Raw genomic sequence first — 112,327 nt, forward strand, 5'->3', positions numbered from 1 at the left:
GGGATCGACGAGACCGAGGAGGGCGCCGCCGCCAAGCTCGCGGCCATCAGGGACGGGCTCGCGCGCGGGCTCTCCCCGCAGCAGATAGCGGCGACGACCCCCGGGCTCAGCGCCTCCACCGTCTACAGGTGGGTGGACGCCGGCTACGACGGCATGACGAACATGGAGCTCAGGCGCAAGGTCGGCTACAGGCCGAGGTCGCGCCGGGCCCCGGGGAGGGCGACGTCCCACTCGCCGCGCAGGTCGCACGCGTCGTTCCTCGCGCTCGGCGAGGACGCCTGCGCCGCGGCCTGGGAGATGGACACCGTCGAGGGCCCCAGGGGCGACTCCGCCAGGCTCCTCACGCTCCTGCACCGCCCGAGCCGCTTCCAGCTGGCCCTGCCGCTGCCGGACGGCACGTGCGCCTCGGTCCTGGCGGCGCTCTCCTCCCTGCGCGGGGTCCTCGGCGAGGACGGCGCGAGGCGCGCCTTCGGCGCCGTGCTCACCGACAACGGGAGCGAGTTCGCCGACGAGGGCGCCATCGCGGCGCTGTTCGGCGAGCGGGACGGCGAGACCAGGCTCTTCTACTGCGACCCCCGGCAGAGCCAGCAGAAGGGCGCGTGCGAGAAGAACCACGTGGAGATCAGGAAGCTGCTGCCCAAGGGCGCAGGGGCCAGGTTCGACCGGCTGACGGCGGCGGACTGCGCGCTGCTCATGTCGCAGGTGAACTCCGAGCCGAGGGGGGCGCTCGGGTTCCTGACGCCGGCGCGCGTGCTGCGGATGGCCCTCGGGGAGGACGCCTCCGCCCTCATGGACGCGTTCGGGATAGAGGAGCTGGCGCCCGGCGAGCTCGACCTCACGCCCGGCTGCATCGACAGGGCCAGGGCCGCGAGGGGCGAGGGGCCGCTGGCGGGATAGGCGGCGGGCCGGGACATGGGCCGGAGGGCCCGTTGCGCTGAGTCCGGAACGGCTGCGCGGCGGGCTGGCGGAGCATGCGGCGGCGGCACGGGGACGCCGGCCTCCACAGCCTCTCCACCTGCGGAAACGAGGCGACGACCAGGTGCCGGGGGCTATTCCCGCGTTGCGCTAGCTGCGGAAACGCGGAGCCCGTTCAGGCTGTTGCGTTGAGATTGAAAATCAACCAGAGTTTTTCGAGTGCGTTTCGAGCAATTCCCACCCTTTTCATAGGAGTAAACTTGCCCCACTGCAAACCCTCGAAAGGACCGTCATGAAAGAACTCTCCAATCGCACGGCATCATTCACCGATTCGGTCATCCGCCGCATGACACGCATCTCCAATAAGTACGGTGCCGTCAACCTCTCGCAGGGCTTCCCTGACTTCGATCCCCCGGCGCAGCTGCTCAACAGCCTGAGCACCATCGCCGCCGACCCCAAGCCGCTCTATCACCAGTACTCCATCACCTGGGGCTCCCAGGCCATGCGCGAGGCGCTCGCTGCCAAGCAGGAGCACTTTATGGGCATGCCGGTCGACCCCAACCAGAACATCGTGGTCACCTGTGGCTCCACCGAGGCCATGATGGCCGCCATGATGACGGTTACGAACCCCGGAGACAAGGTCGTCATCTTCTCGCCGTTCTACGAGAACTACGGCGCCGATACCATCCTCTCAGGTGCCGAGCCCATCTACGTGCCGCTCAACCCGCCCACGTTCGAATTCGATCGCGAGGTCCTCGAGGCGGCCTTCCGTGATAACGATCCCAAGGCGATTGTCCTGTGCAACCCTTCCAACCCTTGCGGCAAGGTCTTTACGCGCGAGGAGCTCACCTTTATCGCCGACCTCTGCAAAAAGTACGACGCCTACTGCATCACCGACGAGGTGTACGAGCACATCGTCTACGCGCCCCACGAGCACGTCTATATGGCCACGCTGCCCGGCATGTTCGAGCGCACTATCAGCTGCAGCTCGCTGTCTAAGACGTACTCCATCACCGGCTGGCGTCTGGGCTACACCATTGCCCCGACCCAGATCACCGAGCGCATCAAGAAGGTCCACGACTTTCTCACCGTGGGTGCCGCCTCTCCCCTGCAGGAAGCCGTCGTCACCGCCCTCAAATTCGACGACAGCTATTACCAGGAGGTCCTCGACCTCTACGCCGCCAAGCGCGACCTGTTCTGCCAGGGACTCGACAGCATCGGTCTTGAGCACAACGTGCCACAGGGCGCCTACTACGTCATGATGGACATCTCTGAGTTTGGATATGATAGCGACCTCAAATTCTGCGAGGACCTCGCGTCTAAGGTGGGCGTGGGCGCCGTACCCGGCTCGAGCTTCTTCCGCGAGCCCGTCAACCATCTGATTCGTTTCCACTTTGCCAAGCGAGACGAGACGCTCAACGCGGCGCTGGAGAACCTCAAGTCGCTACGTGATAAAATCAAGCCGCGCGGGTAAGGACGGCCCGGCAACTAAACTAACCAAAGACGCCTCGCACCGCCCGCCGCGTTGCGAGGCTTCTTTTTATAGCGCTTTCTTAAATGGTTTAGAGCTCTATACTTTAGTCACGGAGCAACTCGTCCCAGAGAGAGGAACACTATGGCAGAGCAGCAGCTTATCGGAGCGCTCGAGGCCGGCGGCACCAAGATGGTCTGCGCCACGGGCTATGCAGACGGTACGGTCCTGGAGCGCGAGCAGATCGCGACCACGACCCCGCAGGAGACCGTTGAGGCTGTCAACGCATGGTTTGCCGACAAGGGCATCGCCGCGCTGGGCATCGGCGCCTTTGGCCCCACCGCAGTCAACCCCGCCTCGCCCCAATACGGCAAGATCCTGGAGACGCCCAAAACGGCATGGCGCTATTTCGACCTGCTGGGCACCATCCAAAACGAGCTCAATATTCCCTGCGGCTACGACACCGATGTCAACGTCGCCTGCCTGGGCGAGGTCACCTTTGGTTGCGCCCAGGGCCTCACGGACGTGGTCTACCTGACCATCGGCACCGGCGTGGGCGCCGGCGTTCTCTCGGGCGGTAAGCTCGTGCACGGCATGATGCATCCCGAGGCCGGCCACATCCTGGTCACGCGTGACCCGCGCGACACCATCGGCGAGCATAGCGCCTGCCCCTTCCACGACAACTGCCTCGAGGGCCTCATCGCCGGTCCCGGCGTTAAAAAGCGTTGGGATGGCAAGAGCGCCGGAGACATGGCCGATGACCCGGAGGCCATGGACCTGCTCGCAGGCTATCTGGCACAGGCGCTCATGACCTACACGCTGTGCTACGCACCGCAAAAGATTATCATCGGCGGCGGCGTGGCCGACCACACCCCCATCGTGCCGCTTGCACGCAAAAAGTGCGCCGAGATGCTCAACGGCTATATCGTCACGCCCGAGGTCAACGACATCGATACCTACATTGTCAATAACAGCCTCGAGGGCAAGCAGGGCATCATGGGCTGCTTGGCCCTGGGCGCGCAGGCGCTCCAGTAAAGGGTGCATCAACGGCGCACGGCGTAGCCAAGCTCGCAAAACGCCCGGACAAAACCGTCACGCCCCGCAGAGGCCCTCAAACGAACAAGGCCGCCTAGGACCAAGCAAAACGTCCTAGGCGGCCTTTTTGGTGTAAATCAGCGACCGTAAGAGATATCGGAGCACGACGCCTGTCGTCGCGCCGCAGCAGTCGATCATCACATCGGTAATCATGCCGGCGCGACCGGGCACAAAAAGCTGGATCGTCTCGTCGATAGAGGGAACAAGCAGCAAGAACACCGCCGTGGGCAGCAACACATCAAACGTGCGCCGGCCTTCGAGGTCAAAGGCGTGCGTCGCCAAGATGCCAAGCACCATGTACTCGGTAAAATGAGCGCACTTGCGCACGACGAAGTTGGTCACCCACTCGTATGGAAGCCCCAGGGCCTGCAAAAAGCCGCGAATGGATTCCATGATCGACAAGCTCAACGAACCAGACCCCGTACCGGGAACCAGCGAATTGCCCCAAATGACGAGCACCATGGCGCAGGCGGCAAGCGCCCATTTTCGATCGAGCTTAACCATGAGGCAATTATGCCTCCGCGCGCAGCGGTGTAAAGCTGGCGGTACCGCCCTCGATAACGCTCAGATAGGCACGGCCCGTGCGCTTGACGGCCGCAGACTGTAGACGGTTGATCTCTTCCTCGAGAATCTGATTGACGCGCTCATGGCGACGGTTTTCCATAACGCCGGCAGCGATAGCCTCGGCGCGCTCGATACCCTCGCGCGAGATACGCGCGGTATCCTCGGGAAGCACGGAGCTGTGGCGGCCGACATAGACGGGAGCAACCGAGACAGGTGAGGCTGCAGGCGTGGGCACCGCCACGGGGGTTGGCTCGGCAGCCTCGGCCATGATCGCCATGGCGGCGGCCCACATGTCCTCGTGGCCCGAATAATCGGCCATGGGGACATCTTCCTCAAGAGAGGCATCGGGGAGACTGTCGGTATCCACGCGATCCTGGGCATCGATAGACGCAGTGATGGCGGCAGGCTCGTCCAGATCGGAGAGATCCACACCCTTGGCATCGGAAATGATGGGCATGCTGGCGAGCTTGGCGTTGTACGGCGCCGCCTCCGCGGCCTGCATTTGGGCCGAAGCGCCCCAAAGCGAGCTTTCGGCGGCTCGGCGAGCGGCAATGGTCTCCTCGTCGACAGCCAGGGGCTCATCGGCAAAGGGGTCGGCGACAGGAGCCACCTGAGCTGCGCTCTGTTGGCCGGTCGAAGCGGCCGCCGCGGCAGAAGTGTACGCAGCCGACGATGCGCCGCTATAGGCGGCATTGTTGGCGGCGTTGGCCACAAGCGCCACGAAGGCTGCGGTGCTACCCGCAGGGGCGGCGTGAGAGCCCGAGACGGCGCGTGCGGCAGCGGCAATGTCATCGCGATTGTAAGAACCGGTCTTTCCACCGTTGGTGAGCTCGTCGATTGCAACCTGGTAGACATCGCGCGAACGCGCGGGATCGCAGCTGACCGGGGAATCGTCATCGAGCATGCTGTCGATCATAGACCAGGCCTCGGCCTCATCCATGGCGTTAGCCGCGCGCGCGATGGTGGGAACGCCATCGTCGGCGTGGCGGCGCTGGAACGCACCGGTCAGGCCAGAAAGAAATGCGGAAGAAGGCTGTGCGGCATTGGCCTGATCGGCCGGGGCCGCAGGCTGAGGTGTCGCTCCCTGCTGCTGCGCGGGAATCGAGGCGGTCTTGAACTCGTTATGGGTCTGGCCAAACTGAGCGGCGCCGCCCACGGCATCGGGCTCAAACAGGTGGCCATCGTGCTCGGCGCGATACTCGGAGATGCCCAGCGAAGCTGCGTAGATGCCCACGCCCGCCACCGCACCAACGGCGAAGGGAACCGCGCCCGCGACAACCGTCTCGTTGACCGACGAGAACGGCAACGTCGCGGCATACATCACCACGGGGGCGGCAAGGCCGATCCCGCAGGAAAGTCCAGCAAGGACTGCTCGTTGTGTTGCATCAGAAGAAGCCATGAGCTCTCCCCATCTTCCAGCACCCAAATCGCATCATTTAGTTGGCTGCGCGAGAGAAGATGAAGCGGGACATGCGTCCCAAAGCAACGGTATATGGTTCGTTTCATCTGCGTTTTCCGTCGCGAAGCTTAAAAGTTATTATGCGAAACCGACCCTCCGATTGCAAGCGATGAGGTCGGATTATGGCTCGAAAACTGCTGCTTGTCGGTCATAAGGTCAAAAAATGTTGCCGAGTGGCGCCGTAAAGAAAGGGCCGGGGCATAAACCCCGGCCCGATTGCCCGTTCTTATGGCGATATAGCGTGCGGCTTTTGGTCTAAAACGTCTGCTCGTAGTCGCTGTGCTTTTTGGCCGAACGCACCAGGAACTCCTGGTTGGTGTTGGTGCCCTTAAGACCCTTAATAAACGACGCCGCCGCGCGCTCGGTGTTGTTCATGCCGGCGAGAATGCGACGCAGGCCGAAGACAAACGGGCGCATCTGCTCGTCGACCAGCAGGTCCTCGTTGCGCGTACCGGAGGCAACGGGGTCGATGGCCGGGAAGATGCGGCGGTCGGCAAGATCGCGGTCGAGCTTGAGCTCCATGTTGCCGGTGCCCTTAAACTCCTCAAAGATGACCTCGTCCATCTTGGAGCCGGTATCGATGAGGGCGGAGGCGAGGATGGTGAGCGAGCCGCCGTTTTCGATATTGCGGGCTGCACCCAGGAAACGCTTGGGCGGATAGAGAGCTGCCGAATCGACGCCGCCCGAAAGGATACGACCCGAGGCGGGTGCCGCCAGGTTGTAGGCGCGGGCAAGACGCGTGATGGAGTCGAGCACCACCACGACATCGCCGCCCAGCTCCACAATGCGCTTGGCGCGTTCGATGACGAGCTCGGCCACGCGGGTGTGGTTCTCGGCAGGCATATCGAAGGTCGAGGCCACGACCTCGCCCTTGATGGAGCGCTGCATATCGGTGACCTCTTCGGGGCGCTCGTCGACGAGCAGGCAAATGAGGTGCACCTCGGGGTTGTTGATCGAGATGGACTGGCAGATCTTCTTAAGGATCGTTGTCTTGCCGGCCTTGGGCGGCGACACGATCAGGCCACGCTGGCCCTTGCCGATCGGCGACACGATATCGATGGCGCGACCGGTGATGGAATCCTTGCCGTGCTCCATGCGCAGCGGCTCGTTGGGATAGACCGGGGTAAGGTCGCCGAACTTGGGGCGGTTGCGGATCTGCTCGGGATCCATGCCGTTAACGGTCGTGATCTTGGCGAGGCCGGCTCGCTTGTCGCCGCCGCGCGAGGGGCGCAGCGAACCCTCGATGACATCACCCGTGCGCAGGCGTGCGGAGCGGATGAGGTAAGCGGGGACGAAGGCGTCTTCGTTGGACTTCATGTAACCGTGAGCATGGATGATGCCGGAGTTGTCCGGGCGAATCTGCAGGATGCCCTTAATGTCGCGGAAGCCCTCGGCCTTCGCGGCGGTCGTGTAGATCTCCTCGACAAGCTCGGCCTTCTTCTTGCCGGTCGTCTCGATCTCGAACTCTTTTGCCTTCTCGCGCAGCTCGGCTACCTTCATGGCCGCAAGCTCCTCGCGCGAAAGCGTGGGCTCGGTGGGGGCGGCGTTGCGCTCCTTGTTGCGCTGTTTGCGGTCGCGCTGACGGCTGCGGCGGTCGTTGTTGCGATCGTCCTTGCGGTCGTTGCGCTCGTCGTTGCGCTTGTGCTGACGGCGGCTGGGGCGGGCGCCCTCTTCGGTCTCGGTGCCTTCGGCAGCCGCGGCTGCGGTTGCATCGGTGCCGGACGGAGCCTCGCCCTCTGCCTTGGCGTCGGCGTTGGCATGGTTGCTGGGTTCGGCGTCGCCCTGCTGCTCGGCACCCTTGGCCCTCGCGGACTTCTTGCGCGTGCGCTTGGGCTTCTCAGTTGCCGGCTGGTCGACGTTCTCGGCCTCGGAAGCGGCATCGGCGTTTGCCTGGGAGGACTTGTCGTCGACGGGCTTGGCCTCAGCCTTGACCTTCGCCTTCGTCGAGCGCTTTGCCGCGGTGCGACGGCTGCGGCCGGGACGGACATCGGCGGGCTCGGCATCGGCAGATGCGGGAGCCTCGGTGGACGGAGCGTCCTGGACCGGGGCATCAACCGTGGCCGTAGGCTCGGCCGTCACCGCTGCGCCCTGGGCAGCAGCTGCTGCGGCAGCGGCTTTCTCGGCCTCAACATACGCCTTGGGCTTGCGGCCGCGACGATGCGGGCGCAGAGCCGGATCAACGACGGGAACCTCGTTGACCTCAGCGTGCACGACGGGCTCAGCGGAGGAAGCGCCCTCCCCTGCCGCAGAACGAGCCGGAGCTTCAGCGACCTCAGGAGTCAGCTGCTCGACGGGCTGCTGCGTCTTGGCTGCCGCACGGCGACGCGTGCGCGGTGCCGGCTTCTCGGCCGACTGTTCGGCAGCAGGAGCCTCGGGGGCGACCGGCGCAGCGAACTCAGTCAATGCCGCGGCCTCGCGCTCGGCAGCGCGACGGCGGGCACGCACAACCTGGGCCTCGCTAATCTGCGCCAGTGCACGGGCCTGCGCGACCTCATCGGAAATGGGGGCCGAAGCATCGGTGGCAACGGGGCGCTTCGCGCGCGTGGTGCGCGTCGTACGACGCTTGGGCTTTTCGGCATCCTCGCCGTCCGCAGCAGGCTTGGCCAAACGACGCGTGCGCTTAGGCTTAGCGGGAGCAGCCTCCTCGCTAGCAACAGGCGTGGTGGGCGTGGCGGCCTTAGGCGCCTCGGGAGCCGAGACCTGCGACGGCGCGGGTACCACGGCCTGGTCCGACGTAAGCGGTGCAGCGGGAGCCGTTTGCGTCGTCGTTATTTCGTTTTCTTGTTGTTGATCAGACACAGTGTTTGCTCAACTTTCTTTTCAAGCCCTGCGATCACATGCTCCCTGCATATACCTTCAGGGCGGCTAAACAGTCTAGCTCCGTCCAAAAAGCGACGGGCATCATTGATCTGTATCGAGATGATTGCGTCAAATACGCAGCGTTAGTGTAACACAACCGCTGCCACCTGCAACTTAGTCATCGGGGACGTTCATAAACGACTAGTCAAAAGGGACACTCTTTACAAAGTTCCGGCGTACACCATCGCCACATCATAAGCTGCGGTGAAATAGTTCCCAAATCCCGGCCGACACCTCTATAGCAGGAACCATTCCACCGCAACTCACAAGAAGAAGGCAGATCAAGCCTCAAGCGTCGAGAAAACGGTACAGCTAAGGGGCAAGGGCATCGGTCCCAAGATCAACACGCCACGAATCACGCCCATCTACTACGTTTGCCCCCGCACCCTGACCGTGCTCATTATTTTTCGAAAGTCGCAGGCCTGCTACCTGCGGTTTTAATATTGCGATTTTCTGCGTGGTCCGGGGAACGCACTTAAACGTAGTAGATGTCCCCGATTCTTGGCAGAAGGTGTTCCGCCGTTCCTCCACGGGACAACAATGATCCGTTTTCCTCCGTCCCCAAAGGGTCATTTTCAAAACCATGACGGTTTACTACGATGAATCGCTCAACCACGACCGCGCAAATACCTGAAAAAATAAAACCCCAGCTAGATGGCTTGCACTTTTCAGTGAAAAGCCCGCGTGGTTGTAATCCCTCGATTCATCGTAGTAAACCGGTATGGTTGTGGTTTAGTAACATTTCCCAACACACCAAAAAGCATCGCCAAACGCAAAAAGCCCGACCTCCGCATAGGAGATCGGGCTTAGAAGGCTCAGTTGAACCAAACCACGCAGTCAAACGACCAGCGCTTACATCTGCTCGGGGGCAGAAACGCCAACGAGGGTAAGCACCAGGGCGAGCGTCACGCGGACGGCGTCGCAGGCGGCCAGACGGGCGCGCGAGAGCTCAGGGTCGACGGGACGGCCCTCGCTCGGCAGAACCTGGCAGGCGGCGTAGAAGCTGTGGAAGTCGCCGGCGAGCTCCTCGGCAAAGTGCGTCAGGCGGAACGGGGCGCGATCGCGAGCGCAGCTGGCAATCAGGTCGGTGAGCTCGTTGAGCTTACGCGACAGGGCGAGCTCGGTCGGGTCGGTCAGCAGCGAGTAATCGACGTTCTCACCGATGGCCTTGGCGGCGACGGCCTTCATGCCCATCTCGTCAGCCTGCTCAGGCGTAACGTCAGCGGCGCGGCGCAGGATGGAGCACACGCGAGCGTGAGCGTACTGCACGTAGTACACCGGGTTGGAGTTGTCGCGCTTCTTGACGGCCTCGATGTCGAAGTCGACCATCTGGTTGGAGCTCTTGGAGATGAGCGTGTAGCGAGCGGCGTCGGAGCCGACCTCGTCGACGAGTTCCTGCAGGGTCACCATGGTGCCCTTGCGCTTGGACATACGGACGGGCTTGCCGTTGCGCAGCAGGTTGACGAGCTGGCCCAGCAGAACCTCAAACTTGCCGGGATAGCCAAGAGCGTCACAGACGCAGCGGACGCGCTCGATGTAGCCGTGGTGGTCGGCGCCCCAGATGTCGATGACGTGGTCGACGCGCTGGAACTTATCCCAGTGATAGGCAACATCGGAGGCGAAGTAGGTGTACTCGCCATCGGACTTGATCAGGACGCGGTCCTTGTCATCGCCCAGGTCGGTGGAACGGAACCACAGGGCGCCGTCCTTGGTGTAGAGGTAGCCCATCTTGTCGAGCTTCTCAAAAGCGCGGTCGACGGCGGAGGTGCCGGCGGTCTCGCCCTCGGTGTCCTTCACGTACAGAGAGCGCTCGGAGAACCAACGATCAAAGTCGCAGTTAACGGCGTGGCAAAGGTCGCGCATGTTGTCGACCATCTTTACGTAGCCGCGCTCGCGGAAGCTCTCCATGCGCTCCTGCGGATCGGCGTTGACCCACTTATCGCCGTCGGTGCGCCAGAACTCGGCAGCCTCGTCGATGATGTAGTCGCCGCCGTAGGAGTCCTTGCCCAGAGTCTCGGCAAAGTTGTCCTGATACGGATGGGTCTCGGGATGCTCGTCGCTCTCGTCGGCAACAAAGGCGTCGCGGTCGGCGATCAGAAGCTTGTGAGCCTCGTCGATATCCACGCCCTGCTTGGCGATGATGTCGGCAAGCTGCATATAGCGCGTGCTGATGGAGTTACCGAAGGTGTTCATCTGAGAGCCGTGGTCGTTGATGTAGAACTCACGCTGGATGTCGTAACCGGCGTGGTCCATCACACGGCAAAGGGAGTCGCCCAGAGCGGCCCAGCGGCCATGACCGATGTGCATGGGGCCGACGGGGTTGGCGGAGACGAACTCGACCTGAGTCTTCAGGCCGCCACCGACGTTGGACTTAGCGAAGTCCATACCCTTCTCGCGGGCCTCGCCAAAGATGGCGTTCTTGACGGCGACGGAGAGGTAGAAGTTGATGAAGCCAGGACCGGCGATCTCGACCTTCTCGATTGCGGGGTCCTTGGGCATATGGGCGACGACGGCCTCGGCGATCTTGCGCGGGGCGCAGTGAGCCAGCTTGGCGGACTTCAGGGCCATGGTGGAGGTCCACTCGCCATGAGAAGTATCAGCCGGTCGCTCGATAGCGCAATCGTCAAGTTCAAATGCGGAAAGGTCGCCGGCCTCCTGGGCCGCAGCAAGCGCAGCGCGTACCAGCTCTTCAATCTTCTCGGGCATAGATCCTCCTTGTGTTAAAGCCCCCGAGCTCTTGGTCACTCGTAGGGCAAAAGCCAGAGTTTGTAGCACTCTATCACAAGCGGTAACTACTGTCGCAGGGTAAAGCTAATAGATATTGCATATGCACAAAAATGACTACCGCTCTTGCGCGGCGGTACAAAGTTGGCGGTTTGCCTGCTGTTTATACACGTTCTAGAAATGCATAAACGTATGAATAAGCCGTTCTATTTATCGAATACTCTTACCTATCGGAGTTGTGTGCTTTTCCTGCATAAAGTGATGGTTTGCGCACGTCAGCGTGGTATTCTTAACATACGTAAATTCGTATAAGTTGGAGGTAGCATGTTCTCAATCGGTCAACACGTCATTCATCCGGGTCAAGGAGTCTGCACCGTCGTCGGCTTTAGGGACGACACACCGCAGCCCATGTTGTTGCTCGAGACCAAACAGGGACATGCGCAGACGATTCTCATGTACCCCGTGGCGCAGGCCGACCGTCTGCATGCCGCTATCTCCCAGCAAGATGCAGAGCACCTGCTGAGCCACTACGATGAGCTGGAGTGCGACACCTTTACCGAGCGCAATAGCTCGCTCGAGGAGACGCACTTTAAGCAGCAGCTCAAGCTGGGCGCGCCCGAGACGGTTCGCGTGGCAAAAACCATGATGCACCGTATTCGCCAGGCCGAGGAAGCAGATAAAAAGCCCAGCTCCTACTACATGCGCGTACTCAAGGAAGCCAAGCGCCGCTCCATCGAGGAGTTCGCCGTGGCCCTGGGCGTCACCGAAGAGGCCGCCGAAGCCCGCCTAGCCCAAGCCGCCCTCAACTAACCTGCCCACGCCAAAACCACCACAAAGGGGACAGGCACCTTTGTGGTGGTTTTTTCGCTCTAGTCGTTCTAGTAGTATTCATTCTTAGCGATACCTACGAGCACAAGGAGTCTTTTATGGCAGAGCTGCTTTCCGCCGGAATCACCCGCGACCGTGCGTTCGAATTGCTCAACGAGCACAACAAGGACCCGTTCCACATCACCCACGGCGAAACGGTCGAGGGCACCATGCGCTACTTTGCGCGCGAGTTCGACCCCGAGAACGAGGAGTTTTGGGGCATCGTCGGTCTGCTGCACGACCTGGATTGGGAGGAACATGAGGACGACCCCATGAACCACACTATCTATGCGGCCGAGATTCTTGAGGGCGAGGGCGCATCGCCTGAGCTCATCCGCGCCATCCAGACGCACACGTCCGATTTCAACTCTTCGCTGCCCAAGCCCGAGCTGCAGATGGAAAAGATCCTGTTTGCCTGCGACGAGCTCACCGGCCTGATCGGTGCTGCCGTGATCATGCGTCCGAGCAAAAGCGTCATGGACTTTACGACTAAGTCGCTCAAGAAAAAGTTCAAGGACAAGCGCTTTGCTGCCGGCTGCTCGCGCGACGTGATTTCGCAGGGCGCCGAGATGCTGGGCTGGGAGCTCCCCGAGCTCTTCGACCGCACCATCGCAGCAATGCAGTCCTTCGCCCCCGACCGCGATACCTTCCAGGCCTAACCGCCCACGCCACCTAAAACCACCACGAAGGGGACAGGCACCTTTGTGGTGGTTTTCGTTTACGAGGGGTTTAGGGGCGGACCTGGCCGGCGCCGCGGAGCTTGTATTTGTAGGTGGTGAGGGCCTCGGCGGCAAAGGGGCCACGGGCGTGGAGCTTTTGGGTCGAGATGCCGATCTCGGCGCCCAGGCCAAACTCGCCGCCGTCGGTAAAGCGCGTGCTGGCGTTGGCATATACGGCCGAGGCATCGACCGCATCCAAGAAGCGCTCGCAGGCGTCCACGTCCTCGGAAATGATGGCCTCGGAATGCATGGTACCGTAGCGGTTGATGTGCGCGATGGCCTCGTCCTCGTTTGCCACGACCTTCACGCTCATCTCGAGCGCCAGGTACTCGCGACCCCAGTCCTTCTCAGTCGCGGCGACGTAGTTGTCGCCCTCGGCAAGCCCAGCGTCGGCGCATGCGGCGCACGTGGCCTCGTCGCCGTGAATCAGTACGCCGTGGTCGTGCAGCACGGCAACGACTGCGGGCAAAAACGCATCGGCCACAGCACGGTCGACCAGCAGCGACTCGGCGGCATTGCACACGCCTACGCGCTGGGTCTTGGCATTAACGATAATGTTGAGCGCCTTATCAAAGTCGGCGGATTCATGCACGTAGATGTGGCAGTTGCCCGTGCCCGTCTCGATCACCGGCACAAGCGACTCGCGCACGCAGCGCTGAATCAGGCCTGAACCGCCGCGCGGAATGAGTACGTCGACGATACCGCGGAGCTTCATGAGCTCGCCGGTGGCCTCGCGGTCGGTGGACTCGATCATCGAGACGGCCTCGCGCGGGAAGCCCTTGGCCTCGAGCGCATCGGCCAGCAGCTCGGCGATCATGGCACACGAGTGATAGGCCAGCGAGCCGCCGCGCAGAATGCAGGCGTTGCCGGTACGGATGCAGATGCCTGCGGCGTCGGCCGTCACGTTGGGGCGCGCCTCGTAGACCATAGCGACCAGGCCCAGCGGCACACTCACACGGGTCAGGTCCACGCCGCTTGCAAGCACGCGGTGGTCGAGCACGCGACCGACGGGATCGGGCAGCTCGGCGAGCTTCTCCAAACCGGCGGCCATGCCCTCGACGCGCTCAGGCGTCAGCAGCAGACGGTCGAGCAGACCGGCCGAAGTGCCCGCATCGCGCGCGGCGGACATATCGAGCTCGTTAGCGGCGACGATGGAGTCGACACCGTTGCGCAGTGCTGCGGCCATGGCGCGCACGACCTCCTGACGCTGCTCATCGCTCGCCGTGGCAAACGAGGCCGACGCTGCCTTGGCGGCAACGGCAAGATCGTGGACATACGTGGCTATATCGACCGACATGGGCGGCCCTTTCTCCTAGAAGTTTGCAACCATGGTAGCCGATTTGCGCATGGCCTCGCCCGTGGCGGTAGAATTGGTCAACCCGAAACACCGCAACGAACGGAAGACTCACATGGCCCTCATCACTTCGTACCACGTCCCCGGCCTTTATGTCGAGGACCACAGCATCGACGTCCCCCTTGACTGGCGCGGCCTGGAGCCGATGCTCCTGGCCGTCGGCAGCACCATGCGCCGCGGCGCTATGCCGGCACCCATCGCCGGCGCGCCCGAGAGTATCAAGCTCTTCTACCGCGTGGTTTGCGCGCCCGACCGCATCAACGACGATCTGCCGCTGCTCCTGTTTTTGCAGGGCGGCCCCGGCGGCGAGAGCCCGCGTCCGCTGTCGCCCACAAGCGACGGCTGGATCGAGGAGGCCGTCAAGCACTTCCGCGTCGTCCTGCCCGACCAGCGCGGAACCGGGCGCAGTAGCTGTGTAGACGGGCGCACGATTGCCGCACTGGGCGAGCGCGCGACGGCGGCCGGCTCCGATGCCGCACACTCGCAGGCGGACTTCCTCAAGCGCCACCTCGCCAGCTCCATCGTGCGCGATTTTGAGTACCTGCGCCTAGTGGGCTTTGGCGGCAAGCCGTGGGTCACGCTCGGCCAAAGCTACGGCGGCTTTTTGACGCTGAGCTATCTGTCGCTCTTCCCCGAGGGCGTGGCGGCGAGCTTTACCTGCGGCGGAATCCCCCACGTGCCGGCGAGCGCAAGCGAGGTCTACGCGCACACCTTCCCGCGCATGGCCGCCAAGACGCAGCAGTATTATGGCCGCTACCCCGCTGACGTCGAGCGCGTGGCAGCCCTGGCCGATGCGCTCGAGGCCCAGAAGCCCGTGCTGCCCGACGGCTCGCCGATGACGGTCGAGCGCCTACAGCTCATGGGCAGCGACTTTGGCATGAAGCCGAGCTTTGAGCGTATGCATTGGATTATCGATCACGCTTTTGTTGACGGCGACGGCACGCTGACCTGCGGCGCCTCGGTATCCGACAGCTTTTTGATGCGCGCCTTCGAGCGCACCAACACGCGCACGAATCCGCTGTACTGGACGCTGCAGGAGTTCATATACGCCGACGGCGACACTATGCCCATTGGTTGGGCCGCGGCCGAAGAGAAGGCACACCGCGCCGAGTTCGACACCCTCGCGCGCCCGCTCATGTTTACCGGCGAGGCCATGTTCCCGTGGATGTTCGAGCAGATGCCCGAGCTTAAGCCGTTTAAGCCCGCCATGGACCTGCTGATGGAAGACACCAGCTGGGACAAGATCTACGACCCGCAACGCCTAGCCTGCAACGAGGTGCCCCTGCAGGCCGCGGTGTATTTCGACGACATGTACGTCGATTCGGGCATGCAGCTCGATACGCTCAGCCGCGTGGGCAACTCGCATGCCTGGGTAACCAACGAGTTCGAGCACGACGGCCTGCACGGCAGCGTGGTGTTCAAGCACCTCTTCGACGAAGCCCTCAACCGCGGAGACCTGCGCCAGATCTTCTAGAAAAGGAGTGTCCCCGCCTGCCGGCACAAAGGGAACGTCCCCAAGTGCCGGCACGAGAAAGACAGCGCTGTGGGAAACGATCCGCAGCGTTGTCTTTCTTTATGCAAATACGATCAAGTTATCCCTGTGTATCGCCGGCTTCTCGGCCAGGTTAGCGAGCAGGCGGTTGCTGGCGATCTGGTCCTGGCGGCGGCCGGCAGCAAGCTCCAGCACGTCCGAATCGGCCTCGGCAATACCGCGGGCGACGACCATACCGCTCGGGTCGCACACATCGAGCACGTCGCCCTCGGCAAACTGGCCATCGACCTCGCGAATACCCACCGCAAGCAGGGAAGAGCCACGGCTGACCAGCGCCTTCGCAGCACCATCATCAACCGTCACCGACCCATGCGCCTTGTCGCCCAGCGCGATCCACAGCTTGCGGGGCGCGATGTCCAGACGCTCCGCCGGCGGATCGAACAGCGTGCCCACGCTCTCGCCGCGGGCGAGGCGCACGAGCGCATCGGGCTCCTCGCCCGAGCAAATCACGCTCTGAATGCCCGCCGTCATCAGGATGCGGCTCGCGCGGATCTTGGTAATCATGCCGCCCGTGCCCACCGATGTGGAAGAATCGCCCGCCGAGGCGATAATCTTGGCATCGATCTTATGCACGACAGGAACAAACTCGGCCGTGGGGTCCTCATGCGGATTGGCAGTATAGAGACCATCGATGTCCGAGAGCGTCACGCACAGATCGGCAGATACCAGGCAGCTCACGAGCGCCGCCAGTGTGTCGTTGTCGCCAAACTTGATCTCGTCGACGGTAACGGTGTCGTTCTCGTTGACGACCGGCACCACGCCCAGCTCCACCAGACGCAGCAGGGCGTCGCGCGCGTGCAGGTAGGACGTGCGACGCGCCGTGTCGTGACGCGTGAGCAGCACGAGCGAGGTGAGCAGGTCGCGCGCATGGAACTCCTCGTCGTAGGCCGACGAGATGATGCACTGACCAGCCGAGGCGCAGGCCTGCAGGCTCGGAAGGTCGCCGACCGGCTTGCGGTCGAAGCCCAACACGGGATAGCCACAGGCAATAGCGCCCGAGCTCACCACGACCAGACGCCAGCCGAGCTTGCGCAGCGCTGCGGCTTGATCGGCAAGTCCGCCGATAAAGGCGCGGTTGACCTTGCCATCGGCGCCCACCACCGTGGACGAACCGATCTTTACCACCATCGTTTTATAAGAAGTCGTCATACGTCAAACCAATCAACTGTTCAGCGAACGGCCGAGCTGGCGGCCAAGGGAGCGTGACTCGCCCCTACCGCCCAAGGAATCATTTTGCCCAGGGGAAAGCCGAGGCCGCGGCCATGTTCTTGCGCACGAGCTCGTCGCGCACCTGGGCCAGGCCCTGTTCCATACCCACCACGTAGGTCTGCGGATACAGGAAGCGCTTGAAAGCCGCATCCAGATGATCGAGCGCCCAAGCACAGCGCTCGCGCGCGTCCTTGATGCTCTCACGCGGAACCACCGCACTGCCATCGCGCACGATCGGCACCAGCAGCTCGCGATACTCAAGCTCCGACACATCGGTCACCAGGGCGGCATCGTTCACGGCCACGAGGGTATTGCCGCGCGCGGCGCCCTCCCCCGCCAGATGGTCCTCGTCATAGATCATGTCGCAGACCGGTCCACCAAAGCCGTCGTAATAGCGGCGCACACGCTGCACGCCCGGGATCGTGCGCTTGTAGGGCTGCTCGGAGAGCTTGACCACCGGCGTCCACGGGTCGGCCTCGCTCGCACGGCGGGCGGAAAGCTTGTACACGCCGCCCAGCGCCGGTTGGTCGTAGCAGGTCGCGAGCTTGGTGCCCACGCCAAAGCTATCGATGGGCGCGCCCTGGTCGAGCAGCGACTGAATCGTGTACTCGTCAAGATCGTTGGAAACCGAGATCCCCACATAGGGCAGGCCCTCGGCATCAAAACGGCCGCGAACATACTTGGAGAGCTTGGCGAGGTCGCCGGAGTCGATGCGAATGGCCGACAGGCGCTCGCCCACCGCTTCCATCTCCTTGGCAACCGTAATGGCATGTTCACAGCCCTCGCGCACATCGTAGGTGTCGATAAGCAGCGTACAGTTCTTGGGGCTCGATTTGGCAAAGGCACGGAAGGCCTCGAGCTCAGAATCAAAGCTCATCACCCAGCTGTGCGCATGCGTGCCAAAGACGGGAATACCGTAGCGGCGGCCGGCGAGCACATTGGACGTAGAGGAGCAGCCGGCAACGTAGCTCGCGCGCGCAACGGCCAGGCCGCCATCGGGACCCTGGGCTCGGCGCAGGCCAAACTCCGCCACGGGGCGACCGTCGGCGGCGAGCACCACGCGCGCCGTCTTGGTGGCGACAAGCGTCTGGAACCCGACGATGTTGAGCAGCGCCGTCTCGAGCAGCTGGCACTCCAGCGCGGGGCCGGTGACGCGCACCATGGGCTCACGCGGAAAGACGAGCTCGCCCTCGGGCACGGCGTCGATGTTTACATGCGCGCGAAAATCGCGCAGGTAGTCGAGGAATCCGGGCTTGAACATCGCACCGCCGGCCGGGGCCTCAAGCGATGCGAGGTAGTCGATATCCTCGGGCGTAAAGCGCAGGTTCTCGACCAGCTCGGGCAGCTCGGCGGTGCCGCACATGACGGCATAGGCGCTGCCAAAGGGATGGTCGCGGTAAAACGCGGTAAAACAACCCTGCTCGTTGGCCTTGCCGCTCTCCCACAGGCCCTGGGCCATAGTGAGCTCGTACAGATCGGTGAGCATTGCAATGTCGGTGGGATGCGAGATGTCGGTCAAAGCCATGGGGCGACCTTTCGGATGCGTGGTACAGAATTTGAGGGTTGGACGAGGCGGACGTGCGGGCATGGAGCCCGGCGCGAACAGGTTAGTGCAGGCCCATGCTGCCGGTGATCGTGTAGACCATAAAGACGATAAACGCGATGAGGGCGAGCACGATGATGATTTTTTGAGCCGGAGCCATGCCGGGAATCTCGCCCTCGGCTGTAGGCTCCTTGGAGGTGACCATGCGCTGGGCAAAGGTCATCTCGTCACGACTCGGCTTGGGCTCGGCGGGCTTGGGATGAGCCACCTTTTTAGGTTGAGGTTTGGGTGCGGCAGGCGCAGGCTTCGCAGTGGCGGGCTTGGGCGCGGGCGCGGGCTTGCGCTCGGATGCGGCCTTGGCAGCGGCCTCATCGGCCTTCGCACGCTCGGCGCGCAGGGCGACCAGCTCCTCACGCTCGCGACGAGCCTTTTCCTGCTCCTCGCGGCGGGCCTTCTCGGCGCGGAGCTCTTCCAACTCGGCGCGCTCCTCGTCAGACAATGGTTGGGACTCAAGCTCGGCCATAGTGCAGCCCTTTCTTTTAAAAAAAGCCGCCGACACAATGTCAGCGGCTTATCAAATCCAAGGGTGGAGCCTCAGAAAACCTTTGCGAACCCTACGATAGCCGCGAACGGGCGCGAAATCAAAGTCTCCACTAACTGGTTTTGCATAATAACACTGTTTAGCTCGAAAAAAAGTTAGCAAAATTCAATATGAGCTTGCCTTATTATGGGGTATACCCTATAATAATAGACGTAAGAAAGAAAGGAGGTGGTTCAAATGGATGACAAAATATGGGACTTAACGATTGCTGTCATAAGCGTGCTACTGGCAAAGGCGCTGGATGAAGGAATCGAAGCCCTAAAGAAAAAGACCTCTCGTAAGCCCGGAAAGCACACAAAGAGGTCAAGGTAGGGCAAGGGGCGCCGCTTCGGCGGTGCCCCGCTAGCCAGAATCATCTTACATCAGGAGTGCAGCGATGAAAACAGGCATTGTAGTTTTTGTCATCTCGTTTATCTCGTTTCGCATCTGGCGCAAGGCCAGAGAAAAGCGCGGTGAATAAAATGGCAACCGAAGCGCAAAGACGCGCAACATCCTCTTACCGCAAAAGGTCGGTGAAACAGCTAGTCATACGCTTTTACCCTAACGAGGATGACGAGAGTATATATAAATGGCTCAAGGAGCAGAACAATACAACCGAGTACATCAAGAGCTTGATTCGAGATGACATGAACCGTTAGAGACTTGTTGCAATGTCCCCTAAACGCAAAATGCCCGCACCCCATTACAGGGCGCGGGCATTTTAGTTAAAGAAGCTCGTTTACTCGTTTTTGCACAGCATTAAAGTTAGCGCCAAGTCGGGCCTTGCGCTCGTCACCGTTACCGTACTCGCCGCGAATGACGGCGCGTGCAAGAGCGTCGATGTCTACGGCCTTGGCGCGGGAATTGACCACGGCTTGCACCTCGTCATAGCGGATGCCAAGAATTGCCTTGCGTGTCTCACCGTTGCCGAGCTTACCGTTGAGCACATCCGTTGCAAGATCGTCGGCGCTTGCGGTGGCCGCGCGATTAATGAGGTCTTGCACCTCGTTGAATCGAGCGCCCAGCTTGGCCTTGCGCTCGTCACCGTTGCCGTACTCCCCTCGCATTACGCCTGCCGCAAGGTCGACGGTGCTACCACTATTCTTATTGTCAGTCGCATCCGGCGCACTGTAAGTACTGGGTTTCGCATAACGCGACCAAGCGGCAGCGTCCATGAAGGCAATATCAAGATCGAGGTTGCCGTTGTACCCAGATAGCCTACCGTGCGAAGAATACTGGTGCATCACGCAGGTATTCCAAGCACCAAAGCCGCCATCCGGAAGCCATGGCGAATCCTGGTATCCAGTCTGATTCTCGTTGGCATACTGGGCAACCCAGAGGGCGTGGTTAGGCGCAATCTTAGACCAATCTTCCTCTTTGGTGAGATTGCGGTAGGTATACAAGAGACACCTCACGCCAGTAAGCGCATAGATACGATCAAGGAATTTCTTGGCACCGTCTGTGCCGATCCTGCCGCCGTCCTCATAATCGAGCACGGGAATACCCTTGCCGAAATAGTTTTTACAGTTCTGATAGAAGTGATCCGCCTGCTTGACAGGATCATCCATATTCATGAAATGGTAGAAGCCCCAGAGCTTACCCGCTTTGATAGCCTTTTGCACAAACGCGTCACAAAACGTATTGACGTAATTGGTGCCCTGGGTTCCTTTAATGATGACAAAATCGTATTCGATTGAATCGAGATTAAGGTTTTTTTGCCAGTCTGCGATATCGATGCCATTCATGGTCATCTGCATCACCTCTTAATTGCATTGAATTGTGTGAAAGAAACGGCGTTAAGCTCGTCGGTTGTCCATGCATGGATTGAATTGGTGCCGTCATCAGGGTCGCGGAGCGCATAGGTACCGTCGGCGTTCTCACGCCAAATCATCACGACGTGCGAGCCGTAAGAGCGCTCGCCAAGGGTTCCGGTAACGCCTGCGAAGACGATCCAGCCGTCATCGACGGCCTTGAGTGCTTCGCCCGTGCCCCAAAACGTGTCACGGGTTTCGAAATGATAGGTCTTCGCTAGATAGGTGCTGAACTTGGCCATGTCGTTAACCCGGTCGGTCAGGCAGCTTTCGCCGACGAAAGCTGCCAGCAGGTCGGGTGTGACCTCGCGACCGTTGAGGTAGCTCAGCGCCATTGCCGCCGCCGTCAGGCCGCAGCCGTATGTGCCTATGGTTTCGTCCGAGTAAGCGGCATCAGCCCATTGAGGGTCTTGTTGCAAGAAGAGCGGCATATAGCCGCTCTTCGCACTCGTCTTTTTTTCATAAACAGGCAAAGCCGCTGTATAACCGTCGCTATAGCCTTGGTTATATGCTTTTCCAAATGCTGCCGTATCTCTGCCAACGTGGTCGGCAGTCAAAACGAACCATAAGCCCATGCCTACCGCGAAGCCCAGCATAAGCGCAACAGCAAGCCTGAGACTAGCCGCGCTTCGCGACTTCATCGGCAATCGCCTTCGTAATATCATCGGTGTCAACGTTGGCGTGCTCGAAAATCTTCATGATGGGCGTATCGGCAAGCTCTGGATAAGCCTGCTTGAGGTTTTCGAGGATAGAAGCGAACTCCATGCCGATGATTGCGCCGCAAACGACATAGATGGTAATGCCACCGAAATTCAGTCCAACGATATGCGAGCTTAGAATCTCGATACATATAACTAACATGATGATAAGAGAAAGTGTTGCCTTATGACATAGGCCGCGACGCATCGTCGAAGACTTAAAACTACAGTTGAAAATTGCCTGGGCGATGCCTGTAACCATGTCGAAAAGCATCATCAGGAATGCGCCGCCGATTGCCCAGACCTGCGGCTCCGTGAACGTGTAGATAGCTTCCATTATTTCTCCTTTGCATTGTCATCGATCATCTTCTGCACAGCGGCACGCCAGAGCTTGGGTACGCTCTCGACGGTGCGCTTGCCGTCCATGACGGCTTCGTAGTAGATCTTCGCCATCGCTACTCACCGCCCACAATGTCGCCGATTTCGAGCAGGGCGGCATTGGTGTCCTCAAGCGCCGCGCGTGTCTGCTTGAGCTGCGCAATGATGCTGTCAATGCGCTCGGTATCCGTAAGCCCGTCATCCTCGTGCGCGTCCCATAGCTCGTTGAACGCTGCCGTCACCTCTTCAATAGACGGTGTGCCGACTGCCACAAAATGCAGCTCGTCCGCTCGCCAAAACTCGATTGCTTTTTCGGTATCCGCGCTGTTGTCCGCAACGTCCTTCTCGATGTTTCGACGAAGCCAAACATCGGAGGTCACGCCGCCCGGTCTTACTTCCACCGTCACCGCGTCAAGCGGCGTTGCGCTGCACGTCATAGTGCTCATGTGCTCCCCTTTCCGCCGCGCTTATTTGTGCGCGGGCTTTTTTGAAAACCTTGTTGAATCCGTTGTCGCGCCAAACGTCGGCGCAATCCGCGTGCTTGAACCAGCCGCCGTAACTGGTAGCCCTTCGCGCCCGTTTGAGCGTTGGCGAACGCCTGTATCTTCGAAGCGACCTGCACGCTCGCAGGAAAAGCGAACCGCGAAGCGTGGTACGGTTCTTTCGCACCGTGTATCCCACAACATCGACCGGCTCTTCGTTGCTGACGCGGCTTATCTTCCACGGCTTGACAGTAAGTCCGAACTTTTTGTGCAGCAGCCTTTGGAGCTGCCTTGCCGCGCTCCGCAAGTTGCGCTTGTCGGGACTGAATAAATAGATGTCATCTGCGTACCAGAGCTGGTGCGTGATCAGCGGAACGCTAGCGCCGCGCCTTACTTTGCGCATGCTCTCGACCTCGTGATAGCCGAACGACAACACCAGCTGCGCCATTCGCAGGCTGAAATAGCTTCCGATTTCCAGACCGCCGCCATAAGTGGCCAGCAGCGATTCGGCGATATAGAGCACATCGGGGCTTCGCACGTAGCGGCGAAGAAGCATCATCACCACATCTGCCTTGATGGATGGATAGCACTTGCGCACGTCCATATGCACGTAGTAACCGCCTTCTTGCGACCACCTGCGCACGGCATGAGCCGCCATGAGCTGACCTTTGCCTGGGACGCTAGAAACCTGCCAGAAGCCAACCTTCGCATCGAGCAGGCGCGACATTGCGGCAACGGCCACATAGTCGCAAACCTGCTGCTTCACGCTCTCAACGCCGATGATGCGCAGCTTGCCGTTCGTGGGCTCGCGATGCCGGTAGCGCTTTATCGGTCGAAACGTAAGCGAGCGCGTTTCGACCTCGCGCACGATCTCCGCGATTAGCGCCGAAGCGCTGCCGTGCTCTTGCGGCACGCGCCAGGCGTTTTTCTTCCCAGCCTTTGAATCGAGCCAAGATTCGTAGGCGGAAACAACAAGGGCTTCGTTTATCCGAAGCCCCTTGCAATAACTCTTCAATTGTTTTTGACCTTTGCTCTCTGGATGTCGTACGAGCGGTCGCGTCTCCGTTACTAGCCCGCTGGTCTTAAGACTGATTTCACTTAGTTAAGCCAGGTTGCCCCCGCTCGCCACCAGCGGCGGCGGGTAGTCGCGGCGGAAATAAAAATAGATAGCTGGTTGTTTGAGATAGTCACCCAGGTAGGCGCGAGCCGATGTTCCACCTAGCATTGCCGGTGCCGTTGTTGCCGTTGACGTACCAAAGGCCAGCATTGCCCCTGTTCCTCAAGTTGCCAAGGGAAAGCCAAGAGAACATGACAGCCCACGCGCCGCGAATCCCTGCTTGTTTTCATAAGGGGACAAGTCCCCTCGCGGCTTACGCCGCTTCACCCCTAGAGCGACCATTGGCAGAGCGGCGCGAGCCGAAGTTCCACCAAGCAACGCCGGAGCCGTTGAGGCCGCTGACGGACCAAAGGCCAGCAAAGCCCCAGTACCCCAAGGGGCCAAGGGAAAGCCACTCTCTCCAGCCGACGGTAGTGTCCGCGACCTTGTAGTTGCCGTCGCAGATGCCAACCGACGTTGACGCGCCAGTTCCCTGCTGAATCATCAGACCGTTGACCGTCTTGCAGTAAAGACCGTAATTCCATCCCTCGGCTGCTTGTCCGGGAAAAGCCCCAGCAGATAGCGCACTGTCTGGTGAGCTACCGGCCTTCTCGTTCTTAGTGTCCGGGTTCACGTAAACGACCATGCCAGTACCCGTGTACTGGATGAGGACGTTTCCAAGAACCTCATACATGCCGAGACCGAGCTCGATGCCCTGGATAACAAAGGGCTGCTTTGAGTCAGTACAGCTCGTGGGCGATCCGTCTCCCTCGACCGCATCGCAAGCGCCAGCCCTCCACGGGACGGTGCTCAAAAGGTATGTGGTGGCAGTCGTGAAAGGCTTCGCGACGTCGAAGTAGATGGCGGTGTTCGATGCGTCGACATCGACCTTCTTGATAACGGTCGCGGCATCGAACACGTCATAGTTGTAGCCGTTGCCACGGTCGTTCGACGTGCCCGTATGTGTTCCTAGAATCATCGAAGAGCCGATAAGAATCTGATCGGCCTTCCCCTTCGCGACCACGACGCGCGTGGTGTTGCTCTCTGCCACGGTCGGGCTAATCTGTACGTCGTATCCCGTGCAGCCCGCGAACACGCTCTGGCTGTTCTTGGTGGCATACTTCAAGAGGAACATAACCTTGACATACCAGTCATCGGCGGCAGTCTTGAATGAATCACCCGTCGTTGCCGTCTTCATAAGCGAGACGCCGGTATCGTGGCTTACGAAGCACTTCACCTGTGCGCCGCTCACGCTTCGCGGCTTGCCTTCGGCATCGACCGACAGTGCATACTTTGCATACAGCATATAAGGACGCTGCGCACCGTTAGGAAGCAGAGCTGCCGGCTGGCGCTTCATGCCTGGCTGGCGCGTATCGGATACGGTAATGTTGACGGCATCATTCGTCTCGGTTTCCAGCGTGTAGAGAACTGGCGTCATGATCCACGTATCATCCGTGCGCGAGAAGCGCCCGTCACCGTCGATAGCGGTAACGTAAGGCGTGCCATCCGCGTCAACGCCGCCGTTTACCTCGAAGAAGGTAAACGCGCCGTGGTTCACGTAAGGGTCGATAGCGGCGCGACCGATGATTCCGGGCTTTGGGTTGGCGATTCCAGCATTTGCCCCGGTCTTGGTGCAGGCCGTGGCACTTCCCTTGGGGATGCTCACGCCATAATTCTTGCCGTCACGCATCTTCGCAAGCCATGCGGCGATGCTCGCGTTCGTGTAACGTCCAGTCTCGTCATTAAAAATGGGGACTGTCGAAGCCCCCATGGATTCGAGCGCGATTGCCACGCGCTCGAGCGTTTCGTGATCTGCAATGTGGTTTTTGCCCATGCTTAATCCTCCGTATCGACTAGCGAGATGTAATCCGTATCGCCAACGGTGTCGTAGGCAAGATAAATGCGCTTGTCAGGGCTGATCGAGCCGCGAGCTTCCTCAGCTGCCTTACGAGCGTCCGCAGCCGCCTGATCCGCGCTGTCCTTGGATGCTTTCGCCGCATTTGTAGCGGCATTCGCTGCATTGGTTGCGGTATCGGCGTTCGTTTTGGCTGTATTTGCCGCAGAAGCGGCATCCGTGGCGCTCTTTGTCGCGGCGTTCGCCTTGCCCGTCGCGGTGTTGGCGGCGTCCGTGGCGCTCTTGCAGATGTTGACCGCCGCGTTGGCGTTATTCAGTGCCTTGCCCGCGTCGGTGACGGCCTGTTCGCCCTTGGTAGCGGCGGTTTCCCCACGCCTGATAAGGTCATCAATCGCGTTGTCCCAAGACTGCGCTGGTTGCTGACCCTCTTTGGCGCTGCGCAGGATGTCCAGGGCGAATCGCTCCGTCTGTGCAAGGAAATCGTCCTTGACGATTTCGAAATAGGCTTCGTCGGTGTAACCGGGAACGCTTGCGAGCTTGGATTCATCGCAAACGTAGGTGATCGTATTGCCGCTGACCGTGGCGCTGCCACGGTAATAGTGGATTCGGTCTGGCAATCGGGCAACCAAATAGGCACTGTACCCAGACAAAGACAGCTCGCCGCCGTTGTCGTAGATAAGCGCCTTGATGGTTGTTCCGCCGAGCTCGCCTTGCGCGATTCGAATGCAGTTGTTTCCGCATCCGCGTTTGTCGATATCAAGCTCGATGGTCTGTGTGTTCATCGGGCATCACCGTCGACCAACATCCACTCGCACGCCAGAATCTCGTTTCCGGTCATCTTTCCGATTGCATCGGCATAGGCAATTTTGAACAGGTTAGGTCGATGCTTGATGTTTGCGTACATCTCGATCTCGCGGCAGAAAGCCTTGTGCTCGTCTGAACCGATGCGCAGCTGTGTGCGACCGGTGGGAAGCCCGTCATCGCCAAGTTCAGGTTCGCCGTACTGCGCGATAAGTTCATCGCGGCGTTTTAGGTACTCAAGCGCCTCCGCACGCAACACCCTCGTATTGCGTGCCGCGGCATAGCCTACGATGTCGCGGCGGTCAAGAAGCGGCTCGAGCGAAATAAGCATCTGCTCCATCTGGATATTGCTATATTCATCGGGGATGATGTTCTCGATTTCGATGCTCTGCTTGCTTTCCGTAACGCTGGCACCGAGCGCGGTTGCCAGAGATTCGATTCCTTTATCCATTGACCTTCACTTCCTCCACAATCGGTGCCGAATCGTCAAGCGCGGCGATTTCAGCGGCAACGTCTGTGACGCTTTCCTCTACAGTCTTGTATATGGCATAGCCACTCGCAGCGTAGTAATCGAGCATGTGTGGTTGGACGTAAAACGAGATTCCATCCTTCTCAACTCTGAACGTGGTCATTCCATATCTCCTTATAGCGACGTGATCATTAGTCCGTGGTCGAAAGTGATCGTCCAATTTGTCCAAGTCATAGACAGGTTTTGGCAAAGGCCGGACACGTTATACGTTCCGGTCAGTTGAAGATTTGTCCACGAGCTTTTCAGGTTCCCGACGAGTGTGACGCTGCCGCTCATGCCGGTCTTACAGGAGACGTACTCGCCACGGTCTTTGTATTCGCCGACACCGATCCAGTCATCGGTGAGAAGGCAGATGCACCCTTTGCCAGCGAGACGCGCGCCATACACCTTGGACTTGGTGTTGTAGTTGTTGAATCCGACGTAGCCCGTAATGTCCTCAGCTGTGCCGCCGTATAGGTATCCGTTGGCCATTGCTGTGTAGCAGGTGCCGCCGCCCACGCTGAAGCCGTCCGTTCCGATGTACAGGCCAGAGGTATTCGAGTCGAGCGTGAGCTTATATCTATACAATTTGTTTTTGTCGATTGATAGCCCGCCGATGACGCCATAGGTCGTCTGGAAATAGCCGCTCGTCAGATTCCAGTAGTTCTTCCCCTGACCGTCGCCGATTGTTCCGCTCTTGAGGTATGTCGCATTGACGTACAGCTCGCCATTGGACATGTAGATGCCTTTGTTTGCTCCGTCGTTAGTTAGCCGATTGAAGATCTCTTGCTGTTTGAGGCTCTCGTCGAGATTGTCGACAAGTTTCTCCGCATCGGTCTTAGCAACCTCTTGCGCAATCATGCTCGCCGCCTGTCGCGCTACCGCCGAATAGACCGTTACTGCGGATGAGTAGCTTTCATAGGCGCTCTTATAATCCGACATGGCGGCTTTCAGCGCCTCGGCTGTTGAGCAGTTTGTGACATCCGAGATGGCTGACATCAGGACATCGAACGCTCCGCCCTCGCCGAACGCTTTGTTGTACCTCGGCTCTAAGACTTGCGCCTTGAACTGAACCTGCAAGTTTTTGTTTGACGACAGCGATTTGTGTAGCGCAGATAGGTCTTCTTTATCTTTCTGCACGGTCTGGAGAATCTTATTGACGGCAGCTTTCTCCGCCTCGGTGACGATCCCGTCTTTGGCGATGTCGTCAACCGTCTTGTCGAGGGTACTTATCGTCTCGTCGAGTTCCTTATTCCTTGTCTGGAAGTCTTCCCCAAGGGCCTCGATGTGTTTTCCGTTCTGCGTCATGCCGCTGTGCAGGTCTTCGATAACGCCATCGACAGTCCAGCCGCCATCGCCGTATTTGGCATTTGGCGAAAGCTGGAATTCGCCTGTTTCCAAGTCCCAATAGTTCGCGCCCACCTCGTCGGTGAGCAAGCCAGCGCGGATGCGGTCTGCCCGCATCGTTCCGGCGTTGATGCAATCGGCGCTCACCTGTGCGCCGGTTATAAACGTTCGCCAATTCCATTGGCCGTCGCTTGTAAGATTTGCGGCAAGGCGGATGCCCATGCCGTTGATATTGACAGCCCACATGCCGGACGTTGACTTGAGCGGAACGCCAGTCGCGGCATCCAACGGCACGTTGGAGTAGATCACGCCAAGCTCGAACGTCTCGACCTTGTAGGTGCCGACGGCATTGAACGCCTTGTTGAGCGCCGCCATGAGCTGGTTGAGCCACGAGACGGACGTGCCAGCCGCCGCATCGTAGTTAGCCCGCTGATTGCTGCCGCTCTTGATCTGCTGCGCCATTGACTGAAAGATGTCGGCCAGATCATCGGTTAAGTTGCCGAACACCACCGTGGCATCGCCTGTCACCAAGTCGAGGGTCAGCTTCGAGACGCGACCCTTGAGCCTGATTCCCGCAGCGGAGAAGCCCTTGTCGATGATCGCCACGCAATCGCCGACGGCAACGCTTTCCCAATCTCGACCGAAAGCAAATAGGTCGATCACACTCGCTTCATAAGAGACGGACGGCGTTTTGGCTCGCTCAAGGTAGTCGTTCGTCTCGGCAAGAAGCTGCGCCGCGTCCTCGCATTGCTCGTTAATGTAAACGTCCACCGCAGGCGCGATGCCGCCGTTGCCGTCGGGATGCCCCCAAACCTCGGTTGCGGACGCACCCTCGACGTAATCCTTGCCGCCGTTTATATCGCCGAAAGTCAAGCGTCGGCCATAGCCGCCGCCATCCGTTTCAACACCCTTGCCGTAACCGTAAACCCTCGTCTTTGGGTTGGCGCTGCCGGTCTTGCGCTTGATGCTGATCAGGTCTTTAGTCCACGTGAAGCGCTTGGGGCTTTGTTGGTTTCCGCGCTTCGCGACCACGCGCACGTATCGGTGTGTGACCCGCACGCCGTCCGTTACGATGACGGTTTCAATCTCGCCGCCCCATGTTTTGAGCAGATCGCTCAAGCCCTCGCGGACTTTTACGTGATAGAAGGTATGCGAAGCGCTGCCTGGTTGGTCGCAGTTGCCGACTTCCCAACGTGTGCCAGCGAGTATTGAAGCGAGCGCCACGGCCACGCTGCCGGACGGCCGCTTGTCCTCGATATAGTCATCCCACGTCTCGTTGATGGAGTTGATGCACGTTGCACTGGTATAGGGCTTGCCGCTGTCATCGTGCAGCCGCTCGATTTTGTCGACTATGTGCTCGTGCACAACGCCTTGGCGGTCAACCCAGACAAGGTACTCGCCCTTGCCTAAATCCTCGTCGCACCTGATCTTAAGCTCGTCGGTGCCGTCTGTCGCGTCCACATGAGTCGCGGCGGTGTAGGTGAGCCGTCCGAGGTTCGCGCCGAAACGGCTGAAACGGGTGAAGTTGACCTTCTTGGTTAAAGCCATCTTTCCTCCCATTCCAACGTCGCGGAACCGCTAGAGATTTTGATGTGTGCACGGTCTTTAACACTGAAAAAGTCGCTCATGATGTTGAGCTGAGCGACATAGCCGTTAACGGTCACGTGCTCTTTATCGAAATCCATCCGAACCACGCTCGAAGCCGTCAACGGCTGGACAACCTCGACGAACTCGGCGGTGTCGGTGTTGGTGATGCGCCAAGAGCTGCAAGCGCCGGGCTTGGCCGTCACGGTGAGCGCCGCAGGCAGCGTGCCGCCGACAGCGAACGATGCCGCGCCGCTCACGTCCATCCGGCGATGCTGGCCGTAATAGTCGGGGTCGCCGATGTGGAACGTAACGGTTGCCTGCGGGCAATCGTCGGTGATCTCGTCAAGGTCGGTTGCGCCGCTAACGATTGCCATCAAATAACGCGTAGGGTCATCGGGCAGATAAAGCGGCGCTGGCTCGTCAGACCAGAGCAGCGCCGCCAGCTCATGGCGTGCCTTTGCGACCTCGCGCCGGTGCTCGGTGCGAATCCACATGTCAATCTGCAAATCGTAACCGGCGCGACGAGCGTTCTTGAAGTATTCGCCGTGCCGTCCGGGCGCATCCTCGAAGCTCGCCGAAACGTCCGCCATGATTGGGCGGCGCACCTTACAGTAGACGAGCTTCGACAGGTCGTGCCCGTTGAAGACAATGCTGTCGCTTTGGTTTCGCTTACGCTTAAACTCCAACGGGCACCCCCTTCTGCTTTAACCTGCTGGCAATACCAGCGCCGATCTGCTGACCGGTCGTATACGCGTCCATGCTGTTTGCAACGGTAGCGTTGACGGTCACGTTCACCTGGGCTCCGCCACCGAAGCCGCCGCTTAGGCGGTCGAGCACGCGAGAAATACCCGCCTCGACGCTCTCTCTGACGCTTGTGCGCAGCTTTGTATCGGGCGTGACGTGCTCAAGTCCAGCTTCGCCAACGCCAATGATTGAAGGCTTGTCGAACGATGCGCCCTTTGCATACCAGTTGACGCTGATGGACGGCAGTTCCACAACGCCACCGATGTCACGCCAGCTGACGTGGAAATGCGGCAAGCTGATATGCGGCAAACTGATGCGAATCCCGCTGAACGCCCCCTGAATCCTGCCGGGGATGCTGCTGACAAAGTTCCAGGCATCATTGATCGGCGAAGTGATATTGCTCTTGATGTTCGAGAAAACGCCAGCGACCTTGCTGCCAAGCCCCGGGAAGCCAAGCTTCTCACCGATGGCGTTTCCGGCGTTTATCGCATTATCCTTCGCATTATTCATCTTCGTCTGGATGTTGCTTTGGATAGCCTGGAAGGCAATACCGGCCTGCGACTTCGCAGCGTCCCAATCACCGTTCATGGCAGCTTTAAGGGCATTTGAAGCCGAAGAACCGACAATTTTTCCGGTGTTCATATCTGTTTGGATTGAATCCCTGATAGCGCCGAATTTTTCAGATGCTCCGGATTTCAGATTCTCCCAAGCATCGGACGCGTTGGCCTTCAAGCCCTCCCAAGCATCGGACGCGCCTTGCCTTATGCCTTCGAACTTTTCCGAAAGGCCGTTCTTGACCTCTTCGGCCTTTCCGGTTATCCCGTCCCAAATCCCAGACCAGAATTCCGGCACGCCTGCGAAGAAATCCTGCACGTCCTGCCATTTTTCTGAAATCCAGCCAGTGAAGTCAGACCAGAGCTGTTTACCAGTCTCGGTCTGCGTGAAGAACCACGTAAGGCCAGCGACGGCAGCGGCAACCGCAGCCACGCCAAGCAAGATTGGGTTTGCGGCGATCAATCCGGTGAACGATGTCCACCCTGTAGAGAGCTTGCCGCCAAGGGTAGATGCCAAGCCGCCCGCTTTCTCGGCGATGCCGCCGAAGCCCGTTGCAGCCGTGCTTATAGCGCCGCCGCCCTCGCCGAACTTGCCTGCGAGGGAAGCGAAGCCACCGGCAACGTCCTTGAACGTCTGGCCGATCTCGATGCCCTTTTGGAGCGTCTTGCCGATGCCCGTTGTGAGCCCGCCGAACGCGACCGTCCCCAAAACGACGTTTGTTGCCATGTCCTGCTGCTCTGGCGTTAGGGACTTGTACCAGTCGCTAACGCCCTCGAGCGCCGGCGTTACCTTCTCAAGCAGGGTCGTTCCAAGCTCGAGCGCCTTTTCCTTGAAGGGCATGGCCGCTTCGCCGGCTTCGGCCATCTTCTGGTTTAGCTCGGCCTGCGCTTCGCGCGTGTCGAGCATCGTCTTATTAGTCTCTTGGTACGTCTCGCCAATGTTGCCGTAAAGGCCATCGAGCGTCTGCGTGATAAGCGAGGAACGCTCCTGCTCGTCACCGCAGGCGGCAAGCGCCGCATTGAAAGCGTCCTCTTTGGTAGCGCCCTGAGCGATCTGGTCGTTGAAAGCCTGCTGTGCCGCATGGTTGCCGGAGAGTGCTGCGCTCCACTGCTCGTTGCTTGCCGTTGCCCAGTTGAGGGCATCGGCAAGACCGCCGGTGACGGTGCCGGTGTGCGCCGTCTCCTGCGATGCTTCCACGAGGTTTTCGAGCGGCAATGCATCGCCGAACTTGGAGAACGAGCCTGCGGCGATGTTGCTCCACTTGTCCAGTTCCTGCTGGTTAGTGGTCAAGCGTGACAGGTTCTGTGCGGCTTCGGTCGCGGTGTCCTCTTCGCCAAGTAGCTTATAAAACAGGGTATAGGAGCTTCGCGCCTGCTCGGACGTGCCGCCTGCATCCCTCCAGGCAGCGTCCAGCTGATGCGTCTGCTCGATCTGCTCTTCCTGGCTGCTGGCAAGCCCGACAAGCGCAGTGGCGGTGCCGGTGACGGCACCGGTAATCGTCTTTCCGGCAGTCTCTAGACCCTTGCCGGCCTTTTCCAGCTTATCGCTGTTGTCCTGAATTGTCTGACCGAACTGGTAAAGGCTGCTCTTCGATGCCTGGGCTTCGCGGCTGACGCTTTTCAAATCGTCGGAATAGCTCTCGAGCTGGTTCTCGCAAATGGCAATCTGAGCCTTAAGGCTCGAGTACTGCGCTTCCTCGCGCTCGGTGAGTGCCGCGCCGCTCCGCTTCTTTTCATCAAGTGTCGCGAGCGCTGCTTTATATGCATCGAGCTTCGTTTTCGTCTCGCCGTATGCTCGATTGAGAAGTTTTTCCTTCTCTACGAGCAAATCCGTGTTGCCGGGATCGAATTTCAGGGCGCGATTGATGTCCTTCAACGCGCCCTGCGTATCCTTCGCCGTGCTCTGCACGCTCTTCAATGCGCCCTGCAACTCGGTCGTATCTCCGCCGAACTTGATAGTCAGACCTTTGTACGTGACAGCCACGGTTCCACCTCTTTTCAGTTGTCAATGAAAGAAATGAGCGCACAGAACAGCGCACCGCATAGGTGCGCTGGCGCTTTACGCTCACAGTCCAGACCAGAAGGCCGCTTCGCCCTGCCGCGCCTGCTCGTCATCCTCGGCATACGCCACGGCATCGTTGACGAAGCTGTATATATCAATAAGATTTTGCACTTGCGCATAAGACAGCGTGTGCAGGTCTTGGATGCTCAATCCAGCCTGCTGGCAAGAATAGATATAGAGTGTGTCGCAGCTACTCTCCAGCTCCGGCGGAAGCGGCGGCATCTGATGCTTCGGCGGTCGCGGCTTCCACGTCCGCTTTTGCGTTCGGAAAAAAGTTGTCCTTGATGATCTGCATCACGTCAGATGCCCAACCGCCTTCGCGCTCAAGGTCGAATTCCGATTGCGGGAAGCCGCAAACCCAATCCTCAAAGGACTTGCCAAGATCTGTCTTCTCCTTTGCCGTGGCGTTGTACGTCTTCGCGCAGGCGTAGAAAATCTCAAGCAGTGGCACGATAGGCGGAATATTCGACGCTGCCGAGACATCAAGAACAACGGAAATGGCTTCGTTGATGTCCTTGGGGCGGCGGCTCCCGTCCTTGCGCTCAACGAAGAACTCGCGCGAGTACACAATAGGTGTAAAGGCGTTGCAAGCGACGGGATACTCAACTCCGCCTACCTCGATGATCCCGCCGTCCATTACGCGACCTCGCTAACAGTCTTGGGCGTGACGGCAGTATCTACCTCTTCGAAGAATTTGTCGTAACCGTCAATATCGCCATATGTGTCGATGTAGCTGCCGCGCCAGCCGCTCGGCAGCTTGACGGGGCGGAACGTAAGCGCGTAATCAAGCTGCGTGATGTCGGGCTTCTCTTCAAGCGTCTTGGCATCGATAGAGATGGGCTTACTGGTGCACTTGTAGATGCATCGACGCCTTCCGACGGCGTGGCCTGGCTGCTCGAACAAGAGCGCAAACGGTTTAGGAGGCTTGCCCGACGTTGCCAGCACGCGGCCTTTCTGGTCGATGTCGAATCCGTTGATGTCGGCCATAAGCTCGCGCAGCTCCGGTGTGCTCTCGATGTCGTAGAGCGACCACGTGACGGAACCGCCGTTGTCCTGGTACTTGTCCAACCACGGCTCGTTGTCACCGTAGCTCGTTGCCTGCTCAATGGACGGATCGACCTTGATTTCGACCGTGCCGGGGATGTGGACAGGCTTCTCATATTTAAACGTATCCTCGTCGGTAAAACGCGCGATGTGCGCGTTCTTAACGCCGAAAAATCCATTTCGCGCCATGTCGGCTCCTTTCATCATTCGGTAACGTCGATTTCGTAAGCCGTCTCAACCAGCTCGTCACCGTCAAGCGGCGTTACCGTCTTGTTGTAGTTAAACTCTGCGACATCGAGCGCCGCTTCGAATCGCTTCTCAAGCTCGTAGTCGCGCTCTCGAACGTAAAGCGCCACATCGTAGGGCATCCAGCGGCACCATCCCACGTTGTCGGCGCTCACGCCATCGCCGTAACCGGCTTCGATGTCGATATACGGAGGTGTGGGAAACTCTCCATCGCGGAAACCGCCGTTAGCCCACGGCAGGCCGAATGCATCAAGAAGCTGTGCCAGGTCTTTAAGGCTGTTCATTACGCCCCCTTTGAGAACTCAGCAGCAACTTCCCTGTAAACGCCTTCGATAACGTGATCGCCTTCGACCCTGCCCGGATAGCTTCCGTGCTGGTTTTTGATAACGTGGCCGTTCTCAAGCAAATGCGTAAGCTGATACTGCCTGTTGTGAACAACGCAGGTGGTGCCAGTCGCTTCGCTCTTAACGTCGGCAGACCATCCCCTTGCATAGCTTCCGCCGTGGCGCTTCTTCTTCCGGCTTCGCTCTTTCAGAAGGCGAACCGCCTTGCTGCCAGCGGCCTTGACGTTGCCCTGCAAGACCTCTTCGTTGTCCTCGATAACCTCTTCGATGCTGTTGACGATAATCGATTCAAGCTGGTCAATCTTTATCCCGCTCACCGGTTGCCTACTTTCTCGACCAGCGTAAGCCGCACATTGTCGACGTTCGCCACAACCGCCGAATCGACGGCGTAGCGGATACCGCCGAACTCGCAGAGCCTTTCACCGCTGTATGCGCACGCGCGTACCGTGATGACGGCCTGCGGCTTAACTCCGGCCTGCGCGGCGGTGTAATACGCCGTCTGGCTGATGCCGTACACGTTGCACGGCACACGGCGGCACCGCTCCTTTTTGTGCGATACTCCCAGCTCGTCACGCTCGGATACCGTGGCGATCAGCGTACAGATGCCAGCCCACCCGCTCATGCGACATCGCCGCCGTTGTAAGCAGAATCACCGCTCATGCTCGTGAGCATGGTTTCGAACGACTTCATGAAGCGCTCGGCGTCCGGATTGTCCATGCCGAAGTTCGCCTTGACGTAAACCTTTATCGCAAGTCGAACGCGCCCGTCCGAATCGTCGTGCGCCTTGGCATCCGCCACGCCGCCCGCCACCAACTCGGCGCGGGCGGCTTCAATAACGTCCGAGATCTCTTCGTCATAGTCGTTGACGAAAGCCGGGATGCGAAGCGCGGCGCGGCACGCATCCAGCAGCTTTTCTTTAGCTTTTACGGCCATACCGCGCCACCTCCTTAAGCAGACTTGATGGTGAGCTGCGCGAAGGCTTCCGGCACGGCAAGCACGCCGTCAAACAGAACGTAACCGTCGAAGCAGCGCTTCTGGGTGCGAGGCTGGACGTAAGGCGTCACATCCGGGCCATCAAAGATATTGCCCTTGAAGAGGTCGGGGAAACCAGCCTTGATAACGCCATCGGCAATGGAATCGTCCTGCTTGACCACCTTGCCGAAGATGCGACCCTGAACGATCGGGTCATCGGTCGCTTCGTTGACGAAGTAAGAACGACCAGTTGTGTCCTCGATCATGGCAATTTGATTCCAAATGGTGCTGTTGTTGGCGTAGATGATAATTCCCTTTGCGGCGGCGTTGCCGTAGGTTCGAAGCAGGCTGAGCATCTTAACCATATCGGCCTTGGTAAGGCTCTTTGCCGCTGCGGTCTGAATCTTGTTCGCCGCTGCCATGCCGTATTTGGCATCGCCAAGCTTCTCATGGGCAAAGGCGTTGCACGCGACAGAAAGTCGCGCAGAGACCTCGGTAATGATGTACTGCTCGAAGCCGGAAAGAGACTGCGTTGCCATCTTGCGGGACATCTCGACAGTCTTCTTGATCTCCTCACCCACAAGCGGAACGTTGTCGAAATCATTCTGCTCGACGTCGGTTGGCGCTTCTCCCTCTTTGGTCTTGGCCGCGTCGCCTGCGGTAATGGACTTGTGACGCGGGAACTCGACCTGACCGGACATGTTCGTTCGGCTGATGTCACCGAAGAAAACTGCGGTGTTGTCGATGAGGGAAATGATCTCTTTCTGCACGGCAACGGGAACGAGGGATTCGGTGTTGGCCGTGGTCATGGTGAACTCGGCTCGCTGCTCGATTGCGTGTCGCTGAGCCGCACGCTCGGCATCGGTAAGCGCGGTGCCGCCGACAAGCTGGATGCCGGAACGCTCGGCAAGGCCCTTGACCCACGCGCGGCGCTCGGCTGCGTCATAGTCGGTCACATCGTAGACAGCGCCGGAAGCGCCAGTGACGTTGGCGGAACGCGCCAGCGGCACGGAATCCACGCGCTGTGCGCGGCCTGCGTCGATGGCGGCACGGGCATTCGCGACGGCGGCGTTGCGTGCCTGCGCCGCCTGTGCGGTCTGGGCGGTGCGCTCGTTAATCTGGTCGGTCAGCTCTGCCATGCGGGCTGCATCCTCTTCCGTCGGTTCAGTACCGTCAGAATACTGGTCGACAAGCGCTTGCAGGTCGTTAAGAAGTTCCTCAAGTGTCATTGCTAGTTACCTTTCTTCGCATTGGTAATTGCCAGGCACGCTTTTGCTCGAAGCAACGCGCCCTTCCTTCGCGCAAACTCCTTGCGCGACTGCTCAATCACTCCGTTGAGCAGGTTTCTTGCACTTATTTCGGTGTTCGGGTCAGCAGGAAGGCTGACTGCGGACACGTCATAAATCTTCTTGACGCGCGTGATTGTCGTGGTATGCGTGTCTCGGTCGTACTCGGACGCGCCGATGGTGAACGCCCACGACATGCGCGTAACAAGGCCGTTATCGATTTCCTCGAATCGGTTTCGGGCGGCTTCTGATTTCGAGAGGTCTGCGGCCATAAAAAGCCCGTGCTCATCGGGCTCGACGATGAGCGTTCCGTTCGACTGGCGCGCCAAAACGTCGCCCACATGGTCAAACTGCATGATGATGTCGCTCATGTCTGTATCGACGAATGCGTCTGGGCTGATGACTTCGCGGTACTCGATACCGTCCCAAGGGTCTTCATATAGGACATATGGGTCATTGAATGTCGAAGCGTATCCCTCGACGTAGTAGTCGGATTCGATGCGCTTCTCGCGGCCTTCGCCGCCGTCAAGGCTTCTCAGGACCACCGACATCTGGCGGTACTGGCGCTCATTCGGTTTCGCCGGCATCGGCATCACCACCCTTTCCATCGATTTTGTCGATATTCGCGTTCGTCTCGGCGGCCTTCGCCGCCTGATCTGTTGTGTGCTCGCTGATCAAGTCCAGGTCAATGTACTCACCGCGAATTACGTGACGCTCGCCGCCGGGGTAAGACGGTGACTGGAACACCTCTGCAACCTGATTGCCACACCAAATCCCTCGGTCGAACAGCGCCGTCGAAACGTTGAGCTTCGTTTGGTTGCTCGCGAACTCAAGGCGATTTGCACTGAACATAATCGAGTTGCCATGTGCAATCTCGTTCGGTGTGAACGTCATCGCCGTGAGTACGTACCCGAGCTGGATAGCGAAGACCTCAGTACGTCCCTCATAAAACGCGTTGTACGTGTCCTCGTCGGCTCGGTTCATAACGATGTCTTCGCTCGATCCGAAGAAACGATAGGCCGCTTTTTCTATGCGCTCCATTTGTGCGGCGTCAACGGTGTAGTTCTGTGGCGCAATCTGCTTAACCTCTTGATACTTGTTGTCGTAAACGACGATGCCGCCCGCGTTCGACGCTCCCAACTGCTCGTTGAAGTCCTTGGCAGACTTCTTCGTGTCTTCCGGGTTTCGGTTTTGCGAAAGCTTGCCGATGAAGCGCACCGCCGCGCCCTGCTCGATAGCTGTTTTCTCGGCTTCCTCTTGAGCGTGAATCAAGTCAAGCGTCGGATTGAGCACGTTGGTACCGTCTCCGAACAAATCGCTCTTGAACTGATGCCGCGTCATAACGCCGATGCGCGACCACTCAATCAAGGTCTTATCGCCGCCGGGAAAACGGAGCTCAAGCCACAAAGCGCCGTCAACGTCGTAGGCTTCGCACTGACTTGGCAGCACTGGGTAATAGCCAACGGACGTGATTCCGTCCCCGCCGTCAACAGGGACGATCAGGCACGTGTCGCAAACGTCAAGTATCGTTGAGACGCGATGCAAAAATTGCGGCACGGTCATCCACGGGTTCGGTTGCCACTGCAAAGAGCGCGTCCATTGCGGTTGCGCCGTGCCAGAAATCTCGGGACGGAGCTTTGAAGCATGGTCGGCGTTTCGCTCGATTATGGAGCGCGTCAGCTCGGCTTCGTAGATACCGCCAGACCACGACGTGAAACGCGGCGAGTACGCCGTGAACGTCTGAAAATAGCCATCGACTGCCTGCATGATAGGCTTATGAAACACGGCATCGAACATCGAGCGGAAAAGCGTTGGTTTTCGCACGTTTTAACCTCCAATCATGCTTTGGTAGTCATCCATCATGTCTCTGAGTACAACGAATGCATCACACTCAGCCGCCCAAGCATCAATGCGATTGCGCGGGTCTTGGTTCATTTTGTTGGGCGAAATGTTGCCGTTCGCGTCGTTTCTGATCATCACGTTGGAGCGGCACCATTCCGCTATAGGGTTCTGGTTATCGACGATGCGGTTTTCCTTGTAGAGCGCTCGAAGCTCCTTCATTGGCATTGACAAGGTTTGCGCGCCCTGTATTACCTTTTTGAAGTTATCGGCTCCGAAATAGCCCTCGTACGCTTCGACAGTCGGAACATCTCGCATATGCCACGGGTCATAGCCGCATGCGACAGAGTAGATGCCGTACTTTTCCTGAACCTCCGTGACCCAATCCAACACGTCGCGCTTGTCAATGATCGGCGTTGCCGACGTTCTGAGCAGCCCGCGGGCAATCCAGGCATCGTAGGGTACGCCGTCTCGACCTCCACGCCGCCCCTCGGCTTCCGCCTGCTCCAAGGCGCGAAGCGGAATCCACGCCATGTGCATTGCGTATATATGCTCGTCGTTCGGGCGCATCATAAGCAGGCACGCCGCCGTTAGGTCGGTCGTATCCGAAGCGTCCACGCCGAGAATTGCGTAAGAAAAAGACCCATCGGATGGGTCGAACGTGGCTTCGTTGTGTATCTCAGACCATTTGAGCCAGGCTTGGCTCTGGTTCTCAATGAGGTTGAAGTCCTTTACCAGAAGCGTCGGCAAAAATGTCGGGTCATCGATTGCCTTGGAGACGTTTTCCCTGAGCGATTTCAGAGACTTGATTGTTCCAAGCCCGGGATTCGCCTTAATCCAGCACTTCTCGTCCTTCCATTCCTCGCGCTCGTCAAGCTCGAAAATGAAAGCGATGAAATGCTCGGCTTTTTCTCCAGATGCTTCGCCGTTCAGCCATTTGGTGGCGTATTCGTACTGCGCGTCGAAAATGCCGCCGCGCACGAATCCGTTGGTCGTGATCTCCAAAACAAGCGGTTGCCTACGGGCGGAAATGCCCTGAATCGTCAGGTCGTAGAGGTCGCGGTTTCGCATGGCTGCGAGCTCGTCAACGATAGCGCCTGAGATGTCCAAGCCGTCAAGATGATTCGTGTTGGCGGAAAGCGCCTTGATTGACCCCATGTTGAGGCCGCAGTAAAGGTCGCTCACACGCTTTCGCACGTGCTTTTCCAGCGCCGGTGAGGTCATCACCATTCGCCAGGCGTTGTTGAAGCCCTTCGCCGCCTGATTGTGAGCCGTAGCCACGTTGTAGACTTCCGGCGCACCCTCGTCATCGTTAATGAGCAAGTCAAGCTCGATAGCCGACGCAAGTGCGGTCTTGCCGTTCTTTCGCCCCATAATCCAAAGGACTTCGCGGTATTGGCGCAAGCCCTCGGCATCCACGAAACCGAAGATTACGGAAAGGATGGCCAACTGGAAAAGCTCAAGCTTGAACTTGCGTCCAAGCTTTCCGCTCGGAAGTCGGCAAAACGTCTCGATGAAGGTGACGTGCTTTGCCGCAAATTCCTCGCGGTAATGGTACGGATAGAGCGGATCGGTGTTGTCCAGGTCGCGCAGCACGCGCTCCGCGAGCTGATGCATCTTCTCGCAAGCAGTGATCTCACCGTTGATGATGCCACCGAAGTAGCTTCGTATCGCCTGCTCGCAGCGACCAGTGCCGCTTCGCTTCTTAGCCGCCGAAGCGCGTTTCATTGAGGTAGTCAATGAGCGCATCGCCTGCGGTGCTGCCGGACGGCATCATGTCGGTGAGCTGTTTGATGCCGCGCGAGAAGGTTGTAAACAACTTGTTGTAGGCGCTGAAACCCGGATGCTCTCGCAAGCCGGATTGACCGCCGCCGTTGTCATATTCGGTGAAGATGCTCTCGTACATCAGCTCGCGGCGGGCTTCGTCAAGCTTGACCTTCAAGAACGCGATGTTCGACATCAGCGGAAGCACGGCGCTTCGCTTCTCGTCTGGTATCGCGTCCTTGGTGAGCCGTTGGAGCTTTTTCAGCTCGCTTTGGTATCGGCTCTCGATGGAAGCGGTGCGCTTCTTCGGGGGACTTTCCGTGGCTTTGGGCAAAAGGTCGTTACTTTCGCACACTTTTCGCCTTCCCACAAGACCACCCCCGTTCTGAAACCCGTCACACGCAAATTTCTATCTTCCGGCGTTGGTGCCCTATGCTGGGTGCCTTGGTTTTAGACCGGGGGGATAGCTCGAAGCTGTGACCTGCTGTTTTGTCTGTCATTTTGTTTGACTGTGCGCTTGTGCTCAGTCTGTGTTTTCGTCTGTCAGCGAAATCAAGTTGCCGTCCTCGTCAAAGCGCAGCCCTTGCCTTGTGCTGCCCTGCCTTGCCCAGCCGTGCACCTTCTTGTGGCAGAGGTCGCACAGGCTTACAAGGTTGCGAGTGTCGGTCGCTATGTTCGGATCGCTGATGTTCGATGGTGTTAGCTCGATGATGTGATGCACCATCGTTGCCGGTGTTGCGATGCCAGCCTTAAGGCAGTGCTGGCAAAGATAGGCGTCGCGCTGCAATGCGAGCTCTCGCGCCTGTTCCCAATCCTTGGAATGGTAGAACCGATACGAGAAGCCCTTTGCCATTGCGCGACCCCCAACAAAAAAGGGACGCGACCCAAGGCCGTGTCCCTTTCTGATAATCCACCGTACTGAAATGTAGCACAAACTGAAAAGTGATGACAAGTACCAATCTCAAATATCTTTGAGCGCGGCAAAGCCCACCTCGTCGATATAGCGGAACCCAACGTTACAAAGCTCCCTGCACCATTGGCGCGAGCACTGCATCACATCGGCTATCTCGTCCCATGGCATCGCTTGGAGATAGGCCATGCACAGCGCGTCGGCGTATCGGTTGCCCTTGAGCTTAGCCAAGCCGCCGCGATTGTCAGCACCGTATAGCAGCACGCACGCTTCGTCCACCTCGGATTGGCTGTCCGCGATCCTCCTTTCCAACCTCCCCTCAAAGTCGATACGCCCGTTAATCGCATCCATAGGGTCTGAGCCGCCACCGCCGCCGCCCGTGCTGTAGCTCTGCGCCTTGGCTCCCTCGCGAGCCTTAAGGCGGGCTAGCATCTCCTTTGCGTGCTCGATGCTAGCCACCTCGTCACGGATGCGCTCGAAGTATTCCTTGGCATCCACAAGGCATCAACCCTAGTCGATGCCCGTAGAGCCGAAGCCGTCTGTACCGCGCTCGGTGTCGGTCAGGCTATCGACCCCGACAAGATCACACGGCACGAACGGGACAACGACCATCTGGCACACGCGCGTACCCTTGGGAAGAAACACGGTGTCACAGCTGAGATTGACCAGCGGTGCATGCACCTCGCCACGGTATCCGCTGTCGATGACGCCTACGCTGTTGCGCAGCGTCACGCCGTAGTGAGCGCCAAGGCCGGAGCGCGGGAAGACCAAGCCGACACAACCGCTCGGAATCTCGCAGGCAAAGCCAAGTCCGCAGACAGCGCTTGCGTTTGGCTCAAGCCTTACATCCTCGGTGATGCAAAGGTTGAAGTCTGCATCGCCATCGTGCGCGTATGTCGGCATGGACGTTCCGTCAGCCAGGCAAACGTTCATCTTTCGTCCGTACATGTCAGCTCCTTAGAAGGGAATATCTTCGTCGTACACATCTGGGTAGGTCGCAGCCTGCGGCGCCGCCGCTGGTTACTGCGACTGTCGATGCGAGGTCATGATTGCCACGTTGTCAACGATGACCTCGAGCTTGCGATAGCGCTTGCCGTCCTTCTCCCACACGTTCTGATGCAGGTGCCCAAGGATGGCTAGGCGTGCGCCCTTCATCAAAAGGCCGTTGTTAAACATCGCTTCGCCACGCTTGCCGTACATCACGCAGTCGACCCAACTGGTCACGTCCTTATAGCTACCGTCCTGCTGCTTGCGGCTCTTGTTCACTGCTAGTGAAAAGCTCGTTACCGCAAGGCCGCTGTTGGTGTACCTAACCTCTGCATCTTGCCCAAGGTTGCCACTCAAGGTGACGCTGTTAAGGCTGTCACTCACAGTTACCACCCCTCACGATTGCCAATGCGATATAGGTCATGATCACCATCGCGGTTGCGAGCAATGGGAAGAGCCACGAGAACAGACAACCAGTTATGACGCTTATGAGCAGTTCCATAAGGCAAAAACAAAGAAAGACGATGATGCAGCCCAACAACACTATGAGCACCGCTACAAGCACACCCAGCCTCTTGATTCGTCGGCGTGCTCGCTCACTCGACCTACTCACGGCATCCACCCCCAAGAGCCTTGATAAGTCCCTCGCGCTGGATGTACCCAAGTCCCTTCACTCGGCGGGTCGCGCTGATGTGCAGGCTCTTCATGAGCTTCTGGGTTCGTGGCGCGGCAAAACCGGGCATCGACCTAATCAATGATTCGACACGCATGCCCGATGCAGCCTGGTCTCCACTGTCCGCCAACTCAAAGAGCCGCTCAATCGACATGATGCCGTACTTCAGCTTGACCTTGTAATCAGCTCGCTTGCACCTGATCTGCATCCCCTTATCGAGGGCTGCACGCCGCTGTTCGGCAGTCAATTTCGGTACCATTTTCAGTATCTCCTGATTCTTACTTGGAATACGGCGGCTAACCGTTCCCAAACCATCGGTTTTGCTTTCTGACCTCTCGTTTTCGTGTCGTGACGCAAATGGCCGAGGTCTTGCCATTTACACACCGTTTACACTCCGTCCTCAAGCTGCTTGGCAAAGTTGTTGAACGCCTGAGCCGCCGCCTGGTCGCGCCCCGGCAGAAGGTGCGCGTAGAGTTTCAGCGTTGTCGCTTCGTTCGAGTGTCCCAATCGATCTGCGAGCGTCTTGAGGTCAACGCCGTTCGCCAGGCACCACGTGGCGTGCGTATGGCGCAACGAGTGGAACACGTACGTCCTCGGCATGCCCACACGGTCGCGAGCGCGGCTGAAAGCCTTTGAGACGGTCGTAGGGCGCATGTAAGAGCCGTCTATGCTCACCAGTGGCGAATCGGGCGTAAAAGCGTCTGAAATCGAATCCTGTTGCGCGAGATAGGCTTTTATCAGCTCCCACTCTTCGTCGATTAGTGCCACAGGCCGCGTCTTCTTGTTCTTGGTCACGTTGGAGCGAATAACGCCACCGCCCGGAACCTCGATGACCGTTCCACTCACGAGGATGAACCCCTGCGCCTTGTGGAGGTCGCGCCGTCTAACGGCACACACCTCGCCGATGCGCATCCCCGTGTGTAGTGCAAGCCAAGCTGCGAAAGCGTAGGCTGATTGGCGCATGAAGCGCTTCTCGGGCGCCTCAAGGTTGAGCTTTTCGGAGACCATGGCATCGAGTGCCCTGTAATCCCATTCGTCGATGCTCACGGCTTCATGGCGTTCCTCTGGCGGCTTTGTGACCATAAGCATTGGGTTGTTCTCGCAGATGCCGATGCGCACCCAAAAGTTGTATGCGCCGCGCAAAAAGTGGTGAACACTGATGATCGTGTTGCACGAAAGACCTTGACCGCCGTTCTTCTTGCTCACGCCAAGCCTCGTCTCGAAGTCGTTCAGCTCAATGGCGGTAAGGTCGCGAGCGACTTTGCCTTTAAGGTACTTGCCCACGTAGGTTCGTGTGAAAAACGTCCACCTCTTCACGGTGTTAATGGCTGCGCCCTTGACCTTCCGCTGCTCGATGTACTCCCAAAGCAGGTCGACTATCAGCGTGCTCTTGACCTTGCCGTCAAAGGTCAGGTGCGAAGCCCAGGCATCAGCCAAAGCCTGCGCTTCATCGCGCGTCCTAGCATCCGGGAAACTACGGCGTGGCCGTATCTGCCGCCCGTCCGGTGCCTTGCCAAGATACGGCTGCGCGTACCACACGCCCTTTGGGTCGCGCTTGACCTCAACGCCCATGGCGACGCTTCAATTCACGCACAACGTCGATAACGCTGCCCGACATGTCGCGAATCTCGTGGATGCAGTCTTTGCAAATGTCGAACTCGATAAGCTCGCCCTTGTCAAAGGCATGCACCCTTGCGAATTCGTTAATGTTGGTGCAGTCTGCTTCCTTCCCGCACCCGTCGCAGCAGCCGGAAATCTTAATCATCGTCCCGCTCCTTTCCAGCCGCTTTCTTCGCCTTGTGCATGTTAATCTTTGCCGCGTAAATGAAGTAGATGCACACGATCAGCAGGAAGCAGGAGAAGGCCAGGAACCCATATCCAGCTCCGAAGATGAAGCCAATGGCGATACTGGCAACCAGCATCGCAAACGGGACGATCAGCAGGGCGCACCCAACCAGCATCGACGATGCCTCTTCATACTCTTCCTTGGTCTTAAATTCTTTCATTGCTTTCCTCCAAATTTCGGTGAATCACTTCGATTGCGTCGGTGACGCAATCGCACCAGCAAATAAGATCGTCGTAATCGACCCGCGCTCCATCGTGTCCGCGCTTCTCGCACGTTGTAATGCGCCGGCTCATGTCCTGCGATACGGCACACAGGTTCTCGAGGGTCTTGCGGTCGCTCCTAATCGTCATCGTCGGTCACCCACACATCGCGGTGATACTCCCGCATGAACTCGTCGAAATCCCATTCGATGTCTTCGCTCTCCAAGCCTTGCCAGCTCCAAAACTCACTGACATATGGCTGGCAGCGCGGACATGCGTAGCGCTTCCAGAACAGACGCATCCAAAGGCCGCTTTCCATGAGCACGCCACGTGTTCCTACTGGAATCGTCTTGCCGCAGTACGCGCACTGATGCGCCTTACGGACAGTGACGATCTTGGGCGCGGCGTAGAAGTCACCGCCGCTCATGACGCGCCGCCTTCCAGCGTCTCAAGCATGTTCTCGATGCATTCATGCGCCTTCTTGAGGTCTTCGATGCCGTTCTTGGACTTCCAGCGCCACAGGTACTTGAAGGCGCATCCCTGCATATAGGACACGTATTCATCGGTTCCGAGCATCGATTCCATTGCCTGCTTGCACTCGATGCCGGTATGCCCCGCGTAATGCGCTGGCTTGGTCACAGGGTCGAACCCCGTATCGACCGTTGAGGTCATCTTCTCGACAACCTGCGAAGCACTGAGCTCAACAGGCTCAGTCAGATCACCTACACGCTTAACGTAAGAGCTCATTGCCATCACTCCTTCGAAACCAGCTTCGACAACTCGTCAAAATCGACCGTATGGAGCAGCTTTATCAGCTGCGCGACCTCTGGTGAGCGCCAAGCGTGCATGCCGAACGTATGCGCCCCTGTCGAGTAGTGGTAGTAATTGGCCTTAAGGTGCTCTTCCGCTTCGCGAAGCGTGAGAAACATGGTGTCCGGGACAATTGCCCACAGCTTCGTAAGGAACACGCAACCAAGCGCGTTGTTTTCGGCGTATTCCTTGATTACACCCTTAGAGATGCTGATGCCCATATTCGTGAAACGTGCCCGAATGCATCCGTCATCGTCAAGATCAAGCCAGTTGTCTTCAAGCCATTCTTTGGCGTGCTCTTCGCCGCCCATATCAAGCTCGTCCTTGTAGGCTCGCGATACCGCTTCCCCTAGGCCAATGATCTCACCTTCGCCATCTTCAAAAAGCTCAACGGCTTCGATGTCATCACCATCTGTTGCTTCGCGATACTCGTAGTCACGAATGACCCAAAAACGTGGGTCAGCCGTTGCCAATGTCGGCTGATTGTTCAGCTCATGCTGTAGCTCTTTGAGAAAAACGAGATCGTCTTGCGTAAGGCTACGCTTGACGTAAGCGCGGTCTTCGCGATCAACCGATGCTGTCATTTCTCTTCACCTCCTTCTCGTTCTTCTTCGTCTCCCTGCACTTCCAGCAGGCTTCGCTGTCCTTGATGAACCAGTCCAAATTCCGTTCGATGCCGCAGTAAGGACACGTGTGCTTTCGGACTTTGTTGACATAGCTCCCGTAAGGCATCGCCAACGCTCCTTTGTTGAAAACTTTGCTATTGTTGAAAACTTGTTGAAAACCTGTTGATAACTACTGCTTAAGACTCGAAAACAGGCTTTGGAATCGCTCGAAAAACGAATCGATCAAGAAAGAAGAAGCAAGAAAGAAGAACCTTGCTTGTAAGTCAACATAACAAGCAAGTGCGGGTTTTTGGCTTTGGGTTTGGGTTTTATGACCCAAACCCAAAAACCCGCTTCTGTACTGTTATGTTATGTATTGTTAGGCTTAGCCCAACCTAAAACCGATGGTTTCGCGCTGGTTTCAATCCGCAACAACACAAACATACGCTCTGACCTGCTAGTTTTGCGGGTTTTCCTGCTTCTTTTTCGGCCTGCCGCCCTTAGCTCCGTTGACGCGCTGCTTGCCAAAATAAAGGGCGTTTTTGCACATCCTCTCGCTCTCGATTCGGCCTTTTCCGTCTCTCACGAGCAAGCCGATCTCGAGCAGGCAGTCGATGAAATCTTGTGTCTCGGCGATGCTCACCGTCTCGTCGAAAGCCCCCATCGAGCGCATACCGATTGCGCCGGCTAGAATGAGCCAGTCTTCATCGGTGTCCACCGCAATTGAGTGGTGCTTGGTGCTCGCCAGAAGCTCGCAGAGCCGCCAGTAAGCGCCGTAGCCCTCGTTACCGCGACGCATGAGCAGCCGTTGGCATTTGATGTCCCGCTGCGCGTTAGCGTCGTGCTGGAACCACGCCATGGGTTCCAGCGCCTGATCGTGCACGTCTTTAGGAATCGCCGTCATCGTCATCACCTCCCGTCGTTAATCCATCGCTTGTCCCCTGCTGGTGCCAGCCGTCCCAAAGGCACTTGCCAACCTCGCGGCAGTTAGTCCAGACGGTCGTTCCGCGAAAGCCACACGCGCTCTTGGGCTTTTCGCCGTGCTCGAGTAGATGAAGCTCGAACTGGCATTGCCCGGGCGTTGGCATCGGCTGCTCACCAAAAAGATCGAGCGCCAGCTGCTCAGCGCTCTTTGAGCTGCTGCACATACGCGTTGCACGCCGATTTGGTCATCAAGTTGACAAACATGCCGGGTGTCATATCGTCGAGACTGTCGCTCTCAAGCAGGTCTTTCATGGCTACGATGGGCGTCCCCATGAAACAGAGAGCCAGGTCGGTATCAAGCTCGACGCTCTCACCGCTCTTGGAGTTGAAGACCGTAATGGTGCCGTCGGTCTTGCTGATGTACTCGGCAACGGAATCGAGGAACTTGATTGCTTCTTTACGCTTCATGATGGTTGTTCTCCTTGTCATAGATTGAATTGCGAAGCTTGATGTTCAGCTTCGGATGCCGCTTTAAGAGCCACCGGGCTAAAAGCGGCGTATCCGTGTTGTTAATGCCGTAGACGTGCTCAACGCCGTTGCCATCCACGAATGGCACGCCGACGAGCTTGACAGCGCCCTCGTAGCGCTGCTTCTCAATGAGGTACTTGGCGCTTACTCGGATACCTCGCTGGTCGATTGCGAGTGCCGTAAGCTCAATCTGCCTCAGCGCCCTTGGATTGAGCTCGCACCATAGCTTGAAAAGCTCCTGGCGGTCTTGCAGCCTGAGCGGCACCGGGTACATTGCTAGCCGCTCCTGCCGCATCACGGATTCGAGCGGCTGGGTGTAATCGTCAACATCCATGGCGCTTCCTTGCTTCGCGGCTCATAAAGCGCCTGAACGCCACCTCTGCGACCTCTCGCGGTGCCGATGGCGGCACGGGCAGTCTGTGGCGCGTGCGCACGTCTCCCGCGCCGCTCGCGCCCGGTCTGTGGGCTTCCTCTATGATCAGCCGCGCGACCCAAAAACCGTTCGCGTCACGGTCGAGATAGCCCCTCATTGGTCGACCATTCGGACGATAAACCACAGCTCAAGACCGGCAAGGACGAACGGTAGCCAAGGCAGGTTGTACGTCTCCGTAAGCCAGATAATGGCACCAGCCAGGGCGATAAGCAGGATTCCCGTTGCCGCTAGCACGGCAATAGCACCGCAAAACCACCGCTTAACCGTTGCTAGTGGTGTAACATTCTCGTTGTCATTACTGGTCAAGGTTCTGACATTGCCCGTATCTGGTTGCAGCCAGGTGCGGGCGCTTTTGTTTCGCAAGCTTGCGTCATAGCTTTGACGCGGCGGCAAAATGCCGCCTGCGAAACATCGAGCTTGCGACATTTCACACTCGTCAAAACCACGATGCAAACCGTTGGTTTGCGATTGGGTTTCATACATCTGAAACCCCTCCTTTCTTACTTGCCGATCATGTTGCCGACGGCAACCGCAGTTGCTATGAACAACCAGAGCGTCAATACATCGATAAATTCATCCATTACGCGATTTCCTCCCATCCCATCAAATCGTTAGGGCTGATGTTGGCAACATCACAGATAGCCATGATCTTGTCAGCGCCGGGGATATAGCCCTCGCCGCTCTCGTACTTGACAACGGAATCTTTGGAGATACCAACACGGCTAGCAAATTCATCCTGCGTGATGTCGAGCTTGGCGCGAGCGGCACGAAGATTTGCGGCGAAAACCTCTTTGTTGAACTTCATACGGTTCACCTCCTTTCATTGAGCGATGATTGCAAACCTTGCTTGTCAAGGTTTGCACCCGTATGTTTAGCGGGTTTACCCGTTAAACATACGGCTTTAGGAAGGTTTCTTCCTAACACGCATTGCAGTATAGGCGAGTTTCTTCCTATTGCAAGAGAGAAATATGAAAATATTTGCCTATTCTCGTCCAATAGAATAGAATTCACGGCAGATAGTTGCTAAAACAGGAGGTGTGAAATGAAGCTTGCCATAAAGGGATTGCGAAAAAAGCTGCACATTTCACAAGCGGACTTCGCAAAAGCCGTTGGCGTGTCCATGCGCACAGTCGGATCATGGGAACGTGGCGAATCATTCCCAAACGCCGAACAGGTTTGGAACGCAGCTCTGGCGTTAGGTTGCTCGCCGAATGAGATATTGAGTTGGGATGGTGAAGATAATGAAGGTGACAAAATCACTAGCGATGAACGTGAAATCGTCGATAACTACCGTGACAGCTCGCCGGAATGGCAACAGAACATTTCGATGACCGCCAGGGCTGCGGCATCTGAATCAAAAAGAAAATAAAAAAGCCCCAGCGCTACCGTCCAAAGTCTCGCAGGGGCATACCTAGAAAAGGCAAGGTGATTTTATCATGCCAAAGGGCACGCGTGCCGCCATCTATGCACGTTTTAGCTCGCATAACCAGCGAAGCGAATCAATCGATATTCAGGTAGAAAAGTCACGTGAGTACTGCGCACAAAATGGCCTTGATGTAGTGCGCGTATATAGCGATTACGCGCAGACAGGCCGTGATGTTAGACGCGCTGATTTTCAGCGCATGATGGAAGACGCGAAATTAGGGATATTTGATTATGTGGTGATCTATAAGGTCACGCGCATTATGCGTAACCGCGACGAAATGGCGCTCGCGCGAATTAGGTTGCGCAAGGCAGGCGTTGAAATCCTTTACGCCGGTGAAAGTCTTGGCGAAGGCTCAACGCGCGTCTTGAATCTCGGAATGCTCGAAGTGCTTGCTGAATGGGAAAGCGCGATAGACAGCGAGCGTATCCGCGACGGTATCAACAAGAACGCCCAGCGCGGGATGGCAAACGGTCGCACGCACTACGGCTGGGACATTGTTAACGGGTATTACGAGGTCAACGAGCGCGAAGCCGCCGTGATGCACCGTATGAAAAACATGCTCTTTGCTGGCTCGACTGTAGCCGAAATCAAGCGTGCTGTCGCAGGCGAACGCGGAAAGCGCGGCAAACCGCTAACGCACGGCGTGATAACAAAGCTGCTTAGGCGCGAGCAGAACTGCGGCGTTTATGATTACGCGGGCGTGCGAATCGAAGATGGCATGCCAGCGTTGTGGTCGCGCGAAGACCAGGACATGATCAATAGTATCTTGGGCTCAAACGGGCGCAAACACAACAAGACACGTGACACCAACGATTACCCGCTATCGGGCAAGATGTGGTGCCCAGAGTGCGGTCAATACTACGTTGGCACCTGCGGAACATCTAAAACAGGCCGCGTGTACCACTACTACAAGTGCAAGAAATGTAAGCGCACCTTTAGACGCGATGCCGTTGAAGAAGCCGTGCTTGATACCGTCCTCGAAACGATTAAGAAGCCGGATATACGTCAACGCATCGTTGATGTAATGGCTCTTTACAACGAAATGAATGAAGAGAAGGAAGAACCGGAGAGCAAGCGCATTGAGCGCGAGATAAAGCGCATCGACACGGCGTTTGAGCGTATCTGGCAGGCTATCGAGGACGGTATTGCGCCGCCCGGCGGTAAAGAGCGCGTTGCTATGCTCCGTGAGCAGAAAGCGGCCTTAGAAGCCGATCTGCGGCAGGCTCAAGCTAACGAAGGAGCGAATCTGTCTGGTGAAGCCATAGCAGCTTGGCTCGATCACATTGCGCAGGAACCAGATGCAGCAGAAATCATCGAGACGTTCGTGCGGCTCATTGAAGTAGATGGGGATGAACTCAAGCTTTATTTCGCTTTCGACTACTGGGGCGATGACTTCCAACCCAAACAAAAAAAGGCGAACCCCGAAAAGGGTTCGCCTAATAATCCAATGGTGGAGACGAAGGGAGTCGAACCCTCGGCCTCTGCCATGCGACGGCAGCGCTCTCCCAACTGAGCTACGTCCCCAGGACAAGTTGATATTTTACCTACGGCTCGCCAACTGTCAACGCCCATTACCCAGTCTTTTTGGGACGGGGCTATTTTGACTACTTTTCGAGCAGGCAATCCTCTCGATGATTTTTTAATCCCCGTCCCAGAAAAATCATCGGCGAACGCGTTGCTTTGCGCTGGTAAGGACGCCGGTGGTGTCAAACGCTGGGGTGAAGCTCTCGTCTACCGCGCCGCCCTCTTGCCAGAACATCGTTGTAAAGCCCAGGTCGTCGGCATGGTCGAGCACCTGCTCGTACTCATCGCGCGTCACGGCTCGTGCCAGGTCGCCGCCCTGCTCGCGCATGAGCGCATTGGGCGTGTACTGGTTCATGACCGAGATCGGCACGTCGCCCACCGTCTGCCACACCAGGTCCAACACGCGGCACGAATCGTCCGCATGCCCCGGCAGCACCAGGTGACGCACGATCATGCCGCGCTTCATGAGCCCGTCCTCGTCCACCAGCTCTCCCCCGCGGCGTTCGATCTCGCGTGCCATTTGCGCCAAGCCCGACACGGCCACACGCGGGTAGTCCTTAATGTGGGAGAGCGACTGCGCAAGCCCCGCATCGGCATATTTAAAGTCGGTAAGCCACACGTCGACCAAATCGCCGAGCGCCGCCACGGCACTCGCGCGCTCATAACCGCTCGTGTTGTAGACGATTGGGATGGACAGCCCGCGCGCCCGTGCCGCGGCAATCGCAGCCGGCAGCAGGTGCGCGTAGTGTGTCGCCGTCACCAGGTTAATATTGTTCGCACCCTGGTCCTGCAGCTCCAACATAATCTCGACCAGGCGCTCGGGCGAAATCTCAAGCCCAAAATTGCCCGTCGAGATCTCGTGGTTCTGACAATAGACGCATTTGAGCGAGCAGCCGCTAAAGAAGATCGTGCCCGAACCGGCCTCGCCCGAGATAGGCGGCTCCTCCCACATATGAAGCGCCGCGCGGGCCACCTTGAGCGTGTCGTTAGCACCGCATGCGCCGCGCGCACCCTCATCGCGCGCCGCACCGCAACGGCGCGGACACAAATGGCAGGCGGGCGAAAAAAGTTCGGTCAACGACGTCGGCATAAAAACATGCTCCAAAACAACGATTCAGCAGCTCAAGCGCAAAAGGACCAACCGCACGGACGGCTCAAGCCCAAGGTGCCGTAATCGTCCGACACGATTTTTGTAATGTCAAGACTGGAATCCACAAAGTGCCGCTTTATGATGTAGGTATTCCGCCCCCCGCGGAGCAACTGGGTGAACCGTCGCGTTTATTTAGGGAGCCCACACAGTCGTACCTAGTACAGGTATCCTTCGTTGTTAAGGACGCTGGAACAGTCGATGAGGGCACCCACCTGTTTTAGGTGGGTTCATTTTCGTAACGTGGGGGGTGGTTTTCTTTTGCCGAAACTCGCCATTGCAAATCTCGCCCAGATCCCCAAAAGGCACCAGGCAGAACCCCACCATCACTCGAATATCTGGTAAGCACGTGATTATCGCCCCGTGCAATTCCTCACACCCTCCTTAGTCGAGTATCATGGGTTAGCTATACCCTTTGTGGCGTGGCATCCTTTGACCTTTTCCTTCGACGCTTGGCGGTTTATCGATTTATGGCTTCCTCCACGAGCTTCATACCGTACCTTTGCGTGGCGGCCGCGGCTTTTATCGCGACCTTCCTTGCGGTGCCCCTGGTCAAGCGCCTGGCAATCAAGCTCGACGCCGTCGACTATCCTTCCAAGCGCCGCATCAACACTAAGCCCATCCCGCGCATGGGCGGCACGGCGGTCTTTTTGGGCCTCGTCGTCGCCTGCATTGTGCAAATCCTAGGCACCTGGTACCTGGGCTGGCCACCCGTTTTGGTGCCCCACCCCCGTCTGCACATCAGCTACCCCATACTTGCGCTTTCTTTTACCGTCATCTTTGCGACCGGCGCGATCGACGACATCTTCCAGCTCAAGCCCAAGCAAAAGCTGGCCGGCCAGGTCCTCGCCGCGCTCATCGCCTGCGTGGGCGGCCTAAAAATCGGCGTCATCGTCAACCCGCTTGCCCCCGGCGAGATTATGCTCGGCTGGCTCGCCTATCCCATCACCGTGGTCTACCTGGTGGCGTTCACCAACATCATCAACCTCATTGACGGCCTTGACGGCCTGGCGACGGGCATCTGTGGCATCGCATCGTTCACGATGTTCTCGATGGCCGTTCTCTCGGGCCGCATCGATGCCGCCGCGCTCTCCATCGCGTTGTTTGGTGCCTGCTTGGCCTTTTTGCGCTACAACTTCAACCCCGCGAGTATCTTCTTGGGCGACTCGGGTTCGCTGCTGCTGGGCTTTGCGCTGGGTTCCATCTCGCTGCTCAACGTGAGCCGCACCGCCGCGCTCACCTCGCTCATCATCCCGCTCATCATGGCGGGCGTGCCTATCATCGATACGTTTAGCGCCATTGTGCGCCGCAAGCGCGCCCACATTAGCATTGGGCAGGCCGACAAGGGCCACATCCACCACCGCCTCATTCAAGAGGGCTACAACCAAAAGCAGGCCGTACTGCTCATCTATGCGTGGTGCATTATGCTTTCGGCCGGCGCCGCCGCCATCAATCAGGTCGAAGTGCCCACGCGCGTGCTCATCTTTACCGTGCTCGCCATTGGCTCGGCGGCCTTCGCCAAGCACCTGCACCTGTTTGAGCCCGTGCTGCGCCACCATTACAACAAGCGCACGCACGAGGACGAGCTGGTAACCCCCGACGACCCCGCCTTTAAGCAGGAGGAGCAGGCAGCCGAGGAATGTAAGGAAGAGCGCCACCACAAGCTCTAGGGTAAGCTGCCGAGGATGTGCCCGGGCGCCGCTGACCATGCGCAGCCCCGTGCCCATCGTGCAAGCCACCTCTCCCCCGCCCCTCGCTTACTTACGCCCCGACCCTCCAATAAACGCGTTATCATCTTGACCCATGAACATACGTTAGGAGCAATCATGCCAAACGAGAACAGCTACGAAGTCGCGCTGCAAAAGAGCAACGCCATTCGCGAGGGCCTGGCCAAGACGCCCGAGAAGTTCACCATGCTTACCGGCGACCGCCCCACCGGCCGTCTGCACCTGGGCCACTACTTTGGCACCCTCAAGGGCCGCGTCGAGCTGCAGAACATGGGCGCCAAGACCAACGTGCTCATCGCCGACTACCAGGTCATCACCGACCGCGACACCACCGAGCACATCCAGGACAACGTGTACAACATGGTGATGGACTACCTTGCCTGCGGAATCGACCCCGACAAGACCATGATCTACGCGCACTCCGCCGTGCCCGCCGCAAACCAGCTCATGCTGCCGTTCCTGTCGCTGGTGTCCGAGGCTGAGCTGGCGCGCAACCCCACGGTCAAGGCCGAGATGGAGGCCTCGGGCCACGAGCTCACCGGCCTTCTGCTCACCTACCCGGTGCACCAGGCCTGCGACATCCTGTTCTGCAAGGGCAATGTGGTGCCCGTCGGTCGCGATCAGCTGCCGCACATCGAGCTCACCCGCACCATCGCCCGCCGCTTTAACAACCGCTACGGCAAGGTGTTCCCCGAGGTCGATGCGCTGCTGTCCGAGACCCCACTGCTGCCCGGCCTGGACGGTCGCAAGATGAGCAAGAGCTACGGCAACGCCATCAACATCTCGATGACCGCCGAGGAGACGGCCAAGCGCATCAAGAAGAGCCAGACCGACTCCGAGCGCATGATCACGTTCGACCCCGAGAACCGCCCCGGCGTGTCCGGCCTGCTTTCGACGGCCGCCATCTGCACCGGCCGCTCCGAGGTCGAGATTGCCGAGGAGATCGGCATGGGCGGCTCCGGCCAGCTCAAGAAGTACGTGACCGAGGCCGTCAACGAGTACTTCGCCCCGATCCGTGAGCGTCGTCAGCGCTACGAGAACGATCTGGACTACGTGAAGGACGTGCTGCACGAGGGCAACCGTCGCGCCAACGAGATCGCCGAGCAGACCCTGGCCGAGGTTCGGGACGCCATGGGCATGGTGTACTAGACCGACCTGCTGGTTTGAACTTTCGATTGCTATAGGGCGGGCGCTACGGCGTCCGCCTTTTTTTGGTGCCCGACCGGTTCGGCTCCGCCCATCGCACTCCCCCGACAAACGGGAACGGGCCCGCCGGCAGTCAGTTGCCAGCGGGCCCGTTCCCGAAGTACACCGTTGAATCGCACAGAGGGGAGGGATGCGAATCAAACTCAACAGGGCAGGCTTTTTCATCGCCTATTGCCCGCTCCGTTGTTGAATAAAATATAGTTCACCGTGGTTTACTTTGCAGCATCAATATGAGCCGCCATAGCTTCTCCATAAGTTAGCCCCGGTAAACCTACAACGGAAAACCGCCGCAAAGGGGACAGGCACCTTTGTGGTAGTTTTGGCCACGGCAGATCTGTTAGAGTCCGGCGGGCCAGCGACAGGCGCCCAGATCGACGTGCATGGGGTCGACAAACGTCACGCCCTCCCCTAGCAAAAGCTCACGTTGAGCATCGGGACCGCCAAAAGCAAAACCCTCGCATATGCGCCCGTCGGCAAACACCACGCGATGGCAGGGTATCTCGCCGGGGCGCGGATTGCTGTGCAGGGCATACCCCACGTACCGCGCACTTCGTGGACGACCGGCAAGCAGCGCCACCTGACCATACGTGGCGACCATCCCTTCGGGGATCTGCTCGACCACCTCGTACACCCGTTCAAAAAAGCCCTCAGACGCCATCGCTCGCTCCCTTCTCCGCATTAACAGCATAAAGAAATGATCCCTTGGGGACGGAGGAAAACGGATCATTCGCGGCCTCCGTGCGGTCGATGATCCGTTTTCCTCCGTCCCCAAGGGATCATTTGTTGGCAGGTTGGTTAGTTGGCGGGCTGGAAGAAGGCTACGGCTACGGCACCGGGGCCTACGTGGGTACCGATGGTGGCACCGATGGTGTGAACGGGCAGCTCGCCCTCGGTGTGGCCAGCCCACAGTGCCGCGCTGTCCTCGATATACTTCTTGAGCACCGCATCCGAAAGGCCCGTATAGCCGAGCGCCAGCGGCATGGAAAAGTCGATGCCGCCCGCCTTTTCGACCTTTTGGTTCAGCAGGTTGCGGCCGTTCTTGGAACCGCGCGCCTTTCCCAGCTGCACAATCAGACCGTCCTCGGCAGCTACCACGGGCTTTACGTTGAGCAGCGTACCCACGGCGCCGGCAGCAGCAGACAGGCGACCGCCGCGCACCAGGTACTCCAGCGTCTCGAGCAGGCCGATAACCACCACGCGGTCGCGCACGGCCTCGACCGCCGCCGCGATCTGGGCCGCGCTACGGCCCTCGTCCACCAAGCGCAGCGCATACTCAACCAGAATGCGTTCACCCAGGGTGACGTTGTTGCTATCAACCACGTACACATCGCCGCCCGGCGCCTCGGCTAGTGCGGTACGGGCGCTCTGATTGGTGCCCGACAGCTTAGCGCCCACGGTAATAATCACAGCCTCATCGCCGGCTTCGCGAATCTCGGCGATAGCCTGCGAGAACGCGTACGGGTTGACCTGGCCGGTCTTGGGCAGCTCATCGCGCTCCACGAGCATCTCGTAAAAGCGCTGGTGATCGATGTCGACGCCATCCATGTACACATCGGTGCCAAAGGTGACGGACAGCGGCAAAACGTCCAGTGCCGGGTGCTCGGCCGGCGACATATCGCTTGCGGAATCGGTAATAATGCGGACGGACATAGCGAATCCTTTCTTGCGCAGGTCCCGCGCAGGGAATTTTGACAGCAATGCCCCGGCACGGTATACGCGCTCAAACGGGACGATGCAGTTGTTAATGGGAAGCAAATGCCTAGGCGGCCCTACAGCTCGCGCAAGGTGTTGAGAATCGTACGCAGCGACGCATACATCTGCTCACGCTGCTCCACGCCCATGGCCTTGCCGGTGGTGTCGAGCACTTCACGAATAATGCAATCGGCCTCGTTCATGCTCTCGCCGCCCAACGTGGTCAGGCGAACCGGGGCGCGATACTTAACGGCGGCATCGCCCGAATCGTCGACTTCGACGTAGCCGCCCTCCTCCAGATGCGCCAGCGTGCGCGAGACGGCAGCGCGGGTCACGCCAGCCATGCGGGCGAGGTCGGCACCAGTCAGGCCGTCCTTGCTGCGCTCAAGATAGTACAGGCACATGATGTCGGAGCCCTTAAGGCCCAGCCTTGCGCCCTCAGATGTCTTAATGCGCTGGATCTCCTTGTAGAGTCCACTGATCAGTCCGACAAAGTCCTCGAAACGTGTCTCGTCGCTCTGTTGCATGGGAGACGACCGCCTTTCGCTTGCATAATGCTAACGGGTAAACATCTTAGCCGTACCCAGCGACCGCAAGCCCCGCACGCCCTATTTGTTAACTCATCAACATAAAAACCACCACAAAGGGGACAGGCACCTTTGTGGTGGTTTTGACCGGCGAGTATGATTTGCAGAAGTTGCTACAGCTCCACGCGGGGATTGTCGCGGGTCACAAGCGTCTTAACGACAACCGTCGCTCCCAGATAGCGCTCGAGCAGATCGGCAAGACGGTCGATGGCGGCCTGGCAGTCCCCCATTCGCTCGGGCTCTACGCACTCAATCGCCAGGAATGCGTCGGCCGAATCGTCGGATAGAGCCGTTCGAACGCCGTCGCGCCAGTTCCAGCAGCGGCACACGGCGCCCGCATCGTCAATGTAGGCGAGCTCGCCGGGCAGCGTCGGGTCGTCCGCTTCCTCGCCAAGCGGCAGGAACGCATCCCCGCCGTCGGTCACCTTCAGGCGAAGGTCCCCCTCAATCGCATGCAGATCCTCGCCTCCCACGGGCAGTGCATAGGACAGCGACACCGTGTTATAGATATCCACCGCGGGCGTAATGTGGCCCACCGGCTTGCCCTTGAGCACGCGCTTGAGCAGGTTCTCGATTGAACAGCGCGCGCCCTTTTTGGTCTTGAACAGACGATAGGCCTCGCGCCATGCCTTGACCGGTGCGTTCTCGCTGATTGTATCGCTGGTCAGATGACGCTCCGCATCGATATTGGCACGGTCGAGCAGCGCCGCTATCGCGTCCACATCCTCTTGAGGTATCTGGGCCGCGGGCTTCATACCCTCCACGACCACAACACCGACCGCCGCCTGAGGAAACAGCTCCCAAAATGAATCCTCGGCAATAAAGCTCTTCATACATGCTCCCTTCACGATTCGCGCCCGAGCGAGGGCACCCAAACAAAAAGCGCCCTTACGACGGCCACCTTCAAAGTCCTACGGTGCCGCCACAAGAGCGCTTACGCTGCCCCCATCCGGAGAAGGGGGCGAGATGTCAGGCATATTGTAACCCGAGTCATCCGCGCGAGCAAAACCACCACAAAGGTGCCTGTCCCCTTTATGGTGGTTTTGGGTCTGAGGCGACGCTAGCGGCGGAGTCCCAGCAGGCCGCGGCCGCGATGACGGGCGTCGGCGGGCACTTGAGCGTGCGGGCCGGCGGCCTTGACGGACTCGGGCAGGTGCGAGTACTTCTTCTCGAAGTTCTCCTCAAACATCACCGCCAGGTTGTGCGCTGCCTCGTCGTAGCGAGCGGTGCTCTGCCAGTACTGGCGCGGCACCAGGATGCCCTCGGGCACACCGTGGCACGTAGTGGGAATGTCAACGTTAAAAATATCGTCGTGCACAAACTCGCTGTCCTCGATGGTACCGTCGAGGGCGCGGGCCACCAGGGCGCGCGTGTAGGCAAGCTCGATGCGATGGCCCACGCCATAACCGCCGCCAATCCAGCCGGTGTTGACCAGATAGACGCGCGTGCGACCGTCGGCGATACGCTCACCGAGCATCTTGGCATAGACCATGGGGTCGAGCGGCATAAACGGCTCTCCGAACAGCGAGGAGAACGTGGGCGTGGGCTCGGTGACGCCGACCTCGGTGCCGGGGATCTTGGCCGTAAAGCCCGTCACAAAGTGATACATGGCGGCGTCGGCCGTCAGGCGCGAGATGGGCGGCAGCACGCCAAAGGCATCGCAGGTCAAAAACAGCACGACGCTCGGGGTGGTGCCCATGCCCTTGGTCCACGCGTTGGGAATATGCTCGACGGGATAGGCCACGCGCGTGTTGTGCGTGATCGAGACGTCATCGTAGTTGGGCTTGCGATTCTCGTCGAGCACCACGTTTTCGCAGATGGCGCCAAAGCGAACGGCGTTGAAGATCTCGGGCTCGTGGAACGCGTCCAGGCCCTCGCACTTGGCGTAGCAGCCGCCCTCGACGTTAAAGATGCCCATGTCGGACCAACCGTGCTCGTCGTCGCCGATCAGCAGGCGCGTAGGGTTGGCCGAAAGCGTGGTCTTGCCCGTGCCGGAGAGGCCAAAGAACACCGCGGTCTCGTGCGTGACGGGATCCATGCTGGCCGAGCAGTGCATGGGCAGCACGTCGTCCTCGACGGGCAGCAGGTAGTTCATGACGCTGAAGATGGACTTTTTGATTTCGCCGGAGTAGCCGGTGCCGGCAACCAGAATCACACGCTCCTGGAAGTTGATAACCACGGCGGCGCTGGAGTTGAGGCCCTTGATGGCGGGGTCGCACTGGTAACCGGGCGCCGCGAGCACACAAAAGTCCGGCTCGCCGGTGCGCGCAATTTCGCGGGCGAGCGGACGGGCGAGCATCTGCTTAATAAAGAGCGCCTGGCTGGCACGCTCGCAGGCGACGAGCAGGCGACGCGTGTGGTTGCGGTCGGCGCCGGCCATGCCGCGGGTGACGAACACATCGCGCTCGTTGAGATAGTCGACAATACCGGCCTTGATGGTCTCGTAGCTCTCGATCGAAAGCGGTCGGTTGACGGCGCCCCAGGCAATCTTATCGTGGACATCGGGGGTGTCAACGATAAAGCGATCGTTGGGGGAACGGCCGGTGCGCTCCCCCGTCTCGATCACCAGCGCGCCGTTGGATGCCATGCGGCCTTCTTCGCGGCGGATGGCGTGCTCGACGAGCTCCGCGGCGGGTAGATCGACCAACAGGCGGGGCTGATTATCGGCGGGATCTTCGACCAGCGTAATGCCAAAGTTGGACAAAACTTCTGCAGGGGTAACACCAGGCATGGGGCCTCCTTTAAAAACGCGACACGCGGACGCAGCGCGCACTTTACTCACGTAAAGCCCGTTGTACCCGATATGCAAAAACGTTTTTGCGGCAACGGCGAAGCGCCCGCCCAACGGTCAAAAATCGCAGGCAAGCGGCCTAGTCATTGGGGACGTTCTTACACGACCAGTCGTTGGGGACACTTATGAACAGGCAACAACCAAGGAGTGTCCCTAGATGCCGGCACTTAGGGACGTTCCCAAAGTGCCGACTACAGCGGCAGGCCTTGGCCGAGCATGGCGATGACGCTCATGAGGACCAGCATGCCGGCGGCGTAGGGCAGCACTGCGCCCAGGAGCTCGGCGTCCTTACCGCGCACGTGCACGGCAGCGAGGCCAATCGCGAGCGTCTGCGGCGAGACCATCTTACCGGCGGCGACACCCAGGGCGTTCAACGCAACCATCCAGTAGTCGCTCACACCCAGCGCCGAAGCGGCCTGGCTCTGAATGGGACCAAACAGCATGCCCGACGATGTGCCCGAACCGGTCACGAACGCACCGACGGCACCGATCCACGGGGCCAGAATCGGGTACAGACCACCGGCGACGGCAATGCAGAACGCACTGATCGAAGAGATCATGCCCGCATAGCCCATCACCTTGGCACAGCCCAGCACCGAAAGCATCGTGATTACCGTCGGCATCATCTGCTTCACAGTCGCGGCCAGCACCTCGCCCATCATGCGCGGCGAAGCCCCCTGAATGGCGCCGCCGATAAACGCGGCCAGGAAGATCCAAACACCCGGCGTGTTAATCCACGAAAACGTGAGCGTGCCGGGGTTCTCGCCGCAATACACCTGCACGTGACTCGCAAAGGGCGCAAGCGCGGCATGCACGGCGGGCACCAGGTTGGACGTACCCAACAGCAGTACAAAAATCAGGATGAAACACGACCAGGCAGAAAGCGCCGACTTAGCGGTGAGCTGCTCACCGGCCTCGATATTCATGTGAAAGCGCGCGTCCAGGTGACCGGACTTCTCGGCGCGCATGGCAAGCGCGGCGGTCAGCGCGAGCGACACGATGGAGCCCACGACCACGGCAAGCTCGGGGCCCACAAACATAGCGACGACCAGGGCAGCGCCGACAAAGGACGCGCCAGAGAGCAGCGCGATACCGGCCACGCCGTGCAGGCGCTCGCCTACGCTCGCAACATCGCCTTGATCGTCGGTCACGCGGCCCGCAACCAACACGATGAGCAGCGGCATCACCACAAAGAACGGTGCGAGCTGCACCAGCTGAACGGTCGCCAGGTGCAGGGAATCCAGACCCACCAGGTCGGCAACGGACACCGTGGGGATGCCGATGGAGCCGTAGGGCGTGGGCACGCCGTTGGCCAGCAGGCAGATCAGCACGGCAGGCACGGCCTCAAAACCAAGGCCCGCGAGCATGCCGGCGGGAATGGCGACAGCGGTACCAAAGCCAGCCATGCCCTCCATAAAGCCGCCGAAGCACCACGCCACGAGCAGCGCCAGCAGACGGCGATCGCTGCTGATGGAGGTGATCATGCTGCCGATCACGTCCATGGCGCCCGTGCGAACGCAGAGGTTATACGTAAAGACGGCGGCGATAATCACCAACACGATGGGCCACAGCGCCATCAAAAAGCCCTCGAGCGAGGCCGTGGCTATCTGCGCCACCGGCAAATGCCACCACGCAAAGGCGAGCACGCACGAAAGAACAAACGAACCAATCGCGGCTTTCCAGGCCGGCCATTTAAAGCACAGCAGCATCACGACAAGCCAGATGATAGGCACAAGAGCCAGCAAAAATGCGGCGACGTCCATGGGTAAAAGCTCCTTGGTACCGCGAGGGCGGCATCGGGGGTGTCATAAAACTTGAACAGGATAACGCACGCTTACCGACAATTTTCTGCCGCCTGCCGAAATATTGAACAATCCGTTCAAAAACACGAGCAAACACCGCCGCGTCTATACTAGAGCGCAGCAATAGAAAGGACTCCGCCTTGAGCATCACGCCCCTCGATAGCATCCGCCGCGCCATCGCCCGCCGCAACGGCGTCACCGACCCCACCGTATCGGGCGGGGCGCACGGGCAGGGCGGACGCATCGAGAACGGCCTGTTCCCCGCATCGCACACCGCCGAGGAGCTCGCACGAATCCAAGAGCTAAGCCAGCGTAACGCCGGCGGTCCCGACAGCAACCAGGCCACACGCCGTCGCCGCGAGCGCGATCGCCAGCCCGGCCCCATCCACCGCATGGTCAATGCCTGGTGGAACCGCCTGCTCGGAGCCGTCTACGGCGGCGGCTTCTCCACGCAAGAAGCCGAGTACGAAGATCATGCCACCCGTCGCGACTACCTTTGGAATACCCTGGGCACCGCCGTATGGGGCATGGCGTTTCCTCTGCTCACCATCGTGTCCACGCAGCTCGTGGGCGCCGAGGAAGCCGGCAAGTTCTCCATTGCGTTTGTCACCGGCACGCTCATCATGATCGCGTGCAACTACGGCGTGCGCAATTTTCAGGTCTCGGACATCGACGAGAAGGCGTCCTTTGCCTCCTACCAGCTCAACCGCTGGCTTTGCGGAGCATTCGCGCTGGCCTGCGGCCTTGCATACAGCAGTGCCCGCGGCTACGACGCGCAGATGGCAACGATCGGCCTGGGCGTCTACCTGTATAAGGTGATCGACGGCGTGGCGGACGTGTACGAGGGCCGCCTGCAGCAGGCCGATAAACTCTACCTGGCCGGCATGAGCCAAACGCTGCGCTCCGTCGGCGTCATCGCGGTCTTTAGCGTGGCGCTGTTCCTTACGCGCAGCATGCCCATCGCGGCCATGGCCATGGGTGTCACCGCCATCGTCTCGCTCGTGCTGGTCACCGCGCCGCTGGCCCTGCTCGAAACCGAAAAATCGCGTCGCGTGAGTCTGCGCGAGGTCGGCCACCTGTTTGTCCAGTGCGCCCCGCTCTTTGGCGCACTGTTCCTGTTCAACCTCATCGAGAGCATGCCCAAGTTTGTGATGGAAGGCACGCTGGCCTACAAATATCAGCTGTACTTTAATGCCCTGTTCTTTCCGGCGCAGGCTATTTTGCTGAGCATTGGATTTGTCTATAAACCGCAGCTTTTGCGTCTGTCGAGCATTTGGGCGAACCCGCGCAAACGCCGCCGTTTTGACTTAATTATTGTCGCCGTCATGGCGCTGATCGTGGCCATCACCGGCGTATGCGCCGCATTTATGGCAGGCCCCGGTATTCCCCTCATGAGCTTTATGTACGGCCTCAACTTTGAGCGCTACCGCGCATTGGCGCTGCTGATGGTCGTCGCCGGCGGCGTAACCGCGGCCATCGATTTTATCTACGCCATTATCACGGTGCTGCGCCACGCTGGAGACGTCACCAAGATCTACCTGATCTGCTTTGCCGTGAGCGTGGTGCTCCCGGTGATCCTGATCAACCTGCTGGGCCTGATGGGCGCCGTCGTGAGTTACCTGGCTATCATGGCCCTGCTGCTGGTGCTGCTGATTGTCGAGTACGCCCACATCCGCCAACGCATCGAACGCGACCGCAACCCATACGGCGCCTAATTAGCTGCCCCCGGTCACCGGAATTTGCGATGGAATCACCCCGGCTGGGGTCTCGTTGCGGACAATATGCATCACGCAAAACTAAGTGAGTAGACTTTTACCGAATCCCCGACCACACCGACAAAGCACAAGTCTGTGACCTGCGGTTTTATTGAGGCGAACATGTTGAGTGCTCGGCATTTTCAAAAAAGTCTACTCACTTAGCCAGCGGGCGGCCAAATGATTATTTAATCCCCGTCCCAGAAAAATCAATTAGCGGGCAGAAGGGCAAAAGTAGTCAAAAAGGCCCCGTCCCAAATTAGCTACCCTTTGCAGCGATTATTCGCCCGGGTTGATGTTCGCATAAAACTCCGCCCCGTCGTCCAGGCGCAGGATCCCGACGCGGCCGAACTCGGAACCGGTGGCCGCCGCACAGTCGATATCGATGCGGTCGGGCACGCCGGCGGTATCCTCGCCACCCAGGCGCACCATCCGCCCGCGGCCCGACTCCTCATCGAGCCCTGCCAGGCCGCCAACCTCGCAATAGCGCCCCAGCGACACCGTGGGCGTGTGGCCGCTCACCACGACCGGACCCTTGCCCTCGGCAGAGAGCAGCCCCGTCGGGGCATCCCAATAGCCATGGCGAATCCAGAGCAAGTCATCGGACGACTGTACGGCGAGCATTTGCTGCAGCAGCTCGCGATCGGCATCGACCGCTCCCCTGCCGTCGCCGCAATCGACACCATGCTCAAGCAAAAACGCACGCGCCGCCTCGGTCTGAATGCCGGCGTGTACCAGCAGGTACGGCCGCTCGGCAGTCTCGACCACCGCATAGAGCGGCAGGGCAGCAGCCCAGCGCACTAGCTCCTCGTATGCCTCAAACTCCATTTCGTTAAGCTGTTGGCGCGTGGTCCATCCGCCGTTGATATCCCAGGTCTCGGCATCGAGCGGGTCCTGGCCAATGATCGCGTCGAGCATAATCTGCTCGTGGTTGCCCTTAAGCACGCGAGCGTTGGGCAGCGACCGCACCAAGTTAATGACACCGACCGGATCGGAACCGCGGTCGATCATGTCGCCCAGCACATACAGCGTGTCGTCGGACGTCAGCGAGATCTTGGAAAGGACCTCGTCCAGCGCGCGCACGTGCCCGTGAGCATCAGATGTCACATAGATCGCCATGGAACGCCTTTCCCTGCATTACGGCCGAAGCCCGATGCCACGACTAAAACTTCAAGTTGAACTTAAACGTTACCCATTGTACTCCGTTGCAATAAAGCTGGAAAGTACCACCGCTGCCAACGGTCACAAGCGGCCGCCCGCACGCCCCGAAAACACCGCGCCACCAGCATCAACATCCCACCCAGCGCCTCCCGCGCCCCAGCCTCGTGTCGATAATGCGAACGCCCGCGGCTCGGCCCCATAAACCCACCACCTTTGGGTACAAATAACCACAGATAATTGACCGTGCCACGCAAACCACCCAGGAGCGGACACTATCCATGAACCAGATCCTTCTTTTTATCGGCCTCGTCATCATTTTGTGCCTGACCATCAAACCCGTCGGCAAAAAGCTCCCCTTCCCCACCCTGCTCATCTTTATCGCGCTCGGCATGCTGTTGGGCGTCAACGGCCCGGCGCACATCGACTTTAGCGACTACGCGCTTACCGAAACCGTCTGCAGCACGGCGCTGCTGTTCATCATGTTCTACGGCGGCTTTAACACCAACATCGACCGCGCCAAGCCCGTCGCCGCGCCCGCGGTGCTGCTGAGCACGCTCGGCGTCGTCGTCACCGCCGGCATCACCGGCGCGTTTGCGCACTTCGTGCTGGGCTTCGACTGGATCGGCGGTCTGCTGCTGGGCTCGGTTGTGGCGTCGACCGACGCGGCGAGCGTTTTTAGCGTGCTGCGCGAGCACAACCTTTCACTAAAGGGCGGCACCGACTCGCTGCTCGAGGTCGAATCGGGCTCCAACGATCCCGTCGCCTACATGCTCACCGCCGTGCTCGCCACACTCGCGGCCGGCGGCGACATTAACATCCCCGTGCTGTTGGCCAAGCAGATCATCCTAGGCGTGGGGCTGGGCCTTGCCATCGGCTGGACATCCAGCCGCCTGATCGAGCGCGCGCATGCAACAGCCGAGGGCGCGCAGACCATCTTTTTGTTCGCCGTGGCAATCGTCACCTACGCGCTGCCGAGCTATCTAGGCGGCAACGGCTTTTTGGCCGTATACCTGGCGGGCATTGTGCTGGGTGCCAGCGACATCACCGGCAAGGTCGAGATGGCGCACTTCTTTGACACCCTTACCGAGATGGCCGAAATGACCATCTTCTTCTTGCTCGGCCTGCTCGTGACGCCCGCGCGCCTGCCGCAAATGCTGCTGCCTGGCCTGGCGCTCATGGCGTTTATGCTCTTCGTGAGCCGCCCCATCGCCGTCGGTCTGCTGCTGGCGCCCTTTAAGACCAATCCTCGCCAGGTCGCACTCGTAAGCTGGGCGGGCCTGCGCGGCGCGGCTTCGGTCGTGTTTAGCCTCTTTGCCGTGGTGGTCGGTGTTCCCGGTGGGCACGACCTATTTGACCTGGTCTTTGTGATTGCCGTGTCGAGCATTGTAGTGCAGGGCTCGCTGCTACCGGCAGTGGCGAAAAAGCTCGACATGATCGACGCGGAAGGCGACGTGCGCCGCACGTTTAACGATTACCGCGACGAGGACGGCATGTCGTTCGTTAAGCTCAAGGTAGGCGCGGGCCATCCGTTTGCCGGGCGCTCGCTCGCCGATATTGGCAGCGTCGCCGACATGCTCGTGGTCCTGGTGCTGCGCGACGGTGCGCACCCGGTGCTACCCAACGGCGATACCGTAATTGAGGAAGGAGACCTTCTGGTGATGGCCGCGCCGACGTTTGAAGAGCGTGCCGAGGTAACATTGCGCGAGGTCACCGTAACGCCCCACGGTCGCCTGGCAGGACTGCGTCTGCGCGACGTGCCACAAGGCAAGCACCCGTTTATCGTGGTGATGCTCAAGCGCGACGGCCAAACGATCATCCCCGACGGCAACACCCTCATATACGCCGGCGACGAAGCCGTCATCGCCACACTGGCGTCGTAGTGACCAGGAAGTGGCTAATTTGCGACGAAGAGATCAAGCGCCTAGAGAACCTCATGCCTTCGCTCACAGATTCGGATTTGCCTGAGGAGTAAAGCACCCCTCCCCCATGTAACCATCCTGTAAATCATAGCGGCGCACTCGGGTTTTGTTGTGATGCGGTCGCGCCTGGCGCTCCACTGTGCTAAAGTATCCCGAACGTTCAAACGACTACGAGGGGGAACTAGAAGATGGCACGTGTGCACAACTTCTCAGCTGGCCCGGCTGCACTGCCCACAAGCGTGCTCGCCGAGATCGCCGACGAGATGATGGACTACCGCGGTTGCGGCATGTCCGTGCTCGAGATGAGCCATCGATCTAGCATGTACCAGCAGATCATCGATGACGCCGAGGCAACCCTGCGTCGCCTGCTGAGCATCCCCGACAACTACCGCGTCCTGTTTTTGCAGGGCGGCGCCACGCTGCAGTTTGCGGGCATCCCCATGAACCTCATGCGCCGCGGCCGCGCCGGCTACGTCGTGACCGGCAACTTTGCCAACAAGGCGTACAAGGAGGCCGCCAAGTACGGCGAGGTCGTGCTGCTCGCGAGCTCCGAGGACACCAACTTCGACCGCATTCCCACCATGTCCGACGTCAACGCGCGCATTGCCGCCGAGGCCGCGGGCGACGGGCTCGACTACGTCTACATCTGCCAGAACAACACCATCTTTGGCACCATGTACCACGAGCTGCCCACTTGCGGCGATGTGCCGCTGGTCGCCGATGTCTCGAGCTGCTTTTTGTCGCAGCCGCTCGACGTTGAGCGCTACGGGCTCATTTACGCCGGCGCACAGAAAAACGCCGGCGCCGCGGGCGTGACCGCGGTCATCGTGCGCGACGACCTCATCGCAGATGGCCCCGCCTTTGCGCAGACGCCGCAGTACCTGGACCTTAAGACCCAGGCCGCCAAGGGTTCCATGCTCAACACGCCCAACACCTTTGGCATCTACGTGTGCGGCAAGGTGTTCCATTGGGTGGAGCAGACCGGTGGACTTGCCGCCATGGCCGAGCGCAACTGGGCCAAGGCCAACCTGCTCTACGACCTGCTCGAGCACAGCGAGCTTTTCCATGGCACCACGCAAGCCGACAGTCGCTCCATCGCCAACGTCACCTTCCGCACCGGCGACGCCGAGCTCGATGCGACCTTTGTCGCAGGCGCGGCCGAACACCAGATTCAAAACGTCAGGGGCCATCGCCTGGTGGGCGGCATGCGCGCCAGCGTCTACAACGCCGTAACCATGGAAGACGTGCAGGCCCTGGCCTCGTACATGAAGGACTTCGAAGCACAGCATAGTTTGAGTCCGCGATCTAACTAGCCCGCAACGCGCGGGCCGACCAGCCACTTCAAACCACCTGTTTAAACCAAACCTGCTAAGGAGTTTTTCCATGCGTAAGATTAAGACCATCGACGACATCACTAAAGACGGCAAAGTCGAGTTTGGCGAGGGCTACGAATTTGTGGACACCGCCGAGGAGGCCGACGCCATCCTGATGCGCTCCACCGACCTGCACGGCTACGAGCTGCCCGAGGGTATCCGCGCCATCGCCCGCTGCGGCGCCGGCGTCAATAACATCCCCGTCGAGGAGTACGCCAAGAAGGGCGTCGTCGTCTTTAACTCCCCCGGCGCCAACAGCAACGCCGTCAAGGAGCTCGTCCTGGGCATGCTGGTGCTCTCGAGCCGCGGCGTGGTGCAGTCGATGAACTGGGTGCGCGACAACGCCGACGACCCCGAGATTCAGGTCGATGCCGAGAAGGCCAAGAAGGCCTTTGTGGGCCGCGAGCTCAAGGGTAAGCGCATCGGCGTCATCGGTCTGGGCAACGTGGGCTCCAAAGTCGCCAACGCCTGCGTCGATCTGGGCATGGACGTTTACGGCTACGATCCGTTCATTTCCGTCGAGCACGCATGGGTGCTGAGCCGCGAGGTGCAGCGCGTGGGCACGCTCGAGGATCTGTGCCGCGGCTGCGACTACCTCACCGTGCACGTACCCAGCAAGGCCGACACCATCGGCATGATCAGTACCGAGCAAATCAACCTGCTGGCACCCGACGCCGTGCTCATCAACTACGCGCGCGAGACCATCATTGACGAGGACGCCGTCGACGCCGCCCTGCGCGAGGGCAAGCTTAGCTGGTTTAGCTGCGACTTTGCCACGCCCAAGACCGTCAAGATGCCCAATACGTTTATCACCACGCACTCGGGCGCCGGCACCGGCGAGGCCGAGGCCAACTGCGCCGACATGGCGATCAGCGAGCTCAAGGATTACCTGGAAAACGGCAATATCGCGCACAGCGTCAACTACCCCGCCTGCAGCATGGGCAAGGCGCGCGCCGCGAGCCGCATCGCCTGCCTGCACGCCAACGTGCCCAACATGATCGGCCAGATCACGGCCATTCTCGCCAAGGACAACGCCAACGTGCAGCGTATGACCAACGAGTCCGCTGGCGAGAACGCCTACACCATGTTCGACACCGACGAGCACCTGAACAGCAGCACCATCGAGGCGCTCAAGCAGATTCCGTCGATGTATCGCGTGCGCGTGATCAAGTAGCGTCGGCGCCAAGCCTGCCAGACAGACCACGAAGTCCATTCGGCCCCCGTTTTCACGAAACGGGGGCCGATTTCGTTGCTCCGGCTGGTTTTGAAAATGCTACCCATAATAAGTTTTTTCGGATAATCGACAGTGAGGCCCTAGTCGCTAAGCACAACTGCTTTTACAAACAGCTTTATCAGGGGTTTTAGTAGGTAAAAATCGATCTCTATATGCCAAACTAATGTTGACTGTCCATTTTCCGAAATAACTTGCTCTAGGTAGCACTTTTCAAGCCAATTCCAAGGAGCAATTGAAGGCTATTCGCAACTAAAACCCTAGCTTCCGCGACCGTTTTCCACCCGCGCGGCTACATTCCCGCCCAATCGATAAAAATCTCCTCACGAAGCCGCCGTTCGAGCTCTTGCTGCCGCGGTGTCTTGTCTTTCAACGGCATATCGAGATAGGACATGATGAGTTCCATCACTACATGGAAGGCATCGGAGTCGACCAGCTGACCATAGGTCATCAGAACGACGGGATATCCCATGGCTTGCAGGGCCGTCGTTCGATCGGAGTCCGAGATCTTGGATTCTATGGATCCGTGAATGGCTTTACCTTGGCATTCAACCAGGCACTCTCGGCTGCCGTCCTTATTTGCCAGCAGAATATCGGCGTAGCGCCTATCAAGCCCCGAAATCAGGCGGGCGCTGCGCGTCATGCGAATCTCGACGTTATTGGTAAGGCGCAGCCCTTCGCCGCCGCGCAGCCTCGAAAGGCCAAACAGCATCGAAGCTTGGACCTCAAGCGGCGATGCCACAATCCCCGTAATGCATTTCGCGGCACGCGTGAACGATTTAGCACCGCGGAGCCCCTGGATCTTATTTGCGAACTCCGTAAGTTCAGAAAGCTCGATCAAGGGAGGTCGTTTCCACAAGTCCGTTGGATTCCCCGAGGCATCCTTTACGTTTTCCCAGCCCAACCGTGCGTCACCCCATCGGCCCCCATATGCCTGCTCAAGCGCCAACTTTACCTGAGGCGCAATCTTGCACACGGCAAAGGTACCGCACATCTCATACATGCACATGATCAGACGCTCGTTTGAGACCGAGGAAGCCAGGGTTAGCAGGGTAAAGAGCGGAGACGCGACATCAAGGCCAAACTCCGTCTGCCGCACGGAGCCAAACGGCCTCTCCCCGTTCCAAACATGCCTGACGATGCGACCGCCCTTACGTCCGCAGCCGCCCTGCGCCAACACATGTAACGGGGTGCCCAGGAAATGCTTGACGAGCGGATGCTCACAAAGGCGTTCCCTGCGCGGATCGTCCACAGAATCGGGCAGGTCCGGCATTATTGCCAAAACCTGTGGAGGTATCCGGTGATACCGAAAGGCAGATATGTCGCACAGCATGTCGTCCATGAAGAGTACGTACCCACTACGTCGTTTGTGAGCCCGCACGGACGGCAAACGCGATTGCTCAGCCTGCGAACGGTAAATACTGCTACAACATGCACGTCGCGAATCTTCCAGGTGGCTTACAATCGGTTTGGAAAGCAGGCTGATTGTGAAGTTGCATATGGTTGATGAGGACTTTGCCTGGCGGCTTGCGCAGGAGCTTGTGAAGATTGACAGCTCAGACCCCGGCGCGTATGAGCTCGAGATCGAACAACATATCAAAGACCTGGTCGAGACATATGTTGCCAAACTCGATTCGCCCGTGCTGGACACCGCAGAGATACGCGAGCTCGAAGTGTTCCCCGGGCGCTGCAACCTTATGATTACCGTGCCGGGCGCGAGCGGCGAGGCGCGGCTCGTCTACATCTGCCATATGGATACCGTCACCCTAGGCGATGGCTGGAACGCGGACACGACCGTCGGCTTCTTTACCGGCTGCACCGATACCGCCGTCATTGCCGGCAAGATGGGTAACCGCAATTGCATGAGCTACGGCCCCGGCTCGTTGGTGCTCACGCATAAGCCCAACGAGCCGGGGCCCATGCCGATATCGTTCGCTGCCAGAACGTGCTCATCGCGCTTGTCGACAACACGCTCTGGGACGCAAGCGTCCAAGTTGGGGCATAATAAGCCGCGAACAAACCGACTCGCACGTTAGGACCGCCCATGAAAGCACTTCCGTTTCCCTGCATCCGCCCAGCTCAGGACCGCGTGCTCGAAGCGCTGCCGCAGATGGGCGGCATCCTGAGCGGCAACGACGCCCTGCGCGGCGCCATTGCCGACGGGCTCATGCTCAAAGATCCGGGCGCGGCGTATTACGTGTACGAATGCTCCGGAGAGCCAGGGCGCGTGACGGGCGTTGTGGCAATTTGCCCGGTCGGCGTACTGACGGGCGACGGCGCGACCCCCGCAGATGCGGCCGCAGCCGCCCGTGCAATCGCCGAGCTTAAGGTGCAGCCGCGCCCCGTGTCGCTCGCCTACGAGGCCTCGCCCGTTATGGATATCATCCTCGGTGCCGCCAAAGAGGGCGCGTCGCTCTATGCCGTCACCGACCCCGCCGGCATTACGCACCGCGCGTGGGAGGTCAAGCGCGAGGACGCCGTTGCCGCCATCCGAGCCATGCTCGACCAGGCACCGGAGCCGACGCCGGCAGACGACCCCACCTATGCTGCCGCGCTAGCAGGGGCGGCGCAGCTCCTGGCAGACGAAGCCCGCGCAGCCGGCGCCTACACGGGCAAAGAGCCGTTCAACTTTACCGTTGCCGCGTTATTCCCCGCCGCGCAGGTTGCCGGCGGCGCACCGCAGGTTCCGACGGGTTTGCTGACCCACCAGATCGCACGGTTCTAACAGGGCCTAAACGCCCGGCACAAAGACTCGGCAGCTCGACAAACAAGGGGCGGGGATACATGCGCATGCATCCCCGCCCCTTTCGCATCGAGCAATGATGTCGGCAATCCGCATCGCCACGCCCGCGCTACCCGCGCTGCGGACCCGCTGCCGCCACGAGCGGCTCAAGACCCAGCTCGCGCGCATAATCTTCTTGCGTAAAGACTTCGACCAGTTCAAACGTATCCGTCGCATCGTCAAACGCAAAATGCAGCACCGAGCAGTTGCCCGGAACGCGCTCGCGCTCGTCGGCCGCCGCTCCCCTCACGTGGTCCAAAAATTCCTTGATGGACGAGGCGTGGCTCACCGCGAGCACGCACTCGTGGTCCGGACGTCGCATAAGATCGGTCAACGTCGCCACCATGCGCTCGCGCACCTGCATCTGCCCCTCGCCGCCAAATTGGCGGTAGAAGTCACGCCACGGACGCTCGGGCATGAGCATCACGCGCTCGGCCTCAAAATCGCCAAAGAACCACTCGCACAGACCGTCCAGACGCTCGTAGGCAAGGCCCGGCCACAGGTTGGCGATAGTCTGCTCGGTGCGATGCAGCGTCGAGGTGTAGGCGTGGTCGGGCTCGATGCCACGCGCTCGCAAGAACATGCCAGCGCGCGCCGCCTGCTCGCAGCCCAACTGCGTGAGCGGCGAATCACTCCAGCCCTGAATAATGCGCTTGAGGTTAAATATCGTCTGTCCATGACGGACCAGATACAGGTCTTTATTCATAGGGGTCCTTTCGTTCGTTACCAGTCAAGGAGCGAAAACGCCCCGTCGCAATAGCCAAAATGAAGCACGGCACCGTTGTCGGGCTGTCCTCCCCCGCCGGCCACATACTCAAGAAACTCCTGACAGGCAGAGCCATGAGAGACCGCAAGCACACGATCGTGCTGCGGTCGGGCCATAATGCGGGACAGCGCCGCAACCATGCGCGCCCGTAGCTCGCCTTCAGATTCGCCACCAAAGGCCACCGGATAATCACCCCAGGGCTGCGGCGGCATCTCGCAATTTGATGTGCCCTCCAGCGAGCCCAAGTGCCACTCGCGCAGGTCGTCGACCAGCTCTATGGAACGGCCCTCGCCAACGATAAGCTCAGCCGTACGCTGCGCCCGACCCAACGGAGACGAATACGCATGGTCAAACGTCACGCCACGGTCCTCAAACGCCGCGCGCGTCGCCAGCGCCTGCTCGCACCCGCGCTCTGTGAGCGGCGAGTCTTGCCAGCCCTGCAAAATGTTCTGCACATTGAGCTCAGTCTGCCCATGCCGCACCAAATACAGATCGGCCACACGCCCTCCCCTCGCACCACCACAAAGGGGCCAGGTACCTTTGTGGTGGTTTTGCCGCCGGATCACGCCGAAATGGCGCGCAACTACACCAGCACGTCGGCAAGCGGACGCTTGGGAACGTGGTGCACCTGCGCCTCGTCGCGCCAGTAATTGATAGAACCATCCGGGTTGGAGTCGATCGCGTCGATCACCTGTGTCTCGGCTGGCACGCCAAAAGCCATGATCAGCTTGAGCTCGTATCTGTCGTTATCGAGCCCCATGGCATCGATTGCGCGGGGCGTAAAGGCCTTGAACATGCAAGCCGCCACCTCGGGCGTTGCGCTGCGCGCGGCGAGCATCATCGTCTGAGCCGCGATGCCCGTGTCGACCTCGGTGATAGGCGCGGCGGGCTTGCCGGGAACGGTGCGCTCGGCAAGAACTGCGATGTAGCCGGTCGGGCGTTCGCCCTCATTGGGACCCGACCAATCCTTGAGCGCACCAGCCCATGTGAGCTTTTCAAATAAGCTCGAACACTCCTCGACGTCGCTCACCACATGAAAACGCAGACGCTGAGCATTAGCGCCGCAGGGAGCCAGGTGCGCCAGCTCTGCCAGCTCAAGCAAAAACTCGCGCGGTACGCGCATGGACTCGTCAAATCGACGGCATGTGCGGGCGCGACGAACCAGCGCGTCAAACGATTCCAGACCGAGCTTTTCGCAACCTTGCTTTGCCATCGACTCCACGCTCGACGGCGCCGCGGGAACAGCTTCGTTCATAGAGACCCCCAATACAAGGCAATTGTTCTTAGGAAAATCTAACCTAAAACGCAGGCAATAACGAACAGAGCCGCAATGTTCTACACCTGTTGAATAGAAAAACGCGACATGGGGAACAACGAGAACAAATCGGGACCTTTGGGTTACACTTCGCCCTCCCCGACCCATACGCCGGTGCCTTTAGGCGATACTTGTTGTAGCAACTGCGGCATACGCCGCAAAAACAACAATGACGGCAAACGCCGTGCGGAAAGGAGACCTCATGGGCATCTTTAAGAACGACGACCAGCAGTCGAATCTGTTTGGATTTGACGAGAAAAGCATGGCAGGCAAGGCAATCAAGGCCGTGCGCTGGATCTACGCCGCCACGGGCGTCATCGCACTGCTTGCCGGCATCGCGCTGCTGTTTGCGCCCGCCAAGTCCCTCGTCTTCCTGACGACCGTCCTGGGCTTCTACTTTGTGATCACGGCTGGCGTCAGGCTGTTCACCGCCATTTTTGAGCCGCTGCTGCCCGCCGGCTGGCGCGTGACGAGCATCATCTCCAACCTGCTCATCATCCTGGGCGGCGTCATAATCCTGCGCAATCAGGCCTTCTCGACCGCAACGCTCACCACGCTCGTGGTGGTCGTGGCTGGCTTTGGCTGGATCGTCGAAGGTGTCATGTCCATTCTGGAGTCCGAGCTTTCGTCCAACCGCGCCCTCGCCATCCTGAGCGGCGCGCTCTCCATCATCGCCGGCATGTTCGTGTTTATCTATCCGCTGTGGTCGGCAAAGATGCTCGTCATCTTTAGCGGCGCCGCGCTCCTGGTGTTTGGCGTGACGCTGATTATTCGCGCTATCCGCTTTGGCAAGCTGGTGCACTAGATGCCGCGGACGCTGTTTATTGATGCCGACGCCTGCCCGGTTACGCGCGAGTCGATCGACTGTGCACGGCGGGCGGGCGTCGCCGTGGTGATTGCCGGCAACAGCACGCAGAACCTGGAGCGGCACATTCGCCGCGACGATCCACGTGATGCCGAGCACGCGCGACGCGGCTTTTGGGTCACCACGCTCGATGTGAGCGTGGGCGCCGATAGTGCCGACTTTGCCATTGTCGAACGTCTGCAGGCGGGCGACGTGGTCGTGACGCAGGACATTGGCCTGGCGAGCATGGTGCTCGGCCGCGATGCCTCCGCCATCGGCGTGCGCGGGCGAGTGTACGACAAGGCGACCATCGACATGCAGCTGTTTATTCGTCACGAGGAAAAGAAGGTGCGCCGCGCTGGCGGTCGCACCCGCGGGCCAGCAGCCTTCACCAGCGAAGACCGCGCCCGCTTTAAGCGCAACCTCACCGAGCTGCTGCGCTAACCAAGGCAGATTTTTGGGACATGCCTAAAACTCTGCCTTTTTGTTTTGGACGGTGTGAGCGCTCAGGATCCGTGGCTCAACAAAAAACGGGCTTCAAAATGCCATGCGTCGCCGCATTGTGCAGACGCCGTGCATGGCTATTTTGAAGCCCGTTTTGTTAGGACTACTTAGAGGCCAAAGGCAGATAGGACGAGGCCCCAGCCCGCGCCGATGACGTACATCATGACCAGGAACACGGCGTTTTCGCGGGCGCTGCGGTTGGTGCGGAACAGGACCAGGTAACCCACGCCGGCGGAAATGAGCGTGCCGGCGAGCATCGGCGCCAGTTGCAGCGCGCCTTCCAGATACAGCTGCGTGATGACCACGCTCGCCGAGCAGTTGGGGATCAGGCCGACAAGCGCCGAACCCAGGACGGCGAGCGTCTCGTTGCCGCGCAGGAACTGCTCGATTGCGGACTCGCCAAAGGTCTCGAGCACGGCGACCAGAATCAGCGTCACCAGGAAAATGAATATCGATACCTGCACGGTATGCGAGATGGCGCTGCGGATAATCGACAGGACGGGCGCACCTTCGTGTGAGTGGGAGTGACCGTGGTCATGATGGTGTTCATGCTCGCCCTCATGACCGTGATCGTGGCCATGTCCATGTTCGTGCTCGTCTTCGTCGTCATCACAACCGCAATGGTCGCGCTCACACAGCTCATGGATGTGGTCGGCGCTCACGCCCGCCTCGGCCACCTCGTCGATGATGTCACCGCCGCTGTGATCGTCATGCGCGCAGTTAACGTGCGCCGGATTGACAGCGGTTCCCAACACGGTACGACGAATCGCCGCATGCGCGCGGGCGTTGCGACGCAGGCCACGAATGGCAGCATCCACGATAAAGCCCGTGACCAGCGCGATCAGCGCTTTCGAAGCCAAAAGCATCGCCATAGTCTGCACGGGAACCTGCTCGGCAAGTAGCAGCGGCAGCATCTCGTCGGAGGTCGAGAGAAACACCGCCACCAGGGTGCCCAGCGTCACGACGCGACCGGCGTATAGCGTTGCCGCCATGGCCGAAAAGCCGCACTGCGGCACCATGCCCAGCAACGAGCCAACCACGGGGCCGGCGGCGCCGGCACGCTTGATGGTACCGTTGACGCGATCGCCTGCCACATGCTCGAGCGTCTCGAGGACCAGATATGTCACCAACAAGAACGGCACCAGCGAGAGCGTGTCCTTGCCGGCGTCGAGCAGAATATCAATCAGCAAATCCATGACGGATGGAACCTTTCGTGTCTTTCGGCAGCATTGTAAAAGTCCTAGCGGTCAACTAGGGTATTGTAATTGTCCTAGGCGTGATGCCAATAGTTGCCCATGGTAAACTATCATCTCGCCATAACTCGACAAACCCGAGCCGCGCGACGCGGCCCGTCCAAGGAGCAGCATATGAACGTTTCGCAAGCACTCGAATACGAGCGCCAGCCGTTTATCCCCATGTTTATCTACGGCGACCACGGCGCCATGGAGTCCGAGCGCCAGAAAGGCGAAGAGGCCCTCAAGGTGCTCGAGACTGAGTACTTTACCGCCGAGGACGACCCCGGCTTCGATTTTGCCACCGTGCGCGACCTGGCCGACCGCAACCGCGACCTGTGCGACCAGATTGGCGAGGCGCGCCTGCGCAACGTGACGCCCGCGACGCTTTCGCGCGGCCTGTCCGACGCCGACACCTGCGCCGCCATCGGCAAGATGCAAAAGCGCACCGCCGCGTCCGTCATGCGCGAGATCCGCGGCGACCGCGACGCACTCGGCGTGGCCTACGCTCGCAAGCCCATTCAGGGCACGGTGCTCGGCATCGACATCGAGACCACCGGCCGCGCACCCGAGCGCGGCTACATCATCAACGTGGGCTGGGAGATCATGGAGCTCACCAGCGACGCCGTCCCGCACGACGCCGAGGCACACTACTGCGGTCTGCCCGATATCTACCGCGGCGAGGATGTGCCGCTTTCGAATATCCACCACATCACCTGGGACGACATCGACGGCAAAACGCCCTTCCGCGAGAACAAAGAGCTGCAAAAGCAGCTGCTCAAGCTTATGAAGAAGTACCCGTACATGGCGCACAACGCCGCCTTTGAGGACAGCTGGTTCAAGATCCACCTGGACGGCTACGCCGAGGCACGCCGCGCCGGCAAGATAATCGTCATCGACTCGCGCCAGATCTGCCGCAGCCTGGACGCCGATGTGCGCTCGCTCCCCCGCGAGTCCGCGCCCGCCGCGCTCGAGAACTGGGCACGCCGTCGCGGCACCCTCGCCGCCGACGCCAACGAGCAGCACCTGGGCCTCGACGACACCGACCTCATGCTCCGTACCGTCCAGGCCGAGTTCAACCTCAAGAACCTGTTTGCCAAGTAAAAGCGCCATTCGCGAGCAATACCTGTCGGGCCATAGCGCCTGTGTAAAAGCGATACGCCGAGACGCTCCTCTCAAGCGACGCAATGCGGGCCGATATCCAAGTGGATATCGGCCCATTTTTGCACGTCGCTAAGGTATCCACGTTGGCATCGGCGGCCTTATCCGAGCCCATCGATGCCCTTAGCCGCCACTAGGGCCATTCGATAGCAAAATATTTCACAAATATATATTGACATATGAACATGCGCTCATATACTCGGAAGTAAGTTATATGAGCGCATGTTCATATGAAAGGATATTGCGATGAGCGATCCCGTTGATGAAATAAAGTCCAGCATCGACACCACCATCGTGCCCGACATCCCCACCACCTGCTCGCCCGAGGACCTTCCCGACGAGGAGCTTCTCTACGACCTCGCCGACCTGTTCAAGGTCTTCAGCGACACCACGCGCATCAAGATCCTCTATGCCCTCATGGGCCGCGAGCTCTGCGTGGCAGACATCGCCGAAGCGACCGAAACCTCGCAGTCCGCGGTGTCGCACCAGCTGCGTACACTCAAGCAGTCGCACCTGGTTAAATTCCGGCGCGACGGGCGCAATATCCTATACTCGCTCGCCGACGACCACGTCTACACCATGCTCAACCAGGGCATGAGCCACATCTGCGAATAGCGACTAACCACGGTACCAGCGCGGCCTGCACCCAAGCCGCAAATACAGGGAAAGGAACCCACCATGAAAAAGCAGTTTAAGCTCGATGAGATCGACTGCGCCAACTGCGCGCGTAAGCTTCAGGACGAGCTGGCCAAGCTCGAGGGCGTCAAGTCCGTTTCGGTCAACTTTATGACCCAGAAGCTAACGCTCGAGGCCGATGAAGCCGAGTTCGACGAGGTCCTCGACCGCGTCGTGGAGTTTACCGCCGACGCCGAGCCGGACTGCGAGATCATTCTCTAGCCTGCGCATACGCTGACCCGCAAGGCCGCGCTTGCCGCGGCCTTTATCCACGATTTTATATGAGCGAGTGTTCATACATTCAAATGGGAGGATTGAATCATGGCAACCGCCGATCCCAAGAAGAAAAAGAAGAAGCGTAAGAAGAAAGAGTCCCTTGAGCATAAGCGCAACCGTATCCTGGTAGCGCTAGGCATTTTTGCCGTTGTTTATGCCCTCGACGAGCTCGGAGCTCTCACTATCGCATTTGGGGAGCCCGGCAACGTCTACGCCAGTTTCGTGCTGTTCCTCGTGCCGTTTTTAATTGCCGGCTACGACGTGCTCCAAAAGGCATACAACAACATCCGCCGCGGCAAGGCCTTCGACGAAAGCTTCCTCATGGCCGTCGCGACCATCGGCGCGTTTGCCATGGTGCTCTTCCCCGATACCGATCCGCACATGGCCGAAGGCGCCGCTGTCATGCTGTTCTACCAGGTCGGCGAGCTGTTCCAGGCATACGCCGTGGGCAAGAGCCGCAAGTCGATCAGCGCCATGATGGACATCGCACCCGATTATGCCAACGTCGAGCAACCCGACGGCACACTCGAGCAGGTCTTTCCCGATGACATCGCCGTCGGCACCGTCATCGTCGTCAAGCCCGGCGAGCGCGTGCCCATCGACGGCGTCATCGTCGAAGGCGAGACGCAGCTCGATACCGCCGCCCTTACCGGCGAGTCGGTCCCCCGCCCGGCCAAAACCGGAGACGATATCATCAGCGGCTGCATCAACATGACGGGTCTCATCCACGTGCGCACCACCAAGCCATTTGGCGAGTCCACCGTCGCGCGCGTCCTGGAGCTCGTAGAAAACGCCAGCGAAAAGAAGGCGCGTACCGAGAACTTCATCACGCGCTTCGCCCGCGTCTACACGCCCGCCGTCACCGGCGCGGCCGCGGTACTCGCGCTCGGCGGCGGCTTGGTCACCGGCGCCTGGTCCGACTGGATCCTGCGCGGCCTGACCTTCCTGGTCGTCAGCTGCCCGTGCGCGCTCGTGATCAGCGTCCCGCTCAGCTTCTTTGGTGGCATCGGCGGCGCGTCCAAGCTGGGAGTTCTCATCAAGGGCTCCAACTACCTCGAGACGCTCGCCGATGTGGATACCGTCGTCTTTGACAAGACCGGCACGCTCACCAACGGCACGTTTTCGGTCGTGGCGGTACACCCCGAGACCGGCTATACCGAGCAGTCACTGCTTGAGGTCGCGGCCCTTGCCGAGTCGTTTTCCGATCACCCCATCGCGCAGTCGGTACGCGCCGCCTTCCAGGGCGAGCTCGATCCCAAACGCGTAAGCGACTCCACCAATGACGCGGGCCATGGCGTGACGGCGAATATCGACGGCAAGCGCGTCATCGTCGGCAATGCCAAGATGCTTGCTGCGGCCGGTATCGACGCCCCCAATTGCGAGGTCGTCGGTACGATCCTCCATGTACTGGTCGATGACACGTACGCCGGCCATATCGTAATTGCCGACACCATAAAGGCCGATGCCAAGCAGGCGATTCGCGACTTGCACACTGCCGGCGTCAAACGCACCGTCATGCTCACGGGCGACCGCGAGGAAGTGGCTGCTGCGGTGGCCAAGCGGCTGGGGCTCGACGAGTTCCACGCGCAGCTGCTGCCGGGCGACAAGGTCGAGCGCGTCGAGGCATTGCTGGCGGCCGAATCGGGCAAGGGCAAGCTCGCCTTTGTAGGCGACGGCATCAACGATGCGCCCGTGCTCACCCGTGCAGACGTTGGCATTGCCATGGGCGCCATGGGTTCCGACGCCGCAATTGAGGCTGCCGACGTCGTGCTCATGGACGACAAGCCTTCCAACATTTCCCGCGCGATCCGCGTGGCGCGCAAGACCATGACGATTGTTTGGCAGAACATCATCTTTGCGCTGGGCATTAAGTTGCTGATTCTGGTGCTCGCGGCGCTGGGCATCGCCAATATGTGGCTCGCCGTCTTTGGCGACGTGGGCGTGGCGATCATCGCCATCCTGAACGCCATGCGCGCGATGGGTGTCAAGAACCTGTAGCATACGTGGTCCCTCCGGCCGGGGCCGGGCTTGGTTTTGAAAACGTCCTCGACCAATGAAGTGCCCCCATTCTGCTCCTTCGGAGCTACGAACGGGGGCACTTCTGGTCTGCGGAATGTTTTCAAAACCAAGCCCGGCCCCGGCCTGCGGTGACGTTGCTGGTGGTTCTTGGGCATCGCTTGCTGGCGGGGTTCCTTGTCTGAGTTGGACTTAGTTGGTGGGGTCACTCGTCCCAATCGCTGTCCCGCGCCTTTGCCGCGGGAGGCGCGCCGCTGCGGGAGCGCTAGTCGGTCGTTGTTGGCGCCGAAGCACCATCCCTCCCCAGCATCGACCTTAGCTTCTCAAAGCTCTCCTCGCTCAGGCAGTGCTCCATGTGACACCCCTCTTGCAAGGCAACCTCGGGCGCTACGCCCGCATCCTCTAGCAGCCCTACAAAAAAGCAATGGCGCTCCCACATTTGACGGGCAACCTCAAGACCGCGTTCCGTCAGATGTACGTCGCGTTTGCCCATCTCCACGTAGCCGCTGCTCTCCAAGGCCGCCATGGCTTTAGAGACGCTTGCCTTGGTAACGCCCAGGTATTCGGCGACGTCAATCGATCGAACGATGCCCTGGCGCTCCGAGAGCACATAAATAGATTCGAGATAGTCTTCTCCAGATTCACGCAGGGCCATGGGCCGCCTTTCGCGATGGCTTCTAGTTAGCCTTTGGATACTTTTGCTTGATTTACTTTACCGCAAAAGTTGCCCATGTCTTACTACGTTGTCTAAAAAGTTAACCGTGTTTCACAAAATGCGCGGAGCAAGCAGGGCGACACGGCACGCAACGTGCAGGGAGTGTCCCCAGCTGCCGGCAGAAAAGGAACGTCCCCAAGTGCCAAGCCGCAGCTAAAGCAGCCCAAAGTGCTTCGCAGCGTTATAGATCCCGTCGTCGTCCACGGCGGTCGTCACATAGGTCGCCGCGGCCTTCACGGTGTCCTGCGCGTTGCCCATGGCCACGCTCGTGCCCACGGCGGCAAACATCGACAGGTCGTTCTCGCCATCGCCAAAGGCGATCGCCTCGCTCGCGTCGATACCCAGCCGCTCCAGTGTCGCAGCCACGCCCAGGTCCTTGCCGCCGTTGGCCGGAATAATGTCGCAGAACAAATCGCACCAGCGCGTAGTGAGCGAATGCGACACCGCATCGGTCACGATATGCTCGTCGGCCGGGTCCACAAAGGCGCAGAACTGGTAAACCGGCGCATCGAAGGCATGCTCGAACGGCTCCTCGTGGTAGACGATCCCCGCGTTGTTGCCGGCCGTCACCACGCGCTCGGACAGGCGGTTCACAAACGAGTTCTCGCCCTGCATGCACAGCGAGTCGTAGCGCCCCTGCGCCACCTGGTCCACAATCACCGCAACGTCGTCCGGATCGATCGGGCAGCTGCGATAAACGCCCTTGGCATCAAAACAGTGCTGGCCCGAAAGCGTAATGTACGCATCCCATCCCAAGTCGAACAGCCAATCCGGCATCTGGTAGGTCGGGCGGCCCGTGGCGATCACGCACGCAATCCCCTGCTCGCGAAAGCTGTCGAGTACCTGCTGCGCCGACGCCGGAATCTGGTGGGTCTTAAAGCTCAGCAGCGTGCCGTCGATATCGAAAAACGCGGCCTTAATCATCCTCGCCTACTCCTCGCCCTCGAGCTTCTCGCTCGCCTCGAGCCACGCCATCTCCAGCTCGTCCATGGCGGCGTGGGCCTCGTCGATCTTTGCCTGCTGCTCGCCGAGCGCCGTGTAGTTGGTGGGGTCAACCTGTGCCATCGCGGCCTCGGCCTCCTCCACGCGGGCGCGCTGCGTCTCCATTTTGCGCTCGAGCGAGCTCACCTCGCGGCGGAGCTTCTGGCGCTCGGCGTTGGAAAGGCCATTGGGCTGGCCGCTCGACTTGGGCTTTTCGGCCGCAGCCGCCGCAGCACCAGTGTCAAACGTGCCGGTCTTGGCGCTCGGCGCACCCACGGGCTCGCCCTCGGCGGTAGCGTTGCACAGGCGCAGGTACTGGTCGACGCCGCCGGGCATATGCGTCAGGTGGCCGTCGAGCAGCGCCCACTGCTGGTCGGTCACGCGCTCCATCAAGAAGCGGTCGTGCGTCACCAGGATCAGCGTGCCGGGCCAGCCGTCGAGCAGGTCCTCGACAATCGCGAGCATGTCGGTATCCAGGTCGTTGCCGGGCTCGTCCAGGATAAGCACGTTGGGCTCGTCCAGGATCGTCAGCAACAGCGACAGGCGACGGCGCTGGCCGCCCGAAAGATCGCCGATGCGGCTCCAGAGCTGCTGGGTCGTAAAGCCCAGACGCTCGCAGAGCTTCTCGGGCGAAGTCTCCTTGCCGTCGATGACGTAGTACTTCTTATAGTTGCTGAGCACCTCGCGGATCGTGTCGCCCATGAAGGGCTCGAGCTCCTCGAGCTGCTGCGACAGCACGCCAAAGCGCACCGTCTGGCCAATCTTCACACGGCCGCGCATGGGTTCAATCTTGCCCTGGATCACGTCGAGCAAGGTCGACTTGCCGGCGCCGTTCTCGCCCAAAAGACCATAGCGGTCGCCCGCGCCGATGAGCCAGGTCACGTCGGAGAGCACCTGCTTGGGCGCGCCATCGGTATCCGCATAGCCGGCGTCCACGTCGACCACGTCGATAACCTGCTTGCCCAGGCGGCTCACCGCCAGGCGCTTGAGCTCCAGCTCGTCGCGCACGGGCGGTACGTCGGCGATGAGCTCGCGAGCGGCATCCACGCGAAACTTGGGCTTGGTGGAGCGCGCCTGGGCGCCGCGGCTCAGCCACGCGAGCTCCTTGCGCGCCATGTTTCGACGGCGCTCCTCGGTAACTGCGGCCATGCGGTCGCGCTCCACGCGCTGCAGGATATATGCGGAGTAACCGCCCTCGAAGGGATCGACCTGGCCGTCGTGGACCTCCCACATGCTGGTGCAGACCTCGTCCAAGAACCAGCGGTCGTGCGTGACCACGAGCATGGCGCCCTGGCCGCGCTGCCAGCGGGCCTTTAGGTGACGCGCGAGCCAGTTGATGGTGCGCATGTCAAGGTGGTTGGTAGGCTCGTCGAGCATAAGCACGTCGTAATCGCCGATTAGCAGGCGCGCGAGGTCCACGCGACGGCGCTGGCCGCCCGAAAGCTCGCCCACCGTGCCCTCCCAGGGCACATCGCTAATAAGGCCGGCCAGGATCTGACGCGTACGCGGGCTCGAGGCCCACTCATACTCGGGCGTGTCACCGACGACGGCATGGTGCACGGTATCGGTATCGACCAGGTTGTCCTTTTGGCCGAGCAATCCGATCGTCGTGTCGCGGCGATGCGTCACGCGGCCGTCGTCGGGCTCCAACGTGCCGGCGAGTACGCTCAGCAGCGTCGACTTGCCGTCGCCGTTTTTGCCGACGATACCAATACGGTCGCCCTCGCCCACGCCGAGCGTCACGCTATCGAAAATATGCTTGGTGGGAAACTCTAGGCTGACGGAATCGCATCCCAAAAGAATCGCCATATGCCCTGCTCCTTCGTAGAAATTCAACGTTGTCCATGATAGCAGCGAGCCCCACCCCAAACCACCACGAAGGTGTCTGTCCCCTTTGTGGTGGTCGTTTCGGTCGCGGAGCAAAAAGGCGGGCCATCTCACGCAAGAGATGACCCGCCTCTCCAATCAGTCCCGCGGCAACCGTGGCCGCCGCGGGCCTCAAGCATGTCCCGGACTAGGAGAACATGCCAGTGAGGTAATCATTCAGCCGCTTGTCCTTGGGCCGTTGGAAAATCTCGTCGGTCTCGTCGTACTCGACCATATCGCCCATGTAGAAGAACGCCGTGCGGTTGGACACGCGCGACGCCTGCTCCATGTTGTGCGTCACGATGACGATGGCGCGGTCGGCAACAATCGATGACATGAGGTCCTCGATCGCCAGCGTCGAGATGGGGTCGAGCGCCGAGCAGGGCTCGTCGAACAGGATCACGTCGGGGTTGAGCGCCAGCGTGCGCGCGATGCACAGACGCTGCTGCTGACCGCCCGAAAGAGCGTAGGCGCTCTTGTCGAGCTTGTCCTTGACCTCGTCCCACAGCGCCGCGCCACGCAGACTCTCCTCGACCATGCGGTCGAGCTCGTCACGGTCGGTGATGCCGTGGCGCTTGGGCGCAAACGTGATGTTGTCGCGAATAGACTTGCGGAAAGGGTTGGGCTGCTGAAACACCATGCCAATGGACCGACGCAGCTCGTAGGTGTTCTCGGCCTTGATGTTCACGTTGCGCCCGCGGTAGTTGATCTCGCCCTCCACGCGGCAGCCGCGGATCTCGCGATTCATAAGGTTGAGGCTACGCAAGAAGGTCGACTTGCCGCAGCCCGAAGGCCCAATGAGCGCCGTGATCTCGCCCTTGTGAAAGTCGAGCGACGTATTGTGCAGCGCATGGTGATCGCCATAGTACACGTTGACGTCCTTGGTGGAGAGCACGACCTCGTCGCTCACGGCCTTGCCGCTCACGCGCACGCGCTTCTCGCTCTCCCCCACGCTCGACAGGAAGTCCTGGGTCTCGGACGTGGCCGCTTCGGTTGCGGGCGTTGCATTTATCTCGCTCATTCGGCCGTCATCTTCCTTGCCAATTGCTTGCCCACGATACGGGCGACTACGTTAAACAGCAGCACGCAGATCATCAGCAGCGCCGCGGTGCCCCAGACGATCTGCTGGGCCTCGGGGCTACCCTCGCCATAGATCTTGTAGATGTGCACGGCGAGCGACTCACCGGGGCGGAACACGTTCCAGGCGCAGGTGGGGCTCGACAGGTTAAAGCTCAAGAAGTTCAGACGCACCGGCGAGCTCATGCCTGAGGTAAAGAGCAGTGCCGCGGCCTCGCCAAACACGCGGCCGGCCGAAAGCACGATGCCGGTCACGATGGCGGGCATGGCCTCGGGAATCAAGATGTGCAGCGTGGCCTCCCAGCGGGTAAGGCCCATGGCCAGACACGCATCGCGCTGGGCCTGCGGCACGTCCTCGAGCGCCTGTTGGATCACGCGCACCAGGATGGGAATGTTGAACATGGTGAGCGCGACGGCGCCGGAGATGATGGAGTACTTCCAGCCCAGCTGCACCGAGAACACCAGGAAACCGAACATGCCGACAACGATGGAGGGCAGCGAGGACAGCGTCTCGATGGCAGTGGAGGCGATGTCGCGGATGGGCCCATTCGGCGCGTACTCAACCAGAAAGACCGCGCCGCCCAGACTAATGGGCACCGAGATGATCAGGGTGATCAGCAGCAGATAGAACGAGTCGAACAGCTGATAGAGCACGCCGCCCTGGGTTCCGTTGGCGCGCGACGGCTGCGTGAGAAAGCCCGGCTGGAACAGCGTCGAGACCCCCTCGAACAGGATATAGGCCACCATAGAGATGACGATGAGCATGACAATGGCGGCGATTGCCGTCAGCACGCCCGTGGCGATGCGGTCCTGCTTTTGGACGCGCCCGAGTCTCGCCTCGTCGATATGGATGCGCGTGCTAGCCACGAGCCTTCGCCCCCCTGCGGCCGATAAGGTGGATGATCAGGATGAAGATGAGGCTCATGCCCATCAGCAGCAGACCGAGCGCCCACAGAACATCGTCCTGGGCCGAGCCCTCGGCATAGACCGCCATAGACGTGGTGAGCGTGGTGGTGATGGTGGACGCCGGCGACAGCAGTGACGTCGGCATGGCCTCGATGCCGCCGATAACCATGCGCACGGCGAGCGTCTCGCCAAAGGCGCGGGTCATGCCAAGGATGACTGCGGTCATGAGCGACGGCATGGCGGATTTGAGCACCACGTGCCAGATGGTCTGCCAGCGGGTGTAGCCCAGCGCGAGCGAGCCCTGACGGTAGCTGTCGGGCACGGCGCGCAGGCCATCGACCGAAAGCGTGGTCATGGTCGGCAGGATCATGACGGCCAGCACGACGGCGCCGGGAAGGATGCCCAGGCCCGTGCTCACGTGGAAAACGCTCTTCATAAGACCGACGACCACGTGAAAGCCGATCAGGCCAAAGACGACCGAGGGAATGCCGGTCAAAAGCTCAATAAGCGGCTGAAAGATCTTGGAGCCAAACTTAGGGCTAATCTCGACCGCAAAGATGGCAGAGCCGATGGCGATGGGCAGCGCGATGAGCGTGGAGAGCATCATGACCGCAAAGGAGGTGACGATCAAGGGCAGGGCGCCGGTGTAGGGCAGGCCGTTTTTAGCCGTGTTGGCCAGGTCCCACTTGGTGCCGGTGAAGAACTCGACGACCGAAACGCCGTCCTTGAGAAAAGCCGAGAGGCCCTTTTGGGCGACCATAAAGATGAGCGCGGCAACGACAAGCGTCACGAGCACTACGCACGCGCCCGTGACGCCCAGGCCCACGTTCTCAAGGTCGCGCTTTGGCAGCTGTTTTGCCATTGCAAACCTTTCCGGGGGCGATTACTTATTTAGCAGAGACCTTGCCGCTGGCGTCCTTGACGACCTTCATGGCAGAGACGGGGATAAAGCCTTGCTCCTCGACGAGCTTGCCCTGGACGTCGTCGGAAAGCATGAACTCCAGGAAGGCCTTGGTGGCGTCGTCGGCGTCCTTTGCGCAGTACATGTGCTCGGTAGCCCAGATCTTAAAGGAGTCGTCGGTGACGTTTGCGCTCTTGGGCTCGACACCCTCGACCTTGATGGCGTTGAACTTGGAGTCATCGAAGTGCGAGAAGTCCAGGTAGGAGATGGCGTTGTCGGTGCTGCCCATCTGAGTCTGAACGTCGCCGGACTTGTCGAGCTCGGCGTCGCCCTTAAAGTCGACGGCCTCGTCGCCAAAGACGGCAGCCTCGAAGGTGGCGCGGGTGCCGGAGCCGGCCTTGCGGTTGAGAACGACGATCTCGGCGTCGTCGCCGCCGACCTCCTTCCAGTTGGTGATCTGGCCGGAGAAGATGCCCTTGAGCTGCTCGAGGGACAGGTCGTCGACCTTCACGTTCTTAGAGACGACGGGACCCATGCCCACGACGGCGACCTCGTGGTCGACGAGGTTCTTGACCTGGTCGGCCTCGAGCTTGGTCTCGGCGAAGACGTCGGAGTTACCGATGGTGACGGTGCCGGCGGCAACAGCGGTCAGACCTTTGCCCGAACCGTTGCCCGAGCCGGAGACGGAGACGTCGGGGTTGGCATCCATGAACTTCTCGGCAGCGGCCTCGACGAGAGCCTGGAACGAGGAGGCACCGTCGTAGGTCACCTCGCCGGAGACGGACTCGGCAGCAGCGGCGCTACCCTTGTCGGCGGCGTCGGATGCGCCTGCGCCGCCGCAGCCAACGAGACCGAGACCGACGATGCTGGCAAGACCACCAGCAAGGCCGAGGAACTGACGACGAGAATAAGCCTGATCGAGCATGATCTTCCTTTCATACATGCAACTCGCGGGCACCCTGCCCGCTTTGCTGTTTGGAAAGATACGGCCTCGATCGGACGACAGCCGCGTTATCTGCGGTCTCTTACGGGCTTTTGATAGACCCTTACCGCAAGCGCGGCCCAGCCTTTACAAACGAATAACAATCCCCACCCAAGCATGGCACGCTTTTTACACCAATAAAAACAAAGTTGCGGTGAAATAGTTCCTGCTTGGCCATCAAATGGCCCATTTTAGGAACTACTCCACCGCAACTTAGATTGGGAAACCGCGTAACCTTAAAGTTCGAGTTCGTTTAGACGAAGGATCGCCACGATATAGATCTTGAGCGCCTGCTTGAGCTGTTCCTCGTTGGCGCACTCGTTGGGGCCGTGCATCTGGCCGCCCCATGCGGGCAGCTCCAGGCCGGTCTCCTCGGGGCCAAACGAGACGGCGCGGGCAAAGTTGCGCGCGTACGTGCCGCCGCCCATGGCAAAGGGCTCGGCATGCTTGCCCGTAAACTCGTTATAGGTATCGATAAGCGCCCTCACGGCCGGGTCGTCGGCCGAAACTGAGAACGGCACCTTGGCACGACCCACGCGATACGTCACGCCAAAGCGGCCCACGAGCGGCTCGAGCTGCTCGCGGATGGTATCGGCGCTCGTGCTGTCGGGGAAACGCACGTCGATGACCTGCTCAATGTGGCCATCCACCACGCGGATGACGCCGGGGTTGCACGTGAGCGGGCCAAACGCCGCGCTCGTCGCATCGATGCCCAAGCCGCGACCATAGGCGTCCGCATGCACAAAGGCCAAGAACTTGACGAACTCGTGCTCCGCAGGCGTGAGCAGGCGCTCGCCGCGGGCACCAAACGTATCCTCGACCTCGCGCAGGTACGTCACGATCAGGCCGACGGCGTTGATCGTCCCCTCGGGCATCGAAGCATGGCCACCAATACCGTGCGCAAAAATCTGGGCATGGCCGTTCTCGAGCGCCGTAATCTCCAGGCGGTCGGCGTTCTCAACAGGCGCCGGCAGCTCATCGGCGGCAATCGCAAGCTCGCAGATAGACTGCGACGGAATGGCGTTGCTCGCTTCGGCGCCGCTCCAGGACACAATGCGCCCGCCGTCGATCTTGGGACTCGCAAACGTCGCCCCAAACTGGCCCTTCTCGGCATTACAAACCGGGAACTCGGCATCGGGCGTAAACAGAAAGTCGGGGTTCGCGTGGTTCTCCAGATAATGGTGAACGTCGGACATGCCCACTTCCTCATCGCATCCCAGCAGCGCGCGGAAGGTATAGCGCGGGGTAATGCCGTGCTTGAGCAGATAGGCGCCGGCGTAGAGCGACAGCACCGCCGGGCCCTTGTCGTCGATTACGCCGCGACCGAGCAGCCAGCCCTCTCGGCGCTCCATCGCAAACGGGTCGGTGTTCCAACCGGGACCGGCGGGAACCACGTCCACGTGGCAGATGGTCGCGAGCTGCTTGTCGCCGCGGCCAGGGATATCGGCAATGCCCACATAGCCCTCGTCGTCGCTCGTCTGGTAGCCGAGCTTCTGCGCAATGCCGAGCGCGCAATCGAACGCATCACGGACCGGGCGGCCAAACGGCGCACCGGGCTCTGCGTCGGCAGCAACGGCTACGGACGGATAACTCACCAGCTGCTCGATATCGGCGACGACATCTTCCCAGACCTCGTCGACATACTCAGCGACGCTCTGCTCCACCTGATTCATGGACGACCTCCTTACCAATGAGGGGCGAGCGTGCCCGCCCCTCACATCACATACTTATATAGCGAAAAGTTTAGCAAGCTCGGCCGCCGAGTGCACCACCGCATCGGCACCCGCGGCCTCGTGCTCCCCCGGCGCCGCCGCGCCCGAATAGATGCCGATACACGGCACACCCATCGCGTGCGCGCCCTCCACATCGTTAAAGCGGTCGCCGATCATCACGGCCTCGTCGGCCGTCGCACCGAGCGCCGCCAGCGCATCGCGAACCGAATCTGCCTTGGTCTCGCGCCCCTGCGGCGGATTCATGCCAACCACGGCTTCGAACTGGCAAAGCCCCAGCTCATGCACCATATCGATGCACTTCGCCTCCATGCGCGACGTCGCCACGGCCATACGCTTGCCCTGGGCGGTCAACCCATCCAGCAGCTCGGGAATCCCATCGAACACGGGGTACTCCTCCGGCCCCAGCTCATCAAAAAAGGCACGGTACTCGTCGGCCACCACAAGCGACTCCTCGCGGGAAAAGCCGTAAAAGTCGTGGAAGCTCTTCCACAGGGGCGGCCCGATCATGCGGCGCAGGTCACCCATCTGCGCCTCAGAAAACCCGCGCGCAGCCAGCGTCTTGCGCGTCGAGGTCATCACCGCCCGGCCCGTATCTGCCACCGTGCCGTCAAAATCGAACAGCACAATCGGCCGTCTGCATATCTCCAGCGCCTCCATCGGCATCCCTCTTCCCCAGTTGGTGATTTCCACACTTACACTTCAAACTGTTGACTATTCAACAAATAAAGCTGGCAATGTGGAACGACTCCACTATACTTGTCGCACTTTGCTCTCAGAAGGCGGCGCGCAAGCGCCCCAACGAAAGGTGCAATTATGTCTTTTGCCATCATAACCGACTCCACGTCGGACATCTCCCCCGCCCGCGCCCAAGAGCTCGGCATTTACGTGATTCCGCTGCATGTAATTATCGAAGGTGAGGACCTGCTCGACCAGGTGCAGATCACCGCCGAGGAGTACGTCGCCCGCATGGCAGGCTCCGAGCAGCTACCGCACACCTCGCAGCCGAGCGCCGGTGAGTTCAAGGCGCTCTTTGATCGCGTGCTCGCCGACGGCCACGACAGCGCCATCTTTATCTCGCTGTGCAGCGAGTGGTCCGCCTGCTATGCCAACGCCAGCCTGACGGCCGAAACGCACGAGCTCGACGTGCGCTGCATCGACTCACGCACCGGCTCGGGCGCCGAGGGCCTGCTGGTGGAGTACGCGCTGGCCATGCGCGAGGACGGCCGCAGCCTGGACGAGACCGAGGCGCAGATCCGCGCGACGCTGCCCGACGCCCACCTGCTGCTGATTCCCCGCACGCTCGAAAACCTCGTTAAGAACGGCCGCGCACCTAAACTCGCCGGCCAGCTCACGCAAATGCTCAACATTCGCCTAGCCGTTTCGCCGGAGTGGAAATCGGGCGAGATCAAGGCCATCAAGAAGGGCCGCGGCGCCAAGCGCATCGTCGCCAACACCATGGCCGACTGCCTCGCGTTTTTGGCTGAACACCCGGGTTCGAGCGTGCGCGTACTCACGACCGGCGCCGCCGAGGAGCACGAGCTCGTCAACCAGGCGCTCGCAGGCCAGAACTACGTAGACGCCGGCACCGGCCCCATCGGCTGCACCATCGCGACCCACGTAGGCGTCGACGCCATCGCCATCAGCTACTGCCCGCGCTACCAGCCAACTCGCTAGGGACGCCCACATCAGTTGCGGTGGAATAGGGACTGTTTTTGGCTTATCAGCCGCAAATCAATCCCCATTCCACCGCAACTTCTTTTGCTGAGCCATCCATATACAAGATATGCTGACGATCGGCGCATTCCCAGCTGTTTGGGGGAGCTTCGACTAGCCCCTAGCGGTACCCGGTGGGCAAAAAATGGCAAATATGAGTACTGTCATAAATTTAGTAACAGCAAAATGTCGCTGAAATTGCCCGCTTCCACCGATTTCAAGCTCCATAAAGCCCCGAATCGTCGTGTTTAGAGGGGTGAATATACTAAAACTCAGTCAATTGGTCTTAGATACTTCTCAAATGATATGAGACTAACCGAGCAACAGTACTCATATTTGCCATTTTTTGCCCACCGGGTCTGAATGAGGTCCGCTCTTTACGCCTCCGGCTACCTATATGACCGCAAACCCTGATTATCAAGGGCCGTCGCGCGCCTTGGCATCGTCCGAAAGCCGCTCGCAGAATAATCCCTTGCCATTAGCAAACTTGAATCGAAATTACATATCCCAAAAAGCCGTAATGCCGTACCCTCGTCTCAACAACTCCAATACAAGGACGGCATTCAAATGGGCAACGCCATGCATCAATACGCCCTCTTTGGGACCGCACAATTTAAATACGATCAGACGATCACACATATATCGGACCAACACCGACAAATCGTCATTTGCAACAACGGTTCAGACGTACGCTACGCAACGCTAGAAGAGTGGGAAGAAGCTGGCGCTTTGTTCGATGAACGAGCGCAAATCGAGGGCATCGTCACCAGCGCGAGCCCAGCACGCGATAAACTCGAGCTCTTTCGCAGTCTCTTTACCGGGCGCAAAGATGTTTACGCTCATGGATATCGCAGAAAGGACGGGGGCATTGGCTATACGCCTGCTTGTGCTAATGAGTGGGAGCCAGGAATTTGCCCCAAAGCAGCCCATCAAAGAGTTAAATGCGTAGAATGCAGCAATCGCGTCTTCCCGGAATTAAGCGATGCCGCAATCATTGCTCACTTTAAAGGCAACGATGACCGGTTCCGCGATGTCCTCGGGCAATATGTTCTCGATAGGAACTGCAACACGAAAGTTCTCGTCATCGATTTTGACAAAGCGGACTGGAAAGAGGCAACAAATGCCGTACGGCTTGTTGCAATACGACGGGGCATTAACGCCGCCGTTGAGCGCTCAAGGTCCGGCAACGGCGCCCACATCTGGTTTTTCTTCCTCGAGCCAATCAGCGCAAAGGCTGCCCGAGAGTTTGGAAGTTGCCTCATAACCGAAGCTGCGGCGCATAATAAGACAATCACGTTCGAGGCCTTTGATCGAATGCTACCCGCTCAGGCCACTATTCCCGATGGAGGCTTCGGAAACCTCATCGCACTCCCCTTTCAAGGCAAGGCGCAACGTGAAGGAAACAGTGTATTTGTAGACGAACAATTCAAGCCCTTTCCCGACCAATGGCTCTATCTATCACAAGTCCAGCTGATTCCGCGCTCGACGGTGCAAGATCTGATTGAGGCCCCTGGAAACAACCCGCACGGACCAGCAACAACTACGGTGGCAAACAAGGGCAAACGGTATGCCCAAAGACCACGAAAGCGACTACCACTCACATCGCGGGACTTTCCCTCATCGCTGCCCGTTATTCAAGCCGATATGCTGTACATCCCCGAGAAGTCTCTGAGTCCAGCAGCTCAAATGGAAATCCGCGGACTTGCGACATTTGCCAATCCGGCATTCTATCGCGCGCAGTCCATGCATCAATCAGTATTCGGCAAACCGCGACTCATAGACCTTAGCGAACTGAGAGATGGTCATGTTGCAATTCCCCGGGGCTGCAAAACTCAACTTGAGCAGCTAGTTCAAGAGACCGGCGTTACCGCCCACTATTCAGACGAGCGCAAATCGGGTAATCCGATTGTTATGGCATTTAAAGGAGTCCTTCGCCCTGAGCAGCAAATCGCCGCTGATCAGATGCTCATATACGAAGACGGAATCATGTCCGCGCCGACAGGCTTCGGTAAAACAGTCATCGGAGCTTATCTTATTGCATCCATTGGTCTTCCAACGCTCGTCATCGTTCCCAAAACCGCACTCATAACCCAATGGAAATCCCAGCTCGAGCGATTTATCGACATTACGGACAACAGGGAGCCCGTCCGAACCCCAAAAGGACGAATCAGCAAAAGGCAGCCTCCGGTCATCGGACAAATAGGAGGAGGCAAAATGGCCGTAAGCGGCCTCGTCGACATCGCTTCATTCCAGTCGTTATCTGGCAAAGACCGCCAAACCGGAGAGCCGATAGTTAAGGGCCTTGTTCGTAATTACGGCCTCATTATCTGCGACGAATGCCACCATGCCGCCGCACCACAGCTCGAGCTTATTCTCAAGTCCGCCCCGGCCAAATACGTATACGGCCTTTCTGCGACGCCCGAACGATCCGACGGCCTTACGCGGGCGCTCTCCATGCTCTGCGGCCCGCTCCGTTATGTTATCGATCCAAAAGCGCAAGCGATTCAGCAGGGCATCCAGCGCATCGTACGGCCTCGTTTTACTGGAATTCGACTACCCGCCTACGAGCCAGGTGCAAACTTCAATCAGATTCTCGACCTGCTGTGCACGCATGCAGCTAGAAACGAATTGATTGTCAACGACGCTATTGAAGCTGCGTCAAACGGCCGGCATCCGCTCGTGCTGACTAAAAGGAAAAAGCATGCCGAGGAGCTGTTCGGGATGCTCAAAAACCAAGGACACGAACCCGTTCTCCTGACCGGGGAAATCGACGCCAAAGAAAGAAAAACGATACTGAGCAGTCTTCCCCGCTTCGAGCATGAACATCGAATCATCGTCGCCACCGAAAGCCTTTTGGGCGAGGGCTTCGATCTGTCCTACCTTGACACTCTACTCATTGCCACGCCGATATCGTGGGACGGCAGCATCACGCAGCAGGCAGGCAGGCTCCATAGAAGCCACGAGGGCAAGCGACGGGTTGAGATATTCGACTACGTTGATTTATCTATACCCATGCTCGCCCGCATGTACCAGAAGAGACTCAAGACCTACGCCAAGCTCGGGTACGAAGTCTACGTGACCGGAGGCAGCGAGCAGTCCGATCAAAACATTCTCATAGAACCGGCTAATGCCGTAGAGACTCTGGTTGAAGACATCGTTGGCGCCGCTAAGAGCATCTTCATTGCCGCGCCCTACGCATCCGCCGCCTGCCTCGCAAAGCTCGGCGATGCAATCAAAGGTGCCACTGCCCGAGGGATTGCTCTTGAGTTTTTCATTGCCTCGACTCCGCGCGAAGATGCAAGCGAGACTTTGGCAAAAATGAACGTCGAGCATGCCATTAGAGCAGAAGGACGTTTGTGTGCAGCGATAATTGACGAAGAAACTATCTGGTACGGAACGATCCCGCTACTAGCTTTCCCCAAGAAAGAAGACTGCAGCATCAGGTTCAAAAACAGCGAGATCGCAGCGGAGCTCTTAGACGAAATCAACCACAAGGGAAAGCCAGATGCCACGTCAACAGGCAGGACATCCCCACCACTTGCGGTGGAATAGGGACTGTTTTTGGCTTATCAGCCGCAAATCAATCCCTATTCCACCGCAAATTATGAGCGGGCAATCAGCCCTGCGGGCCCTGGAACAGTTCCTCATGCGAGCCCATTCTGACCAGCCGGATCACAGGATTAGTCTTATGCGGCAAGTACAGAACGACCACATCGACCAAGCCATCGGATAGATGGAAATCGATGTGGCCGTTGTAATTGCCGCCCGGGTTTGAAAGCTCATGGGCGCCATATTCCGCGGGAAGCGAGCCGCGAGCTGCAAGTTCTGCGACTGCTGCCTTAAACTCGGTTTTTAGCTGCGGATGGATGCGCATCGTCCGTTTGTAATCCGCCTTAAACTGAGTCTCGACTTTAATCTCAAACATCGCTAGCCCTCATCGAGGAACGATATAAGCTCATCAGCGTTATTGAATGACGGGCTATCGTCCGGCAAAATCCCCAACTCATGAGCCTCGGCAATCACCATGGCGCGCCTCGTCGCCTCGTTGGGAACTTCGGGCCGACCCACGATCTCAAAAGGAATCTTTCGCTGATTTACCAGCTGCCGAACAGCAAGGTTGAGATACGAATTGAGACTCAGGCCAACTGTATCCAAGAACTCAGTCGCCTGTTCCTTGAGCCCCTCTTCGATGCGAACCGTCGTAGGCTTAACCGTTGCAGTAGACATACGCGACCTCCTCGCTCTCGTCTTTTGCATCAGTATACCCAGTTTAGAAGGCAGACTGATGTTAAATAGCATCAGTCTGCCTTCTCATCACTACAACGACAGATGCGCTCGCCCTACATCAGCCCGCTCAGGGCGATATCGACGGCCTCGTTGAGGTCGTCGGTAATGTGCACCAACTCCGGATCGAGCGGACTGATCATACCGGCGTCCATCACCGGGCCGTTGAGCCAGTCGAACAGGCCCTGCCAGTACTCGGTGCCCACCAGCACGAGCGGCATGCGCTTGACCTTGTGCGTCTGCACCAGCGTGAGCACCTCGAACATCTCGTCGAGCGTGCCAAAGCCGCCGGGAAACACGATGGCGCCCGAGCTGTATTTGACGAACATGGTCTTGCGCACAAAGAAGTAACGGAAGTCCATGCCAAGGTTCACGTATTTGTTGAGCCCATGTTCGTGCGGAAGCTCGATACCCAAGCCGACCGACTTGCCGTTCACGCTCGCCGCTCCCCTGTTGGCCGCCTCCATGACGCCGGGGCCACCGCCGGTGATAACCGCCACGCCGCGCTGGGCGATTTTGCGACCGACCGTGCGAGCCGCCTTGTAGAGCGGATCTGTCTTGGGCGTGCGGGCACTGCCGAAGATGGTCACCGCAGGACCAAGCTCGGCAAGCGCGCCAAAGCCATCGACGAACTCTGCCTGAATGCGCAGCACGCGCCAGGGGTCGGTGTGCAACCAGTCGGTCGAGTCCTCGGGTGCCAGCAGGTTGGCGTAGGTGTTGTCCTTGGGAATCATGGGGCCGCGCATGACCACGGGACCGCGCCGGTACGTCTCGTCGTAAGCCGGCTCGCCCTCGACGTTCTCATTCTTAATCATGGGCACTCCTATCGAAAATAGAAACGGGCGGGGTCGACGCCATGCGTCAAACACCCGCCCGAACATCAACTATTCGATATGGTACCCACGATGCATCACGTGCTTGCAAAGCATCGGTCAGCGGTCGCGCAACCGATGCCAGCGCATGCGATGCCCGGCGCCGGCTGCGTGCGGTCGATTGGCACGCGGCCTCGACACCGCGTGAGCGCCCCCGCAAGCGCGCCCGCGGCTCTTAGTAATCCACCGCCGCAGGACTGTTCATCCAGTCGCTCACAAACGCGCCGTAACGGCCCTCGATAATGGCCTGGCGGGCACGCTGCATAAGGTTGAGCAGGTAGTAGATGTTGTGTATCGACAGCAGAATGCCACCGAGCATCTCCTTCTGCGTGACCATGTGGCGAATGAGCGCGCGGCTGTAACCGCCCGTGCACACAGGGCAGGTGCAAGTGGGATCGATGGGACCGTCGTCGTGCGCAAAGCGCGCGTTGCGGAAGTTAAGGCGACCTTCACTGGAGAACGCCGTACCCATGCGGCCGGTGCGCGTCGGCAGCACGCAGTCGAACATGTCGATGCCCACGCCAACGCCGCGCACGAGCGTGGTAGGGTTGCCGACGCCCATGAGGTAGCGCGGCTTGTGCTTAGGCATGTACTCGGAAACCAGCGGCGCCAGAGTCTCGAACATGGTCTCGTGGTCCTCGCCCACCGAGTAGCCGCCGATGCCGTAGCCGGGGAAGTCGCCGCACTCCTCCAGGTGGCGCAGCGATCGAAGGCGCAGGTCCAGATGCATGCCGCCCTGGACGATGCCAAAGAGTGCCTGGTCATCGCGGGTGTGAGCCTTGTAGCAGCGCTCGGCCCACATGCTTGACAGCTCCACGGCGCGCTCGACGTAGGCGCGCGTGGCAGGATAGCCGGGGCACTGATCGAGCTGCATGCAGATGTCGGAGCCGAGCTTCATGGCGATTTCCATGTTGTCCTCGGGCGTCCAGAACACGTGGCGGCCGTCGTAGTCGTTGACGATAAAGCGCACGCCCTCGTCAGTGAGCTTGACGGCGTCGTTGTGGCTGAAGACCTGGAAACCGCCCGAATCGGTGAGGATGGGGCCGTGCCAGTTCATAAACTTGTGTAGGCCGCCCAGCTCGGCGATGGTGTCCTCGCCGGGACGCATGGACAGGTGGTAGGTATTGGCAAGCACGATCTGGGCGCCGAGCTGCTTGACGGTCTCGGTAGGAATACCCTTGACGTTTGCCTTGGTGCCCACGGGCATAAAGATCGGCGTCTCGATGTCGCCGTGCGGGGTGTGCAGCACGCCGGCGCGCGCGTGCGTCGTCGGGTCCTCGGCGATCAGGTCGAATTTAAAAAGGCTCTGGTCCATAAACTGGAACTCCTTGGTTGCGGTTCATACGCAAACCATTATACGGGCAACCCGCAACCCGCACCGACTCGACAGAAACTGACGCATTAAACAACTAGTCGTTGGGGACGTTCTTAAACGACTAGCCGTCGGGGACAGTCTTCAACGCCATCTTGCAAAGGAGTGTCCCAATCTGCCGGCACTCAGGGACTGTCCCCAAGTGCCGGCAAGAGTGTCCCCTTCGACTAGTCATTTAAGAACGTCCCCAACGACTACTTTTCGTCAGCAACGCAAACGCCGATGCCCTGGCAACGCCAGCGAGCGGTCGCCAGAGCGAACAAGTTGGCATGAAAAGAGGGCGGCATAGACCTTCTGGTCATGCCGCCCTCTTTGAATGACAAATTGTCGCTCTGGTGACCGCGCAGCGTCGGCCCGTTACGGCGTTTGGTAAAACGCCGTAACCCCTAAGGCCGCTGGCCCATACCACCCTCGAGGGTGACGGTCTCGCCGTTCATGTACTTAAAGTCGGGGCCGCAAAGCTGAACGACCACGCGGCCGATCTCCTTCTCGACATCGCCGTAATGGCCCGCCGGCGGCATGTGGACGTTGGCCTTGAACGCCTCGGGGTAAGCATCCTGGAAGTTCTCGAGCGCAGCAGTCCAGGCAAGCGGGCACACGATGTTGACGTTGATGCCGTCCTTGCCCCACTCGTTGGCGGCGACGCGGGTCAGGCCGCGGATGCCCTCTTTGGCGGCAGCATAGCTGCACTGACCATAGTTACCAAACAGGCCGGCGCCCGAAGCAAAGTTGACCACAGAGCCCTTGGTCTCCTTCAGGTGCGGATAGGCCTTCTGCATGTACAGGTAGGTGGCGTACAGGCCAGAGTAAATGGCCAGATTAAACTGGTCCATGGTGTGGTCGGCGATGGTCACACCCGAGGCACTGGCCTGAGCGTTGTTGACGACGGCGTCGATGCGACCGAACTCCTCAATCGCCTTGTCGATAACGTTCTGGACGACGGCCTCGTTATCCTGACCAGCCGAGACATCGGCCTGAACAGGCAGAACCTTGATGCCGTACTCGGCCTCGAGGGACTCCTTGGCAGCCTCGAGCTTGGCAACGTTGCGGCCGGTAATAACGAGGTTTGCGCCCTCCTTGGCAAAAGCGATATCGATGCCGTAACCGATGGAGCCAGCGGAGCCGTCCTTGAGCGTGGCCTTGCCGCCGCCGGTGACGATCACGGTCTTACCAGTGAAAAGTCCCATACAAAGTCCTTTCAAAATCGCGACGGGCACGCCCGCCGACTGCGCGTATCCAACTTCACGCGCCAAAAGCTGAAATGCAACTTTAACGGGTTCAAGTGAAAAATAAAGACCGCAGCAGGCGAACGGCGCAACGTCATTCGGCGAAGGGAATGTCAAGCGTAAACTGAATTTAGAGGACGAATTTTTGCTATCCAAGCGAGTCATCGAACACGTTTTGAAACTTTGCTGCGGGGCGCGGGATGTCGGCGCGAGACTTTATCATAGGGTGACAAACAACGATGAGGAGCACATGCCTATGACGGACGAGCTGGACCCCCAGACTCAACAGCATATTGATGATTCAGCAGACGTCGCCGCAGATACTGACGCTGCGACCTGCAATGATACCGACGTCGACGACGCCACTCTGGATAACGGCGCTGCGACGGAAATCCCTGCGGCAGAAGTTGCCGGCGAGCAAAACGACGATTCGGACGCTCAGGACAACGCCCCCGAAAAGGAAGCCGCCCCGCAAGCAGAAGGCCCCATCGAGGTGTCTTCGGAAGAAGAGCTCGATGCCGTCATGGACTCCATGATGGATGCCGTCAAAGCGATGAAAGACGCCGTGGCCGACGCCGATGTTGACGCCGAAGAAGAGGAGGCCGCCGAGGCCGCCTCGACCTTCGTGCCCGGCGAGACCCCCGTTGCCGACCAAGGCAGCACCCTGCCCTCGTTCCTGCAGCTTGAGCACCCCACCATTGGTGCCGATGCAGTCGACCCGCACGCTGCCGGCTTTTCCGTAGTCGAGGGCGGCACCGGCAGCATCACCACGTCACAGGCGCCCGATGCGGGCACGGCAAACGCCGGTCACCCGACCGCCCTGCACGCCCCAGCAGCCAGCCGCGATCTGGGAGGCGCCGTCTCAAACACCGCCAGCGCCGTGGGCGCCTTTATCGCCCAGGGTGCCTCGGCCATGCGCGAGATGAACGCCGCAAAGAAGGCACTCGCGGACGCCCGCGCTCACCTGGCCGAACTTGAGCAGCGCATCGCCGATCAAGGCGAGGAGCTCGAGACACGCCAAGACATCGCAGGCCGCTACGACCAAATCGTCACCGAGCAGCGCCAGACTATCGACACGGCACAAAAGGCCGCCGCGGCGGCAGAAATCGGCCGCGATACCCATGCTGCCAAGGCAACAGAACTCAAGGCGCAGCTCGAACAAATGAAGGAAGAGGACGACGCCACCGAGCGGCGTCTCAAAGCCGCACTCGACGCGGTGGAGGCGCGCGAAGCCAGCTCGCGCGAGACCGGTAACCGCCTCGTTCGCCGCCTCGAGGATTCCAAGCGCATCCGCGACAAGGTGCAGGCCGAGCGCGACGCCGGCGTTGCCGCAGTACAGCAAACCGTCGACGCCACGCGTGCTCAACTCGAAACGCTGCGCCACGAGTATGCCGAGCTGCAGCGCAATCCTTCGGCGAATCCCGCCAATTACACGGTGCGCACCAGCGAGCTTTCGATGCAGATCTCCGACACGGCCGATGCCCTGCGCAAAGCCGAGGAAGATGTCCCGAACATCACCGCCGATCTTGAGCACTCGCTCGCGGCCGCCGAGCACGCCGTCGAGCAGGCGCAAGCCCCCATCGCCGACGCCAAGCGAGCCCATCAGGCCGTGACGGCCGAGGCCGATGCCACTCGCGACGAGCTGCAGACCGCAAAAGCCGCCGCCGCAACGCGCCAGCGCGAGCTGCGCGAGAAAATCGCCGCCGAGGACAAGGCACGTCGAGAGCAAGAGCAGGCTATTGCCAATGCCCAGGCGGATGTAGCGCATGCGCAGTCGATCATCGAGCAGGCGACCGAGGTGCACGACCATCCCGAGATTACCGAATCGCTCGCAGGCTCCTTGGCCCGCGATAAGGCCGAGCACGCCGAAACCGAGCGCGAAGTGGCTCAACTCGAAGCCGCCGAGGACGACGTGCGCGAGCGTACCCGCGACTCACGCATCAAATTCACCGGAGCCATCGTCTGCATTGTCGCCGTGATTCTGGTGATCGTCCTCATCTGGCTGTTCGCGAGCAAGTAAACTAGCTGCCAAAAAACGCTCAACGCAGTTGCGGTGAGATAGTTCCTGTTTAGCCATCAAAAAGGCCAATTCAAGAACCATCTCACCGCAACTTATTAGATTGGCGCAAGGCAACCTATCCCTCTTGTACCAATCTCTTGACATAAGGAACGTCCCCAGGTGCCGGCACAAAAGGAACGTCCCCAAGTGCCACATTGACAGCCAAGGCAACGCCGGTGTTTTGGCACCGACAGACACTATGACCCAATCCGAGGGCACTAAAAAGATAGGAGCCCCCGCTCGTGACCGCGGGTCGGGGCTGCGACAATGATGTTGAAGTGCCATAGGCGCAGCCGCGCCGCAACGAGGTTGGGAGGCTCCCATGCCAAAGTATTCTACCGCGTTCGGGATGGACGTCCACCTGAGGTCGACCACCGTCTGCGCCCTCGACGCGGACACCGGCGAGGCCGTGACGAGGAGGTTCCCCGGCAACCCCTGGGGCGAGATCGCCGGGTGGATGGACGGGTTCCCCGGGCCGTCGCTCGCGGCCTACGAGAGCGGCTACCTCGGCTTCGCCCCGCAGAGGGAGCTCGCCGGGCTCGGCGTCGAGTGCGTCGTCGCCGCGGTCTCGAAGATCCCCAGGTCGGCCGCCGACTCGGCCTCCAAGAACGACAGGAACGACGCCGCCAGGATGGCCAAGGCGATACTCGCCCACGACATCTCCCCCGTATGGGTCCCCTCCCCCGAGGTCGAAGGCATCAGGGACCTCGCCGGCGCCTACGACGGGGCGACCGCGCGCCTGGCGACCGCCAAGCAGCGGCTGCTCGCCTTCCTCGCGAAGCGAGGGTTCGCCTACGGCGGCACCACGCCCGCCGGCAACCCGAGGAAGTACTGGACCTACGACTTCCTGAGGTGGCTCGACAAGGTCAGGCCGGAGGACGATGGCGGGGTTCGGACGCTCGCCGCCCTGAGGAACGAGGTCGAGGCCGCGGCGGAGGCCCGGGCGGACCTGCTCTCCGAGTACAGGGCGGCCGTGGATGCCAGCCCGATCGCCGCGGAGGTGGCCGCCCTCCAGTCGATCAAGGGCTGCGCCTTCGCGCTGGCCGCGGCCTTCTCGGCCGAGGTCGGCGACTTCACGAGGTTCCGTTCCGGAAGGCAGGTCACGGCCTACTTCGGCCTCGCGCCGAGTCAGAGGTCGAGCGGCGACTCCGTGCGGCTCGGAGGCATCAGCGGCGCGGGCAACGCGCTCGTGAGGAAGCTGGCCGTTGAGGGCTCATGGTGCTACGCCGCGGCACGGCACCAGCCGAAGCTCATGCCGAGGGACACGGGCGTGCCCCTCGAGATAAGGATGCACGGGAGGAAGGGGTCCGAGCGACTCCTGCGGCGGCGCGAGGAGATGCTCGCCCGCGGCATGCCCGCGGCGAAGGCCAACGCGGCCACCGCGGCCGAGCTCGTGAGGTGGCTCTGGGCCCTCGGCATGATGTGCCGGGAGGGCGCGGAATAGACATAGCCCCCGTCCCGGCGAGCCGGGCGGCCTTCGGGGACACCCCCTATTTCGCTGTGCGCGCGGAGCCCTCCGCATGCGCCCCGACAGACTTGGGGAACCCCGCCGAAGGAATGGAGTGCGGGCCGACAGAACGGTATCCGCGGATATGAGACTGAGCCGAAGGCGTCGACGACATGCCGGGGGCGGACCGGGACGGGTTAACGGCAGGCCCCGCCGACCGATTGCAAGCGGTCGGCGGGGCCATTGTGGCTCTTGACAGCGGATTGGGTCATATGAGCGAAAACCCACCAGAGCGAGCAAGGTGCCTTGAAACAAGGCGGCATTGACCTTCTGGTCATGCCGCCGAAGTTGAAAGGCAGATTGCCGCTCTGGCGGGTTTGCAGCGTCAACCGGTTACGCGGTTTGGTAAAACCGCGTAACTACAAAGGTCATGCCCGACGATTGAACGTCAGATTGCCGCTTAGGGGCGTTTGCAGCGTCGAGCAGTTACGCGGTTCGTAGAACCGCGTAACTAACAAATGAGCATGGCATCGCCAAAGCTGAAGAAGCGGTAACGCTCTTCGATAGCGGCGGCGTAGGCATCCATGATCTGGTCGCGGGAGGCAAGCGCGCTCACGAGCATCATGAGCGTGGAACGCGGCACGTGGAAGTTGGTGATCAGTGCGTCGACCACGTGATAGGTCGAGCCAGGCATGAGGTAGAGCTGCGTTGTCGCGTTCTCGCGCACCACGATGTCACCGCGGCCGAGCGTGTCGGCGCCATCCTCGCGGCCTTCAAAATAGCGCGCCGTCACGGCCGGATCGGACACCGGCGCGTCTGCGTCAAACGCGCTCTCGAGCGAGCGCACCGCGGTGGTGCCGACGGCGATCACGCGATGTCCCTCGGCCTTCGCCTTATGCACGGCGTCGACAACTTCCTGCGACACGTGGTAGCGCTCGGTGTGCATCACATGCTGCGTGGGATCGTCCTCCTCCACCAGACGGAAGGTATCGATGCCCACCTCGAGCTCGACGGCGGCAAACTTCGCACCCTTGGCCTCGATAGCGGCCATGAGCTCGGGGGTAAAGTGTAGGCCCGCCGTGGGAGCGGCAGCCGAGTGCTCCTCCTTCATGGCGTAGACGGTCTGGTACTTCTCGGGATCGCCCTCGTAATCGGTAATGTAGGGCGGCAGCGGCACGTGACCGGCAGCATGGATGGCCTCGTCGAGCGTGCGCTGCTCGCCGGCGGCATTGCAACCGGCCGGCTCAAAGCGCACCAGACGGCCACCGCGGCTATCGGTGACAAAGTCGACAACCTCGGCCGTCAGCACCACGGGCGCACCCTCGGGCGCATGGGCGCCACCGGCGCGATACTCAATCTGAGCACCGGGCTTCAGGCGCTTGCCCGGCTTGACCAGGCACTCCCAAACGTGACCCAGCGGGTCAACATCCTCGCGGCGCTTGAGCAGCAGCGTCTCGACCACGCCGCCCGAGCCCGTCTTGCGACCGATCAGGCGGGCCGGCATCACGCGCGTCTTGTTGATGACGAGCACATCGCCCGGCTCGATATAGTCGATGATGTCACGGAAGATGCGGTGCTCGACGGTACCGCCGTGCTCCAGCGGCGTTCCCGCCTGGGAGCCCTTGCGATCCACCACCAGCAGGCGGCAGGAGTCGCGCGGCTCGGCAGGAGCCTGGGCAATCAGTTCCTCGGGAAGGTTGTAGTCAAAATCATCGGTACGCATAGACACGTCGGATACTCCTTATATAGCTAAAGTCCGCTCTACATCCTAGCAGGCTGTCAGCCCAAAAGAACTACTTTTTGGACGCTTTGCGCTCGTCGCGGATGCGGGCGCGGTCCATGGCCGCCTCGACGGCCGAGAATCGGCAGCCGCAATAATTCTGCCGATACATGCCCAGCTCGCGCGAACGGCGCGTGGCCTCGGGGTAATACGGGCGAAAATCGCGAATGACCGGGGTGAGCCCATGTGCCGCCGCCAAGCGCTCAAGCACGTCATTACAGGTATCGAACAGCTGATACGGCGAGACGGCGAGCGTCGTACCCACATATTCGAACCCACGCTCCTGAGCCACACGGCATGCCTCGGCCAGGCGCAAGGCATAGCACGCGCGACAGCGACGGGGTCGATCGGCGCCCAGCGGGGCCACGCCGACCTCCCAGCGCTCGCGGTCCTCCCCCGCCTCGATGAGCTCGATGTCGCCATCGGCACACCACCGGCGCAGCTCGTCCAAACGCCGCCGCCATTCATCACGCGGTTGAATATTGGGGTTTGTCCAGCAGATTGTGGGTTCAAACCCTTCCTCGCGCAGCAGGCGAACCGGCTCCAGCGAGCACGGCGCGCAGCAAGCATGCAGCAGCAACGGCTTCATGGACATCTCCTCTCCCACAATGATTTTTTAATCCCCGTCCCAGAAAAATCATCCCAAATAGACTACCTTGCGAAAAAGCGCACGCCAAAGGACGTGTCCTCGCAGGCGACAATGCGGCGGTCGCGCAAAATGGTCCGCACGTAATACCAGTCGCCCACACAACCCGACAAATGCAAGCCGGCCGCCAGGTAGCACAGCAGCGGATAGCCCGAGAACGCAAACCCCAGGGCAAACGCCGCCGTCACAACAACCGTCGGCGCCAGGCAAACCGCCACGTACCGCCGGCGCGAATAGACCACGCCCTCGGCGCAGGCATAGATCATCGCCGTCTCGCGATTCGCCCCAAAGGTCACCTTCGCGCCCGCAGGCGCCAGCAACTTAAAAAACACACCGTGCACCAGCTCGTGCACGGCAAATGACGCCGCCGAAACCGCAGCCAAGCCGACTATCCAGCCCAAAACGGCCGTCCAACCACCCACGTCAGCCGCATCCAAGTCCGCGGGCCCGCCCAGCAGCATAAACACCGGCACCAGGCACACGGCAAATGCGCCAAGCACGGCCATTCCCCACACAAAGCAGGCGTGCAGAAAATCCTCGTCCTCAAACGCATGTATGTTGGAAATCTCATTCATAGCATCTTAGGATAGCGCCCCTGCCACGTACCCGTCCGCATGTGCGATAATGTCGAGCGATATGCACGAATTGACCACCGCGTCGCCAGGCCTTGCGCCCGGCCGCGCTCTCACCATATGCGAAGGAGTCCCATGGCATCCAAATACTCCATGAACGACCGTCCCAGCTGGCCTCGCCGCGCCATCGTTACCGCCGGCGAGCCCTACGGCAACAAGGGCCTTCACTTTGGCCACGTTGGTGGCGTCTTTGTCCCGGCCGACTTCTTCGCCCGTTTCCTGCGCGACCGCCTGGGCCGCGAGAACGTCATCTTCACCTCGGGCACCGACTGCTATGGCTCGCCCATCATGGAGAGCTATCGCAAGCTCAAGGAGAACGAAGGCTACGACAAGTCCATTAGCGAGTATGTCGAGTCCAATCACTCCCGCCAGGCCGCGACCCTCAACAACTACAACATCAGCTGCGATATCTACGGCGGCTCGGGCCTTGAGCCGGCTGCGCAGATTCACAACGAGGTTACCGCCGAGATTATCGAGCGCCTGCACGAGCAGGGCACCATCTCCAAGCGCTCCACGCTGCAGTTCTACGACGCCAAGGCCGGCACGTTCCTCAACGGCCGTCAGGTGATCGGCCGCTGCCCCATTCAGGGCTGCAAGTCCGAGAAAGCCTACGCCGACGAGTGCGACCTGGGTCACCAGTTTGAGCCCGAGGAGCTCATCGCTCCCAAGAGCCAGCTCACCGGCGAGGTGCCCGAGCTGCGCCCGGTCGACAACCTCTACTTCGACCTGCCGGCCTACCTCGACTTTATGAAGACCTACACCGCCAAGCTCGCCCAGAACCCGCAGGTTCGCTCCGTGGTCTCCAGGACCATGGAAGAGTGGCTGCTGCCGGCACAGCTCTACATCCAGAACAAGTTCCGCGAGGCCTTCGACGCCGTCGAGGACCAGCTCCCCGAGCACACCGTGCTGGAGCCCGAGGGCAACAAGAGCAGCTTTACCGTCACCTTCCCCAGCTGGAAGGAGCGCGACGACGCCCACGCGGTGCTCGCCAACGGCGGTGTGCGCTTCCGTAGCGGCAAGGCGCTCGTGCCCTTCCGCATCACCGGCAACATCGACTGGGGCGTTCCGGTGCCCGAGGTCGACGGCGTGAACGACGTCACCTGCTGGTGCTGGCCCGAGAGTCTGTGGGCGCCCATCAGCTACACCCGCACCGTGCTCGCCCGCGATGCCCGCGCCGCCGGCGTAACTGAGGGTGTCGCCGCCCAGGATGCCGCCCTCATGGGCGAGCCCTCCGCCGATTCCACGCAGGTCCCCGCGCCCACCTATCAGCACAGCTCACTCGACTGGCGCGACTGGTGGTGCTCGGACGACGCGCAGATCTACCAGTTCATCGGCCAGGACAACATCTACTTCTACTGCATCGCGCAGACCGCCATGTGGGAGGCCCTGGGTTGGAACCTCACGCAGAGCACCGTCAGCGCCTGTTACCACCTGCTCTACATGGGCAAAAAGGCCAGCTCGTCCTCGCAGACGCCTCCCCCGCCGGCAGACGACTTGCTCAACCACTACACCTGCGAGCAGATGCGCGCGCATTGGCTGTCGCTCGGTCTGTCCGAGAAGCCGGTGAGCTTTAGCCCCAAGGCATATGACACGCGCGTGACCGGCAAGGACAAGGACGGCAACGAGGTGCGCGCCTGCGACGACAAGCGCGTCATCGATCCTGCCCTTAAGGAGAGCGCTCTTTTGACCGGCGTGTTCAACCGCCTGGCCCGCAGCTGCTTCTACGGCGTCGCCGTCAAGGAGGGCGACGAGAGCCCGTACCGCAACGGTTGCATCCCCGCCGGTGCCGCCTCTGCCGCCGTGGTCGAGGCTGCCGAGCAGGCCGCCCTTGCCTTTGAGCAGGCCATGTACAAGTTCGAGACGCACCGTGCGCTCGCCGTGTGCGACGACTACCTGCGCGCCGCCAACAAGCGCTGGAGCGACGCCTCCAAGGCCGCCAACAAGCTCGAGGGCGAACCAGCCAACGCCGCCATGAAGCAGGCCCTGGTCGACGCCTTTACCGAGCTGCGCGTGGCGACCGTGCTCATGCACGGCATCGTCCCGGCCGGCTGCGAGCTCATCTGCGAGTACTTCGACGTCGATCCGGTCGCCTTCTTTAGCTGGGACAACATCTTTGCCTCTACGGACGAGTTTATGGAGAGCCTGGGCGAGAAGCCCGGCGAGCACCGCGTGAAGCCGCTGCCCCCGCGCTTCGACTTCTTTAGCAAGCACGAGAGCCAGTACTAAAGCACGCCGGCAGCAGCGTGCCCGGAAAGTAGTCAATTTGGGACGGGAAGGAAAGACGGATGTCCAAGCCGCGTCGTCGTAAGCAGAAAAAGCAGGTTAAGCCCGAGCTCAAGCTCAGGCAGTTTGCCGCTACCGAGCTTTCCGACCGGCTTGCCGCCCAACACTCCGCCGCCGACCTGCCGCGCTTTATGGTCGACACGGTTGCCGGTGCCTATACGCCTGCCGATGCCGAGCTCATGATCGAGGGCTTTGGCGCCGCAGCCGCGCGCCCAGTCACGCTGCGCGCCAACACGCTCAAGGCGACCGCCGAGGACATTGCCGCGGCACTCGACGCCGCCGGGATCGCCCACCGCTCCGTCGCGTGGTACCCGGACGCGTTCATCTTGCCCGAGGCCCAGGTTTCCGATCTGTGGGATCTCGACATCTACCGTGACGGCAAAATCTATCTGCAGAGCTTGTCGTCCATGATGCCGCCTTTGGTGCTGGGCGCCCAGGCCGGCGAGGACATCCTGGACATGTGCGCGGCCCCCGGCGGCAAGACGACGCAGATCGCCGCCCTCACCCAGGGACAGGCGCACCTCACCGCCTGTGAGATGAGCATTCCCCGCGCCGAAAAGCTCGAGGCAAACTTGGGCCGCCAGGGCGCCAAAAACGTGCCCGTCATGCGCATTGACGCACGCGAGCTCGACGAGTTCTTCCGCTTTGACCGTATCCTGCTCGACGCCCCCTGCACCGGCACGGGCACCGTCATCAGCGGCAACGAAAAGAGCCTGCGCGGCCTCACCGAACAGTTGCTCGTTAAGTGCGCCCGCTCGCAGCGCGCGCTTCTGGACCGCGCCATGGGGGCCCTCAAACCGGGCGGCACGCTCGTCTATTCGACCTGTTCGATCTTGCCGCAGGAAAACGAGGATGCCCTGCAAGAGGCCCTCGACAAGCACATGGACTGCGAGCTCATCCCCCTCGACGGCACGCCAAGCGAAAGCGAAGCGCGTCGCGCCCAGGGTGCCGGCGAGGATCCGCATATCGAGTGCAACGCCCTTACCGAAGCCATTGCCGAAGGCCACGTCTCGGCCATTGCCAACGGCATGCCCGGCACGCTGACCATTCCGCCCAGTCGCGACTTTGAGGGCTTCTATATCGCCCTGGTCCGAAAACGCAGCTAGCGCACGGATTCAAAACTCAACAAGCTATCGCCGTGCGCGCCTGTCCTGCTGGTCCTTATGCCGCGCAAGCGCTTCACGCTCCTTGCGCTCAGCCTTTTTGCCCTTGATGGCCGTGACCGCAAAGTAGATGACCGCGGCGGCAACGATTGCGCCCACGCATAGGCCAATCGAGCCCAACATTGCCGAGAATTCCATACCGCGTCACCTCTCTTTTGTATACGGGACATTCAAGATAGCACCTCGATTCCCGCCACCACAGCTCCTTCACGTTCGCCGGCCCTTCAGTCTAACGGATGGCGCAGCGGGGAAAAATCAACTCGTCAAACGATTTAGCACTCGCAACGCCGGTCGTACACTGCCGACCGCACAGCATAGAAACGGACCGCCATGGATTCTCTCAACGATTTGAACGAGCGCGTCGACGCCTTTGTCGGCACCAGCTCCTTCGAGACGCCTGCCGCGACGAACGACCAAGCCCCCATCGATGTTCCCGCCGAGGTTCACGAGGACATCGTCGCCTCGGTCGACTTCTCCGAGGTTGAGCTTGCAGACGAATTTACCGAGCCCCAGGTGGCCGTAACTCCCAACGGCCTTTTGCCCATGGAGCCGCTGCCCATCGACGGGCGTCTGCGCAAGGCAGCCCTCCGTATGCCCGATGAGATCGAGGAGGCCAGCGGCTTTACGCTCTTTGGCCGCCGCATCAAATCGCTCATCTACACCACCGACGTGGCGGTCATCCGCAACTCCAATGCCGACGCCGTGTTTGCCGTCTACCCCTTCACGCCGCAGCCCGCCATTACGCAAGCGTTGCTGACTGTTGCCGAGTGCCCGGTCTTTGTGGGCGTTGGCGGCGGCACCACCACCGGTAAGCGTTCCGTGCAGATGGCGGCCGTATCCGAGATGCAGGGCGCGGCGGGCTGCGTGGTCAACTCCCCCGCTACTGCCGAGATGGTCGAGCACATCACCAACATCGCCGACATCCCCGTCATCGCCACGGTCGTTCGCTGCGACGACGATGCTCACGCCAAGGTGCGCGCCGGAGCCAAGATTCTCAACATCGCCGCCGGCAAAAACACGCCCCAGGTCCTGCGCGAGCTGCGCGAGCACTATCCCAACCTGCCGCTCATCGCGCCGGGCGGTAAGACGCCCGAGAGCATCCGCGAGACCATCGCCGCCGGCGCCAACGCCATCATCTGGACACCGCCTTCGGCCCAACAGCTGCAGACCGACATGATGCAGCGATACCGCAAGATGAAGGAAGACGCCACGCCCGTCATCTCGCGCGACGATGTGCCCATTATCGACCAGGTCGCCGCCGCCGAGGTTAGCCAGGTCGAGAACATGAATCCCGATGTGCCGATCCCCGACGAAGTCATCGAACGCGTCGCTTCGATCCACGATCATATCGAGGAGCGTCGCGCCAACCGCGGACTCAAGCCCTCGCTGCACGGTTTCTTCTTCCGCGGAAAGAAACGCTAGCAAAACATCTTGGCCCGCCCCGCAAACAACGGGACGGGCCTTTTCTGTTATCAAATGTCGGGAGGACAGGCGTAGCCGTTAAAACCGTCAGCCAGCACACGGACGTTAATCCACGCGCTTGTCGCCCATAAAGTAGACGGCCACCGTGCCAGGGCCGGTGTGCGAACCGATCAGAGCACCGATATTGTTGATCTCGATCTTGCCTTTGAGCTGCGGAACCTGTTCCTCGATCAGCGCCGCAACGGCCTCGGCGTCCTCGCGGCACGCCGATTGCGACATGATGCACTTGCCCGAATAGTTCGCGCCGTCCTGCACATGTGCCATCACGGTCTTGGCCATCTCGGAGATCGCGCGCTTCTTGGTGCGGATCTTCTCACGTGGCGACAGCCTGCCTTCGCAATCGACGGTCATAAGCGGGCAAATCTTGAGCGCCGTGCCGATAATCGCGCTCGCGGCCGAAATGCGACCACCGCGCAGGTAGCTCGATAGATCGGTCGAGAAGAACCAGTGGTGCAGGTTGAGCTTGTGTTCCTCGATCCAAGCGGCCGTCTCGTCGAGCGAAGCCCCGCTATCGCGCACGTCGGCGGCATATTCCAGCAACAGGCCAAAGCCCGAAGACGCCGCTAGCGAATCGATGACGCGAACCTTGCCGCCCTGGGGATAGCGATCCGCGAGCATCTGCGCCGCAACGCAAGCCGAACCATACGTGCCCGAAATACCCGAAGATAGCGTCAGGTGCAGCACGTCCTTGCCTTCGGCAACGAACGGCTCCCAAAACTCCTCGTACTCGCCCACGCTCAGCTGCGACGTTTTTGGCATGACACCCGCGGCGATCTTGGCAAAAAACTCGTCCGGCGTAATCGACTGATATAAATCGTCCGTATAGACAACATCGTCGATCTCGTAATGAAAACACACGACAGGGATATTGCGCGATTCAAAGAACTCACGGGTTCGATCGGCGGCAGATTCACAGGTCAGGACAAAATCGCTCATATGAGGCTCCTTACTCATTGCTGCGCAAATTATCGCACAGCAATCGTGAATACGGTACAAATGTCCACTATTTACCAAATTGAACCAAAGGTAGTGAATATCTTTACCGTCATCA

At 60.0% G+C, this 112,327-nt stretch carries 112 protein-coding genes, 1 tRNA gene and 1 pseudogene (1 of these 114 running past the window's edge); 30 read left to right on the forward strand and 84 right to left on the reverse strand.

Features of this window, described 5'->3' with window-relative positions; all coding sequences use genetic code 11:
* The 3 genes from ACGHEN_RS06835 to ACGHEN_RS06845 form a co-directional block, all read left to right on the forward strand.
* Positions 1 to 897: the 3' portion of an IS30 family transposase gene (locus ACGHEN_RS06835; RefSeq protein WP_390397345.1), read on the forward strand. The gene continues 366 nt to the left of window position 1, outside the view; the window shows 897 of its 1,263 coding nt (coding positions 367–1,263); its start codon lies beyond the left edge, outside the window; its stop codon occupies positions 895 to 897.
* 310 nt (positions 898 to 1,207) lie between these two features.
* Positions 1,208 to 2,389, forward strand: a complete 1,182-nt coding sequence (locus ACGHEN_RS06840; protein WP_390398322.1) for a pyridoxal phosphate-dependent aminotransferase — start codon at positions 1,208 to 1,210, stop codon at positions 2,387 to 2,389.
* A gap of 141 nt (positions 2,390 to 2,530) precedes the next feature.
* Positions 2,531 to 3,421, forward strand: coding sequence for an ROK family protein (locus ACGHEN_RS06845; protein WP_022094812.1), 891 nt, complete (start codon positions 2,531 to 2,533; stop codon positions 3,419 to 3,421).
* Positions 3,422 to 3,535: 114 nt separating this feature from the next.
* On the opposite strand, the gene ACGHEN_RS06850 is transcribed toward ACGHEN_RS06845, so the two are convergent.
* The 4 genes from ACGHEN_RS06850 to argS all read right to left on the reverse strand — a co-directional run bounded on the left by ACGHEN_RS06850 (position 3,536) and on the right by argS (position 11,069).
* On the reverse strand, positions 3,536 to 3,985 hold the full coding sequence (locus ACGHEN_RS06850; RefSeq protein WP_118079683.1) for a VanZ family protein: 450 nt from the start codon (positions 3,983 to 3,985) through the stop codon (positions 3,536 to 3,538).
* A gap of 7 nt (positions 3,986 to 3,992) precedes the next feature.
* A complete protein-coding gene (locus ACGHEN_RS06855) occupies positions 3,993 to 5,444 on the reverse strand; it encodes a hypothetical protein (protein ID WP_373204332.1) in 1,452 nt (483 codons plus the stop codon).
* A 315-nt stretch (positions 5,445 to 5,759) separates the two neighbouring features.
* The gene (rho, locus tag ACGHEN_RS06860; RefSeq protein WP_390398325.1) at positions 5,760 to 8,303 is read right to left on the reverse strand and encodes a transcription termination factor Rho; all 2,544 of its coding nucleotides are present in this window, start codon (positions 8,301 to 8,303) and stop codon (positions 5,760 to 5,762) included.
* A gap of 912 nt (positions 8,304 to 9,215) precedes the next feature.
* The gene (argS, locus tag ACGHEN_RS06865; RefSeq protein ID WP_390398326.1) at positions 9,216 to 11,069 is read right to left on the reverse strand and encodes an arginine--tRNA ligase; all 1,854 of its coding nucleotides are present in this window, start codon (positions 11,067 to 11,069) and stop codon (positions 9,216 to 9,218) included.
* Between the two features lie 342 nt (positions 11,070 to 11,411).
* Between argS and ACGHEN_RS06870 the strand changes: the two genes are divergently transcribed.
* Complete coding sequence (locus ACGHEN_RS06870; protein WP_006235480.1) at positions 11,412 to 11,897, forward strand: CarD family transcriptional regulator; 486 nt, start codon at positions 11,412 to 11,414, stop codon at positions 11,895 to 11,897.
* Between the two features lie 116 nt (positions 11,898 to 12,013).
* Entirely contained in the window at positions 12,014 to 12,613 is a 600-nt protein-coding gene (locus ACGHEN_RS06875; protein WP_390398328.1) for an HD domain-containing protein, read from the forward strand.
* Between the two features lie 70 nt (positions 12,614 to 12,683).
* Here ACGHEN_RS06875 and ACGHEN_RS06880 read toward each other — a convergent pair whose 3' ends face one another.
* Positions 12,684 to 13,970, reverse strand: a complete 1,287-nt coding sequence (locus tag ACGHEN_RS06880) for a glutamate-5-semialdehyde dehydrogenase (RefSeq protein ID WP_390398329.1) — start codon at positions 13,968 to 13,970, stop codon at positions 12,684 to 12,686.
* Positions 13,971 to 14,082: 112 nt separating this feature from the next.
* Between ACGHEN_RS06880 and ACGHEN_RS06885 the strand changes: the two genes are divergently transcribed.
* The gene (locus ACGHEN_RS06885; protein ID WP_390398331.1) at positions 14,083 to 15,501 is read left to right on the forward strand and encodes an alpha/beta fold hydrolase; all 1,419 of its coding nucleotides are present in this window, start codon (positions 14,083 to 14,085) and stop codon (positions 15,499 to 15,501) included.
* Between the two features lie 99 nt (positions 15,502 to 15,600).
* Here the strand turns inward: ACGHEN_RS06885 and proB are convergent, their stop codons facing one another.
* From proB to ACGHEN_RS06900, 3 genes are all read right to left on the reverse strand, one after another.
* On the reverse strand, positions 15,601 to 16,728 hold the full coding sequence (gene proB, locus ACGHEN_RS06890) for a glutamate 5-kinase (RefSeq protein ID WP_035137237.1): 1,128 nt from the start codon (positions 16,726 to 16,728) through the stop codon (positions 15,601 to 15,603).
* Between the two features lie 79 nt (positions 16,729 to 16,807).
* Complete coding sequence (locus ACGHEN_RS06895; protein ID WP_390398332.1) at positions 16,808 to 18,313, reverse strand: nicotinate phosphoribosyltransferase; 1,506 nt, start codon at positions 18,311 to 18,313, stop codon at positions 16,808 to 16,810.
* 82 nt (positions 18,314 to 18,395) lie between these two features.
* The gene (locus ACGHEN_RS06900; protein ID WP_390398333.1) at positions 18,396 to 18,854 is read right to left on the reverse strand and encodes a hypothetical protein; all 459 of its coding nucleotides are present in this window, start codon (positions 18,852 to 18,854) and stop codon (positions 18,396 to 18,398) included.
* Between the two features lie 255 nt (positions 18,855 to 19,109).
* On the opposite strand from ACGHEN_RS06900, the gene ACGHEN_RS06905 reads away from it, so the two are divergent.
* Positions 19,110 to 19,244, forward strand: coding sequence for a hypothetical protein (locus ACGHEN_RS06905; RefSeq protein WP_255413552.1), 135 nt, complete (start codon positions 19,110 to 19,112; stop codon positions 19,242 to 19,244).
* 392 nt (positions 19,245 to 19,636) lie between these two features.
* On the opposite strand, the gene ACGHEN_RS06910 is transcribed toward ACGHEN_RS06905, so the two are convergent.
* The 43 genes from ACGHEN_RS06910 to ACGHEN_RS07120 all read right to left on the reverse strand — a co-directional run bounded on the left by ACGHEN_RS06910 (position 19,637) and on the right by ACGHEN_RS07120 (position 49,050).
* On the reverse strand, positions 19,637 to 20,662 hold the full coding sequence (locus ACGHEN_RS06910) for a GH25 family lysozyme (RefSeq protein ID WP_390398335.1): 1,026 nt from the start codon (positions 20,660 to 20,662) through the stop codon (positions 19,637 to 19,639).
* A gap of 5 nt (positions 20,663 to 20,667) precedes the next feature.
* Entirely contained in the window at positions 20,668 to 21,363 is a 696-nt protein-coding gene (locus ACGHEN_RS06915) for a C39 family peptidase (protein ID WP_390398338.1), read from the reverse strand.
* Positions 21,341 to 21,757: a phage holin family protein gene (locus ACGHEN_RS06920; RefSeq protein ID WP_390398340.1), complete on the reverse strand. Its 417-nt coding sequence runs from the start codon at positions 21,755 to 21,757 to the stop codon at positions 21,341 to 21,343. Before ACGHEN_RS06920 ends, ACGHEN_RS06915 begins: the two co-directional genes overlap by 23 nt.
* Positions 21,757 to 21,873, reverse strand: a complete 117-nt coding sequence (locus tag ACGHEN_RS06925; protein WP_343006890.1) for a CD1375 family protein — start codon at positions 21,871 to 21,873, stop codon at positions 21,757 to 21,759. Before ACGHEN_RS06925 ends, ACGHEN_RS06920 begins: the two co-directional genes overlap by 1 nt.
* Before the next feature lie 2 nt (positions 21,874 to 21,875).
* Positions 21,876 to 22,244, reverse strand: a complete 369-nt coding sequence (locus ACGHEN_RS06930) for a hypothetical protein (RefSeq protein ID WP_390398343.1) — start codon at positions 22,242 to 22,244, stop codon at positions 21,876 to 21,878.
* Positions 22,210 to 23,148: an RNA-directed DNA polymerase gene (locus ACGHEN_RS06935; protein ID WP_390398345.1), complete on the reverse strand. Its 939-nt coding sequence runs from the start codon at positions 23,146 to 23,148 to the stop codon at positions 22,210 to 22,212. The genes ACGHEN_RS06930 and ACGHEN_RS06935 overlap by 35 nt, the downstream gene beginning before the upstream one ends.
* A 234-nt stretch (positions 23,149 to 23,382) precedes the next feature.
* Positions 23,383 to 23,547, reverse strand: coding sequence for a hypothetical protein (locus ACGHEN_RS06940; RefSeq protein ID WP_390398347.1), 165 nt, complete (start codon positions 23,545 to 23,547; stop codon positions 23,383 to 23,385).
* Between the two features lie 103 nt (positions 23,548 to 23,650).
* Positions 23,651 to 25,210 carry a hypothetical protein gene (locus ACGHEN_RS06945; protein WP_390398348.1) on the reverse strand — a complete coding sequence of 520 codons (1,560 nt, stop codon included), beginning with the start codon at positions 25,208 to 25,210 and terminating at the stop codon, positions 23,651 to 23,653.
* 2 nt (positions 25,211 to 25,212) lie between these two features.
* Positions 25,213 to 26,013, reverse strand: a complete 801-nt coding sequence (locus ACGHEN_RS06950; RefSeq protein WP_390398350.1) for a BppU family phage baseplate upper protein — start codon at positions 26,011 to 26,013, stop codon at positions 25,213 to 25,215.
* A complete protein-coding gene (locus tag ACGHEN_RS06955) occupies positions 26,010 to 26,483 on the reverse strand; it encodes a hypothetical protein (protein ID WP_390398352.1) in 474 nt (157 codons plus the stop codon). Before ACGHEN_RS06955 ends, ACGHEN_RS06950 begins: the two co-directional genes overlap by 4 nt.
* Positions 26,476 to 26,664, reverse strand: coding sequence for a hypothetical protein (locus ACGHEN_RS06960; protein WP_343006884.1), 189 nt, complete (start codon positions 26,662 to 26,664; stop codon positions 26,476 to 26,478). The genes ACGHEN_RS06955 and ACGHEN_RS06960 overlap by 8 nt, the downstream gene beginning before the upstream one ends.
* 11 nt (positions 26,665 to 26,675) lie before the next feature.
* A complete protein-coding gene (locus ACGHEN_RS06965) occupies positions 26,676 to 29,435 on the reverse strand; it encodes a phage tail spike protein (protein ID WP_390398354.1) in 2,760 nt (919 codons plus the stop codon).
* Positions 29,426 to 30,160, reverse strand: a complete 735-nt coding sequence (locus ACGHEN_RS06970) for a distal tail protein Dit (RefSeq protein WP_390398356.1) — start codon at positions 30,158 to 30,160, stop codon at positions 29,426 to 29,428. Before ACGHEN_RS06970 ends, ACGHEN_RS06965 begins: the two co-directional genes overlap by 10 nt.
* Positions 30,150 to 32,756 carry a hypothetical protein gene (locus ACGHEN_RS06975; RefSeq protein ID WP_390398358.1) on the reverse strand — a complete coding sequence of 869 codons (2,607 nt, stop codon included), beginning with the start codon at positions 32,754 to 32,756 and terminating at the stop codon, positions 30,150 to 30,152. Before ACGHEN_RS06975 ends, ACGHEN_RS06970 begins: the two co-directional genes overlap by 11 nt.
* 81 nt (positions 32,757 to 32,837) lie before the next feature.
* Complete coding sequence (locus ACGHEN_RS06980) at positions 32,838 to 32,984, reverse strand: hypothetical protein (RefSeq protein ID WP_390398360.1); 147 nt, start codon at positions 32,982 to 32,984, stop codon at positions 32,838 to 32,840.
* A gap of 40 nt (positions 32,985 to 33,024) precedes the next feature.
* On the reverse strand, positions 33,025 to 33,471 hold the full coding sequence (locus ACGHEN_RS06985; RefSeq protein ID WP_390398362.1) for a hypothetical protein: 447 nt from the start codon (positions 33,469 to 33,471) through the stop codon (positions 33,025 to 33,027).
* Positions 33,471 to 34,067, reverse strand: a complete 597-nt coding sequence (locus ACGHEN_RS06990) for a major tail protein (RefSeq protein WP_390398365.1) — start codon at positions 34,065 to 34,067, stop codon at positions 33,471 to 33,473. The genes ACGHEN_RS06985 and ACGHEN_RS06990 overlap by 1 nt, the downstream gene beginning before the upstream one ends.
* Before the next feature lie 14 nt (positions 34,068 to 34,081).
* Positions 34,082 to 34,408: a hypothetical protein gene (locus ACGHEN_RS06995; protein ID WP_390398367.1), complete on the reverse strand. Its 327-nt coding sequence runs from the start codon at positions 34,406 to 34,408 to the stop codon at positions 34,082 to 34,084.
* Positions 34,408 to 34,785 (reverse strand): hypothetical protein, encoded by a 378-nt coding sequence (locus ACGHEN_RS07000; protein ID WP_390398370.1) that lies wholly within the window; start codon positions 34,783 to 34,785, stop codon positions 34,408 to 34,410. Before ACGHEN_RS07000 ends, ACGHEN_RS06995 begins: the two co-directional genes overlap by 1 nt.
* Positions 34,782 to 35,090 (reverse strand): hypothetical protein, encoded by a 309-nt coding sequence (locus ACGHEN_RS07005; RefSeq protein ID WP_390398373.1) that lies wholly within the window; start codon positions 35,088 to 35,090, stop codon positions 34,782 to 34,784. Before ACGHEN_RS07005 ends, ACGHEN_RS07000 begins: the two co-directional genes overlap by 4 nt.
* Positions 35,087 to 35,401 (reverse strand): hypothetical protein, encoded by a 315-nt coding sequence (locus ACGHEN_RS07010; protein ID WP_390398376.1) that lies wholly within the window; start codon positions 35,399 to 35,401, stop codon positions 35,087 to 35,089. Before ACGHEN_RS07010 ends, ACGHEN_RS07005 begins: the two co-directional genes overlap by 4 nt.
* A gap of 14 nt (positions 35,402 to 35,415) precedes the next feature.
* Entirely contained in the window at positions 35,416 to 36,669 is a 1,254-nt protein-coding gene (locus ACGHEN_RS07015; protein WP_390398379.1) for a phage major capsid protein, read from the reverse strand.
* A gap of 2 nt (positions 36,670 to 36,671) precedes the next feature.
* Complete coding sequence (locus tag ACGHEN_RS07020) at positions 36,672 to 37,319, reverse strand: HK97 family phage prohead protease (RefSeq protein WP_390398382.1); 648 nt, start codon at positions 37,317 to 37,319, stop codon at positions 36,672 to 36,674.
* Positions 37,294 to 38,550: a phage portal protein gene (locus tag ACGHEN_RS07025; protein ID WP_390398385.1), complete on the reverse strand. Its 1,257-nt coding sequence runs from the start codon at positions 38,548 to 38,550 to the stop codon at positions 37,294 to 37,296. Before ACGHEN_RS07025 ends, ACGHEN_RS07020 begins: the two co-directional genes overlap by 26 nt.
* A gap of 3 nt (positions 38,551 to 38,553) precedes the next feature.
* Entirely contained in the window at positions 38,554 to 40,161 is a 1,608-nt protein-coding gene (locus ACGHEN_RS07030; RefSeq protein ID WP_390398388.1) for a terminase large subunit, read from the reverse strand.
* 109 nt (positions 40,162 to 40,270) lie between these two features.
* The gene (locus ACGHEN_RS07035) at positions 40,271 to 40,684 is read right to left on the reverse strand and encodes a hypothetical protein (protein ID WP_390398390.1); all 414 of its coding nucleotides are present in this window, start codon (positions 40,682 to 40,684) and stop codon (positions 40,271 to 40,273) included.
* A gap of 168 nt (positions 40,685 to 40,852) precedes the next feature.
* A complete protein-coding gene (locus ACGHEN_RS07040) occupies positions 40,853 to 41,182 on the reverse strand; it encodes an HNH endonuclease (protein WP_390398393.1) in 330 nt (109 codons plus the stop codon).
* Positions 41,183 to 41,290: 108 nt separating this feature from the next.
* Positions 41,291 to 41,737 (reverse strand): hypothetical protein, encoded by a 447-nt coding sequence (locus ACGHEN_RS07045; protein ID WP_390398395.1) that lies wholly within the window; start codon positions 41,735 to 41,737, stop codon positions 41,291 to 41,293.
* A gap of 12 nt (positions 41,738 to 41,749) precedes the next feature.
* Positions 41,750 to 42,187 carry a dUTP diphosphatase gene (gene dut / locus ACGHEN_RS07050; protein ID WP_390398398.1) on the reverse strand — a complete coding sequence of 146 codons (438 nt, stop codon included), beginning with the start codon at positions 42,185 to 42,187 and terminating at the stop codon, positions 41,750 to 41,752.
* Positions 42,188 to 42,259: 72 nt separating this feature from the next.
* Positions 42,260 to 42,610, reverse strand: coding sequence for a single-stranded DNA-binding protein (locus ACGHEN_RS07055; protein WP_390398401.1), 351 nt, complete (start codon positions 42,608 to 42,610; stop codon positions 42,260 to 42,262).
* 221 nt (positions 42,611 to 42,831) lie between these two features.
* Positions 42,832 to 43,158 (reverse strand): integration host factor, actinobacterial type, encoded by a 327-nt coding sequence (gene mihF / locus ACGHEN_RS07060; RefSeq protein WP_390398403.1) that lies wholly within the window; start codon positions 43,156 to 43,158, stop codon positions 42,832 to 42,834.
* 128 nt (positions 43,159 to 43,286) lie between these two features.
* On the reverse strand, positions 43,287 to 44,336 hold the full coding sequence (locus tag ACGHEN_RS07065; protein ID WP_390398406.1) for a tyrosine-type recombinase/integrase: 1,050 nt from the start codon (positions 44,334 to 44,336) through the stop codon (positions 43,287 to 43,289).
* A gap of 124 nt (positions 44,337 to 44,460) precedes the next feature.
* Entirely contained in the window at positions 44,461 to 44,664 is a 204-nt protein-coding gene (locus ACGHEN_RS07070; protein WP_390398409.1) for a hypothetical protein, read from the reverse strand.
* Positions 44,657 to 44,905 (reverse strand): hypothetical protein, encoded by a 249-nt coding sequence (locus ACGHEN_RS07075; RefSeq protein WP_390398412.1) that lies wholly within the window; start codon positions 44,903 to 44,905, stop codon positions 44,657 to 44,659. The genes ACGHEN_RS07070 and ACGHEN_RS07075 overlap by 8 nt, the downstream gene beginning before the upstream one ends.
* A 179-nt stretch (positions 44,906 to 45,084) precedes the next feature.
* Positions 45,085 to 45,372, reverse strand: coding sequence for a hypothetical protein (locus ACGHEN_RS07080; protein WP_390398415.1), 288 nt, complete (start codon positions 45,370 to 45,372; stop codon positions 45,085 to 45,087).
* The gene (locus tag ACGHEN_RS07085) at positions 45,369 to 45,692 is read right to left on the reverse strand and encodes a DUF3310 domain-containing protein (protein ID WP_390398416.1); all 324 of its coding nucleotides are present in this window, start codon (positions 45,690 to 45,692) and stop codon (positions 45,369 to 45,371) included. The genes ACGHEN_RS07080 and ACGHEN_RS07085 overlap by 4 nt, the downstream gene beginning before the upstream one ends.
* 5 nt (positions 45,693 to 45,697) lie before the next feature.
* A complete protein-coding gene (locus ACGHEN_RS07090) occupies positions 45,698 to 46,339 on the reverse strand; it encodes a hypothetical protein (protein WP_390398419.1) in 642 nt (213 codons plus the stop codon).
* Positions 46,340 to 46,817: 478 nt separating this feature from the next.
* Positions 46,818 to 47,270 (reverse strand): Lin1244/Lin1753 domain-containing protein, encoded by a 453-nt coding sequence (locus ACGHEN_RS07095; RefSeq protein ID WP_390398422.1) that lies wholly within the window; start codon positions 47,268 to 47,270, stop codon positions 46,818 to 46,820.
* On the reverse strand, positions 47,248 to 47,508 hold the full coding sequence (locus tag ACGHEN_RS07100; protein WP_390398425.1) for a hypothetical protein: 261 nt from the start codon (positions 47,506 to 47,508) through the stop codon (positions 47,248 to 47,250). The genes ACGHEN_RS07095 and ACGHEN_RS07100 overlap by 23 nt, the downstream gene beginning before the upstream one ends.
* On the reverse strand, positions 47,483 to 47,752 hold the full coding sequence (locus ACGHEN_RS07105; protein WP_390398427.1) for a hypothetical protein: 270 nt from the start codon (positions 47,750 to 47,752) through the stop codon (positions 47,483 to 47,485). The genes ACGHEN_RS07100 and ACGHEN_RS07105 overlap by 26 nt, the downstream gene beginning before the upstream one ends.
* Complete coding sequence (locus tag ACGHEN_RS07110) at positions 47,742 to 48,146, reverse strand: hypothetical protein (protein WP_390398430.1); 405 nt, start codon at positions 48,144 to 48,146, stop codon at positions 47,742 to 47,744. The genes ACGHEN_RS07105 and ACGHEN_RS07110 overlap by 11 nt, the downstream gene beginning before the upstream one ends.
* 192 nt (positions 48,147 to 48,338) lie before the next feature.
* The gene (locus ACGHEN_RS07115; RefSeq protein WP_390398433.1) at positions 48,339 to 48,728 is read right to left on the reverse strand and encodes a hypothetical protein; all 390 of its coding nucleotides are present in this window, start codon (positions 48,726 to 48,728) and stop codon (positions 48,339 to 48,341) included.
* Positions 48,729 to 48,825: 97 nt separating this feature from the next.
* Complete coding sequence (locus ACGHEN_RS07120) at positions 48,826 to 49,050, reverse strand: helix-turn-helix transcriptional regulator (protein ID WP_343006852.1); 225 nt, start codon at positions 49,048 to 49,050, stop codon at positions 48,826 to 48,828.
* Positions 49,051 to 49,287: 237 nt separating this feature from the next.
* On the opposite strand from ACGHEN_RS07120, the gene ACGHEN_RS07125 reads away from it, so the two are divergent.
* Both ACGHEN_RS07125 and ACGHEN_RS07130 read left to right on the forward strand, forming a co-directional pair.
* The gene (locus tag ACGHEN_RS07125) at positions 49,288 to 49,614 is read left to right on the forward strand and encodes a helix-turn-helix transcriptional regulator (RefSeq protein WP_390398436.1); all 327 of its coding nucleotides are present in this window, start codon (positions 49,288 to 49,290) and stop codon (positions 49,612 to 49,614) included.
* 67 nt (positions 49,615 to 49,681) lie between these two features.
* A pseudogene (locus ACGHEN_RS07130) lies at positions 49,682 to 50,635 on the forward strand (recombinase family protein); the annotation flags it as partial.
* A gap of 484 nt (positions 50,636 to 51,119) precedes the next feature.
* Here ACGHEN_RS07130 and ACGHEN_RS07135 read toward each other — a convergent pair.
* Both ACGHEN_RS07135 and ACGHEN_RS07140 read right to left on the reverse strand, forming a co-directional pair.
* Positions 51,120 to 51,195 (reverse strand) — tRNA-Ala (locus ACGHEN_RS07135).
* Between the two features lie 136 nt (positions 51,196 to 51,331).
* Positions 51,332 to 52,285: a radical SAM protein gene (locus tag ACGHEN_RS07140; RefSeq protein ID WP_390398439.1), complete on the reverse strand. Its 954-nt coding sequence runs from the start codon at positions 52,283 to 52,285 to the stop codon at positions 51,332 to 51,334.
* 527 nt (positions 52,286 to 52,812) lie between these two features.
* Here ACGHEN_RS07140 and ACGHEN_RS07145 point away from each other — a divergent pair.
* Together ACGHEN_RS07145 and trpS are read left to right on the forward strand one after the other, a co-directional pair.
* The gene (locus tag ACGHEN_RS07145; RefSeq protein WP_390398441.1) at positions 52,813 to 54,012 is read left to right on the forward strand and encodes a glycosyltransferase family 4 protein; all 1,200 of its coding nucleotides are present in this window, start codon (positions 52,813 to 52,815) and stop codon (positions 54,010 to 54,012) included.
* A gap of 156 nt (positions 54,013 to 54,168) precedes the next feature.
* Positions 54,169 to 55,218, forward strand: a complete 1,050-nt coding sequence (gene trpS / locus ACGHEN_RS07150) for a tryptophan--tRNA ligase (protein ID WP_118079659.1) — start codon at positions 54,169 to 54,171, stop codon at positions 55,216 to 55,218.
* Positions 55,219 to 55,612: 394 nt separating this feature from the next.
* Here trpS and ACGHEN_RS07155 read toward each other — a convergent pair whose 3' ends face one another.
* From ACGHEN_RS07155 to ACGHEN_RS07180, 6 genes are all read right to left on the reverse strand, one after another.
* Positions 55,613 to 55,933 (reverse strand): MGMT family protein, encoded by a 321-nt coding sequence (locus ACGHEN_RS07155; protein WP_118079657.1) that lies wholly within the window; start codon positions 55,931 to 55,933, stop codon positions 55,613 to 55,615.
* A 137-nt stretch (positions 55,934 to 56,070) separates the two neighbouring features.
* Positions 56,071 to 56,925 (reverse strand): DegV family protein, encoded by an 855-nt coding sequence (locus tag ACGHEN_RS07160; RefSeq protein ID WP_118079655.1) that lies wholly within the window; start codon positions 56,923 to 56,925, stop codon positions 56,071 to 56,073.
* Positions 56,926 to 57,044: 119 nt separating this feature from the next.
* Positions 57,045 to 57,494, reverse strand: coding sequence for a MarR family winged helix-turn-helix transcriptional regulator (locus tag ACGHEN_RS07165; protein WP_118079653.1), 450 nt, complete (start codon positions 57,492 to 57,494; stop codon positions 57,045 to 57,047).
* A 173-nt stretch (positions 57,495 to 57,667) separates the two neighbouring features.
* A complete protein-coding gene (locus ACGHEN_RS07170; protein WP_373204320.1) occupies positions 57,668 to 58,387 on the reverse strand; it encodes a B3/4 domain-containing protein in 720 nt (239 codons plus the stop codon).
* Between the two features lie 227 nt (positions 58,388 to 58,614).
* Positions 58,615 to 60,285: a phosphoenolpyruvate carboxykinase (ATP) gene (pckA, locus tag ACGHEN_RS07175; protein WP_390398447.1), complete on the reverse strand. Its 1,671-nt coding sequence runs from the start codon at positions 60,283 to 60,285 to the stop codon at positions 58,615 to 58,617.
* Positions 60,286 to 60,536: 251 nt separating this feature from the next.
* Positions 60,537 to 62,108 (reverse strand): L-lactate permease, encoded by a 1,572-nt coding sequence (locus ACGHEN_RS07180; protein WP_006235464.1) that lies wholly within the window; start codon positions 62,106 to 62,108, stop codon positions 60,537 to 60,539.
* Between the two features lie 179 nt (positions 62,109 to 62,287).
* On the opposite strand from ACGHEN_RS07180, the gene ACGHEN_RS07185 reads away from it, so the two are divergent.
* Positions 62,288 to 63,862, forward strand: a complete 1,575-nt coding sequence (locus tag ACGHEN_RS07185) for a lipopolysaccharide biosynthesis protein (protein WP_390398450.1) — start codon at positions 62,288 to 62,290, stop codon at positions 63,860 to 63,862.
* Between the two features lie 318 nt (positions 63,863 to 64,180).
* On the opposite strand, the gene ACGHEN_RS07190 is transcribed toward ACGHEN_RS07185, so the two are convergent.
* Positions 64,181 to 65,020 (reverse strand): metallophosphoesterase family protein, encoded by an 840-nt coding sequence (locus tag ACGHEN_RS07190; RefSeq protein ID WP_390398453.1) that lies wholly within the window; start codon positions 65,018 to 65,020, stop codon positions 64,181 to 64,183.
* A 320-nt stretch (positions 65,021 to 65,340) separates the two neighbouring features.
* Between ACGHEN_RS07190 and ACGHEN_RS07195 the strand changes: the two genes are divergently transcribed.
* The 3 genes from ACGHEN_RS07195 (at position 65,341) to ACGHEN_RS07205 (ending at position 69,528) form a co-directional block, all read left to right on the forward strand.
* A complete protein-coding gene (locus tag ACGHEN_RS07195; protein WP_390398455.1) occupies positions 65,341 to 66,942 on the forward strand; it encodes a potassium/proton antiporter in 1,602 nt (533 codons plus the stop codon).
* Between the two features lie 227 nt (positions 66,943 to 67,169).
* A complete protein-coding gene (gene serC / locus ACGHEN_RS07200) occupies positions 67,170 to 68,294 on the forward strand; it encodes a 3-phosphoserine/phosphohydroxythreonine transaminase (RefSeq protein WP_390398457.1) in 1,125 nt (374 codons plus the stop codon).
* Between the two features lie 70 nt (positions 68,295 to 68,364).
* Positions 68,365 to 69,528 carry a phosphoglycerate dehydrogenase gene (locus ACGHEN_RS07205; protein ID WP_390398459.1) on the forward strand — a complete coding sequence of 388 codons (1,164 nt, stop codon included), beginning with the start codon at positions 68,365 to 68,367 and terminating at the stop codon, positions 69,526 to 69,528.
* 349 nt (positions 69,529 to 69,877) lie between these two features.
* Here ACGHEN_RS07205 and ACGHEN_RS07210 read toward each other — a convergent pair whose 3' ends face one another.
* The gene (locus tag ACGHEN_RS07210; RefSeq protein WP_390398462.1) at positions 69,878 to 70,858 is read right to left on the reverse strand and encodes a hypothetical protein; all 981 of its coding nucleotides are present in this window, start codon (positions 70,856 to 70,858) and stop codon (positions 69,878 to 69,880) included.
* A 214-nt stretch (positions 70,859 to 71,072) separates the two neighbouring features.
* On the opposite strand from ACGHEN_RS07210, the gene ACGHEN_RS07215 reads away from it, so the two are divergent.
* Together ACGHEN_RS07215 and ACGHEN_RS07220 are read left to right on the forward strand one after the other, a co-directional pair.
* A complete protein-coding gene (locus ACGHEN_RS07215) occupies positions 71,073 to 71,621 on the forward strand; it encodes a hypothetical protein (protein WP_390398465.1) in 549 nt (182 codons plus the stop codon).
* A gap of 8 nt (positions 71,622 to 71,629) precedes the next feature.
* Positions 71,630 to 72,310, forward strand: coding sequence for a DUF1015 family protein (locus ACGHEN_RS07220; RefSeq protein ID WP_390398468.1), 681 nt, complete (start codon positions 71,630 to 71,632; stop codon positions 72,308 to 72,310).
* 127 nt (positions 72,311 to 72,437) lie between these two features.
* Here ACGHEN_RS07220 and ACGHEN_RS07225 read toward each other — a convergent pair whose 3' ends face one another.
* The 3 genes from ACGHEN_RS07225 to ACGHEN_RS07235 all read right to left on the reverse strand — a co-directional run bounded on the left by ACGHEN_RS07225 (position 72,438) and on the right by ACGHEN_RS07235 (position 74,388).
* Entirely contained in the window at positions 72,438 to 73,073 is a 636-nt protein-coding gene (locus ACGHEN_RS07225; RefSeq protein ID WP_390398471.1) for a histidine phosphatase family protein, read from the reverse strand.
* A gap of 17 nt (positions 73,074 to 73,090) precedes the next feature.
* A complete protein-coding gene (locus ACGHEN_RS07230) occupies positions 73,091 to 73,633 on the reverse strand; it encodes a histidine phosphatase family protein (RefSeq protein WP_329738979.1) in 543 nt (180 codons plus the stop codon).
* Between the two features lie 83 nt (positions 73,634 to 73,716).
* Positions 73,717 to 74,388: a nitroreductase family protein gene (locus ACGHEN_RS07235; protein WP_390398474.1), complete on the reverse strand. Its 672-nt coding sequence runs from the start codon at positions 74,386 to 74,388 to the stop codon at positions 73,717 to 73,719.
* 262 nt (positions 74,389 to 74,650) lie between these two features.
* On the opposite strand from ACGHEN_RS07235, the gene ACGHEN_RS07240 reads away from it, so the two are divergent.
* Positions 74,651 to 75,253, forward strand: coding sequence for an HdeD family acid-resistance protein (locus ACGHEN_RS07240; protein WP_390398476.1), 603 nt, complete (start codon positions 74,651 to 74,653; stop codon positions 75,251 to 75,253).
* Positions 75,254 to 75,736, forward strand: a complete 483-nt coding sequence (locus tag ACGHEN_RS07245) for a DUF188 domain-containing protein (RefSeq protein ID WP_329738982.1) — start codon at positions 75,254 to 75,256, stop codon at positions 75,734 to 75,736.
* Between the two features lie 167 nt (positions 75,737 to 75,903).
* Here ACGHEN_RS07245 and ACGHEN_RS07250 read toward each other — a convergent pair whose 3' ends face one another.
* On the reverse strand, positions 75,904 to 76,992 hold the full coding sequence (locus ACGHEN_RS07250) for a putative manganese transporter (RefSeq protein WP_390398480.1): 1,089 nt from the start codon (positions 76,990 to 76,992) through the stop codon (positions 75,904 to 75,906).
* Between the two features lie 171 nt (positions 76,993 to 77,163).
* On the opposite strand from ACGHEN_RS07250, the gene ACGHEN_RS07255 reads away from it, so the two are divergent.
* The 4 genes from ACGHEN_RS07255 to ACGHEN_RS07270 all read left to right on the forward strand — a co-directional run bounded on the left by ACGHEN_RS07255 (position 77,164) and on the right by ACGHEN_RS07270 (position 81,138).
* A complete protein-coding gene (locus ACGHEN_RS07255) occupies positions 77,164 to 78,132 on the forward strand; it encodes a 3'-5' exonuclease (RefSeq protein WP_373268129.1) in 969 nt (322 codons plus the stop codon).
* Positions 78,133 to 78,435: 303 nt separating this feature from the next.
* The gene (locus tag ACGHEN_RS07260) at positions 78,436 to 78,804 is read left to right on the forward strand and encodes an ArsR/SmtB family transcription factor (protein WP_390398482.1); all 369 of its coding nucleotides are present in this window, start codon (positions 78,436 to 78,438) and stop codon (positions 78,802 to 78,804) included.
* A 63-nt stretch (positions 78,805 to 78,867) separates the two neighbouring features.
* Positions 78,868 to 79,086, forward strand: coding sequence for a cation transporter (locus ACGHEN_RS07265; RefSeq protein WP_117735568.1), 219 nt, complete (start codon positions 78,868 to 78,870; stop codon positions 79,084 to 79,086).
* A gap of 99 nt (positions 79,087 to 79,185) precedes the next feature.
* Positions 79,186 to 81,138, forward strand: coding sequence for a heavy metal translocating P-type ATPase (locus ACGHEN_RS07270; RefSeq protein WP_390398485.1), 1,953 nt, complete (start codon positions 79,186 to 79,188; stop codon positions 81,136 to 81,138).
* A gap of 283 nt (positions 81,139 to 81,421) precedes the next feature.
* Here ACGHEN_RS07270 and ACGHEN_RS07275 read toward each other — a convergent pair whose 3' ends face one another.
* From ACGHEN_RS07275 to ACGHEN_RS07315, 9 genes are all read right to left on the reverse strand, one after another.
* On the reverse strand, positions 81,422 to 81,811 hold the full coding sequence (locus tag ACGHEN_RS07275) for a metal-dependent transcriptional regulator (protein WP_390398486.1): 390 nt from the start codon (positions 81,809 to 81,811) through the stop codon (positions 81,422 to 81,424).
* 213 nt (positions 81,812 to 82,024) lie between these two features.
* Positions 82,025 to 82,795 (reverse strand): Cof-type HAD-IIB family hydrolase, encoded by a 771-nt coding sequence (locus tag ACGHEN_RS07280; protein ID WP_390398488.1) that lies wholly within the window; start codon positions 82,793 to 82,795, stop codon positions 82,025 to 82,027.
* A gap of 6 nt (positions 82,796 to 82,801) precedes the next feature.
* A complete protein-coding gene (locus tag ACGHEN_RS07285) occupies positions 82,802 to 84,661 on the reverse strand; it encodes an ABC-F family ATP-binding cassette domain-containing protein (RefSeq protein WP_390398490.1) in 1,860 nt (619 codons plus the stop codon).
* A gap of 205 nt (positions 84,662 to 84,866) precedes the next feature.
* Entirely contained in the window at positions 84,867 to 85,739 is an 873-nt protein-coding gene (gene pstB, locus ACGHEN_RS07290; protein WP_390398492.1) for a phosphate ABC transporter ATP-binding protein PstB, read from the reverse strand.
* Positions 85,736 to 86,662, reverse strand: coding sequence for a phosphate ABC transporter permease PstA (pstA, locus tag ACGHEN_RS07295; protein WP_390398494.1), 927 nt, complete (start codon positions 86,660 to 86,662; stop codon positions 85,736 to 85,738). The genes pstB and pstA overlap by 4 nt, the downstream gene beginning before the upstream one ends.
* Positions 86,655 to 87,563 carry a phosphate ABC transporter permease subunit PstC gene (gene pstC, locus ACGHEN_RS07300; RefSeq protein WP_390398495.1) on the reverse strand — a complete coding sequence of 303 codons (909 nt, stop codon included), beginning with the start codon at positions 87,561 to 87,563 and terminating at the stop codon, positions 86,655 to 86,657. The genes pstA and pstC overlap by 8 nt, the downstream gene beginning before the upstream one ends.
* A gap of 25 nt (positions 87,564 to 87,588) precedes the next feature.
* Positions 87,589 to 88,527, reverse strand: coding sequence for a phosphate ABC transporter substrate-binding protein (locus ACGHEN_RS07305; protein WP_390398497.1), 939 nt, complete (start codon positions 88,525 to 88,527; stop codon positions 87,589 to 87,591).
* A gap of 293 nt (positions 88,528 to 88,820) precedes the next feature.
* Entirely contained in the window at positions 88,821 to 90,257 is a 1,437-nt protein-coding gene (locus ACGHEN_RS07310; protein ID WP_390398500.1) for a M20 family metallopeptidase, read from the reverse strand.
* A gap of 54 nt (positions 90,258 to 90,311) precedes the next feature.
* Positions 90,312 to 90,974, reverse strand: coding sequence for an HAD hydrolase-like protein (locus tag ACGHEN_RS07315; RefSeq protein ID WP_390398502.1), 663 nt, complete (start codon positions 90,972 to 90,974; stop codon positions 90,312 to 90,314).
* 156 nt (positions 90,975 to 91,130) lie between these two features.
* Between ACGHEN_RS07315 and ACGHEN_RS07320 the strand changes: the two genes are divergently transcribed.
* Both ACGHEN_RS07320 and ACGHEN_RS07325 read left to right on the forward strand, forming a co-directional pair.
* Positions 91,131 to 91,991: a DegV family protein gene (locus ACGHEN_RS07320; protein WP_052044061.1), complete on the forward strand. Its 861-nt coding sequence runs from the start codon at positions 91,131 to 91,133 to the stop codon at positions 91,989 to 91,991.
* A 606-nt stretch (positions 91,992 to 92,597) separates the two neighbouring features.
* A complete protein-coding gene (locus tag ACGHEN_RS07325; RefSeq protein WP_390398504.1) occupies positions 92,598 to 95,582 on the forward strand; it encodes a DEAD/DEAH box helicase family protein in 2,985 nt (994 codons plus the stop codon).
* Between the two features lie 64 nt (positions 95,583 to 95,646).
* On the opposite strand, the gene ACGHEN_RS07330 is transcribed toward ACGHEN_RS07325, so the two are convergent.
* The 5 genes from ACGHEN_RS07330 to ACGHEN_RS07350 form a co-directional block, all read right to left on the reverse strand.
* Complete coding sequence (locus ACGHEN_RS07330) at positions 95,647 to 95,955, reverse strand: type II toxin-antitoxin system YafQ family toxin (protein ID WP_390398506.1); 309 nt, start codon at positions 95,953 to 95,955, stop codon at positions 95,647 to 95,649.
* A 2-nt stretch (positions 95,956 to 95,957) separates the two neighbouring features.
* The gene (locus tag ACGHEN_RS07335) at positions 95,958 to 96,257 is read right to left on the reverse strand and encodes a type II toxin-antitoxin system RelB/DinJ family antitoxin (RefSeq protein ID WP_390398507.1); all 300 of its coding nucleotides are present in this window, start codon (positions 96,255 to 96,257) and stop codon (positions 95,958 to 95,960) included.
* A gap of 113 nt (positions 96,258 to 96,370) precedes the next feature.
* Positions 96,371 to 97,129 (reverse strand): TIGR00730 family Rossman fold protein, encoded by a 759-nt coding sequence (locus tag ACGHEN_RS07340; RefSeq protein ID WP_118079593.1) that lies wholly within the window; start codon positions 97,127 to 97,129, stop codon positions 96,371 to 96,373.
* Between the two features lie 232 nt (positions 97,130 to 97,361).
* Entirely contained in the window at positions 97,362 to 98,501 is a 1,140-nt protein-coding gene (tgt, locus tag ACGHEN_RS07345; protein ID WP_390398509.1) for a tRNA guanosine(34) transglycosylase Tgt, read from the reverse strand.
* A gap of 443 nt (positions 98,502 to 98,944) precedes the next feature.
* Positions 98,945 to 99,745: an SDR family NAD(P)-dependent oxidoreductase gene (locus ACGHEN_RS07350; RefSeq protein ID WP_390398511.1), complete on the reverse strand. Its 801-nt coding sequence runs from the start codon at positions 99,743 to 99,745 to the stop codon at positions 98,945 to 98,947.
* A gap of 295 nt (positions 99,746 to 100,040) precedes the next feature.
* Here ACGHEN_RS07350 and ACGHEN_RS07355 point away from each other — a divergent pair, with 295 nt between their 5' ends.
* Positions 100,041 to 101,804: a hypothetical protein gene (locus tag ACGHEN_RS07355; RefSeq protein ID WP_390398512.1), complete on the forward strand. Its 1,764-nt coding sequence runs from the start codon at positions 100,041 to 100,043 to the stop codon at positions 101,802 to 101,804.
* 361 nt (positions 101,805 to 102,165) lie between these two features.
* Complete coding sequence (locus ACGHEN_RS07360) at positions 102,166 to 103,287, forward strand: IS110 family transposase (RefSeq protein WP_117846440.1); 1,122 nt, start codon at positions 102,166 to 102,168, stop codon at positions 103,285 to 103,287.
* 514 nt (positions 103,288 to 103,801) lie between these two features.
* On the opposite strand, the gene queA is transcribed toward ACGHEN_RS07360, so the two are convergent.
* From queA to ACGHEN_RS07375, 3 genes are all read right to left on the reverse strand, one after another.
* Positions 103,802 to 105,013 carry a tRNA preQ1(34) S-adenosylmethionine ribosyltransferase-isomerase QueA gene (gene queA, locus ACGHEN_RS07365; RefSeq protein WP_390399398.1) on the reverse strand — a complete coding sequence of 404 codons (1,212 nt, stop codon included), beginning with the start codon at positions 105,011 to 105,013 and terminating at the stop codon, positions 103,802 to 103,804.
* A gap of 70 nt (positions 105,014 to 105,083) precedes the next feature.
* Entirely contained in the window at positions 105,084 to 105,659 is a 576-nt protein-coding gene (locus tag ACGHEN_RS07370; protein ID WP_390398514.1) for an epoxyqueuosine reductase QueH, read from the reverse strand.
* 62 nt (positions 105,660 to 105,721) lie between these two features.
* On the reverse strand, positions 105,722 to 106,291 hold the full coding sequence (locus tag ACGHEN_RS07375) for a DUF3267 domain-containing protein (protein ID WP_390398516.1): 570 nt from the start codon (positions 106,289 to 106,291) through the stop codon (positions 105,722 to 105,724).
* A gap of 132 nt (positions 106,292 to 106,423) precedes the next feature.
* Here ACGHEN_RS07375 and ACGHEN_RS07380 point away from each other — a divergent pair, with 132 nt between their 5' ends.
* On the forward strand, positions 106,424 to 108,574 hold the full coding sequence (locus tag ACGHEN_RS07380) for a class I tRNA ligase family protein (RefSeq protein WP_390398518.1): 2,151 nt from the start codon (positions 106,424 to 106,426) through the stop codon (positions 108,572 to 108,574).
* A 59-nt stretch (positions 108,575 to 108,633) separates the two neighbouring features.
* Entirely contained in the window at positions 108,634 to 109,737 is a 1,104-nt protein-coding gene (locus ACGHEN_RS07385; protein WP_390398520.1) for an RsmB/NOP family class I SAM-dependent RNA methyltransferase, read from the forward strand.
* A gap of 24 nt (positions 109,738 to 109,761) precedes the next feature.
* Here the strand turns inward: ACGHEN_RS07385 and ACGHEN_RS07390 are convergent, their stop codons facing one another.
* On the reverse strand, positions 109,762 to 109,932 hold the full coding sequence (locus ACGHEN_RS07390; protein ID WP_390398522.1) for a hypothetical protein: 171 nt from the start codon (positions 109,930 to 109,932) through the stop codon (positions 109,762 to 109,764).
* A 192-nt stretch (positions 109,933 to 110,124) separates the two neighbouring features.
* Between ACGHEN_RS07390 and ACGHEN_RS07395 the strand changes: the two genes are divergently transcribed.
* Positions 110,125 to 111,216, forward strand: a complete 1,092-nt coding sequence (locus ACGHEN_RS07395) for a hypothetical protein (protein ID WP_390398525.1) — start codon at positions 110,125 to 110,127, stop codon at positions 111,214 to 111,216.
* A 105-nt stretch (positions 111,217 to 111,321) separates the two neighbouring features.
* Here the strand turns inward: ACGHEN_RS07395 and ACGHEN_RS07400 are convergent, their stop codons facing one another.
* Positions 111,322 to 112,212, reverse strand: coding sequence for a DegV family protein (locus tag ACGHEN_RS07400; protein ID WP_390398527.1), 891 nt, complete (start codon positions 112,210 to 112,212; stop codon positions 111,322 to 111,324).
* Positions 112,213 to 112,327: the final 115 nt, after the last annotated feature.

The sequence above is a fragment of the Collinsella sp. i06-0019-1H4 genome (assembly GCF_042849575.1).
GTDB lineage: Bacteria > Actinomycetota > Coriobacteriia > Coriobacteriales > Coriobacteriaceae > Collinsella.

Excerpts from the sequence above, each read along its gene's own strand:
- ACGHEN_RS06840 (WP_390398322.1), top strand. The coding sequence starts at position 1,208 with ATGAAAGAACTCTCCAATCGCACGGCATCATTCACCGATTCGGTCATC.
- ACGHEN_RS06845 (WP_022094812.1), top strand. The coding sequence starts at position 2,531 with ATGGCAGAGCAGCAGCTTATCGGAGCGCTCGAGGCCGGCGGCACCAAG.
- ACGHEN_RS06850 (WP_118079683.1), bottom strand. The coding sequence starts at position 3,985 with ATGGTTAAGCTCGATCGAAAATGGGCGCTTGCCGCCTGCGCCATGGTG.
- ACGHEN_RS06855 (WP_373204332.1), bottom strand. The coding sequence starts at position 5,444 with ATGGCTTCTTCTGATGCAACACAACGAGCAGTCCTTGCTGGACTTTCC.
- argS (WP_390398326.1), bottom strand. The coding sequence starts at position 11,069 with ATGCCCGAGAAGATTGAAGAGCTGGTACGCGCTGCGCTTGCTGCGGCC.
- ACGHEN_RS06870 (WP_006235480.1), top strand. The coding sequence starts at position 11,412 with ATGTTCTCAATCGGTCAACACGTCATTCATCCGGGTCAAGGAGTCTGC.
- ACGHEN_RS06875 (WP_390398328.1), top strand. The coding sequence starts at position 12,014 with ATGGCAGAGCTGCTTTCCGCCGGAATCACCCGCGACCGTGCGTTCGAA.
- ACGHEN_RS06880 (WP_390398329.1), bottom strand. The coding sequence starts at position 13,970 with ATGTCGGTCGATATAGCCACGTATGTCCACGATCTTGCCGTTGCCGCC.
- ACGHEN_RS06885 (WP_390398331.1), top strand. The coding sequence starts at position 14,083 with ATGGCCCTCATCACTTCGTACCACGTCCCCGGCCTTTATGTCGAGGAC.
- proB (WP_035137237.1), bottom strand. The coding sequence starts at position 16,728 with ATGACGACTTCTTATAAAACGATGGTGGTAAAGATCGGTTCGTCCACG.
- ACGHEN_RS06895 (WP_390398332.1), bottom strand. The coding sequence starts at position 18,313 with ATGGCTTTGACCGACATCTCGCATCCCACCGACATTGCAATGCTCACC.
- ACGHEN_RS06900 (WP_390398333.1), bottom strand. The coding sequence starts at position 18,854 with ATGGCCGAGCTTGAGTCCCAACCATTGTCTGACGAGGAGCGCGCCGAG.
- ACGHEN_RS06905 (WP_255413552.1), top strand. The coding sequence starts at position 19,110 with ATGGATGACAAAATATGGGACTTAACGATTGCTGTCATAAGCGTGCTA.
- ACGHEN_RS06910 (WP_390398335.1), bottom strand. The coding sequence starts at position 20,662 with ATGACCATGAATGGCATCGATATCGCAGACTGGCAAAAAAACCTTAAT.
- ACGHEN_RS06915 (WP_390398338.1), bottom strand. The coding sequence starts at position 21,363 with ATGAAGTCGCGAAGCGCGGCTAGTCTCAGGCTTGCTGTTGCGCTTATG.
- ACGHEN_RS06920 (WP_390398340.1), bottom strand. The coding sequence starts at position 21,757 with ATGGAAGCTATCTACACGTTCACGGAGCCGCAGGTCTGGGCAATCGGC.
- ACGHEN_RS06925 (WP_343006890.1), bottom strand. The coding sequence starts at position 21,873 with ATGGCGAAGATCTACTACGAAGCCGTCATGGACGGCAAGCGCACCGTC.
- ACGHEN_RS06930 (WP_390398343.1), bottom strand. The coding sequence starts at position 22,244 with ATGAGCACTATGACGTGCAGCGCAACGCCGCTTGACGCGGTGACGGTG.
- ACGHEN_RS06940 (WP_390398347.1), bottom strand. The coding sequence starts at position 23,547 with ATGCTGGCCTTTGGTACGTCAACGGCAACAACGGCACCGGCAATGCTA.
- ACGHEN_RS06945 (WP_390398348.1), bottom strand. The coding sequence starts at position 25,210 with ATGGGCAAAAACCACATTGCAGATCACGAAACGCTCGAGCGCGTGGCA.
- ACGHEN_RS06950 (WP_390398350.1), bottom strand. The coding sequence starts at position 26,013 with ATGAACACACAGACCATCGAGCTTGATATCGACAAACGCGGATGCGGA.
- ACGHEN_RS06955 (WP_390398352.1), bottom strand. The coding sequence starts at position 26,483 with ATGGATAAAGGAATCGAATCTCTGGCAACCGCGCTCGGTGCCAGCGTT.
- ACGHEN_RS06960 (WP_343006884.1), bottom strand. The coding sequence starts at position 26,664 with ATGACCACGTTCAGAGTTGAGAAGGATGGAATCTCGTTTTACGTCCAA.
- ACGHEN_RS06965 (WP_390398354.1), bottom strand. The coding sequence starts at position 29,435 with ATGGCTTTAACCAAGAAGGTCAACTTCACCCGTTTCAGCCGTTTCGGC.
- ACGHEN_RS06985 (WP_390398362.1), bottom strand. The coding sequence starts at position 33,471 with ATGGACGGCGGGATCATCGAGGTAGGCGGAGTTGAGTATCCCGTCGCT.
- ACGHEN_RS06990 (WP_390398365.1), bottom strand. The coding sequence starts at position 34,067 with ATGGCGCGAAATGGATTTTTCGGCGTTAAGAACGCGCACATCGCGCGT.
- ACGHEN_RS06995 (WP_390398367.1), bottom strand. The coding sequence starts at position 34,408 with ATGAACAGCCTTAAAGACCTGGCACAGCTTCTTGATGCATTCGGCCTG.
- ACGHEN_RS07005 (WP_390398373.1), bottom strand. The coding sequence starts at position 35,090 with ATGAGCGGGTGGGCTGGCATCTGTACGCTGATCGCCACGGTATCCGAG.
- ACGHEN_RS07010 (WP_390398376.1), bottom strand. The coding sequence starts at position 35,401 with ATGGCCGTAAAAGCTAAAGAAAAGCTGCTGGATGCGTGCCGCGCCGCG.
- ACGHEN_RS07015 (WP_390398379.1), bottom strand. The coding sequence starts at position 36,669 with ATGACACTTGAGGAACTTCTTAACGACCTGCAAGCGCTTGTCGACCAG.
- ACGHEN_RS07020 (WP_390398382.1), bottom strand. The coding sequence starts at position 37,319 with ATGCCGATGCCGGCGAAACCGAATGAGCGCCAGTACCGCCAGATGTCG.
- ACGHEN_RS07040 (WP_390398393.1), bottom strand. The coding sequence starts at position 41,182 with ATGGCAAAGGGCTTCTCGTATCGGTTCTACCATTCCAAGGATTGGGAA.
- dut (WP_390398398.1), bottom strand. The coding sequence starts at position 42,187 with ATGTACGGACGAAAGATGAACGTTTGCCTGGCTGACGGAACGTCCATG.
- mihF (WP_390398403.1), bottom strand. The coding sequence starts at position 43,158 with ATGGTACCGAAATTGACTGCCGAACAGCGGCGTGCAGCCCTCGATAAG.
- ACGHEN_RS07070 (WP_390398409.1), bottom strand. The coding sequence starts at position 44,664 with ATGATTAAGATTTCCGGCTGCTGCGACGGGTGCGGGAAGGAAGCAGAC.
- ACGHEN_RS07075 (WP_390398412.1), bottom strand. The coding sequence starts at position 44,905 with ATGAAAGAATTTAAGACCAAGGAAGAGTATGAAGAGGCATCGTCGATG.
- ACGHEN_RS07080 (WP_390398415.1), bottom strand. The coding sequence starts at position 45,372 with ATGAGCGGCGGTGACTTCTACGCCGCGCCCAAGATCGTCACTGTCCGT.
- ACGHEN_RS07085 (WP_390398416.1), bottom strand. The coding sequence starts at position 45,692 with ATGAGCTCTTACGTTAAGCGTGTAGGTGATCTGACTGAGCCTGTTGAG.
- ACGHEN_RS07090 (WP_390398419.1), bottom strand. The coding sequence starts at position 46,339 with ATGACAGCATCGGTTGATCGCGAAGACCGCGCTTACGTCAAGCGTAGC.
- ACGHEN_RS07095 (WP_390398422.1), bottom strand. The coding sequence starts at position 47,270 with ATGACGATGACGGCGATTCCTAAAGACGTGCACGATCAGGCGCTGGAA.
- ACGHEN_RS07100 (WP_390398425.1), bottom strand. The coding sequence starts at position 47,508 with ATGTGCAGCAGCTCAAAGAGCGCTGAGCAGCTGGCGCTCGATCTTTTT.
- ACGHEN_RS07105 (WP_390398427.1), bottom strand. The coding sequence starts at position 47,752 with ATGAAGCGTAAAGAAGCAATCAAGTTCCTCGATTCCGTTGCCGAGTAC.
- ACGHEN_RS07110 (WP_390398430.1), bottom strand. The coding sequence starts at position 48,146 with ATGGATGTTGACGATTACACCCAGCCGCTCGAATCCGTGATGCGGCAG.
- ACGHEN_RS07115 (WP_390398433.1), bottom strand. The coding sequence starts at position 48,728 with ATGTATGAAACCCAATCGCAAACCAACGGTTTGCATCGTGGTTTTGAC.
- ACGHEN_RS07120 (WP_343006852.1), bottom strand. The coding sequence starts at position 49,050 with ATGAAGTTCAACAAAGAGGTTTTCGCCGCAAATCTTCGTGCCGCTCGC.
- ACGHEN_RS07125 (WP_390398436.1), top strand. The coding sequence starts at position 49,288 with ATGAAGCTTGCCATAAAGGGATTGCGAAAAAAGCTGCACATTTCACAA.
- ACGHEN_RS07140 (WP_390398439.1), bottom strand. The coding sequence starts at position 52,285 with ATGCCGACGTCGTTGACCGAACTTTTTTCGCCCGCCTGCCATTTGTGT.
- ACGHEN_RS07145 (WP_390398441.1), top strand. The coding sequence starts at position 52,813 with ATGGCTTCCTCCACGAGCTTCATACCGTACCTTTGCGTGGCGGCCGCG.
- trpS (WP_118079659.1), top strand. The coding sequence starts at position 54,169 with ATGCCAAACGAGAACAGCTACGAAGTCGCGCTGCAAAAGAGCAACGCC.
- ACGHEN_RS07155 (WP_118079657.1), bottom strand. The coding sequence starts at position 55,933 with ATGGCGTCTGAGGGCTTTTTTGAACGGGTGTACGAGGTGGTCGAGCAG.
- ACGHEN_RS07160 (WP_118079655.1), bottom strand. The coding sequence starts at position 56,925 with ATGTCCGTCCGCATTATTACCGATTCCGCAAGCGATATGTCGCCGGCC.
- ACGHEN_RS07165 (WP_118079653.1), bottom strand. The coding sequence starts at position 57,494 with ATGCAACAGAGCGACGAGACACGTTTCGAGGACTTTGTCGGACTGATC.
- ACGHEN_RS07170 (WP_373204320.1), bottom strand. The coding sequence starts at position 58,387 with ATGAAGAGCTTTATTGCCGAGGATTCATTTTGGGAGCTGTTTCCTCAG.
- pckA (WP_390398447.1), bottom strand. The coding sequence starts at position 60,285 with ATGCCTGGTGTTACCCCTGCAGAAGTTTTGTCCAACTTTGGCATTACG.
- ACGHEN_RS07180 (WP_006235464.1), bottom strand. The coding sequence starts at position 62,108 with ATGGACGTCGCCGCATTTTTGCTGGCTCTTGTGCCTATCATCTGGCTT.
- ACGHEN_RS07190 (WP_390398453.1), bottom strand. The coding sequence starts at position 65,020 with ATGGCGATCTATGTGACATCTGATGCTCACGGGCACGTGCGCGCGCTG.
- ACGHEN_RS07195 (WP_390398455.1), top strand. The coding sequence starts at position 65,341 with ATGAACCAGATCCTTCTTTTTATCGGCCTCGTCATCATTTTGTGCCTG.
- serC (WP_390398457.1), top strand. The coding sequence starts at position 67,170 with ATGGCACGTGTGCACAACTTCTCAGCTGGCCCGGCTGCACTGCCCACA.
- ACGHEN_RS07205 (WP_390398459.1), top strand. The coding sequence starts at position 68,365 with ATGCGTAAGATTAAGACCATCGACGACATCACTAAAGACGGCAAAGTC.
- ACGHEN_RS07210 (WP_390398462.1), bottom strand. The coding sequence starts at position 70,858 with ATGCCGGACCTGCCCGATTCTGTGGACGATCCGCGCAGGGAACGCCTT.
- ACGHEN_RS07220 (WP_390398468.1), top strand. The coding sequence starts at position 71,630 with ATGAAAGCACTTCCGTTTCCCTGCATCCGCCCAGCTCAGGACCGCGTG.
- ACGHEN_RS07225 (WP_390398471.1), bottom strand. The coding sequence starts at position 73,073 with ATGAATAAAGACCTGTATCTGGTCCGTCATGGACAGACGATATTTAAC.
- ACGHEN_RS07235 (WP_390398474.1), bottom strand. The coding sequence starts at position 74,388 with ATGAACGAAGCTGTTCCCGCGGCGCCGTCGAGCGTGGAGTCGATGGCA.
- ACGHEN_RS07240 (WP_390398476.1), top strand. The coding sequence starts at position 74,651 with ATGGGCATCTTTAAGAACGACGACCAGCAGTCGAATCTGTTTGGATTT.
- ACGHEN_RS07245 (WP_329738982.1), top strand. The coding sequence starts at position 75,254 with ATGCCGCGGACGCTGTTTATTGATGCCGACGCCTGCCCGGTTACGCGC.
- ACGHEN_RS07250 (WP_390398480.1), bottom strand. The coding sequence starts at position 76,992 with ATGGATTTGCTGATTGATATTCTGCTCGACGCCGGCAAGGACACGCTC.
- ACGHEN_RS07255 (WP_373268129.1), top strand. The coding sequence starts at position 77,164 with ATGAACGTTTCGCAAGCACTCGAATACGAGCGCCAGCCGTTTATCCCC.
- ACGHEN_RS07260 (WP_390398482.1), top strand. The coding sequence starts at position 78,436 with ATGAGCGATCCCGTTGATGAAATAAAGTCCAGCATCGACACCACCATC.
- ACGHEN_RS07265 (WP_117735568.1), top strand. The coding sequence starts at position 78,868 with ATGAAAAAGCAGTTTAAGCTCGATGAGATCGACTGCGCCAACTGCGCG.
- ACGHEN_RS07270 (WP_390398485.1), top strand. The coding sequence starts at position 79,186 with ATGGCAACCGCCGATCCCAAGAAGAAAAAGAAGAAGCGTAAGAAGAAA.
- ACGHEN_RS07275 (WP_390398486.1), bottom strand. The coding sequence starts at position 81,811 with ATGGCCCTGCGTGAATCTGGAGAAGACTATCTCGAATCTATTTATGTG.
- ACGHEN_RS07280 (WP_390398488.1), bottom strand. The coding sequence starts at position 82,795 with ATGATTAAGGCCGCGTTTTTCGATATCGACGGCACGCTGCTGAGCTTT.
- ACGHEN_RS07285 (WP_390398490.1), bottom strand. The coding sequence starts at position 84,661 with ATGGCGATTCTTTTGGGATGCGATTCCGTCAGCCTAGAGTTTCCCACC.
- pstB (WP_390398492.1), bottom strand. The coding sequence starts at position 85,739 with ATGAGCGAGATAAATGCAACGCCCGCAACCGAAGCGGCCACGTCCGAG.
- pstC (WP_390398495.1), bottom strand. The coding sequence starts at position 87,563 with ATGGCAAAACAGCTGCCAAAGCGCGACCTTGAGAACGTGGGCCTGGGC.
- ACGHEN_RS07305 (WP_390398497.1), bottom strand. The coding sequence starts at position 88,527 with ATGCTCGATCAGGCTTATTCTCGTCGTCAGTTCCTCGGCCTTGCTGGT.
- ACGHEN_RS07310 (WP_390398500.1), bottom strand. The coding sequence starts at position 90,257 with ATGAATCAGGTGGAGCAGAGCGTCGCTGAGTATGTCGACGAGGTCTGG.
- ACGHEN_RS07315 (WP_390398502.1), bottom strand. The coding sequence starts at position 90,974 with ATGGAGGCGCTGGAGATATGCAGACGGCCGATTGTGCTGTTCGATTTT.
- ACGHEN_RS07320 (WP_052044061.1), top strand. The coding sequence starts at position 91,131 with ATGTCTTTTGCCATCATAACCGACTCCACGTCGGACATCTCCCCCGCC.
- ACGHEN_RS07325 (WP_390398504.1), top strand. The coding sequence starts at position 92,598 with ATGGGCAACGCCATGCATCAATACGCCCTCTTTGGGACCGCACAATTT.
- ACGHEN_RS07330 (WP_390398506.1), bottom strand. The coding sequence starts at position 95,955 with ATGTTTGAGATTAAAGTCGAGACTCAGTTTAAGGCGGATTACAAACGG.
- ACGHEN_RS07335 (WP_390398507.1), bottom strand. The coding sequence starts at position 96,257 with ATGTCTACTGCAACGGTTAAGCCTACGACGGTTCGCATCGAAGAGGGG.
- ACGHEN_RS07340 (WP_118079593.1), bottom strand. The coding sequence starts at position 97,129 with ATGATTAAGAATGAGAACGTCGAGGGCGAGCCGGCTTACGACGAGACG.
- tgt (WP_390398509.1), bottom strand. The coding sequence starts at position 98,501 with ATGGACCAGAGCCTTTTTAAATTCGACCTGATCGCCGAGGACCCGACG.
- ACGHEN_RS07350 (WP_390398511.1), bottom strand. The coding sequence starts at position 99,745 with ATGGGACTTTTCACTGGTAAGACCGTGATCGTCACCGGCGGCGGCAAG.
- ACGHEN_RS07355 (WP_390398512.1), top strand. The coding sequence starts at position 100,041 with ATGACGGACGAGCTGGACCCCCAGACTCAACAGCATATTGATGATTCA.
- ACGHEN_RS07360 (WP_117846440.1), top strand. The coding sequence starts at position 102,166 with ATGCCAAAGTATTCTACCGCGTTCGGGATGGACGTCCACCTGAGGTCG.
- queA (WP_390399398.1), bottom strand. The coding sequence starts at position 105,013 with ATGCGTACCGATGATTTTGACTACAACCTTCCCGAGGAACTGATTGCC.
- ACGHEN_RS07370 (WP_390398514.1), bottom strand. The coding sequence starts at position 105,659 with ATGAAGCCGTTGCTGCTGCATGCTTGCTGCGCGCCGTGCTCGCTGGAG.
- ACGHEN_RS07375 (WP_390398516.1), bottom strand. The coding sequence starts at position 106,291 with ATGAATGAGATTTCCAACATACATGCGTTTGAGGACGAGGATTTTCTG.
- ACGHEN_RS07380 (WP_390398518.1), top strand. The coding sequence starts at position 106,424 with ATGGCATCCAAATACTCCATGAACGACCGTCCCAGCTGGCCTCGCCGC.
- ACGHEN_RS07385 (WP_390398520.1), top strand. The coding sequence starts at position 108,634 with ATGTCCAAGCCGCGTCGTCGTAAGCAGAAAAAGCAGGTTAAGCCCGAG.
- ACGHEN_RS07390 (WP_390398522.1), bottom strand. The coding sequence starts at position 109,932 with ATGGAATTCTCGGCAATGTTGGGCTCGATTGGCCTATGCGTGGGCGCA.
- ACGHEN_RS07395 (WP_390398525.1), top strand. The coding sequence starts at position 110,125 with ATGGATTCTCTCAACGATTTGAACGAGCGCGTCGACGCCTTTGTCGGC.
- ACGHEN_RS07400 (WP_390398527.1), bottom strand. The coding sequence starts at position 112,212 with ATGAGCGATTTTGTCCTGACCTGTGAATCTGCCGCCGATCGAACCCGT.